This window comes from Streptomyces sp. WAC07094 (assembly GCF_036320405.1).
GTDB classification, from domain to species: Bacteria; Actinomycetota; Actinomycetes; order Streptomycetales; family Streptomycetaceae; genus Streptomyces; species Streptomyces lannensis.
Window position 1 is genome coordinate 56,212 of sequence record NZ_JAVMJZ010000004.1, and the last position, 115,343, is coordinate 171,554.

Below are 115,343 nucleotides of genomic sequence, written 5' to 3' on the forward strand. Positions count from 1 at the left end.
GGCTCGGTCCCGACGACGTGCCCGAGATCCTCGACCTGGTCGCCCGCACCGAGCCGGGCCCCTATCTGCCCCGCACCGTCGAGTTGGGCACCTACCTCGGCATCCGCCACCGCGGCCGGCTGATCGCCCTGGCCGGCGAGCGGCTGCACCCGCCCGGCTGGACGGAGATCAGCGCCGTGTGCACCGACCCCGGGCACCGTGGCCGGGGCCTGGCCACCCGTCTGGTCCGCGCGGTCGCCGCCGGCATCAAGGAGCGCGGCGAACGCGGCTTCCTGCACGCCGCGGCCAGCAACGCGAACGCGATCCGGCTGTATGAGTCGATCGGCTTCACCCTGCGCCGCCGTACCGTGTTCTCGCTCGTCCGGCACACCGGCGCCGCAGCTCTGGAAGAAACGGCATAGCCGTGCCGTTGTCCTTGTCGAAGGCGAATGCTCGGACCGTTCGGACGGAGGCGCGACACATGACACGTGTACTGCGCGCCGTCCGCCTCCACTCCCGGCCCCACATCGACCTGCAGCGCGTGGCCGGCGCCCTGTGTAGCTCCTGACCCGTTTCCTCATCCGCCGTGCGCCCCGTTCCCGCGGGCCGGCGATCTCGTACGGACCTCCAGGAAGGCACCCTCGTGTCCTCAACTCCCCCTCCTTTGCACCTCGCCGTCGCCCTCGAGGGCACCGGCTGGCACCCCGCATCCTGGCGCGACCAAGCGGCCCGCCCCCGCGACCTGTTCACCGCCGGACACTGGGCGGACCTCGTCGCCGAGGCCGAGCGTGGCCTGCTCGACTTCGTCACCTTCGAGGACGGCCTGGGCCTGCAGTCCTCGCACTACGGCGAGCTGGACGGCCGCACCGACCAGGTCCGCGGCCGTCTGGACGCCGTACTGACCGCCTCCCGGATCGCGCCTTTGACCCGGCACATCGGCCTGGTGCCGACCGTGATCGCCACCCACACCGAGCCGTTCCACATCTCCAAGGCGATCGCCACCCTCGACTATGTCAGCACCGGCCGCGCGGGCCTGCGGGTGCAGATCAGCGCTCGGCCGCACGAGGCCGCCCACTTCGGCCGCCGCACGTTCGCGCCGATCAGCCTGGAGGAGCTCAAGACCGCGGCCGGACAGGAACGGCTCACCGACCTCTTCGACGAGGCCGCCGACTACGTCGAGGTCGTGCGCCGCCTCTGGGACAGCTGGGAGGACGACGCGGAGATCCGGGACGTGGTGAGCGGCCGCTTCGTCGATCGCGACAAGCTGCACTACATCGATTTCGAGGGCAAGCGCTTCAGCGTCAAGGGCCCCTCCATCACCCCGCGCCCGCCGCAGGGCCAGCCGCTGGTCACCGCCCTCGCCCACCAGACCGTCCCGTACCGGCTGGTGGCCCGCCAGGCCGACGTCGGCTACGTCACCCCGCACGACGCCGAGCAGGCCCGCGCGATCGTCGCCGAGATCCGCGCCGAGCAGGAAGCGGCCGGTCGGGCCGGTGAACTCCTGCACGTCTTCGGTGACCTTGTGGTCTTCCTGGACGACGAGCAGGCCGCCGCACAGGACCGCCGCGCCCGCCTCGACGCCCTCGCGGGAAAGCCGTACACCAGCGACGCCCGCATCTTCACCGGTACGCCCGCTCAACTCGCGGACTTTCTGCAGGAGTTGGCGGCGCAAGGGCTGAGCGGCTTCCGGCTGCGGCCCGCGGTCGCCGGGCACGACCTGCCGGCCATCACCCGGGGGCTGGTGCCCGAGCTCCAGCGCCGGGGCGCCTTCCGCACCGCTTACGAGGCCGACACCCTGCGCGGCCTGCTGGGCCTGCCCCGCCCCGCCAACCGCTATGCCGCCACCGCCTGAGCCGGAGGGACGCAACCCACCATGAACAAGCCGCTGAAGCAGATCCACCTGGCCGCGCACTTCCCCGGCGTCAACAACACCACCGTGTGGAGCGACCCGAAGGCCGGCAGCCACATCGAGTTCAGCTCCTTCGTCCACTTCGCGCAGACCGCCGAACGCGCCAAGTTCGACTTCCTCTTCCTCGCCGAGGGCCTGCGCCTGCGCGAACAGGGCGGCAAAATATACGACTTGGATGTCGTCGGCCGCCCCGACACCTTCACCGTCCTCGCCGCCCTGGCCGCCGTCACCGAGCACCTGGGCCTGACCGGCACCATCAACTCCACCTTCAACGAGCCCTACGAGGTGGCCCGCCAGTTCGCCAGCCTCGACCACCTCTCCGGCGGCCGTTCCGCCTGGAACGTCGTCACCTCCTGGGACGCTTTCACCGGCGAGAACTTCCGCCGCGGCGGCTTTTTGCCGCAGGAGGATCGCTACTCCCGCGCCAAGGAGTTCCTGGCCACCGCGAACGAGCTCTTCGACTCCTGGCACGGCGACGAAATCGTCGCCGACAACGCCACGGGTGTCTTCCTGCGGGACGCGAAGGCGGGCTCCTTCGTCCACGCGGGGCAGCACTTCGACATCCACGGGCAGTTCGACGTGCCGCGCTCCCCGCAGGGCCGCCCCGTCATATTCCAGGCCGGCGACTCCGAGGAGGGCCGCGAGTTCGCCGCGTCGAGCGCCGACGCCATCTTCAGCCGGTACGCCTCCCTCAAGGAGGGCCAGGCGTTCTACACGGACGTCAAAAACCGCCTCGCCAAGTACGGCCGCTCCCACCGTGATCTGCTGATCCTGCCCGCCGCCACCTTCGTGCTCGCTGACACCGATGCGCAGGCGGAGGAACTGGCCAAGGAGGTACGCCGGCAGCAGGTCAGCGGTGCCACGGCCCTCAAGCACCTGGAATTCGTCTGGAACCGTGACCTGTCGGCGTACGACCCGGAAGGACCGCTGCCCGACATCGACCCGGACGTCAGCGACAACCACATCTCCAAGGGCCGCGCCCAGGTGCGCATGTACCGCGACCCGCTGGCCACCGCGCGCGAATGGCGGGAGCTGGCCGCCGCGAACAACTGGTCCATCCGGGACCTGGTCATCAACACCGGCAACCGGCAGACTTTCGTCGGCTCCCCGGCCACCGTCGCCCGCACCATCAACGACTTCGTCCAGGCCGATGTGTCCGACGGCTTCATTCTCGTCCCGCACATCACCCCTGGCGGACTCGACCCCTTCGCCGACAAGGTCGTACCGCTGCTGCAGGAGCAGGGAGTCTTCCGCACCGACTACGAGGGCACGACCCTGCGCGACCACCTCGGCCTCGCGCACCCCGACGACGCCCCAGGAGAGCGGGTGGCGTCGTGAAGTTCATCGCGATCACCCTGATCGTGCACCGGCCGGACCCGCTCACCGGGGTACAGAAGCCGACGCACGACCGCTTTGGCGAGGTGCTCGACAACGCCCTGCTGGCCGAGGAGTTGGGCTTCGACGGCTTCGGCGTGGGGGAGCGACACGAGCGGCCGTTCATCTCCTCGTCCCCGACCGTCGTGCTGAGCCATGTGGCCGCCCTGACGAAGCGGATCCGCCTGTTCACGGCCGTCACCACGCTCAGCCTGCTGGACCCGGTCCGGGCATACGAGGACTACGCCACCCTCGACCACCTGTCCAACGGCCGCCTCGACTTGATCATCGGCAAGGGCAACGGCGCCGCCCAGCGCGAGCTGTTCCACGTCACGCCCGAGGACCAGTGGGACCGCAACGCCGAGAGCTACGAGGTCTTCCGGCAGATCTGGCGCCAGGACAAGGTCACCGCCGAAACCCGCTTCCGTCCCCCGCTGACCGACGCCGAGGTGTGGCCACGGCCGTACCAGCGGCCGATCCGGGTCTGGCACGGCAGCGCCACCAGCAAGGAGTCGGTCGACCTGGCGGCCCGCTACGGCGACCCGCTGTTCTCGGCGAACGTCACCCACCCCATCGAGCCGTACGCCGAGTTGATCGGCCACTACCGCGAGCGCTGGGAGCACTACGGGCACGACCCGGCGCAGATCGCCGTCGGCGCCGGCACCGCGGGCATCTACGTCGCCCCCACCTCGCAGGAGGCGCTGGCCGCGTACCGGCCGATCTTCGAGTCCAACCTGGCCTTCTTCAAGAAGGCCGGCCTGCCGGTCGTCTTCGAGACCTTGGAGGACTTCGTCGAACGCAGCTCCGCTCTGGTCGGCAGCCCGCAACAGGTCCTCGACAAGGTGCACCGCTACCACGAACAGTTCGGCCACACCGTGCTCCATCTGCAGGCCGACGCGGGCGGGCTGCCGCAGTCCCAGCACCGCGCCTCCCTGGAGTTGTTCCAGTCCAAGGTCGCCCCCGTGCTGCGCCGCGAGATTCCCGACCCGCCGTTCGTATGGGGACCCGTGCTTGCGGCGTCACCGCTCACCCAGGAGTCCGCCCATGTCTGATGTTGCCCTCGGCGTTCTCGACCTGGTCCCGATCCCGTCCGGGTCGACGGCAGCCGATGCCCTGCGCAACTCCATCGATCTCGCGCAGCAGGCCGAACGCTTCGGATATGCCCGCTACTGGTTCGCCGAGCATCACCTCAATCCCGGAGTGGCCGGCACGTCACCCGCCGTCGTCCTGGCGCTGACCGCATCCGCCACCTCCACCATCCGGCTCGGCTCCGGGGCCGTGCAGCTCGGGCACCGCACGGCGCTGTCCACCGTGGAGGAGTTCGGCCTGCTCGACGCACTGCACCCGGGCCGCTTCGATCTGGGCCTGGGCCGCTCGGGCGGCCGCCCGAGCGGACAGCCGGCCGCACCGTTGCCCACGGCGACCCCCGTCGTCGACGGCCGCACCCCGAACGGCCTGTTGATCCCGCCCCGCTTCTCCTTCGAGCATCTGCTCGGCTCACCCCGCATCGCGCTGCAGCGCAGGCTGCTCCTGCTGCCGGGCGCCCAGTCACAGGAGTACGCCGAGCAGATCGACGACATCCTCGCCCTGCTGGCCGGCACCTACCGCTCCCCGGAGGGCGTCGAGGCGCACGTCGTGCCGGGGGAGGGGGCCGACGTGGAGCTGTGGATCCTGGGCAGCAGCGGTGGCCAGAGCGCCGAGGTGGCGGGCGCCAGGGGGCTGCGGTTCGCGGCGAACTACCACGTCAGTCCGGCCACGGTCCTGGAGGCGGTGGAGGGCTACCGGTCCTTCTTCCAGCCTTCCGAGTTCCTGGACAAGCCGCACGTCAGCGTGTCGGCGGACGTCGTCGTCGCCGAGGACGAGGCAACAGCCCGCGAACTCGCCACCGGCTACGGCCCGTGGGTGCGCAGCATCCGTACCGCCGAGGGCGCCATAAAGTTTCCGACGCCGCAGGAAGCGCGTGCCCACACGTGGACCGAAGAGGACCGGGCCCTCGTCCAGGACCGCCTCGACACACAGTTCGTCGGCTCACCGGGCCAGGTGGCCGACCAGCTGGAACAACTCCAGGAGGCCACGGGCGCGGACGAGTTGCTCATCACGACGATCACCCACGACCACACGGACCGGGTCCGCTCGTACGAACTGCTCGCCAAGCAATGGCGCCGGCGGGGTCACTCCTTCCAGTCGAGCTGATGCCCGGGAGTACACCACCGACCGGCCGTACGTGACCGCTTCGGCGCGGCCCGCCTCGTCGCCGCGCCGACAGCCAAAGACCTTGCGCGTGAAGACGGCCACGCGCTTGGGCGGCCGGCCGTGCGCGACGACGTGGCCGAGCGGTGCGCTCGCTCGCACAGCGGCCCGGTACCGGTCAGCCCGGCGCCAGGCCGCGCAGGAGCAGAGCCAGTGACTGCGGCGGGCTCTGCCCCGCGGTGTCGACGACGACGTGCTCGCGGTCCCACGGCTCGTACTCCCGGTCGAGGACCTGCTGCCAGTCCGGCAGCGGCAGACCTGGAATGTCGACCGACCGCGAGTTCACGCGGCGCCGGTGCTCCGCCGGATCCGAGCACACCACCTCCACGTCGACGGCACGCACGCCCGCCCCGACGGCTGCCTCCCGCCAGGCGTCACGCGTCGCACTCAGCGGATTCACCGATTCCGCGATCACGGTCAATCCCTGCCGCAGATGGTCCTCGGCCAGGGCATATCCGACGACGTAGCCCACGGGGCCCACCGGGTGCCGGGCCATCCCCGAACGGACGATCGCCTGCTCGATGGTGTCGACCCGCAGATGGACCGCACCGATCCGGGCCGCCAGGAGACGGGCGAGCGTGGTCTTGCCCGTGCCGGGCAGGCCGCTCATGACGATGAGCACAGGATCACCCCGTCGTCAGCCGTCGCGAAGAAGCTTCGTACGCCTGGGCGTTGCGCACGAAGAGTTCGTGCAGGTCGCGGACCGCACGGGGAACGGAGCCGGAATGGCGGCGCTGCAGTACCAGCAGTACGTCCGTCGCATCCCCCGCGAGCGGCCGCACGGTGATCGCGCCCTCTCGCTCCAGCGGGTCGCCGACGACGCTGAAGTCCGGCAGCACCGTGGCGCCCAGGCCTTCTGCGACCATCAGCTTGCCCATCTCCGCGCCGTCGGTGGAGTACGAGAAGGACGGTGTCCTGCCGCGGAGCAGCCGGTGCACGAAACGATGCATGACATAGCCGGAGCGCATCACGATCAGCGGCTCGGTCAGGAGGCTGTCCGTATCCACCGCGTCCAAATCCGCCAGCGCACTGTCCGGACGCACACACACCACCGGCCGGCCGCACAGCAGCTCGGTCGTTTCGAAGCCGGGCGGCATGTCGTCACCTTGGAGGTAGTTCACCAAGCCCAGGTCGAAGGCGCCCTCCAACAGCCCGCGGTGGATGTCGGCCTGCTGCGTTGCGACGATCTCGACCTGGGTGACCGGGTGCGCGGCCCGGAACTCGCGCACGGTCGGGATGAGCAGCGGGACGGTGGCCGTGTTCACCGTGCCGAGTCGGACCATGCGGCTGATGCGGTGCTGGTCGCCGGCCGCTCCGCGCAGCCGGTCGACCGCGTCCAGCACACTCATGATGTGGGGCAGCAGCTCCCGTCCCTCGTCGCTGATCTTCGCCCCGGACCGCTTGCGTTCCAGCAGGTCCACACCGAGCTCGCGCTCCAGATTGCGTACGGTCTCGCTGAGCGCCGGCTGGGACAGATGCAGTTCCTCGGCGGCGCGCCGCAGCGAACCGAGCCGTGTGACGGCAGCGATGTATTCGAGCTGTTCGATACGCACGAACAGGAGACTGAGCCCTCCCGCGGACCGGGTTCAAGGGAATCCCTGTCACAACCTCGTGAATACCGACTCTCAGCATGTGGAATCACATCCGGGCATTCTTGACCAGATGGACTTCCTCCTGGTTCGATCGTGACATGAAGCGACAGGACCTCACGCGGCGACGCCACGTCGACCTTGCGCGTGTCTCCAGCGCCTTCTGTTGCTGTCGGGTCTGAGCGCAACGAGGGAAACCCTCCCACTCGCTCCCTCCGCGATCTCTTCTCGTGAATTCCGATCCCGGCCGGTTTCCGTCCTGATGACGAATCTCCCGGGGACGCCGCTCCAGCGTGCCTGAATTCCCCAGACCTCATTCGCCCCGCCCGCGCAGCATTCTCCTGCCAGGAGTTCACCATGTCCGTGTCCCCCGAACCCTCGGGATGCGATCCCGTCCGCTTCGCCTACTGGGTCCCGAACGTCAGCGGCGGCCTGGTCACCAGCACCATCGAGCAGCGCACCGACTGGGGTTACGACTACAACCGCGAACTGGCCGTGCTCGCCGAGAACAACGGCTTCGACTACGCCCTCACCCAGGTCCGCTACATGGCCAGCTACGGCGCCGAATTCCAGCACGAGTCGACCAGCTTCAGCCTTGCCCTGCTACTGGCCACGCAGCGGCTGAAGGTCATCGCCGCCGTCCACCCCGGCCTGTGGCACCCGGGCGTCCTCGCCAAACTCGGCGCCACCGCCGACCACCTGTCGAACGGGCGCTTCGCCGTCAACGTCGTCAGCGGTTGGTTCAGGGGCGAGTTCACCGCCCTCGGAGAGCCGTGGCTGGAACATGACGAGCGCTACCGCCGCTCCGAGGAGTTCATCCGTGCCCTGCGCCAGATCTGGACCGAGGACCACACCGAACTCGCCGGAGACTTCTACCGGTTGCGTGACTTCTCCCTCAAGCCCAAGCCGCTGAACACCCCGCAGCGCCCGCACCCGGAGATCTTCCAGGGCGGCAACTCCACCGCCGCTCGCGCCATGGCCGGCCGCGTCTCCGACTGGTACTTCAGCAACGGCAGGGACTTCGACGGCGTCACCGAGCAGATCAACGACGTTCGGGCATCGGCCACTCAAATCGGCCGTAGGGCACCGAAGTTCGGCCTCAACGGCTTCCTCATCGCCCGCGACACCGAGGCCGAGGCCCGCGAGACGCTCCGCGAGATCGTCGCCAAGGCCGACACCCGGGCGGTGCACGGTTTCCGCGACGCCGTCCAGCAGGCCGGTCCGTCCACCACCGACGGCAAGGGCATGTGGCAGGACTCCGGCTTCGAGGACCTCGTCCAGTACAACGACGGCTTCCGCACAGGTCTGATCGGCACTCCTGAGCAGATCGCCGAACGGATCGTCGCCTACAAACGGCTCGGCGTCGACCTCTTCCTCCTCGGCTTCCTGCACTACCTGGAGGAAGTCGAGTACTTCGGCAAGAAGGTGCTGCCCCTGGTGCGCGAACTGGAGGCACAAAAAGCCCGGTCCGCTCCCGCAGCCGCCCACGCCTGATTGCCGCCCGCACGCGAAACGACAAACCGAAAGGACCTTGCATGGCCACCGTCCTGTCCGTCTCCGGAAGCCCCTCCGCCACCTCCCGCACCGCCCGACTGCTGCGCCACCTGGACGAGCGGATCATCGCGCAGGGACACGATGTGATCCCGCTGGAGGTTCGTACGCTCCCCGCCGAGGCACTGCTCGGGGCCGACTTCGGCCACCCGGCGATCGTGCGGGCCACCGCCCTGTTCAAGCAGGCGGACGGGGTGGTGATCGGCACCCCCGTCTACAAGGCCGCCTACTCCGGAGTGCTGAAGTCACTGCTCGACCTGCTGCCGCAGTACGCCCTGGCGGGCAAGACAGTCCTCCCGCTGGCCACCGGCGGCACCACGGCCCATGTCCTGGCCATCGACTACGCCCTGCGCCCGGTCCTTGCCTCCATGGGCCCCGCGCACATCACGCCGGGCTGGTTCACGCTGGACAAGGACATCACGGTGGGCGAGGACGGCACCCTGACCATCGCGCCCGGCTCGGCCGAGGCCCTGGCACAGATCACCGACCAGTTCGCCGCGGCACTGGGCGGCCGTACGACGCTGCTGGCGGCCACCGGATGAGCGCCGCGACCGTGATCGCAGACGACGCCGAGGCCCTCGCCGTGGCCGCCGAGCTGGCCGCGGACTTCCGCAAGGACGCCGCCGAGCGGGACGCACAGCGCAGGCTCCCGCACACGGAACTGGAACGACTGTCCGCCTCCGGGCTGCTCGCCGTAACCGTGCCCGCCGAGTTCGGTGGCGCCGACGTCCGTACAGACACGCTCGCCGAGATCTTCCGGCTGCTCGCCGCCGCCGACGCCAGCCTCGCCCAGATCCCGCAAAGCCACTTCGTGTACGTGGGCGTGCTGCGCCGGCAGGGCACGCACGAGCAGCAGGAGTTCTTCTTCGGCGAGGTGCTGCGGGGGAAGCGGCTCGGAAACGCCCAGTCCGAGGCGGGCACCAAGCACGTCCAGGACATCCGCACCCGGCTCACACCGCGCCCGGACGGCTCGTACCTCCTCGACGGCGTCAAGAACTACTCCACAGGGGCCTTGTTCGCCGACTGGATCCCCGTCCTCACCCGCGCCGACGACGACGCCCTGCACGTGGCGTACGTCCCGCGCGACGCGCCCGGCCTCACGGTCGTCGACGACTGGGACGGTATGGGACAGCGCACCACCGCCAGCGGAACCGTCCGCCTGGAGTCGGTGCCCGTCCCCGCCGACCGGGTCCTACCGCACCACCTCACCTTCCAATCACCCCAACTCCACGGTGCGCTCGCGCAGTTGCTGCATGCAGCCATCGACGCCGGAATCGCCTCTGGAGCGCTGGCCGAGGCGGTGGAATTCGTCCGCACGAAGAGCCGCCCCTGGTTCGAGAGCGTCGAGGAGGGACACGAGACCGCGGCTGAGGACCCACTGCTGATCCAGCGGTTCGGCGAACTGGCGATCCGGGTACGGGCCGCCGACGCGCTGCTCGCCGCCGCGGCGAGGTCCGTGGACGCTGCCCGCGCGGAGCTGACCGACGACTCGGCCGCCGAGGCCTCGATCGCGGTGGCCGCGGCCAAGGTGACGGCGGCCAAGGCCGCCGTGGAAGTCGCCAGCGCCCTCTTCGAGGTCTCCGGTACGCGCTCCGCGCTCGACTCTCTGGGCCTGCACCGCCACTGGCGCGACGCGCGCACCCACACCCTGCACGACCCGGCCCGCTGGAAGGTCCAGCACATCGGCCGCTACGTCCTGAACGGCACCAGGCCACCCCGGCACGGCCTCCTTTGACCACCTGACCCATTCTGACGAACAGCACTGATCGGAGACCTCTGTGTCCCTCACGTTCCACTGGTTCCTGCCCACCAACGGCGACAGCCGCCACGTGGTCGGCGGCGGCCACGGCACTCCCGCCACCGCCTTCGGACGCGACCGCCCGCCGACCGTCGCCTACCTCAGCCAGATCGCCAAGGCCGCCGAGGACCTCGGCTTCGTCGGAGCGCTCACCCCCACCGGCGCGTGGTGCGAGGACGCGTGGCTGACCACCGCGATGGTCAGCCAGAACACCGAGCGCCTGAAGTTCCTGGTCGCCTTCCGCCCCGGTTTTGTCTCACCGACGCTCGCCGCCCAGATGGCCTCGACCTTCCAACGGCAGACCGGCGGACGGCTGCTCCTCAATGTCGTCACCGGCGGCGAGAGCCACGAGCAGCGTGCCTACGGCGACTTCCTGGACAAGGACGCCCGGTACCGCCGGACCGCCGAATTCCTGCAGATCGTACGGGAATTGTGGAACGACAAGACGGTCAGCCTGCACGGCGAGCACCTCCAGGTCGAGGACGCGAAACTGGCTCGGGTGCCCGATCCGGTCCCCGAGGTGTACTTCGGCGGCTCCTCGCCGATTGCAGGTGAGGTTGCCGCGCGGCACGTCGACGTCTACCTCACCTGGGGTGAACCGCCCGCCCAAGTCGCCGAGAAGATCGCTTGGGTCAAGGCGCTGGCCGCGAAGGAGGGCCGCACGCTGCGCTTCGGCATCCGGCTGCACGTCATCACCCGCGACACCTCCGATCAGGCGTGGGCGGAGGCCGACCGGCTCCTCGCCGGCTTCGACCCGCAGACCGTGAAGTCCGTGCAGGCCGGCCTCGCCCGCAGTGAATCGGAGGGGCAGCAGCGGATGCTCGCCCTGCACGGCGGCGGCAACCGCGCCGGCCTGGAGATTTATCCGAACCTGTGGGCGGGCATCGGCCTGGTGCGGGGCGGCGCGGGCACCGCCCTGGTCGGCAGCCACGACGAGGTCGCCGAGCGGATCAAGGAGTACCACGCCCTCGGTATCGACGAGTTCGTGCTCTCCGGCTACCCGCACCTGGAGGAGGCGTATTGGTTCGGCGAGGGCGTCCTGCCGAGACTTCAGGCGCAGGGTCTGTGGCAACACCCCCTCGGCAAGCAGACCGCCCCCTCCGCGCAGGTCCCCTTCGCGGGCGCCGGGAGTCCGCGATGAACCACAGCAGCCGCTGACGGGCCGTCCTCGCCGAGCAACGGCAGGCAGTTGACCTATAAGGGCTGTCCCGCAATGACGTGGCAGCGATGGCGCGAGCCGTTGATCGGGTAGGCGGGTGAGGGGCCAGGTGCTGGCCGTTTACCCTCGTGTTGTGGAGAAGTCCTGGGAGTCGCCGAATAGCACCGATGCCCTGGTGAGTGCGTTTCCGTCCCGGCTTGCTAGTGACGTCCGGAGTGTTCTGGCAGTCGTACCGGACGGCAGGCTCTCATCGGCGGACCCGTTGAATGTCGAGGTGTGGGGTGAGACTGTCACCATCCCCTATCGGATCTACCACGATGAGCCGAACGCCGACGTGGTGCGTTCACTGCCCGGGATCCAGCAGGTGATCTTGCACTGCCTGTACTCCCGGCACTGCGATGGCAGGGTCCGTCAGCGTCACCTCGAACAGATTGTGTGGCTGGACGAGGCGTGGGTGGTCCCGTTCGTCGTGCAGCTGGCCGGCGAGTACGTGGTGGAGATCCTTGAGGCGATCTACCGAGGGCTGCCCGGACTCGGTGTCCCGGACTCCGTCCAGCGCGGACTCTATGGGGAGTTCATCGCTCGGAATCCTGCGTTTTTCGCCAGCACGGAACGACGTGTGGTGAGCTACTGGTCCTGCTACTACCGCTGGAAATACCCGGAGTTCGGCACGTATCCGGGAAGCTCGCTGGCGGAAGCGTTTCGGGCCGCCGCCTCGGAACGGGCGGGCGCACCATGGCCCCGCCACACACCGGCTCCACTGATGAACACAGACGGACAGACGACCTGAGCCCTCCACCGTCTATCCGGTGAGGGCCAGGTTGTGCAGGCGGGCGATGCCGAGCATCGCGTGATGGACGCCAGCGCCTTTGAGCCGGCAGTCGCGCAGGATCTTCCAGCCCTTCATACGGGCGAAGGCGTGCTCGACCCGGGCGCGCACCTGCTTGTGGGACTTGTTGTGGGCTTCCTTCCACGCGGCCAGTTCCTCGCCCTTGCGGCGGCGGTGGGGCATCACGAGTCCGGTTCCGGGGTAGCTGCCGTCGGCGATCGTCAGGGTCCTGCCCACGGCAGCCTTCGCGCCGGACTCCGCCCACGCTTTGCAGTCGTTGCGGTTGCCTGGCAGGGGTCGGCCGACCACGACGATCAGGTGGGTGTCGGCGTCGATGACGACCTGGTGGTTGGTGGAGTATCGATAGTTCTTCGACTGCTCGGCCACCGTGTGGTCGCGGGTGGGTACCAGGGTGCCGTCCACAATAAGCACGGCGTCCTTCGCGAAGCGGAGCCGGGGCTGCAATGCGAGGAGCGGACCGAGCTGATCGATGATCCGGTCGGCTGCGGACTTCGAGATCCCGAACAGCAGGGCCAGCTGGCGCATCGTCAAGTTCGTGCGCCAATAGGTCGTGACCAGCAGCACCCGATCTTCCAGCGGCAGACTCCAGGGCCGGCCCCGGCGCACCTCGTCGCCGCCCTCGCGGCGCAGCGCCGTCACCAACTTGCGGAAGCAGCGCGGACTCAGGCCCGTGAACGGGCCTATCCAGGACGGCTCCGACGCCGTGATCACACCAGCCACATCAAGATCATTTCGAGGCCACCCCCGACACCACGTCCCGCACCAACCGCTCGGCGGCGCGGACGCACAGCCGTACATCACACCTGCTGACCACACATCCCGCAGCGCCGCGGCGAGACCGGGCGGCGCTGCCGCTGGATCCTGGGGGATCCGTTGCGGAGACCAGGAGCGGGAGTCTGGCCCAGGCGGCGCAGAGGTATCCCCTTCGCTAACCTCGCCCGTACTCCGGGGTCAGATCCTGGGTGCCGATCACCGAGAGCAGCTCGAACTGCTCCACCGCCGGGGTGCCCACGGCGGGGGTGAACCACAGCAGCCGCTGGCGGCCGTCCTCGCTGAACAACGACAGGCAGTTGACCTCGATCGTTCCCAGAGTTGGATGGACGATCCGCTTACGGTCGTTGCGTCGCACGGCGACGTCGTGCGCGGCCCACAGTTCGGCGAACTCCGCCGAAGCCTCGATCAGGTCGTCCACCAGGTGGCGCGCCTCCTCGTCCTGGCTGCCGCGGCGGGCCACCGCGGCCCGCAGGTCGGCCGTGAAGGCATGCGCGTGGTAGTCGTGATCGGCCTCCGGGTAGATCCGGCGCTCGGCCGGTTCGGTGAACCAGCGGTAGACCAGGCTCGCCCGCCGCCCCGCATAGGCCGACTCGTTGCCGATCAGCGCACGTGCCAGCGAGTTCTGGACCAGCGTGACGTGCAGGTCGGTGACGACCATGGCCGGTGTGTGCGGCATCCGGCTCATCAGGTCGAGCATGCCCGGGTGCACGTGCGATGCGGCGCTGCCCGCAGGCGGCACGGGCCGGCCGGCCAGGTGGTACAGATGGTTGCGCTCGTCGAGATCGAGCCGCAGCGCGCGGGCGAACGCGGCCAGCATCTGCTCCGACGGCTGCGCCCCGGACCCCTGCTCCAGCTCGGTGTAGTACTCCACCGACGCCCCGGCCAGATGAGCGACCTCATCACGGCGCAGCCCCGGAACACGGCGCCGTGGACCGCCCGGCAGGCCCACGTCGGAAGGCCGGATCCGGTCGCGGCGCGACTTGAGGAACGCGCCGAGCTCGTGAAGGTCCATGCCCCCAGTCTCGCTGCTGCCGCACCCGTTACCCAGGGGGTGGCAACCCCTGGGTAAGCGCCATCTGCCTCTCCGGGCGTTCGCGACGGACAGTGATGGCAGGCAGCCCACGACCGCTGCCCGCCATCACACAAGCCCTCGAGGAGCCGGATATGCCCTTCGCGAACTTCAAGGTCCCTGCCGGATCCCTCACGGCCGAGCAGACCAAGACCCTCATCGCCCGCACCACGGACCTGTACGCCGAGATCTACGGGGAGGCGGCGCGCCCGGCCACCCTGGTCCTCGTCGAGGAGGTTCCCGACGGCGGCTGGGGGATCGCAGGCAGCGCCCTGACCCTGTCGATGATCCAGAGCAGGCAGGACCAGGGCTGAACCTCCCACCCGCCCGCACTTACTACTGATCATTCAATGAATCGAGTTTTCGTCATGGCTTCCACCCCACCGGCCACGGACCGCCCCGCCAGGATCGCTCTTGTCACGGGAGGCAACCGCGGCCTCGGGCGCTCGGTCGTCGAGTCGCTCGCCGCCGCAGGCACCGACATCGTGTTCACCTTCCGCTCCCACGAGGAGGAAGCCAAGGAGGTCGCCGACGCCGTCGCCGCACTGGGCCGCACCGCGGTACCACTGCACCTGGACACCACACAGACGCAGACCTTCGCCGCGTTCACCGACCGGCTCCGGCAGGCCCTTCAGACGAACTGGGGCCGCGACAGCCTGGACATCCTGGTCAACAACGCCGGCTTCTCCGGGAGCACCGTCCTCGGCGCCACGGACGAGAAGACGATCGACGAACTGTTCGCCGTCCACGTCAAGGGCGTCTACCTGCTCACCCAGGCACTCGCCACGGCCGAGGAGGGCGCCGAGCCCCTGCTCGCGGACGGCGGGCGCATCATCAATCTCTCCTCCGGCCTGGCCCGGTTCGTCACCGCCCCCTACGCCGTGTACGGAGCGATGAAGGGCGCGGTGGAGGTCCTCACCCGCTACTGGGCGGTGGAGCTCGGGTCTCGCGGGATTTCGGTGAACACCATCGCCCCGGGGCCCGTGGCGACCGACTTCGCCGACGGCTACCTGCGCGCCAGCCAGGACGTGCAGAAGGCCATGAGCGGCATGACGGCCCTGGGTCGCATCGCCCACGCCGAGGACATCGGTCCCGCCGTCGCCGCCCTGACAAACGAGGGAACCCACTGGATCACCGGCCAGCGAATCGAGGCCAGCGGAGGCTTCCGGATGTAGCCGGACACCGCCCGGCACAGGGTCCGGCCGGAGCGCCTTGCTCGGCGGGGGGAAGCGGGCGCGGAGGGTCAGGTGGGCCAGTGGCGTGACGGATCATGCCGGCCTGCGGCAGCGTCGGCCCGCCCCGCGGTCCCTACCCCGGCCGGTGCAGGCCGCGCCCCGCCCCGCGGTCTCCACCCCGGCCGCAGCGGGACCCGCCCGCCGTGCCGAGGAAGTTCTGCGGCGGGCGGGAACATGCGCCGGGTGCCGGTGGTTATGGAAGGCGTGGTGGTGAAGGGGACAGTGTCCCCGGGCCTCACCTATTGCCCATGAGGACGATCGTTCGGCTGAAGCCTCATGGAGCCTTTCGCCGCGTAGGCGACCGCCCTTCACCACCGCATACGCTCATCAGCCCCGGCCGGCGCCCGTCGCCGGCCGGGGCTGTCCTCGTTGCTGCGGTGCGGGCCCGGCGCCGGGCCCGCCGGCCACCCCCGCATCCGCGGGGGACACTCGGCCCAGGCGCACCGCGGTAAGCGGTGACAGGTCTTCAAGCACTCAGCGGCACAAGCAGTCAACGGTTCGACTCCCCGTGGGAAGCATCCCACGGCGTGTGCCGCGGTCAGCCGATCCGGCCCACGTGAAGGATCACGATGCGCCGACCGGAGGGCGGAAGAGCGCAGCCCCCGTGACTCGTCATCCGGCTTTCGTCGTTCCCGGTGCCTGGGTCCTCTCGCGCCGGAAGCGGGCGGGTGTGGTGCCCAGATGGGCCCGGAAGGCCCGGGAGAACGCGGACTCGGAGGAGTAGCCGACCTGGCCGGCGACGCTCGCCACGGTCGCGTCGGTGGTGGTGAGCAGTTCCGCCGCCGCCATCAGCCGCGCGCGGGCGAGGAAGGCGCCCACGGTCGTCCCGGTGTCCCGGGTGAAGTGGCGCAGGAAGGTGGCGCGGGACATGGCGGCCGCGCGGCTGAGCCGTTCGATCGTCCAGTCGGCCCCCGGCTCGTTCAGCATGCCCTCCACGGCCGACGCGATCCGGCCGTCGGCCGCCGCGGTCCACAGGGTGGCCCCCGTGGCCTCGCCCCGCGCGGTCCGCAGCACCATCGCCAGCAGCACGGTGCACAGGGCGGAGAGGATCGCCGCGGTGCCCTCGCCCTCGCGGCGCGCCTCACCGCGCATCAGGGCGCTGAGCATCCGCAGCACTTCGTCGCTCTCGGCCGACTGCCCGAAGGAGACGTGTACCGGGTCGGGCAGGCTCGCGAACAGCAGCGAGCCCGCACCGGCGTCGAAGGTGTAGTGCCCGCAGAACAGGTCGATGACGGGTTCTCCGCCGTGCTCGCTGCGCGTGGTCACGAACGCCTCGCCGGCCGTGTCCGCCGTCCCCGCCGGGCCGGCTTCGCCGGCGGTGATGACCCGGTGCGGGGCGCCGCTCGGGATCATCACCACGTCCCCGGGGCGCAGGTCGAGCAAAACCGTGCCCACCTGCAGCCGGCATGCGCCGTCCAGCAGCACATGGAACGGCGCCTCCAGCTCGCCGTAGGCCGGCACGTGCATCCTGGTGCCGGCCCCGAGCAGGCAGCGCTTGTCCAGGGCGGCCTTCAGGCGGGCCATGCGCAGCAGCCGGCTGACTGAGTCCACGGTGAGACTTTCGGGCAGGAAAGCGAGACGGTCGAGTCTATTTGTACCAGCGCAGGGCGTCGCAGACTCGAGGCATGGAGATCACCACAGCGCTCACCGCGGATATTCTGGTCATCGGCTTCGGCAAGGGCGGCAAGACCGCCGCCCGCGTGCTCGCCGACGCCGGCCGCCGAGTGGTCCTGATCGAACAGTCCGCGAACATGTACGGCGGGACCTGCCCGAACGTCGGCTGTGTACCGACCAAGATGCTCGTCCACTACGCCACCACCAAGCGCCTGCAGGACGACGCGCAGCAGTACTTCGCCCAGTCGGTCGACGGCGTCCGCGCGCTGACCAGCGCCTTCCGCGCCGGCAACTTCGAGGCGCTGAACGGCAAGGACACCGCGACGGTCATCACCGGCACGGCCCGGTTCCTCGATCCGCACACCGTCGCGGTGGGGGAGGGACGGGACCTCATCACCGTCACCGCCCCCACGATCCTGGTCAACACCGGGTCCGAGCCGGTCATCCCCCCGATTCCCGGCCTCGCGGACAGCTCCCACCTGGTCTCCAGCACGGAACTCACCCAGACGCAGAACCTGCCCGAGCGTCTGGTCGTCCTGGGAGGCGGCTACCTCGGCCTGGAGTTCGCAGGCATCTACCGGCACTTCGGCACCGAGGTCACCGTCCTGGAAGCAGCCGACCGGCTCCTTCCCCGGGAGGACGAGGACATCGCCGAGGCCGTCCAGGAGATCCTCACCGGCGACGGCATCCGCATCATCACCGGCGCCAAGGTCACCGAGGTCCGCGACAACGGCGCCGTCTCCACGGTCGTGTACGACAAGGACGGGCGGACCCACACCGTCGAGGCATCCGCGCTGCTGCCCGCCACCGGGCGCCGCCCCGTCACGGCCGGCCTCCATCTCGACGCCGCCGGCGTCCACACCGCGCCGAACGGCGCGATCGTGGTGGACGAGTACCTGCGCAGCAGCCAGCCGCACATCTACGCACTGGGCGACGTCAACGGCGGCGAGCAGTTCACCTACATCTCCCTGGACGACGCGCGCATCGTCCTGGACCAGCTCCTGGGCGAGGGCAAGCGCACCACCGGTGACCGCAGGGCGGTGCCCCACACCCTGTTCATCACCCCGCCGCTTGCCACCGTCGGGCTGACCGAGAGCCAGGCGCGGGCACAAGGGCTGAACATCACGGTCGCGCGGGAGAAGGTCGCCGACATCGTGGCCATGCCCCGCGCCTACACGGTCGAGGAGACCCGCGGTGTCATGAAGTTCATCGTGGACTCGGACACCGACCTGATCCTCGGAGCCGCGCTGCTCAGCATCGACGCGCAGGAGATCATCAACACCGTCGCGCTGGCCATGCGGCACCACATCACCGCAACCCAGCTCCGCGACTCGATCTACACCCACCCGAGCTCGACCGAAGCCCTCAACGAGGTCTTCGACAAAGTCCTGCCCTGACCGGCCCGGCCGCGCATCCCGATGGGCGTCCGCCCAGACACGGCACGCGGTCACAGGCACCTGTCTCGGCCAGATACGCCACACCAACGCAAGCCGGAGTGCGTGTGGCGAAGGCCGAGGCGGTGCGGTGCGCGGCGGCCCAAGGGGGGACCGTCACCGCCACGACACCGGTCGGTTTGCCGGACGGCGTCACGCGGCGCGGCTTGCCACCTCCGGGGACCCGCCGCAAGCCGATCGGCGCTGCGTGAATCCACGGACCCGGCGTATACGCGAAAAGCTTGCATCGCCTGCCGCACTACCCCTCACGCGGCGTCGACACGGCTGTCCTCCTGCCAGGAGACACCTTGACCACTCGACGAGGCAGGACCCCGTGCACACGTCGGGAAGAGATTCCAGTCGGCGACGGAGATGATGCAGGAGGAGGAGAAAGCCGTCGCCTCCTTCGCTGTGCGGCGGGTCCGGCCGACGTCCGCGGTCGACGACGTGTGCGCCGACGGCCTGGCCGAACGAGGTCGATCAGCCGTTCCGCCTTCCCAGGAGAAAAGGACCATGCACCACCAGAAGAACAGGCCTTTCGAACTCGCCGACGTCCAGATGCACCCGCACCGACTCGCCGAGGGGGTGTACGCCGTCATGGCGAGCGACGTCGATGCCACCGACCACACCGCGACCAACGCCGGGTTCGCCGTGGGTGATTCAGGAGTGCTGGTGGTCGAGTCGCTGAGCAACGGCCGATTGGCGTCCCAGGTCATCGGCGAGGTGCGCAAAGCGACCCCGCTGCCCATTCGGTTCCTGGTCAACACCAGTTTCCACGGCGACCATTGCTTCGGAAATTTCGCCTTCCCGGCGCAGACGGTGATCATCCATCACGAGGCGACCAAGCGTGTCATCGACGAGCGCTTCGAGCAGGACCGCGCCTTCATGATCGACCTGCTCGGCGCGAACGCCGGCATCGAAGAGGCCGTGGCCCGCTCAGCGGACGTCACGGTCACCGGGTCCTGCTCCCTCGATCTGGGAGGCAAGCATGTGGACATCGAGCACATCGGCTACGCCCAGACCGACGGCGACCTGGTCGTGCGCATACGCGAGGACAACATCGTCTTCGTCGGGAACATGCTGCAGGCGCCGCCCCCGGCATTCCCCTGGCTGTTGGAAGGGCGAGCCGACGAGGCGCTCGTCACCTACCGGCGCCTGCACGACATCCTCGACGACGACACCCTGATCGTGCCGGGCCACGGCCGGACCATGCGCCGCGCCGACATCCTGCATTCCATCGCCTACCTCGAGAAACTGATCAGCCTGGCGCGGGACGCCCAGGACAGCAAACTGCCCCCCGATCAGGCCCGCGAGGCGCTCGCGATGAAGGAATACAGCGACTACAGCATGTACGAATTCATCCACTTCCAGGTCAACATCCCCGCGGTGCTGAGCCAATGAGCGGCGAGCCCACCATCCGCGACACCGAGGCCCCTCGGCCACCCCGGCAGCAGAAAGAGGATGTCGACGCGGCGAGCAACCCAGACGCCGGTAAAGGCGGCGCCGGCCCAAGACGGCCTTCTGCCAGGAGCCGCGCTACGCATCCGGTTGATTGCGGCGACCTCTCCAACGACAGCGCGGCCGTTCTTCTGCCTGCCGCGGCGGGTCCGTAGGGCACGCGCCGGGCATCGTCAGGTCATGTGTGAGCCGCAGACGACGACCGGCCATGGATCCATCCGCGCTCACGGTCCGGTGGCGGGGGACACGGGGCTCTGTTCGCGCAGGCACCAGTCCAGTGCAGCCGGCCATGGGCCGTATCCGTCCTGAGGGGTGATGTGGCCGGCGGCGGGCAGGACGTCGCAGTCCAATCCGAGCGCAGCGCTCCACGCGCGTGGGTCGGCGGGAGCGTAGGGATCGGTCGCCGAGACGACCACATGCGGCGCTTTGGCCGACGCGGCGGTAAGCAGCTCACGGTCGATGCCGTCGAGCCTGAACTCTTCATTGCCGTTGGCCGCGGTGAACGCTTGGTCACCCAGCGGGGACACCAGCAGCACCCGGGTGACACGCAGGTCCTCCGGCAGGCTCTGAGCGGCGTGCAGCCACAGGGCACAGCCCAGGGAGTGGCACACCACGACGCGTTCCTGTTCGCCGAGTTGGGCCAGCTCGGCGTGCAGGAGATCGATCCATTCACTCATCGACGGCTGCTCGGGCGTGGGGAACTGCGGATAGAGCACCTGCTCACCCCGCTGACGCAGGGCCTCGGTCAACCACCACAGCCAGTGGTCCCGCGGGCGACGGTGCTGCACACCGTGCACCATGAGGAAGCGCCGCGCCGGCGGAGGCGAGCTGGGCATCTCGGTCACCTGTCTCCTTCGTCCCGAACCCGATCCACGGGTCGCGGCAACTGTAAGGCCACGATGCAGATGATCTTCCGACGTGAACCGGCGGAGGCCGCACTGAAGCTGGGCGACACCTGGCAGGTGGGATTCCCTCAACCGGGGTGCACGTCCTGGCAGTCCACGCCCGACAGTCGCGTCTTCGTCACGTTCCGGCCCGTAAGACAGTTCAGGCAGTCGGATCAACGGCCCAGACGAACGGCAGGCGCCCCGGCCCGGGTACAGCAACGAACCGCTTGGACTCTGTGGCCGCGAATGAGGTTGGTTACGCTCTGTCCGCCGGCCGGTTCGAGAGCGGGGAACGCCCGCTCGTGGGCCGCCTCGAGCCCGCCTAGGAGGTCACCGGCTACCGCCGACCCCGGTCTCAAGTGAGTGACCTGCGCAGCCGAAACGGGTGGCCCCTCAGTCGACGCCCCTTCGCTACCGCCCTGTTGGTCGGCCGACAGGAGTTCCACCGCCGCGCGTTGACGCCCGGGTCTCGTACCCGGGGGCCTCAACTCGCCTGGGCGATCAGCTTCCTGATCGCCCTGGCGGTGGTCAGCACAGCAGTTGTTCTGCCGAGAGGTCGGTTCGGGACCGACCGCGTCCTTGGAGACGCACCCACCCGGGATCCAGGTGCGGCCCCAACGGGTTCCGATGTTTCCATTCCTTCCCTGCCGTTTTCAGAAAGGGATAAAGGCATCGTGGTCCGCCGTCCTGACAGGCGCAGGGGCGCTCGAGGACCGGGCTGCGCGCCCGGACTGCGGGGCCGAGTCGGCCGGGGTGCAAGGCCGGTCCGGTGCAGCTCACCGCAGGTCTGATCGGCCTGGAGGGCTTGGGGGAAGGTCCGGCCCGCAGCGAACGCCCTGCGTGACCGGGCCGCCGGGTCGGTATCGGGCGATGCACCGGGTGTTCGAGGTGCTGTCCGGGCCGCCGGCCCAGCCGACGATGCCGGGAGTGCGCCACGGGCGGTTCGGACGGCTCCCTTCGACGGCTGCAGCTTCATGGACCGGCGACCGTTGGCCGCTGCCATGCCCTGGCATACCGACCTCACCCTGATACGGCACGAGCCGAGGCAGCGGGGTCCGGCTGCTGCGCGAACCGCAGGAGTCCGGGGCGCTCGCAGCACGCCTGGCGCATGATCGGCTGCGTTTGCTGGTGACCCAGGGACGGGGCATCGATGCGCGCCGAGGCAGACCGGCTGGCACGGGAGGTCGCCGCCCGAATGGATCATGAACGGCCGAGGTGCGGGTGCACGACTGCCCACGGTGCCTGCGACTGCTTGCGGTGAGCGGCTTTCAGGGCACGCTAACCTCTCGCCGGTGTGCTGTCGCGGCAGGATCCGCCGACCGCGCAGGGATGTGTGAGACAGGATGCGGGCAGAAAGGTTCGGGCCCCATGGTTGAGCGTGCCGCCGCGCGCCGCATCGGCGCGGCCGTCGTGTCCCTGGCCGCGCTCGGGACCGCGGCGGGACAGGGGTGGGCGCAGCCCTCGTCGGCGCTGGTCGATCAGACCGCCTTACGTGCCGAGACGGCCTCGGTGACCGTCAAAGGCAGTGCCCGCGGGGAGAGCGGCGGGTGGCGGCTCACCAGCCGCCGCAACCAGCCGCCGCAACGGCTTGGGGCCGCCGCCGTCCGCATGTTGCCCCCTGCCGCATTGCACGGCGCCGACCGGGTGCCTCGGGGCGCCGCTCTTGTCGTCGGTGTGTCCCGGTCGACTCCGTCCGCCGACTACGTTCCCGTCAGCGAGACGGTCAAGGGCAGGGTGGGGGACACCGCCGTGGTCCGCTTCGGTGTGGCGAACCTGGGCCCCGGTACCCCGGACGGCGCAGCCCTCGGATCGTTCGCGGTGGTGCCCCCGGCCGGGACCACGGTCACGTCCATTCCCTGGGAAGGGGACGACGACGACCGGAGATACTCATGCCGGCCACCGCAGGACAAGGACAACGACTTCTTCCTGTGCGACCTCTCGCAGCGAAGCGCCCCACAGCCTGGATCCCCCGTCACCATCGGTTTCCACATCCGCATCGACAAGCGGATTCCCGGTGCCGAGGGCTCCATCACCGTGTACGGTCCGAACGACCCGGTGGCGGGCAACGACCGCGACGCGATCCCCGTCGAGGCCGCACCTGCGCCGCTGTGGCGGTGGCAGAACCCGCTCTGGCGCTGGCAGCACTGGGTGCTGGCGGCTGGGGTGCTGGCCTTTGCCGCAGCGGGCAGGTGGTTCGTCAAGAGCCGGCGGCAGCACAGGTCCTAGCACCGCCCCCCGGCCCGTGTCCTCGGCGGTGTTCGTGGCGGGGGCCGCGCATCGCGGCACGGCGAGCAGGGGTGGCGCCGTGATCGCAGTGGTGGACACGGTGCCGTGACCAGCACGAAGGGCCGCCACCTGAGGATCGCCGCAGCCCCGCCCAGCCCTTCCACGGCGCACGGACTTCCCGGATACGGTGTCCCCGACCTGAGTGCCAAGGATTTTTTTGTCCGCCTGTTGATCCGCGTCCGCCTCGTTCGACCTTGAGGTGAGAGGGCCGAGAGACGGCCCTTCTGCCAAGGAGACCGAAGATGGCGAAGTACATGCTCATCATGCGCGGCACGGACGAATCCGTTGCGAAGATGATGGCCACGCCCTTCGAGGAAATGCTCGAGACGGTGGGCCGCTTCAACGAGGAGTTGATCCGTGCCGGCGTGCTCGTGGCCGCCGAGGGCCTGGACGACCCTGCGCAGGGTGTGGTGGTCGACTTCAGTGGTGAGACGCCGGTGGTCACCGATGGTCCGTACGGTGAGACGAAGGAGCTGTTCGGTGGCTTCTACGTGATCGACGTGGCATCGAAGGAGGAGGCCGTCGAGTGGGCCAAGCGGCTCCCGGCGGTCGCCGGCTCCAAGTGCGAGGTCCGCCGCGTTCCGGGCATCGAGGAATTCCCGCAGGACAACGAGTGGATCATCAAGGAGCGGGCTTGGCGCGAGAGGACCGGCCAGCTGTGACGCCCGAGGCCGCCGGCGGCCCGCCGAGCGCCGAGTCGGCACGGCGGGCCGTCGAGGCCGTCTGGCGGATCGAGTCCGCACGGATCGTAGGCGCGCTGGCCCGCTACACCGGTGACTTCGAGCTCGCCGAGGACGTCGCCCAGGAGGCGGTGACGGAGGCGCTCGTCACCTGGTCGCGCGACGGCACTCCGACGCACCCGGTGAACTGGCTGCTGGCGACCGCGCGCCGACGCGCCATCGACAGCTTTCGCCGCCGCTCGGCACTCGACGCGCGGTACGCCGTACTCGCAAGCCGGCTCACCGAGGGCGACCTGAGCTCGGGTGTGGTGGACCCGCCGGGCCGGTCGGAGGACCTGCCGTGGGATCCCGACCGGATCGACGACGACGTCCTTGCGCTGATGTTCATCTCCTGCCACCCGGTGCTCTCGCCCGAGGCCCGCGTGGCCCTGACGCTGCGCGTGGTCGGCGGTCTGTCCAGCGAGGAGATCGCCCGGGCGTTCCTGGTGCCCACACCGACGATTCAGGCACGGATCACGCGGGCGAAGAAGACCATCGCCGCGGTCGGAGTGCCGTTCGAGCTGCCGCCGGCACAGCAACGGCACAAGCGGCTCGGAGGTGTGTTGAGCGTGCTGTACGTGATCTTCACCGAGGGCTCGACGGCGACCACCGGTGACCGCCTGCTGCGCCCCGACCTGGCGTACGAGGCCATCCGACTGGCCCGGATGCTGGCCGCGTTGCAGCCCGACGACCCGGAAGTGCACGGGCTGCTTGCCCTCTTGGAGCTCACGGCCGCACGCTTTCCCGCACGCACCGGCCCGGATGGCGAGGCAGTGCTCCTGGAGGATCAGGATCGGCGCCTGTGGGACCGGTCGGCGATCCGTCGAGGTGTGGCTGCGCTCGGCCGTTCCTCGGCCCTCGGACGCGGCCTGGGACCGTACGGTCTGCAGGCGTCGATCGCCCTGTGCCATGCGTCGGCGTCCTCGGTGCGGGAGACGGACTGGGAGCGCATCGTGCTCCTGTACGAGGCACTCTGCCGCCTTGCACCCTCACCCATCGTCGAGCTCAACCGGGCCGTCGCCATCGCGATGGCTGAAGGCCCGCAGCAGGCGCTGACCGTGGTGGACGAACTGACGGCCTCCGGCCGCCTGTCGGGCTCGCACCTGCTTCCGAGCGTGCGTGGCGAGTTGCTCATCCAGCTCGGCCGGACTGCCGAGGCACGGACCGAGCTGGAACTCGCCGCCCGCCTGTGCCGCAACACCCGTGAACGATCAGTGCTGCTGCGCAAGGCAGTTGCGCTGGAGTGACACCGGGTGCAGCCCGGCGAGCAGCCGCCAGGCGGAGCCCGCCCCTCGCTGCCTGCTGGCGGGCGCGGCGTATCGCAAGGGCGCCCTGGTCCCGAGTGGAGACCAGGGCTTGGACCGACGATCGGCGTCACCCCTGCGCCGGGGTGCCCAGGGAGCGGGGCCCGCTCATGCGGCGGGGGTGAGTTCCGCGCGGCCGAACAACAGCGCGTACCCGCAGGGGAGTTGGTTCAGGATGCGGGTGAGGAGGTCGGGCCCGGCCAGGGCTGCCACCGCGCAGAGGACCGAGCCGGTGTCCCATCGAGTGGTGGCTATGGTGGCGCCGGTGCGATCGGCGAGGTCCTTGACGAAGTCGAAGCCGGTCAGAGGCTGGATGTCCGGAATCTGCCCGCTGAGGGTCTGTGCGGCTTCCAGAGGGAGGCGGGCGGCCAGCTCGACGCGTTCGTCGCCCGTCAGCTGGCGTCCAAGGCCGGCGAGGACCAGGCGGACGGCTTGCTCGGCCCGTTCCCGTGTGGGGTAGGCGCCTTCGTAGCGGACCTTCTCCAGCAGCTGCTCGTAGGTTATCGCGGACAGGTGCTGGAAGGGCGCACGCCTGTCGGACATCACTGCGGTATGTGCCTTTCTCAATCGGTCTGGTGCCGGTGCGTGGACACCAGGGATGGAGGTGGTCAGGTGGGCTGGGGGCGGCCGAACAGCAGGTCGTAGCCCCCGGGCAGCTGGAGCAGGATCTGCCCCAGCAGGTCGTCGCCGACAGCGTCGGCGACCGTGCTGAGGACGGCGCTGACGTCCCAGGCCGCGGTCTGTTCGGTGGCTCCTTCGATCCAGGCTGCCGTCGCGCGCACGAAGCGCTCCGGTGACAGGGGTTCGGCGCTGTGCAGCGGGTTGAGCAGGATCAGGGCGAAGTCTTCCGGCAGGCGAGCTGCCAGCTGGGCGCGCACGTCTCCGACCAGATGGGCGCCCAGCAGCGCGAGGACCACGCGGGACGCGCGCTCCGCCTCCTGCCGGCTGTCGTACGTGCCGCGTTCTTGGACGTAGTCCAGGAACGCTTCCCATCGCAGGGTCACGTCGGCCGCCACCCTTCCTTCGGTGCTGTGGGTGCGGAGGACGGGATGAAGGGGAGATCAGATGCCCGTCCTCCGCCGCCGTTCGACCCGTATCGGCCGGCTCAGCCGGCGATCTCCTTGCGGTCGGAGCGCCCGCCGATGGCGATCTTGCGGGGCTTGGCGCGCTCGGCGATCGGGATGCGCAGGGTGAGCACCCCGGCTTCGTAGTCGGCCTTGATGCGGTCGGTGTCCAGCGTGTCCGCCAGCACGATCTGGCGGGAGAAGACACCCAGCGGTCGCTCCGACAGTTCCATCTGCACGTCGTCGGCCTTCGCCACGGGCCGGCGTTCGGCCTTGACGGTCAGCATGTTCCGTTCGACGTCGATGTCGATCGCCTCCGCGCTGACGCCGGGGAGGTCGAAGGCCACCACGTACTCGTCACCCTCGCGGTAGGCGTCCATCGCCATCGCGGCCGGCCGCGACCAGGTGCCCGGACCCAGCAGCTGCTGCGTCAGCCGGTCGAGCTCACGGAAGGGGTCAGTGCGCATCAACATCGTGAAAACACCTCCAGCAGGTTCAGGCAGTTGCTGCCAATGCGCCTCACTGAGACCGTTGTAGCATGTCATCCAATGGATGACAAACATGGTGTCGTCCACACGATGACGCTCATTGAAGGAGGTGCCATGACCCCAGCCGACCAGCCGGCCTCGTCCCGCGCCGACGCCCAGAGCCCGGCGTCGTTCCTCGCCGCCGCTTCGGCCCTTGAAGCCATAGACGAGGCCCTGCGCGGCGCCCATCTGGAGGCCCCCGACTCCTCCGACCTGGGCCTTGGCCCGGAACAGGCCCTCGCCTGCCTCCTGCTCCTGCGGCAGGTACGCGAGCAGCTCGCCGGATGGGAGACCGGGCTGATCGAGACTGCCCGGGACGCGGGAGCGAGCTGGGCCGACCTCGCCCATCCCCTCGGCGTCGCCAGCCGCCAGGCCGCCGAACGGCGCTACCTGCGAGGTCGGCCCGGGCCCGCCGGAACCACCGGCGAACAGCGCGTCCAGGCCACCCGCGAACATCGCGCCGCCCAACGCACGGCTGCCACCTGGGCCCGCCGCAACGCCGCCGACCTGCGCCGCATCGCCGGCCAGATCACCGCTCTGACCGACCTGCCCACCGCCGCCCGTCGCCCGCTCAGCCAACTCCATGCGGCCCTGGCCCAGGACGACCCGGCCGATCTCCTCCACCCGCTCGAAGCCGCCCGCCCCCATCTGACAGCCACCCACCCCGACCTCGCCGCCCAACTGGACGCCCTCACGGGCCCCGACACGCCTCCACCCACCCCCGGCTGACCACACGGCACCATCGGGCCCACCCGCGCAAACTGTCGGTATGCCGGCCATGCAGTGGCCCGTCGCCGCAGGCCGCAGCCGGAGCACGGATCTGCCGAATGCAGAAGACCGCGCCAGAATGCAGATATGAGCGTGCTGACCATCCGGGACGTGCCCGAAGATCAGATTCGTGTCCTCAAGACCCGTGCCGCCCAGGCCGGGAAGTCCCTCCAGACGTACATGCACGAGTTGATCGCTGCAGAGACCGCCAAGCCGACCGTGAAGGAAATGGCTGTACGACTGGAGCGCGAGGCCACCGCAAAGTACACCACTGACGACGTGCTGGCAGCGATCGACGAGGGCAGGCTGGGCGGTTGATCGCCATCGACACGTACGCGCTATGGAGTCCGCCTGACCGGTCACGGCGCCACCGGTAGTGCCCTCCCCTGGGGTACCGTCCTGCCCGGAGGCGGTCGGCGCGCACCGGGCAAGGGCCCTAGCAAGGCTGCCGCGTGCACCTGCGAGACATGGAATGCATCCCACGATCACCCGAGTTGGGCCGCCCGCCGGCGCAGAGGATCACAGGACGGCCACCAGGCTTCGACGAAGCGACGGACAGCAAGCGCCACTGTCGAGCGCACCGCCTCCAGGGGCAGGCAGGTGCGGAGCTCAGGACAGCGAAGACGCCGCGGGCGGCACGGTGGTGAGCGAAGTGGCGGTCTCCCAGGCGAATCCGTCCGGGTCGGTGAAGGCGCCGGCGGTGCTGCCCAGGACGATGCGGTGGGAGCCGGTGCCGTCGGCGGGGACGCCGAGGTCCTTGGCCAGGCCGCCCCGCTTGTACAGGGCCAGCTTGACCGGGTGGGAGTCGCCGGCGGCGAACTCGGCGTACTTGCCACCGAAGCTCTTGGCCACGCTCAGGCCCCGGCCGACATAGAACTGCTTGCTGGCCTTCACGTCCTCGACGCCGAGCAGGAGGACGACCTCGTCGATCTCGCGGGTGGCCGGGCCGGTGTCCTTCTTCGCGGAGGTCGCCACCTTCCAGATCGTGCCGTCCGGAGCCTGGACGACGCCGCCGTAGCCCCACAGCGATTTCGCGCCGGGCTTGAGCACCGTGGCCCCCGCGTGCACGGCGGCGGCGAGGAAGCTGTCGACGGTGGCCGGTCCGGACACCGTGAGCGCCAGGGTGAAGCCGCGGAACCCGCTGGAGTGCGCCTCGGACGCGCGCAGGCGCAGGTGTGTGTCCACTCCGAAGGCGGTGTAGAAGCGGTGGGCGGCATCGGGGTCGGCCACCTCGAGGGTGACGGATGCCAGGGACAGGGTGGGTGCGGTGGTTACCATGGCCATCACGCTAGGTGCTGCCCGGCGGCCGGGGCTTCTCGATTCCTGACGGGTCTGGTCACCTGCTTCGCCACGCACGCCGGCATCCCCTCCACTGTGACCGTCGGCTTCCCGTCCCCGGCCGCAGGTACGGCATCGGTGCGGTCGGCCGCCGCATCGGCCACACGGCGCCGGAAGGCCCCGGGAGGCATACCGACGAGCTCGGTGAAGCGGGTGGTGAACGTGCCCAGCGACGCGCAGCCGACCGCGAAGCAGACCTCCGTGACGCTGAGGTCGCCGCGCCGCAGCAGGGCCGTCGCGCGCTCGATGCGACGCGTCATCAGGTACGCGTACGGCGACTCGCCGTAGGCGGCCCGGAACTGCCTGCTGAGGTGCCCGGCGGACATGTTCACACCGCGGGCGAGCTCCTCCACGTTCAGCGGCTGCGCGTACTCCCGGTCGATGCGGTCACGGACGCGACGCAACCGCGCGAAATCGGCCAGCCGCTGCGCCTGGACACGCGCACGCCGCCACTCGGGCCGACACATAGGATCACTCCCCATTCTTTCCTCTTCCCACGACGCCTGCGACCGCCTGCGGGGTGCCTGCCGCGGCAGGCACCCCGCAGGCAGTGGGTGATGAGGTCCGGCCCAGCCGGGCCGAGCAGCCGCTTGAGCAAGCACCGGACGCCAACGGGACGGCCTTGTCGGACCCCCCGGTGCGACGAGGCGCGCGGACGCGGCCCCTCGGGCGGCCGGCAAAGGGGGGCAGGGCGCCTAGCCGGTGGTGTGCCGGGTCCCGCAAACGCAGTCGCTGCGCCGGCCGTGACGGCGGCATCGATGCCGGGCTCAGCGAAGCTCCTGGATGCGGACCAGGTTGCCCGCGGGGTCACGGAAGGCGCAGTCACGGATGCCGTACGGCTGCTCGGTCGGCTCCTGGACGACCTCGGTGTCACCGGCCTGCACCTTCTCGAACGTGGCATCGAGGTCCGGGGTGGCCAGCAGGATCCACCCGTAGGTGCCCTTGGCCATCATCTCGGTGATGGTGCGGCGCTCGTCCTCGGTCACCCCGGGATCGACGGCCGGCGGGGCCAGGAGGATGGACGTGCTGGGCTGGCCGGCCGGCCCGACCGTGATCCAGCGCATCCTGCCCTGCCCGACGTCACTGCGGACCTCGAAACCGAGGACGTCGCGGTAGAAGGCGAGCGAGGCGTCCGGGTCGTCGTGCGGCAGAAAGCTCGTGTGAATGGTGATGTCCATGACGGCAGGCTAGAAGGAGCCCCCTCGCGTGTGCTTCTCAATTCCTGATCGATCCTCCGGGCCGCGCTCGCCTGGGGCCGGGAGGACGTCAAAGCCTGCCGAACATGCCCTGCCCAGACGTTGAGACCGCCCAAAGCCTTTTGGCGCCGGTACTGCGCCGGGCGACTCGAACCGGAGGGGCGGATGCGTCGTCGGTCAGACCTCGTCTTCCATGCGGATGGCCTTGCGAAGGTTTTCCTGCGCCTTGCGTGCCTGGCCCTCGTCCTGCTCCAGCAGCGCCGCGGCGATCGCGTCCAACTTCCGTTGGATCGCGTGCTCGGCCCGCCGTTCCGCATTCTTGAGCAGGGCGAGCAACAGCAGGGTGACGGACGTCATCAGGTCCCCGGCCAGCAACTGCCAGGTGATCTCCAGTCCCGCCGCGTGTGCGGCGATGAACAGGGCGACCAGCACCAGGCACACCACGTAGAAGGCCGGCGAGCTGGTGAAGTTCGACGCCGCTTCGGAGAACCGCTCGAACCGTCCCCTTTTCCCCGCTGCGGGATGTTGAACGAGCATGGGCCTGGCCTTCCGCAGGAGGGGCTGGGGAGTGATCGAGTACCCGCAAGTTCAGGCGCCAACGCGTTCCAAAGCACCTTGGGCAAGGGCCCGTCGGCGGAACGCCGTGGTTACGTGATCGTGGCGGGCACGCTGAGCGGCCTGGCGGCTGTGCCGGCCGCCGAGGGTCTGGCCGCCTCATCCACTCGACTGCCGCACTGCCGGCGAGCATTGCGGCGGCCATATACAAGCGTCTTGCCGGAGCCACCACGGCAGCGTTCAGGCCGCCCTTGCGTGGTTCTGAAAAAGCCGGGGGATGCGTCACCAGGCGCTGGCGCCGCCGTCGACTGCGTAGTTGGCCCCGGTGATGTAGGAGGCGCGGTCTGAGGCGAGGAAGGCACCGAGTTCGACGATCTCCTCGGGCCGGGCGAAGCGCCTGAGGAGGGTCTTTGCGGTGATGGCCTCGCGGGCGGCCTGGTTGTCGCCGAGGTCGCGGTCACTGGCCGGGGTCAGCACGGGGCCGGGGCTGATGGCCACTGCGCGGATCCCATGGGGTGCGCCCTCAAGAGCCATCTGCCGTGTCATGCCGATGACGCCGGCGTTGGCTGCGGTGTGCCCGACCATCGGGGGATTGTGTCCGGCGATCATGCCGGCCATGGACGCGACGTTGATGATGACGCCGCCGCCGCGGCGCACCAGGTGGGGCCAGGCGAACTCCGAGATGAAGAAGGGGATGTCGAGCTCGCCGGTGATGGTGGCGTGCCAGTCCTCGATGGAGAAGTCGGGCAGCGGGCCGAAGCGCAGCGAGGCGGCATTGTTGTAGATGACGTCGAGACCGCCGTAGGCGGCCACGGCATTATCGACGAGGCGCCGCGCTTGCTCGGGGTCGGTGAGGTCGACCGGTGCGATGCCGGTCATCTCGCCGCCTGCACGGCGGACGAGTTCTGCTGTTTCCTCGTTGGCGTCGGGGTGGATGTCGGCTCCGACGACCTTCGCGCCTTCTCTGGCGAAGACCTGGGCCGCGACGCGGCCCATGCCTGCGCCGGTGCCGGTGATCAGCGCGATCTTGCCGTCAAGAAGAGATGCCATGGGAATGCTCCTGGTCACAGGGGTGTGCGGGGTGGGTTGGGTGGTGCGGCGGCCCCCCGGGCGCACGCTGCAGGTCGCGCGCCCGGGGGCCCGGTGTCCGGCCGGGGCGTGTGCTGCGGCCCGGTGATGCGGGCCGTTCGAGCGGCTACTTGGTGCTGGGGTGAACGGTGCCGGGAGGCGTCTGACCGCGCAGCTCGTCCAGGAACACCCCGAAGTTGCCTTCCGACCAGTGCTCGACGGACTGGCCGCGGATGACGCGGTCGATGGAGATGCCGCTGAGCTGGACGTCGCGGCCGGAGGCGGGGATGCCGAAGACCGTGCCGGTGTGGCGGCCCGCGAAACTCCAGCGGGTGACGACCTTGTCGCCCTCCACGATCTGGTCCAGGACGGTCATCTTGAAGCCGGTGAGCCCCGCTTTGATGTTCAGGTCGCCGTTGATCCAGTCGTCCCGGTTCTCGGGGCCGTTGAAGCCGTGGAGCACCAGGTCCTTGGAGATGTAGCGGTCGAAGCCGGCGGCCAGGTCGCCGTTGTAGCTGGCGTAGTACGCCGAGGCGACCTGCAGCGGCGACAGGTAGTGGTGGTGGGCCGAGTGAGCGGACGAGGCGGCGTGCGGTGCCGGGCTCTGAGCCGCGGCAGGGACGGCCACCGCGGTCAGCGCACCGGCGGCGGCCAGAGCGGCCACGACGCCGAGCACCTTCTTGCGTCCCGCGGACGCGGTAGCGGCGGGGGCGGTTACGGCCTCACGGGTCTTGGTGGAGATCACAAGGCACTCCTCAGCTGAGCATCGGCGCCCGACGGCAAACCGATGTGATTGACGCGTCAAGCATCCGTCTGAGCTTGACATGCGTCAAGCGGTTGCCGGATCGAACCTCCCGTGACCTACCGGCCGGCGACCGGCATGGAAGACTCAGAACACCAGTGACTGCCTCGCCGCCCTGCCGGGGCCTGCGGACCCGCACGCCGCTCACCAGGCACGACGGGCCATCCCGGGCGGCGTGAGCGGGCAGGAGCGATCGACATCGGGTGGACCAGGGCGAACGGAGCGAGGCCAGAGTGACCGACGGAACACCGCAGGAGGCGCCGGAGGCGAGGGCGCGCGGCAAGTACGCCCCCGTCCGGCTGCCCGAAAGCGAAATCCTCCGGCGGGGCCTGGACACCTTCGCCGAGCTCGGCTACGCCGCGACCACCATGAGGGAGCTGGCCCGGCGGCTCGGCGTGAGCCACAACTTCATCCACGAACGCTACGGGTCGAAGGACGACTTCTGGCGCGCGGTGGTGGACTTCGGGCTGCAGGGCGGCCAGCCCGCGCTCGACCGGCTTCTTACCGACTGCCGCGACGCCGAGGAACGCCTGCGAGCCGTCATCGTCCACCTGTACCGGCTTGCCGCGAACGACTCCGCCATGAACCGGCTGCTCACCGACGAGTCGACCCGGGACTCCAGCCGCCTGGACTATCTCCACCAGCAGTTCATCAAGCCGTTCTGGGACAGCATCGAGCCGACCGTCAGCAGCCTCATGGCGGCCGGCCGCATTCCCCGCGTCCCGGCGCACATCCTGTACTTCGCCGTCACGGGCCCCGCACTCGCCCTGGCCCAGGACCCGATAGCCGACCGGCTCAGCCCCGACGTCCGGCCGACAGCAGAGCACGACAGGACCGCCATGGCCGACGCGCTCTCCGCTGTCGTCCTGCACGGCCTGCTCCCACCGCATGCATGAGACACCCCCTCCCGCCCGGGCCTGACCTTCAGCTTCCGTGCCCAATGGTGTGTCGACCTTGATCACCCGGTTCGGTAACCGGCGTACGCGGAGGCGGCCTTCGGCTGAGCATGTGTTCCGACCTCGCGGCGAGCCGGTTCCCCGCGTCCTCAACCATCGACACCAGATGGTGTGACTTGCGCCATTTTGACTCTTTTGACGTGGTTGTAGAGTCGCCTCGCTCGAGGACGGCCCCCTGCACTGGTCGGCGTGCCGGGCGCCGCCGAAAGGAGCAGTGGAATGCAGGCCGACCTCTCCCCGGTCATAGCCGCCACCACCCAGTGGCTCCTGCGGTCCTACCCTCACGATGGCGGCCCTGTGGGAGCATCGCTGGCAGAAGCTCAGGCCCGCCAGGCGGTGACGGTCGCCGCATGGCTGCGCTACCCCACAGCGACGGATGCCGCCCTGCTCACGATGGCGGGCCCAGGCGGCTCGGGACGGCTGGACTGGCTCGTGGGATCCGAAGCCTCCAGCGCAGACGTTGCGGACCATGCGTGGCGGTCCTGGGTCGATGAAGTGGTGGCGAGTTGGGCGGCATGCCTGCTCACCGCGACCGCTGCTGCCGCGCAGGCCGTGGCGCACCTGACGGAGTGCGAGCATACGGGCGGACTGACGTTTGACTTTCGTCGGCTGGTCAGTCCCGACGACCGCGACCAGCAGGCCGCAGTGCTGCTGCGGCACCCCGATCTGCTGGCGCCCGTCGCCAACCTGCACCGGCACGCACTGCGCGAACGCCTGGCCCAGGGCTGAGCGACGCGGCCTGAACCGCCAGCAACTGGCGCGCGCCGCAGAAACAACTGATGCCCCTCCACCGCCGGCATGTCCGACACGCCTACTCGCTCCGAGCTGCAGCTGGCAGTGGCTCCAAGGGGATCTCTTGCCGCCGGTGGCAAACGCCGTCAGTCCGGCTGAGGCCTTGCACAGGCTCTTTCCACCGGACGGTCCCGTGACCGCAAGCCCGCGCATGCCGGTGGCGTTCGTCGCGTGCCTGTGAGGGTGACCTCTGCGTTCGTGCCGCGCACGTCGACAGGCCAGCGGCACGCTCGGTTGGTCTGCCGCCGGCGGTCGCCCTCATCAACTCCTCTTAACGGGTGAGATACCTCGCCGTGCAGCACGCGGCGGCGGCAATCGGCTCGCGCAGCACCGAGCATGGCCGGGTACCGTCCGGCGCCAGGTCGCGCCACGCGGCGAAAAGGCATGCCCCGCAGGCCCGTCGAGGAGGCAGATGTGACCTTCAACCCGCTGGAACAGCGCGGCATCCCGCTGGACCGTCAGCTGCGCAATTGGCGTGAGATGAACGTGCAGCCGATCGACCCCGACCGCGGCGACCCCTACACCCGGTGCCGGATCATCACGATGAACGGCATCGAGGTGGAGGCGATCCTCTTCAGCCACCAGCTCGCCCGCAACACCGTCGATCCCGACGTCAAGCGGCAGCTCGCCCGGACCCGGTACATCGAGGCACAGCAGCAGAAGGTCGTGAACTGGCTGCTGCCGGGCGTCTCCTCCGTGCTGGAGACGACGATCGCCTACGAGCAGGTCGCGGTGGACCTCACGGCGTGGGTCGCACGGATGGAGCCCGACCCGTACCTGAGGCAGGCCTACCAGTTCGGTGTGCTGGAGGACTTCGACCACCTGTACCGGTACGCGAACCTGTACGAGATGATCGAGCACCGCAAGGCGGAGTCGATCGTCGACAACCTCACCGAGGTCATGCCGGGCCGGCCCACGAAATTCCACCACCGTGACCCGTACGACAACGTCCGCGACCCGTACGACAAGAACGAGGCGAACCCCCTGTCGAAGCTCCACGCCCTGACGATCATGTCGGCGGAGCAGCAGACGATGAACTTCTACATGAACACCGGCCCCACCTACATGGAGCCGATCGCCCGTCAGCTCTACCAGGAGATCGGGCTCATCGAGGAGGAGCACGTCACGCACTACGAGTCGCTGGTCGACCCGGGCGAGACGTGGTGGGAGCAGCTGGTCAACCACGAGTACAACGAGTGCTACCTGTACTACTCCTTCATGGAGCAGGAGAGCGACCCCAAGGTGCAGGCCATCTGGGAGCTGCACCTGAACATGGAGCTGGAACACCTGCACTCCGCCTGCGACATGATGCGCCGTTACGACGGGCGCGAGCCGCAGGAGGTCCTGGCGCCGGAGCTGCCCAAGGTAGTGACCTTCGCGCCGAACAAGCAGTACCTCAGAGGGCTGCTCGACACCCAGATGGACCTCACCACGCTCGGAGCCGGCTACGTGCGTGAAGCGCATGAGCGGTTCGAAAAGATGCAGGAGCAGATCCACGGCGGCCAAGAGCCGCCCAGCGAGCGGGTCATGGCGGAACACGACGACATGTTCGGCCGCGAATACCGCGTGCAATCCGAAGGCGAGCACCCCGACCCCGCCCTGCGCGAGAAGTGAGGCAGTCGAACATGTCCGAACCGCGCACCCATCGGGCCGGCGGCGACAAGGCCAAGGACACCGACGTGGTCGCTCTGCTGATGCGCCAGCACGGTGACATCCGCAACCTCTTCGACGAGGTCGAGCAGAGCAAGGGCAAGGAACGCCGTAACGCCTTCCACCGCCTGGTGCGGCTGCTGGCCGTCCACGAGACCGCGGAGGAAGAGGTCGTCCATCCCTTCGTCCGGCGGATGGTGCCGGGCGGTGAGCAGGTGGTCGAGGACCGCCTCGCCGAAGAGAAAGCCGCCAAGGAAACCCTTGCGACGCTCGACGAGATGGACACCGATGACCCGAAGTTCATGCCGCAGCTGATGAAGCTCCGCAAGGACGTGCAGGAGCACGCCCGGGCGGAAGAACGCTACGAGTTCATCCACATCCGCCGCCACACCGACGCCACCAACCTCGCCGTCATGGCCAAGGCGGTCAAGGCGGCCGAGGCCATGGCTCCCACCCATCCTCATCCCGGCGTCGAGTCTCTTGCCCGCAACGTGGCCCTGGGCCCCGTTGCCGCCCTCATGGACCGCACCAAAGACGCAGTCCGTAAAGCCATGGGCAGCGACTGAGTCCGAGGCAAACCCCACTACAGCCAGGCGCCGCAGGCGGCCCCTTCTCCTCGAGAGAGCGAAGAGGAGGAGGGAAGATGCGGCAGACGCGCACACCTTCAGCCGCGCGCACCGCTGATACAGCGCCACCGTGACGCAGAGACTCGAACAGTGGGAACCGCATGACCCGCATGGGCTGGCCGGTATGCGGCTGACCAGCGGACAAGCGGATCACCCGAAAGGGTTGCGGCCGCGTGGACACCTCTTCTGACGCTCCGTACGTGCCACAGTTAATGCCAATGGTGAGATCCCCACAGGGCCCGCCTCGCCGCGCTCCCTCATCTGGCGAGGCGGGCCACGGGGATCGAAGCGCGGACGCACATGTCGCATAGCCTGCCGGGCGAAGAGGCCTGGGCGCCACACCACGTGGCGCCCAAGCTGACATGCATGGTGAGCAGCATCTCCGATGAGTGGCCAGGGCCTGCCCTGGGACGAGGACGACTGCAGGCATGGCCGGGCAGATCCCGGCGATCGTGCGGCGGCTCACGACGTCCTTCAGCGTGCTCTTCGCACCACTCACCACGTCGGCAGGCATAGGCCCTTTGATGCGGGGCACCTGAGAGCTGCTCGATGCTGCTCGGTATGGGGGAGTGGCATTGGGCCCTGTACGCGGTCTGTGCCTCGCGGTGGCGTTCGCCCGCCTTGCGAGCTGTGCCTTGTGGGAGAGGAGCCACCATGATCCTTCCGGTGGAGAAGGAACTGCGCGCTGCACTGGCGAGGTTTGCTGATGCGCGCATCGAGCACGACGTACGCCCCACCGGCCGCACCAGCCGGGCTCTGGAGGACGCCACCTACACGCTGTGTGTGATGACCGGGACCCGCAGCGCAGAACAGGCTCTGCGAGCAGCGGACGCGTTGCTGCACCGCTTGAGCGCCGATCGTGAGGGCTCCGTACAAGAGGACGCCAGGCTTGCCGCGTGAGCCAGACTCGCCCGACGACGTGTTCCGTTGGCTTCCCTCGCGTTCCCCGGAGCGCAGACGCCTGACCCGTCAGGCGTGTGTGCGGACCTGCCTCTGCCCGGCGCAGGGCGGGGGGCTGTGGGCGATGGCGCACGCACTGTCACCACGTGGGCCAGACGCGTCCGGGGATTCCTCTTCGGGGGGATGGTCGAGCAGCGTTTCATGCGGCGTAGGCCGGCAGGTGCTGACCCGTCGCCGTCCGGACTCAATCCATGGCGAGAGAGCGCCACTTATCGGCATGCATTAGGGGTGTTACCGCGATGACGCGGAAGCGTCCTGGCGTGCAAAAGGTGATCACGACTTCGCCCGGGGCGTCACCGTCGCGCACCGCGGCGATTTCGGAACGGGAGATGTGCCAGCCGGCGGCTCTGGCTTTGAGCTCCGTGTCAGATTTGAAGTGAAGGTGGTCGTCGCAGACCTCTGCGACTCCGGCGATCTTCTGGAGGGCTCCGGATGCTTCAAACGCGGTTGCGTCGGCCATCAGAGCACGCCCGGCATTCACTGCCTGGACGATGTGCTCGATCTGAGCGTTCGCCTTGCGACGGTGCCACCAACTGCGAAGTCCCACCTTGCTCCCCATCCCTGGCTACTGCATTCGCTCAGCAGTGTGCATGGTCGGGGTGATCATGCAACGTGCGGGTTCCCTGTGCACGCTGTCCCAGCCGGTACAACCGCGTTGGGCGTCGTCAGTGAAGGCTGATCGTTCATGTGGGGCGGGCGCCGAGGCCGTAGTCAGGACAGCGGTATCCCGCAGACGCAGGCGATCGGCCTGCCTTCGACGGCAGGGGCCGCACGCATGCACTCTATGAAGCCGTTGTCGTACCGAACTTGATCTGAAGGGTGCACGACCGCCCACTTCGCGTCCGACATGTCCGAAGGGTACCGCGGCTCGCGGCCCGGACGGTCGCCCGCATTCCCGAACCGGTGAGCGAGGCAATCACACGACCGGGCAACCGAGTTGGACTCCGTCGTTGCGGAACCGCAAGACTGCGACACAAGGGCCTCCTGGCCAGCTTGTTCGGACTTCGACAATCCCGAGCTGAACAGGAGGCCCCGCTTTCATGCATACCGCAGCCGAAGATCACGCGACCGAGTCACCCCTATCGAACCGGCACCCGACAAGATCGCTGCGAAAACGACCTCCCACGCCTGCGGCAGGTGGTCGGTCAAACGAAGTAGTGGCCCTGTTCGATGTCCTCGATGAGGCCGGGGTGGGTGGGTTTCCATCCCAGGAGTTGCTGGGTGATGGTGCTGGAGGCCGGCATGTCGGTGCTGAGGAGGCGCATAAGTATCCCGTCGTACTCCTCGGCGGGCAGAGAGCGCGCCGGCAAGTCGAGGTGCCGACCGATGGCCTCGGCGATCTCGCGGACCGGCACGCCCTCGTCGCCGACCGCGTTGAGGACGGAGCCGGCGGGAGCGTGCTCGACGGCCAACCCGTAAAGGGCCGCGGCGTCCTTGACGTGGACGGCGGGCCAACGGCTGGTGCCGTCACCGATGTAGCCGCAGACGCCCTTGGCCCGAGCCGTGGCGATGAGCTGGGGGACGAAGCCGTGACGCTCCCCTTGGCCGTGGACCGAGCGGGGCAGCATGACCAGGGAGGTGCGGACGCCTGCCTCTGCGGCTGCGAGCGCTGCCCGCATGTTGGCGATGCGGGCAGCGACGGGGCCCGCCGCGACGAGCTCGTCGCGCTCGGTCGCGGGCCGACCAGGTGTGACGAGTGTTGCGCCGGAGATCACCAAGGGCTTGCCGGAGCCGGCGAGGGCGGCGGCGAACGTCTCGATGGCCTTGGCATCGGTCCGCGTCGCAGCCTCGCTCATGCTGGGCACGACGAAGGCCAGGTGGATGACGCCATCGCTGCCGAGGGCGCCGGCGCGCAGCACGTCGGTGTCGTTCAGGTCGCCACGCAGCACCTCGGCGCCCATGGCGATCACTGCCCGCTCGGAGGCGTCCGAGCGGGCCAGCCCGAGAACCTGGTGGCCGGCGTTGACGAGTTCGGGGACGACGGCTGAGCCGATCCAGCCGGAAGCACCGGTGATGAAGATACGCATGGGAAGGACTCCTTGATCACAGCCGGAGGGAGGACGCGTGGCTCAGCTGCCGTTGCGCAGAGGGCTGATGCGACCCCGTTGCATCAATAGTATTCGACTCATGCGACTGCGTCGCATCATCTGCTGAATGATGCGACCCGATCGCTTCGCATAGAATGTGTTGGTGAGCAGATGGGCACCGGACGCGCGTGAGCGCCTGGAGAGTGCGGCGTTGGACCTCTTCGTGGAGAACGGCTTCGAGGAGACGACCGTCGCCCATATCGCGGACCGCGCTGGCTTGAACCGCGCCACGTTCTTCCGCCACTTCGCTGACAAACGCGAGGTCCTGTTCGGCGGCGAGGACGTGCTGGCCGGCCTGTTCGCCGAAGGCATTCGCGCTGCCGCTGCGGACGCGACGCCCGCCCAGTGCCTGCAGGCGGCGTTCGCGGCCACCGACGCTGCCATGACCCCGCGGCAACGGGCCAAGGCCGCCCAGCGCATGCGGGTGGTCGCGGCCAACAGCGAACTGCAGGAGCGCGGACTGCTCAAGCATGCCCGGATCGCCGCCTCCATCAACGCCGCCCTGCGCGAACGAGGCACGGACGATCTGACCGCCCGACTGGGCGCGCACGTGGCGATGCTCGCCTTCGCCATCGCCGTCGAGCGCTGGATGAAGGCGGAGGACGACGAAGCGTTCCCGCCCCTCGCCCAAGCAGCCCTGAGTGACCTGCAGGTGCGTGCAGCCGAACTCGACGCCCGCCCCCGCCTCTCCACCTGACGCGGGAATCCGACGGCTGCCGTCCAGCGCCTCACCTTCAGCAGGAGGCCCAGCCCTCTTGCATGCGCCGGAACTAAAGGATCATGCGACCGAGTCACCACACTCGAACTCGCACCCAGCAGGATCGGTACGACAACGGCTTCTATCGCCCGCACCCGACATGGGCTCTCGGCTAGCAGGTCCGTCCGGGAGCACAGTGTTTCGGGCCTGCGTATGACGCTGGAGCCGTGCAATCAGCGGGCGTTGGTATCCGCGACCGCCACCAGCGCCGCGGTGGACGTGGTGGCCTCTGCGCTAGTGCCGCATCAGGCAACGTTCGCCCTGGTGAGGAACCAAGCCAACACAGCCACGCCGACGGGCAACGCAACAAGGTAGCCGACGAGGATACCGACGCCCGGATCAGCCAGCGCAGGAAAGGCCCAGTTCACTGCTGCAGCCACGAGCAGTCTCACCGTTGCCAGCGCAAGGAGAGCGGCGACAACAGCAAGCCGACGCGGCGGGCCCGCCCCGCGGTACAACTCAGCCGCAGGCCCGATCGCGATCAGGCCCGTCACGAGGAGGACGAAACCAGTGTCGGGCAGCCACCCGAACGGCCACCCCACCAGAGCGACCGACCCGGAGACAGCAAGGCCGCCCAGTTCCAGTGCGACAGTGGACACTACCGGGTGGTGCCACGAGGGGCGTCGGATCGAGCCGCTCCCACTGTGCTCTTCATCGGCCACGTCGTCAGAGTAGCCATCGGCAGGGCGAACGTTGCTTGATGCGGCACTAGTTGGTCGGTAATGCCCACCCTCGTTGAAACCTCCAGCTGCCAGTTGAGGGCCCGCACGCGGTGTGATGGACTTCTGTGGGCTATCTTGGCTGCTTGCGTACAGCCCGTCATTGTGTGGCAGTTGATTCGGGGGACAGATGAATCTCCAAGGCGCGTACCTGGGCGTGGCGGCTCAGGCGGTCACCTTGCTGGGGGAACGTGAAGTTGCTGCGTCATGGGAGAAGCCCAGCGCGTTGGCGGAGATGACGGTCGGTGGTCTGGCCGGTCACCTCATGCACCAGATTTTCTCTGCCAGTGCCGTCCTACAGGAGCCGGCGTCCGCGGAGGCACCGATCCCCCTACTGGAACACTACGCACGTGCCGTGTGGGTTGATGAGCCGCTTGACGGCGAAGCCAACACGGGCATCCGGGCGAGGGGGGAGCAGATTGCCTCCGAGGGTGCGCAGCCGCTGCTGGAACGAGCTCGCGCTGCTCTCGCCGAGCTGCAGGCCGAACTCCCGGCGATGCCGGGTGACGCGGCGGTGTTCATCCCCTGGGGCGGGTGGGCATTGACCCTCAACGACTTCCTCGTGACAAGAATGATGGAACTCGCCGTGCATATGGACGATCTTGCCGTGAGCGTGGGAATCACCACCCCCGAGATCACCGGCGCCGCGTTCGAACCCGTGCTCACCCTGCTGACGCATCTATCCGTCCGTCGGCACGGTCAAGCAGCATTGCTGCGCGCCTTGTCTCGGGTGGAGCGAGCGCCATCAGCGATCAATGCGCTCTGAACCACACGGCGTGGCTCGAGGTAGGTCATGGCGCAGATTGCGCGAGGCCGAGACGCTACGGCTGGGTGCTTGAACGATCGGCCGACTGCCGGCCTGGGTCGCCGAGAAGTTGACTGGCGATGAGAAACGGACGGTGGGTCGTTCAACCCGACGCACGCCACGGTACCCGGCGTGGGTGTGCCTGCATCCGTGTCGGCGGCTGCAGGCACACCCAGACTGCACGCAGACGACGCCGGGGCATCTGCCGGTGCTCACCGCGATGTCTTCAGTTGAGGGTGCCCATGCGTGCCGGCCTGGTCGTGCCGTGGACCCGCCGTGCGTGGGCGGCGTAGCGGCGGCGCCCGATGACCGGTACCAGCAGGCGCACGGGCAGCGGCGCGTGGCCGAGTACCGCCTTGATGACCGCAGGGTCACCCTCATACATGGCCATGCCGAAAGCCAGCGGCAAGTCTCTTTTGGGGGTCGCGGCCATGCCGTGCTCGCCGAGCTCTCTCCACTCCGCGGCGGTGACATGCTTCTCCGCCAGCGGCAGGATCCACTTCTCCTCAGTCGTCATGTGCGTCAGGAGCACAGCCAGCAGTACCTCGAAGACACCGGCGAGCTCCTCACTGCCCCGCCCGGTGGAGCGCCAGGCGGGCAGGAGCCCGGTTGCCTCGGCATGTGCCTTGTCGATGGCGTGATGCTGTTCTTCCATCATGGGCACGATGGATGCGGCCTCATCGCCTCCCCGTTGGAGGAGCTTGGGCCACAGCAGGAGGTCCTCTCCCTCGTGATGTGTGTGCAGGATGCGGCAGATGAGTTCGGCATGGGCGCTTACGACTTCGGCGCGTGCGGTGTCGCCTGGTGCGACGTCCCGGATCAGCTGAGGAAGCAGCCGGAATTCGCGGCGCAATGCGGCATGGGCCATGTACATGTCCCGGACATCAGCCATGGGTGCGTCGACGGTCGAAGTCACTGCCATTCCTCGGATTCATAGGGGTACCTCACCGGGCACGCCAAGAACCACCTCCAACGGTGAGGTGGTTGTCGCATTCCCCGACCGGGCCGCTGTGCCGACGGTTCAGGTGAGCGACCGCTTTCCGGTCCTTCTTGGGGAAGAGGTCTGCTCATGCCGGTGGATCATCGACATTGATGCCGGGTTCTTCAGAGCCCAGGACCAACTGCCCCCTTGGGGCCCATTGGATCAGGCTGTCCGGCGGGGAGGTGAGAACGATCCTGCTCCCGGTGTGCACGATACTGCCGACTTTTGGTCTTCCTGCTTGCCGGGAGAGGTGTGCGCCCGCTCCCGCTCGCCCGGTGCGGCATCGCTCAGTGGGACTGGTCCCGCATGCTTGTCCGTGGTCTGTCAGGTCCGGCGCCCGCGTAGCTGCCGGGGTACCTCGAGATCGGTGAAGGCGGGTCGGTTGTGCCTGGTGGAACATGGGCGTGCCGCACCGAGTCGACCGCAGGATGCGGATCCGCCTCCGGCCGCTGGGATGGGGTCTCTCAAGCCTGCCCAGGCAAGCGATGTCCCGGCGTGTCGCGCCCCGGAGAGGTTCCGAACTTTTTTCGGTATTCGCGGTTGAACTGGGACGTGCTTTCGTAGCCGACGCGGTGAGCGATGTCTGCGACGCTTCCCGAACGGGTCCACAGAAGTGTTCGGGCGGTCTGCAGGCGGATGGTCTTTTGAAACTGCAGCGGTGTCGCGGACGTTGCTGCACGGAAGTGCCGGTGGAAGGAGGAAGGGCTCATACCGCAGAGCCGGGCGAGAGCGGCGACGCTGAGCGGCTCGTGGTAATGGTCGCGGATCCAGCCGATGGCCCTGCTGATGTGCGCGAGGCCGTTGTCGGCCCGGCCGATCTGCCGTGCGAGCGCGCCTTGGTCCCCGGTGAGCAGCCGCCACAGGATCTCCCGCTGGTATGACGGGCCGAGGACCCGCATCTCGTCCGGACAGCGGGCGGCTCGCAGCAGTCGTACGACTGGGTCGAGCAGCTTCGGTGTTGCGTCGCTGATGGCCAGTTCGCGGTGGGCGGGGGATGCGGGGGTGTCGGTCGTCTCCAGCAAAAGCGATGCGATGGCCTGCGGACGGAGGCCCATGATGAAGATCGCGAGAGGGTTGTCGGGATCTGCCTGGACGACCTGGCTGGTTGACGGCCAGTCATGTGAGGCGATCACGTACGTGCCGGCGCCGTACTCGTACGGCTCGCCGTTGAGCACGGTGCGCATGGTGCCCTGGGCGACGATCGCCAGGGTCGGGCCGGGCATGGCGGCGACCACCGGAGGCGTCGGCTCGTCCACGACCGCAACGCTCACGCCGTCCGCGATGGTGGCTCTGCGGCCGTCGTCCCCGACGTGTTCGAGGATCAGCGTCCGCAGCTCCTGCAGAGGTTCCATCCTCAAGCCCCGTCGGCCGGTGCCCTCGGGGGCACGATGTCGAGGATGGTCAGGCCGCCCGTCGGACAAAGGCTCAGGTGGACTCGTGCGGTCGGAGTCGACCCGATCGGTGAGGGCGGGAGGAAAGGCGGGGGAGACATGGCCACTTCATACGGGACGAACAACGGGAGGCCGGACAGTACGCAGCCGTAAGGCCCTTTGGGGTACTGCCGGTTGGTGGGTGATCGGTACCGCGTACCGGGCGGGAGGCTGTGGCACGTGGTCAGAAGTCCGAGTGTGCCGCCATGGTGTGACCGTCGGTATGGGCGTCCTCTGATGGTTGAAGTTGCTCTTCCGCCCAGATGATCTTGCCGTGCCCAGTGTAACGCGTGCCCCAGCGGCGGGTGAGCTGAGCAACGATGAACAGACCCCGACCGCTTTCGTCGAAGGTACGGGCTCGCTTCAGATGCGGGGAGACGCTGCTGCCGTCGGAGACTTCGCAGGTCAATCCTGTGCTGTGGAGGATCAGACACAACCGGACCGGTGGGCAGGCATGACGCAGTGCGTTGGTGACGAGTTCGCTGGCGATGAGTTCCGTGGTGGGTGCGGCGTCTTCAAGGCCCCACTCGGCCAGCGTCTGCGAGACGTGCTTGCGGGCTTCGGAGACGGCTGCGAGGTCGGCTGCGAGGTCCCAGCCGGCGACATTGCTGCTGCCGAACATGCGCGTGCGGGCGGCCAGTACACCGGCGTGGGCGTAACGCCTGTCGGACAGCAGGGTATCGAGGGCGGTCCGGCAGATCGTGTTCAGGCAGGACTGGGATCCCAGGCCCGCCTTGACCAGCACAGCCCCATCGGCCTTGGCCGGCGGGGCGGGTGTAGCCGTGGTGCATCCGTGCAGCAGGAGGACACTGCCTTCCGCGAGATCGAGCTCGGTGGTCTCTGCGTGCGGTTGCATCTGCCCGAGCGGCGGGTTGGTAGGAACCTCGACCGTGGTGACCATGCCCTCGGGCAGGACGACCGTGGGTGCGGGGTATCCGGCGCTGGCGAGGGTGCAGCGGGCGGTGACAGGGTCGTAGACCGCGTACAGGCACGTCGCGGTGACCCCGGACAGGTCGGCGTGCCGGCTCCCGTTGGTGGGCCGTAGCCGGGCCAGAACATGCTCCAGGTGGGTGAGCAGTTCCTCCGGCTGCAGGTCCATGTCGGCCAGTGCGCGCACTGCGGCGCGAAGTTCGGCGGCGATGGCGGGCGCGGCGTCCCCACCGTCGGGGACGCATCCGGCAACGAGCGCAACGCGGGCGGCCGGCAGGGGTATGACATCGAGCCAGTGGGCCTCGGGCCTTGCTGTGTTGTCGGCAGCCGTGCACCAAGCGGCATGTTCCACCGCCGCAGGCTGCGGGAGCAGATCCGGTGGCATGTAGGTCACCAACGGCGGAGGTGTGTCGCGGGAAGGCATGTCGGGCGTCTGCTTTACATCCGAGTTGAGTGGTGTGCTGCCGGAGCGTTGCCCGGCCCCTTCCACCGGGGGGTCGGCCTGCAGGCGCAGGCGTGTCCGGCAGATGACGATGCTCAGGCCGAAGGACAACACAGCCGAGGCGATCACGACCGTGCGGCCGCCTTCCGACACCCCGCGGATGGCGAAGCCGTAGACGGCCACGCTGGCCACGAGCGTTGCAACCCCGATGGTGAGGGTGCGTCGTACGGGCAGCAGGGCGGCGGCCACGAGGGGCGCCAGTACCGAGTAGTCGGACCATCGGACCAATCCGCCTGAGGAGGCGCGCAGTTGTACCAAGCAGGTCACTGCCAGGTAGAGGCCCAGCAGTGAGACCGGCTGCCACGGCAGGCGTCGTACAGTGCTCATCCTGGTCACTGTCCCTTTGGGGTTGGCGTGTGGTGCAGCGTGTCCGTCCGCCCAGGGCACCGCCGGCTCTTCGGGGGACGGCAGCGGTACCGGCTGCGTCGCAGGTATCTCACCCGGGCCGGCGGAGCGGGCAGGACCGTCATGCACGCGCACGGGGTGGAGCTGTTGTCTTTCACGAATCGTCGGAGCGGACAGGAAGGGCTGTGCGGGAGGTGGTGGGGTGTCAGCCGTTTCCGCAGTCAGGCGGTGGTCTCTGGCGTACGGCATGCGAGAGCCTCCGAAGCGTGGAGTGAGGGGGCAGGGCAGTGGACGGCCACCATGGCGAGGTCGTCGTTCAGGTGCCCACCTGCATAGCTCTTGAGGTCCTGGCTGATGTGCCGCAGGAGGGTGTGCGGGCACCGCCAGGCCCACGTGGCAGCGCGTTCGAGGAAGGGATAGAAGTTTCCGGTGGCGTCGCGAGTCTCGATGAGCCCGTCGGTGTACAGCAGCAACGTGTCGCCGGGACCAAACGCGAAGGTGTCGAGGGGGAATGTGTCCGCTGTGCTTCCGGCCAGGCCAAGTGGTGGAGCGGGCCGGCTGCCGCACAGGAGGGTCGTTCGGCCGTGCTGCTTCAGTAGAGGCGGGGGATGCCCGCAGTTGACGACCCTGACCGTCTCTTCTCCGTCGGGAAGTTCGACCAGCGCAGCGGTGATGAAGCGCTCGGCGCTGTCGGGATCCCTCTCGGCCATCTCGGCCAGGTGCCTGCGGACGCTGCGCTCCAGAGCGGCCGCCAACTCGGTTAGTTTCTCGTGCTCATGGACGGCTTCGCGGAAGGCCCCGAGAAGTGCGGAGGCGTCCTCGATGGCCGGCAATCCCTTGCCGCGGACGTCGCCTATGAGGATGCGGTTGGTGCAGTCGGTGCGGGCGGCGGCGTACAAGTCGCCGCCCACCAGGGCGTGAGCGGTGGCCGCCCGGTACATCGACGCGAGACGCAAAGAGCCCAATGTGCGGGGGAGGGGCCGCAGCAGAACCCGTTGGGCCGTCTCGGACACGGCTCGCACCTGTGTGAGTTCTCTCAGGTCGCGATCGTGCAGCGCGCGGGCAGCGATGGCAAATGCGGAGACTGCCAGCACAGCGCCGATGTGTATGGGCAGCAGAGCCGTATGCACCAGATTGTCGTGCCAGTCGACGAGGACCACCGCCGCACTGGCGGCCAGGGCCATGGCGACCGTGAGCCGGGTCCGTGCGATGGCCGCGGTGCAGGTGGGGGCCGCCACGAGGAGCGGCGAGAGGTGAATGGCCAGAGGGGCGACGGACGCCACAAGGGTGATCACCGCGATCAGCAGGATGGGAAGCGCCACCTGCGCTCGGGTGCCGTCGGCCGGTGCCCGACTGCCGCCTGCAAGGCCAGGCCGAAAGCGCCTCTTCCGCTGCCGGGGCGGACGGACCTCGCGGCCGTCGCAACCCGGCGCTGAGACACCGCTGGCAAGGAATTTCATGGGTGGTCCTGCGAGAGGTGAAGCGGGGGCGCGCTCTGTGCTCCTGAGGGGCTGCGCGCTGTGGCGGAGATCATCCAGCCTGTTGGGATTCCATAAAGCGGATCTGTCGCTCTTACCGAATCCTTGGCACTTTCTTGCCGTATCGCGAGAGATTGTTTCCGCTATGCGGACTCCAATATGCGACGGGGGGAGGGCCTGGTCAAGGCGTCACGCGTAAAGAATCCGAAAACAAGGCGCCGACACTGGCTGACTCAATAAGCCGGTTCGCCGCTGATGCCCGGACCGGTGGCGCCATTTGAGCCTTGATCCCTCGGTGCGCAGAGTCCACTGCATCGTGTCTGGGCGGGGCAGCAGTGGTGACGAACAGAACATGGGGCCGCCGCGGATCCGCCTTGAGGATATGGGCTGCGTAAAGCTGCAGTGGGCGTTCTCCCCTACGCAGGCAGCCCCCCAGTGGGCGGAAGCGGCGACCCGCGGAGTACAGCTAGCGGGAATGCTGGCGGGCACATCCCCTTGAGAGGCTGGTCACATGCTCCGCTGCATGATTGTCGATGACAGCCCTTGCTTCCTCAAGGCTGCCCGCTGTCTGCTCGAAAGCCAGGGCATTGCAGTGGTGGCCGTGGCATCCGACACCGCGCAGGCGTTGCGGCAGGCTGAACGCCTCAAGCCGGAGGTGGCGCTGGTGGACATCGATCTGGGTGCCGAAAGCGGCCTGGACCTGGCCCGTCGGCTGCAGTGCGAGACCGACCCATCCCCACCGCGGATCATTTTGGTCTCCAACCACGCCGAGGACGACTATGCCGACTTGATCGAGGAAAGTACCGTTGCGGGCTTCATAGCCAAAACTGGATTGTCGGGCGACGCCATTCGTGCCCTGCTCGTCGAGGAAGACGAGGATCCCCACGGCAACTCGGTCATCGCGACTCCAGAAACGTGATGACCGCCCGGACACGACGGTGATCGTCGTCGGTCGCCGGCAGGTTCAGCTTCGCAAGGATATTGCGCACATGCTTTTCCACCGTTCCTTCGGAGACCCACAGCCGACGGGCGATGCCGGCATTGGAACGGCCCTCGGCCATGAGCTCCAGCACCTCGCGTTCCCGCACGCTGAGCAGCGCCAATGGCTCCTCCTTGTGACGGGCGGACACCAGCTCCCGCACCAGTGCGGGATCGACCACCGCGCCGCCCCTGGCGATCTGCTGCAGCGCCTCCAGGAACTCCTGCACGTCATTGACGCGGCTCTTCAGCAGGTATCCAATGCCGTGGCCACTGTCCAGCAGTTCCAACACGCACTCCACCTCGGCATACGCCGACAGAACCAAAATGCCCATGTCAGGGAACTCCTGCCGGATGGTGCGAGCTGCGTCCAACCCTTCAGTGGCCTGTCCGGGCGGCATCCGGATATCCAGTACGACTAGATCCGGCGTCGCTCTCCGCACCATGTCGAGCAACTGGACGGCATCGCCGGCCTGCCCCAGAACCGCGCAGCCCGCGCGCTCCAGCAGGCTCGCCAGTCCTTCGCGAAGCAAGACATCGTCCTCGGCGAGGACGATCCGCAGGTGCGCCATGGCCGGTCCGCTGCCGCTCGGCCCAGCCCCATAACCGGACGTCGAGCTTACGGGCGTCATGCCTACCATTGTCCTTGAGCCTCGTCGGGCGAGCACCCCCGCAACAAGCCCGCACAACCTGTCGCACCGACAGGGAGGAACCAGTGCACGAGCTCACTTCTCCCACCCGGAGAGCCGGCGCCAGGACTGGACTCACGCGCCGTATGATCGTTGTGAGTAGCCTCCTGATACTCCTCATCGGCTCGGCCTTCGCGGTCCTGCTGCGCTCGGTAGCAGACCTGCGCACCACCGAGCAGCATGCGCAGCAGTCCGAAGAACTGCTCATGGCGGTCGACCAGGTACAGCGCCAGTTCTTCAACCTTGAGACGGATGCGCGCGGCTACGCACTGACCGGGCAGCAGCAGTACAACACGCGCTGGCAGGCCGCCCAGGCCGCCTTCCCCAAACAGGCCGTAGCACTGACACGCCTGGCCGGCATCAACCCTGAACAGCGGTCCGCAGCGGAACGGATCCGGCAAACGGGCATCACCTACATCAAGGAACACCCCATACCTTCGAAAAGCGCCGCGAAGCATGACCCCCCGACGAGACAACGCATCACCGCAATGGAGCGGGACGACTGGCGCGCGGAGCCCATCCGGGACGAGTTCTATCGCATCGTGGCCACCCGGCAGAGCCTTGTCACGGCCCGTGAGGAACGCGCCGTGGCCACTGCCGACCGGGCAGTCGCCGCATCCGTCGGAGGCCTGACCGGATCGGTGCTGCTCCTCACCGCATTCGCGGGCTACATCATTAGAGCCATCGTGCATCCCGTGCGCCGAACAGCCGCCATGGCCGACCGACTGGCCAACGGGGACCTGAGCGCACGTACGCCGGAAACAGGCGTCAGCGAGATCGGGGGGCTGGAGCGCAGCTTCAACCGCATGGCCGCCTCACTGCAGGAAAGCCACGCCGAACTGTCCACCTCACGGTCCAGAATCCTCGCCGCCGCCGACCGAGCCCGGCAACGCATCGAACATGACCTGCATGACGGCGCCCAGCAACAACTGGTGGCGGTCATACTGGAACTGAAGACGGTTCAGAGCGCCATACCTGCGGCCCAACCATGGCTCAAGGCCAAGGCGGCCCGGGCTGCCGATGAGCTCGTGGGGGTACTGGACGGTCTGCGCGAGCTTTCCCACGGGATTCATCCGGCGGTCCTTTCCAAGGGCGGCCTGCCCCCCGCGCTCAGGGCCCTGGCTCGCCGCTCACCGGTTCCGGTCACACTCGACGTGGACGTCCCCCAGCGGCTGTCCGAGCCGATCGAGGTCGCGGCCTACTACGTCGTCTCGGAGGCGCTGACCAACACCGCCAAGCACGCCCACGCGTCCTACGTCCACGTCACGGCGCGGGCCCGCGACGACGTCCTGTACCTGGCCGTTCACGATGACGGTGTCGGAGGCGCCGCATTGGGGCACGGCTCAGGCCTGGTTGGCCTCACCGACCGGATACGAGCGCTGGGCGGCATCCTCACCCTCCACAGCCCCGACGGGCAAGGAAGCACCTTGCGGGCATGCCTACCCCTGACGGAGCCGTAACCGGCGCAATTGCCTCCGCCCCACTGCTGTGAGTTGAGGGTGAAGGGCATGCTCTCCAGGCGCCGGGCTTGGCTGCGGTAGGACCGATGCCGGACAGGACCGTCGGCGTCTTCACGCACGGATCCGTCTTGGTCGTCTCTGCCGACGTGATGTCGAGAGGATCGACGACCTGGCGCAGCGCCTCGATGGTCTTCGGCACGCTGTCCAGGATGTTATTTGGCACGATCTCGTCCTCGTCATAGCGCACATGCGACTTCGGCTCCTGTCAGATGCGGCTTTGTCAACTAGCGTTCCGACCGCAGGCGACAGCGGTGGTGGCAGTGGAGCACTACAGGCGGGTATGTGGGGGAGGCTTGAGTTGGGATGGCGTCGTCGGCTGACGGCACTTTGTCGGGAGTCAATTGGTGAAGGCGCAGCACTTTGAGAACCATGGGGTGCTCGGCCAACAGGGTCAGCGAGCCCCCGGCCTCGCGGATGCGGCGCGCGGCAGTGGCCACAGGGCGTGCTCCCGCACAGTCCAGGAAGGTGACTTGCCTTAGGTCGATGACGACGTCGGGCTGAGTGCCACTACTGGCGGCGGTAAAGATGGCCTCGGTGTGGACGGCGGTGGCGATGTCCAATTCACCGGCAGCAGTCACTACGGTGGGACGAGGTCCAACAAAGACGGTGCAGATGGCTGGCACTTTCGATTCCTCTCTCTAAGACACTGCTATCTACGGGGTTCTGGGCTTCCATGCGCTCGGCAGGAAGACAGCCCAAGGGCACAGGCCGTGGCGGGGATATCGACGTCGCAGAGAACAGAACGCCGACGGGCTGCAGGGCTGGAGACAGCGCATATGGCCGGAAGTTGCCCGGGGACGACCTGACAGTGGTCGGCCGCCACACGTCGCGCACTGCCCGGCCTTCGCCGGGGGAGCATCAGGCCGTCCGTGACTGCCCCGCATGCAGGCATCGAAGCGGGCCGTCACTTTCTTGTCAGCTGGGCCCCATGGCGAAGGCGCTGACGCCGTCCGTGATCAAAAGACTCCCGCACCACCTCGCTGGTTGCTTGTCAGCTCAGCACGGAGCGCGAACGGCCATGCCGGCAGTCGTCGGCAGCCCGTATACGTGCGTCATGACCAGCAGGACGCCGTACGGTTGCTGCATCAACGAATGCGTCCACCCTAGGAACACAACGACGGCATGGTCATCCCGGCCAGCCCCCATCCCTCCCCCCAGCTAGCGCCACCATCCATGTGTTGCGCACAGAAGCTGAGGCTTGTCACGGTCTGTGGATCGGGCCGGGCCGAGGCGGTTCGGTGGACTTCCTGATCTCGCTGCTGCTCTCGCCGTGACGAGTGATTGCGTGCAGGACCAAGTCGCCGGTAGAGGGCGGGCACGCTGATTGATGACGATGACGTCCAAGGTAAGGCGTCAGCACTGCCGGCGAGCCTGGTGCAGGAAGCTGCGGATGAGCCGGCTGCCGATGCCGAGATTCCGGTAGTCGGGGTAGATCGCGATCCGCGCCCAGCCGCAGCGAGTCGTCGCCGATCAGACGGTCGGGTCGGGCATGATTTCCCGGACCTCTTGCGCACAGCGGCACGCGGCAGCGAACTTGGCAGCCCACTCCAGTGCGTCCTCACGTGAGGGCACGTCGATGATCGAGAACCCGCCGAGGACCGCCTTGGTTTCCGGGAACGGGCCGTCGGAGACGGTCCCGTCGGTGGCCACGACGCTTGCCTGCTGCCTTTCCAGCCCACCGCCGAAGACCCACACTCCGGCGTCCTGAGCCTTGCGCACCACCTCGTGCGAGGCCTCGGCCACCTCGGGCAACTCCTCCTCGGGGAAGGTCATCGCGCCGTCATCGAACGAGATCAGGTACCGCGTCATGCATTGCTCCCTTGACCGAAGGCCGCCTTCGGCCGCCTCTCACCCTACGACGAGCGGCTCCCTCCCGGCTCCCGCGACAGGCCAATCACCTGGTTCGGCAACTGCCGTACCCGGAAGCGGCCTTCGACTGAACGCGTGCTCCCACCGAGGAACACACACCTTCACCCCCGAGTCCCTGCCCACCGCCGCCCCGGCCGGTGACCGCCTGACGGAACTCCCGTGCAGGCAAGGGGAATAGCAGCGAGGAGGCCGCTGCCACAGACCGCAGTGCGGCCCAAGGACCGGACCGCAATCCCTCATGCGGCCCCGATGCCACCAAACGCGACAAAGAGGGCGCCCGCGTGGGGCGACTTCACATACCTGTAACCAGGCGAGCAGCAGGAGCACGCTACGCTGTGCGCCAGCCGTCCCGGTGGCTCCCCCCGTACCACCGGGACGGTTTTTGCACACCAGCCCCCACTGGCTCATAAGACCCAGCGCCTACTGCCACCCACCCTGGGCCTGGGCGCAGCACCTATTGACCCCAGCACGGTGTGCCGGTGCCATCAACGGCCTTCATCTGCCCTCCGATTCAGCGCCCTCAGCGGCGAGAACGGGCATGCTGTGTCTGTGGAAGCGGGTTGGGAGGTACAGGGATGCGGTGGTGGGCCGTGGGGTGGATGGTCGCTGGGATGGTCGCGATTGCGGCGTGCAGCTCGTCATCAGGTGGCGATGCAGCCGCCGGGCCGTCCGGGAGCCGCTCGGTGAAGCCGCTGACCGGCGCGTCGGCGCACACGCCTGCGGGCCCGTCCACGAGCGAGACCGCAAGCTCAACCGCGGGAAACCCGTCAGCGCCGACCAGCACGTCCTCCAGCGCGGTGCCGGGCTGTGCCGCCGGGCATGTGAAGGTCGCGGTCAGCCCTGGTGACAGAGGCGGACGGCAGCTGTGCGTGCGTCCGGGGACGGGGATATCTCTCGTCCTGCAGCCTCGGGCAGACGACAAGCGGTGGAGGGGCGTGCAGAGCTCGGCGCCGGTGTTCGTCCTTGTATCCGGATGGCGGGTGGACGCAGACGGCACCGCCCACGCCACGCTGCGCTGTGCGGGCACCCGTGCCGGCAAGGCCAAGATCACTGCACTGGCGAAGGCACCAGACGTGGCAGGTGCGGCCGACGGCGTCTTCACGTTGGCCATCAGCGTGGTGCCCTACCCGAGGCAGGGGTGATCCCGAGAGCCGGGATCACCCCTCCACCTCGATGTCGGCTGTGTGGGTGTCAGCCGCAGTCGCGCACCTTGATGGTGTAGATGCCGCGGCCGTGCGTGGCCGCGTACAGGGTCTGGCCGTCAGGGCTCAGCTTCAGCTGGAGCACGGCAACGGCCGGGAGTGAGCCGACGCGCTTCCACTTCGTCTGGCCCGGCGCCCGGTAGACGACGCCCAGGTCGGTGGCGACGGCAATGCCGCCGTTCGCCGTGACGACCGCGGAGTTGGTCGGTACGTCGGGAAGGTTCGCCGAGATGTCCTTCCAGGTCGTGCCGCCGTCCTTGGACTCGAAGACGTGGCCGAGGCCCGAGCCGGGGCCCTCGGTCCAGTGTCGGGAGAAGCCATTGACCGCAAGGTAGACGTGGTTGGCGTTCTTCGGATCGACGGCAAAGCCGCTCAGGTAGCGGTTGGGGACGGTTCCGTCCACGGGCAGGGAGATGTCGTGCCACCCCGTGCCGTCAGCATTGCCGACCGCGATCCCGCGGGCGTAGCCCTCCTCGTTGCAGGGGCCACACCAGGCCGCGTAGACCTTGCCGCCCGAAGCCGCGACCGCGGTCGCTGTACGGCCGGCGCCGAGGTCGTACACGCTCTTCCACTCCGAGCCGCTGCGGATGGCGTAGCCGTGGGTCTGCACCCACACGTGGCGGCCGCCCGCGACCCACGTCGAACCGTTCTTCAGGTCCGCCCCGATCGGGGCGATGAAGCGGGCCTCGCCGGTGGCATTGTCGGCCGGAGCGATGTTGTACGACGTGGCCTTGCTGGGGTCGGTGATCCAGGAGCCGTCGTTGAGGGCGCAGTTCTGGGTCACCTGCAGGGCGAGGTAGACGTATTCCTGGGCGATGTTGCAGCCGTTGGCGGGATCGGTGAGGGTGTCGCCGCCGTCGCCGCCGAAGTTGGAGCCCATCACCTTGTCGTTGCTGCGCAGGATGGACTGCCCGTTGTCCTGCAGGCCGCCGGTGACGGAGACCCCGCCGTGGTCCAGGTCCTTGCCGATGCCCACCGAGTAGTACTGGAGGGTGTCGATGGTGCCGTCGTTGAGGGAGGTCCAGTCGGTGGCGTGCCCGGAGGAGTCCTGGGAGCCGTTGACCGGCCGGCGGTAGGCGCCGCCGTCGTTGCCCACGTACACGTAGCTCTTGCCGTGGTAGCGGCCGATCGCCACGCCGTGCTGGTCGGAGTGGGTGGTGGGGTTGCAGTCGCCCGTTTGCTTGGCGGGGTCGATGCTCCAGCAGGAGAAATTGAAGTTCCAGTAGGGGCCGACGGTCGACCAGGTGCTGCCACCGTTCTTGGTCTCGTAGACCTCCTCAAGCCCCGCGTATACGTGCTGCGGGTTGCTGGGGTCCACGGTCAGGAACTGGTTGTACCAAGCCTGCACACCCGGCATATAGCCGCTGGAGGTCAGCGCCGAACCGTCCGCGGCCAGCCCCTTGTAGTCGGCGACCTTCGTCCAGGGCCCGAACAGCGAGCCCGCACTGTAGATGCCCTCCAGGCCGCTGTCCGGGTTGGACGCCATCTGCTCGGGCGACTCGTCGATGGCGTAGTAGCGCGAACCGTCCGCGGAGCGAGCGAAGGTGACCGTTCCGACGTTGTCGGCGTCGGTCGGCAGATCACCGAAGCCGCTTGTGATCCGCTGCCAGCGGCCGCCGACCTTGGTGTAGAAGCCGTTGTAGTCGTCACCGCTGCGCCAGCCGACCGCGAGGACCACCTTCGAGGGGTCCTTGGGGTCGATGGCGATGTCGTTGGTGATGTTCTTGTACGGGGCGTCGGCGTCGGTCGCCTTGGAATGGCCCGGCAGGTAATCGGGGTTGGGCGCGTACTCGAGTTTCCAGGAGCCGCTGAGCGTCTTCGTGGAGTGGCTCCACACGCCTTCGCTGGTCGCCGCCCACACCTTGCCGCCGCCGAACCGCAACTGGCGCACGGTGGTGCTCTCCAGCTCGTCTCCGCCCACCCTGGTGCGCGTGGAGAAGGTGCCGTGGTGGGGATCGGACAGCACATACACGCCGCTGCCGAGGTACGCGTCCGCGTTGGTGTTCGCCTCACCGGTGCCCAGCCACAGCCGTCCGCTCCCGTCGAGCGCGAGTGCGCCGGTGGACTGCGAGGGCAGCCGGTCGCTGATCGGCTGCCAGTGCCCGCCACCGGTGGCCGAGCGCCACACCCCGCCGCCCGCGCTGCCCGCATAGACATAGCCGTCGTCGTCCGCGGCCATGGCGGCCATCCGGCCGGTGACGTTGCCCGAGCCGCCGCTGGAGTTGGAGTCGATGTCGCGGTAGCGGGGGTCGTCGGAGTTGTACGGCAGATTCGTGATGTGGCGCCAGTTGCCACCTGTGCTGGGCAAGTTGGCCAGGCTCTGCCAGGCGGCGCCGTATGCGCCGGGTGCGACGACGCCGGGTGCGGTGCGCGCCTCGGCGTACTGGTCCGCGCCCTCGGCGATCTCGTCGGCCTCGTTGCCGTCGTCGGGATCTTCTGCCGTCGCCTTGGTGGTGACGCCGCCGGCGGAGTTGGAGTGTTCGCGCTCGGAGGCCAGTTGGCCGAGCGTACGGGCCCCGAAGGGGCTGCTGTCGTGTTTGCCGGGCGCGGCGCTTGCGGGTATCGCGAAGAGTCCTGCGGATGCGGTGATGGCGCAGATCGTGAGCCATCGTCTCTTACGGGTTGGTGCTGACACCAAGTCCTCCCACGCGGGCAGTGATACAGCCGTCACAGGGACCCGATCACGAGCGCAAGGAAACATCCGACACTTGACAATCTTTTGATCAGAACCTGCCACTCCAGTGGCCGGAAGTCGACGTGATTGCTCGGGCGAGGGACTGAGTCAGCCGGGTCATGAGGTCGTCGCCCGTCAACGGGACGCGCTCGCCCGCCCCATCGCCAGCTCTGTCATCGCCCGCCGGGGCCTGCCGGCCTGCTCGCACTTCTTCCCCCGCGCCGATCATGCCCGCCGAGCGGCTCTTGAGGGGCACCTGGCTGGCACCGGCAGCACGAAGGTGTAGCCGGCCGACAATGCGGCCGCACTCGGGGCGGACATCGCCGTCGCATCGCGTGGAGGCGCTGACCGGTATCGATCGAGAACGGACCTGGAAGGGTAGTTGCGGCGTCGGAGGTACGTCCTGGCGTCCCTCAAGTGCCCACCGGCATGCCGATCTACAGACTCAGACCACGAACCGTCTCGCTTCGCGTAGACCCAAGGCGCAGGCTAGGCGGGCGAGGTGTCGGGGCGGGCGTCGTACGTGGCGCGGGCGGCGTCGATGTGGGTCAGGTGCGTGATGCTCCACTCCAGCAGGGGTGCGGTGGCTTGGCGGAGGGTTTTGCCCATAGGGGTGAGTTCGTAACTGACGTGCGGCGGCATGACGTTGCGGACGGTCCGTGTGAGGATTCCGTCGCGTTCCAGGCTGCGCAGGGTGACGGTGAGCATGCGCTGGCTGATTCCGTCGATGGCGCGCTTGAGTTCGGTGAAGCGGAGGGGTCCCTGGCTGAGGTTGCGCACGACGAGCAGTGACCATTTGTCCCCGACGATGTCGAGCACTTCACGGGTCCGGCACGGCTCCTGTTGCTGCGTCGGCCGCGACTCGCTGTCGGGTGTGGTCATGGTTACCTCCAGGGAACCGGGGCACCGGAATGTGCCTTATTGCCCGAGACGTGGCGGGTGCACCACGATGGCTGCGGTTCTCAAAGAGTACCGAGGCACGAATGGGAACCGTTATTTTTTCGCGGCCTCCGCACCCCGAAGAGGAAGATCGTTTCGATCATGTCAACATTCACGCTGGTCCACGGCGCTTGGCACAGCGGGCGGTGCTGGGAGCGGGTGGTCCCGCTGCTGGAGTCGGCTGGGCACCGCGTGTTCACGCCGTCGCTGACCGGCTACGGCGACAGAAAGCACCTGCTCAGCCCTGAGGTGGGGCTCGACACACACGTCGAGGACGTCATCAGGCTGATCCACGAGGAGGACCTGACCGAGGTGGTCCTCGTGGGCCACAGCTACGCAGGACTGGTTATCTCGTCCGTGGCCAACGAAGTCCCGGAACGGATCGCACACCTGGTGTATCTGGATGCGATGGTCCCGGAACACGGCGAGAGCGCCATCGACGTCCAGCCTGTGACGCAGAACCTGATCGACCTGGCCGCAAAGTCCGACAATCCCTGGCGCGTTCCACCGCTGTCCGAAATGCCCCCGCCCCTTGGCCTGTTCGGGGTCACCGACCCTGCGGACGTCGCGTGGCTGCGTGCCATGCTTTCCGACCACCCGGTGCGCTGCCTGCAACAACCGGTCCGGCTGGACAACCCGGCCGTGGACAGGATTCCGCGTACGCACATCCACTGCGTCGGCGTCATGCCGCAGGGCATCACGCGGCGGCCCGTCCCCGCGATACAGCCCAATGGTTCTCCGGCACAGGTGTGGGAGCTGCCGACCGGGCACGACTGCATGATCACCATGCCGACAGAGCTGAGCGAACTGCTGCTCAAGCTCGGCGTTTAGCCCTGGGATCGATGGCGGGCCTCCACGGGGCACGGAGCACCAGGTGCGGGAGGCGCGCCGCAGTGTCTCCGAAGGGCCTGCCACCGGTCCAGTGGGTCACGGTCGCCGTCGGCCGGAGCCTCCAGCCGATGGCGATGGGGGGCATCGGGCCGGGGCGGGGGAGCGGATGCGGGAGTCCCGGCCGCCAGATCCACCTCGGTAAGGCCGCTGATGCCCGCGCGGCAGAGGAACACACTGAGACCGTGCAGACTGCAGCCGTGCCGAGGATGGTGCCGTCCACACGCACCCGCCGCCCGCCTGTCGGGGTTGGCGGGTAGATGATCACGCGGTGCCTGGCCACAGCCCCGGCCTCGCCCGGGGTCATCGGATTTGCACGCTCCCGGCCCCCTGCCACCCAGATGGCTACTCCGACAGGCGCTCTTGGCGCCGCCCGATCAGGATGGGCTCGACTCCACGCGGCCTGGTGTCTTCCAGATCAGGCAGGCTGGAAGTCGAGGCAGAGCGCGCCCCCACCCCATCGGAGGCAGCACCGCAGGGAGTGGGTGGCGCGCTCACGGGTTCAAGATGCATCCGCGCTGCGGCAACGTCACGCTTGACCTAGCGGAAGGCGCCCCAGGTCGGTCGGCCTCCGCCGCACTGATCCGGGGTGCCGCCGTAGCGGGCTACGGTCCGCGCCGACAAATAAAAGCTGCGCCGACCGTAGTCCGCTGGCTGCAGGTGTCCATGCTGCCCTGTCTGCGGGCTACGCCCTCGATGCCGACGCGGCGTACCGCGCCTCCCGTGCTGCCACGCGTACGGGAGGCGTTTCAGGTGGGCGGCAGCCTCAGTCGAGGACTCCCAGCGCCGGACCAGCTGCTACCCCGCCACGGCGTCGACCTCGCCCGGCTCGACCCTGCACTCCACGGCCGACACGGCAGGAGAGCGGAGATCACCTCTCGTTCCTGACCGGATGCGTAGTTTGCGGCGACACTGTCTCAGCGCTGGGCCGTCGACACAGGAAGCGGGCCCCGGCGGGCTGGTCTCTGCCAGATACACACGCCGGGCGTATTCCGAACTGGTCGCGCCGTCCGTGCTCATGGATGACGCCGGCCGGTATCACCTCTCCCCGACCCTGATGGCCGCGCGCCATGGACGGCTGCTGGCGGGACGAGGAGACGGCAGGCGCCCAGTTCCCTGGGATCGTCGGCAAGCACGGCCGCGATAGGGCGCGCATCGTCCTCGTTGACACCGAGATGGACGCAGGGCTGGCCCTCTGGCCGAAGCCTGCGGCCATCTCTGCGCCATAGGTCAGGTCACTTCCGGCTTCCGGTGAGCAGCAGGGCCGTCCAGGTCGATGTGCAGTTCGTTGGCCGCAAAATGCGGGCCGGGCAGCGGAGCGGACGGTCAAAAACTGGCAGTCCACCGCAGCGGTGCAACCGTCTCGAATTCTGAGCGTGTTCCGAGGGCGATCGCCGGATCGGCCGCTGCGAAGGTGCGTGCGGGGCCTTGCCCGGTCACGCTTGCGTCATGCCAGAGCAACACCGCACCGGTACCAGTACGTCCTCCAAGGGTGTACGTGCCCGCGATACCTCCGCGGACGCCGGTCAGGAAGCGGTCACGCAGGTCGGGCCTGAGGAGGCCGCTCGCACTGCCTGCGACTGGCTGCAGAGCTTCATCATCCACCGCATCGAGGGCGTGTGCGCCGTTCGGCGGACCGAAGAGGGCTGGTGCGTTGGCATCGACGTGCTGGAAGTGCCTCGTATCCCCGACACGACCAGTTTGCTCGCCACATACGAGGTGGAGCTCGACGGATCCGGCGGTCCTGCCGAGTACCGCAGGGTCTGCCGCTACCACAGAGGGACCGCCAACCGCTGACGGGCCTGTCGGCGCCGCTGGAAGCCTCCCGAGAGGACCACCCGACCATGACCACCACCACCTACTCCAGCAGCGAGGTCGTGTACGTACCGCGCGCCGGGACGCTGTACGACACACTCGAACTCATCCTGGACCGCGGCATGGTCATCGACGTCTTCGTCCGGGTCTCCCTGGTCGGCATCGAGATCCTGAAGATAGACGCGCGCATCGTAGTCGCCAGCGTCGACACGTATCTGAAGTTCGCCGAGGCGTGCAACCGGCTCGACCTTGAAGCGACCTCGCGCAGTACCACCATCCCCGAGATGTTCGGCGGGGCAGCCAAGGGCGTGGGCACGCGCAAGGTCAAGAAGACCATCGAGTCGGTGGGCGAGAAGCTGCGCGACGTCATCGGCGGTTCTGAGGAGGACGACGAGGAGCAGGAAGCGGAAGAGAAAAAGGCTGAGGCGCGGCCGCGGCGCCGCACCGCTTCGGAGAAGTCCGAGCAGGGGCGCCGCAGGCGGGAAAGTGAGCGATGACTGCGGCTGGGCCCTACATCTACGGCATCACGGGCTGCGACCACCCCATGCCGGCGCAACTGCGCGGGGTAGGCAGACCGTCGGCGGCCCTGGAGTTGCTGCCTGTGGGTGCGACTGCGGCCGTGGTCAGCGCCGCCCCGGTCCCATTGCGTGCGCGGCGGCGAGATTTGCTGGCCCACCAGGAAGTGCTGCTCACGTTGGCCCTCGACGGACCGGTGCTGCCGATGCGCTTTGGAATGCTGGCTCCGGACGCCGAGGCCGTCCGCGAGCAGCTGGAAGCCGGCCACGAGCAGAATCTCCGGGCGCTCGAGCGGCTAGCGGGCCGCGTGGAGATGAACGTCAAGGCGCTGCCCGCCACCGGCGCGCTTGCCGCGCTGGTCGCCGAGGAGCCCCGGATCCGGCAACTGCGCCAGGCCGCACACAGCCGTCCGGGATACGAGGCGAACGTGCGCCTGGGCGAGGCGGTGGTCCACACTCTGGCGCGACGCGCGGCTGACGTCACACAGGAGATCGTTGCGGAACTGGCGGCGCTGGCGGTCGCCCGAGCGAGGGGGCCGCAGGTCGCCGGAACCGTCCTGAACATGTCGTTCCTTGTCGCCCGGCAGGACGTCCGGGCCTTCCAGGCGGCTGCCGACCGCCTGTCCGCCCGACACCAGGACCGGGTCGAGTTGCGCGCGGCCGGGCCGTTGCCCTGCTACAGCTTCACCGAGCCCGAGGGCGCGACCGCTGCCGCGGCACGGGCGGGGGCCTGACATGGGCTTGTTCACTGCACTGCTCACCGCGCCGCTGGCTCCTGTGAGAGGCGTGGTCTGGGTTGCCGACCAGCTTGCCGAAGCTGCCGATCGCGAGGTCAATGATCCGGCAGCGGTCCGCACACAACTTGCCGAGCTGAACCAGGCGTTGGAGGCCGGGCAGATCGACCTGGCTGCATTCGAGCGGGAAGAGGACCGGCTGCTCGATCGGTTGGAAGCCGCAGTGGGCCCGGAGGTGGCCCGTGACTGAGGTCGACTACCGGCGAGCCGGCCAGCTTCCAGGCCCCTCCACCAGCAACCTCGCCGACATCCTGGAACGCGTGCTGGACAAGGGCATCGTCATCGCCGGCGACATCAAGATCGACCTTCTGGACATCGAGCTGCTCACCATCCGGCTTCGCTTGTTCGTCGCTTCCGTGGACACCGCGAAGAAGGCAGGCATTGACTGGTGGGAGACCGATTCGGCGCTCTCCTCCCGTGCCGCGCACCGAGAGCTGGTAGAGGAGAACCGACGACTGCGCGAGCAGCTCGCGGCGCCCTCGTTCGCACAGGATCCGGAACTGCACGGTGACGGCACGGCCGCTCCCGGAGCAAACGAAGACCCCCCGCAGGGCCGGCCCAGCCAACGGGCCCGACGAGCCGAGGAGCGACCGGTGTCATGACGCAGCCCGTCCCCGCAGTACCGCCTGCCACCGCGGCGACCTATGTCTTCGCCGTCTGCCGCCATGCGGACGACGATGTCCTCTGCCGGCTGCCAGGGATCTCCACCGCTCCTGTGCGGACGCTGCCGTTCGAGCAGTTGCACGCCGTCGTACAAGACGTGCCCGCGGCCGAGGCCGACCGCCAGTTTTGGACCGAGCGGCTGTCCGACCCCGATGACTTGGAGCGATACGTCCGCGCCCACCACCAGATCGTGACGGCCGTCGCGACTGCCGGGCCTGCCGCGCCGATGGCGCTGGCCACTCTCTACAGCAGCGAGGAACGCGCACGGCAGGCGCTCACGGCCGACGCGGCACGCTTCCACACTGTGCTGGACCGCGTCGCCGGACGGGTCGAGTGGGGCGTCAAGGTGTACGTGTCCTCGGCCTCCACCATGACTGAGACGGACCGCACCGTCGCGCCCGCCCGCGTGCCGCAGGCGCCCGGAGCTGGACGCGCCTATCTGGAGCGGGTCCGAGGCACACACCGGGCACGGGAAGAAAGCCGAAGCGCCGCGCTGCAAGCCGCCGAGGAGCTGGACGCGGCGCTGCGAAGCTTGGCGGTGGCGGCCCGTCGACTGCGGCTCCAGGAGCAGCAGTTGAACGACTGCCGCCGTGTCCAGGTCCTCAACGGCGCCTATCTGGTGGACGAGAGCCAGACTGCACGATTCACAAAAGCGGTGGCCACGCTGCGGCGGCGAGCCGGAGCGCTGATCGAGCTGTCCGGCCCATGGGTGCCCTATTCCTTCGCAGGGGAGGACGGGGCCCATGGAGATCATTAACCAAGTGCCGTGGCAGGAACCCGAGCCGCTTGAAGGACCGATCGGCGTACCGCTGGTGGATCTGCTGGACCGGCTCCTCGCCACCGGCGTCGTGATCAGCGGGGACCTGGTGATCGCCATTGCGGACGTGCCGCTGGTACGACTGTCGCTCCACGCCCTGCTGTCCTCGGTGAACGAGCGGGTGCCCGCCCCCTGGGCGGACTCGGGGCCACTATGACGGGCGCCCGACTCGACGCGGACCCCGACACAGTCGGACGCGATCTGCTGGCCCTGGTGCTGACCATCGTCGAACTGCTCCGCCAACTGATGGAGCGACAGGCGATCCGCCGGGTGGAAGAGGGTGACCTCAGCGATGAACAGGTCGAGCGAATCGGGCTGACGCTCATGATGCTGGAGCAGCGGATGACCGAGCTGTGCGACCAGCACGGGCTGCGGCCAGAGGATCTCAACCTGGATCTCGGACCACTGGGAACCCTCCTGCCGCGGCACTGAGCCCTGCTACGCCAGTGATTCGGCATCCCGAGCTGGCCTGTGCCCCTTTCCCTCACCGCACCCACTGCTCCCACACGTCAGCCCTCCTCCGCCAGCAGCAGAGCACGGCACTCCTCCACGTCGTAATCGGCCGCCGGGTACTGGGGGTCCAGCTCGCGCAGGCATTCCAGCAGGAGCCTGCTGATGGCCCAGTTGCGATACCACTTGTGGTCGGCCGGGACCAAGTGCCAGGGCGCGGCTGGGGTCGCGCAGCGGGTCAGGGCCGTCTCGTACGCCCCCTGGTAGGCCGGCCACAGGGCCCGTTCGTCGATGTCACCGGGGCTGAACTTCCACCGCTTGTGCGGTGTGTCGAGGCGTTTCAGCAACCGGCGCAGTTGCTCGTCGCGCGAGATGTGCAGGAAGCACTTGATGACCGTCACCCCGTTGCCCGTCAGCGACGTCTCGAATCCGTTGATCCGGACGTAGCGGCTTTTGATCTCGCCGACCGGGGCCAGGGAGCGGACCTTGGCGATCAGGACGTCTTCGTAGTGCGAGCGGTCGAAGATGCCAATCTCGCCGGGGCGCGGGAGTTCTTTCGCAACACGCCAGAGGAAGTCGTACTGCCGCTCCTCCCGAGTGGGAGATTTGAAGGCGTGAATGCGGCAGCCCGCGGGGTTGAAGTGGCCGATGACGTGCTTGACCGTGCCGCCCTTGCCGCTGGTGTCCATACCCTGCAACACCAGCAGGATCCGTCGACGGTCACCAGCGGTCGCTGCCGCCCACAGACGTTCCTGCAGGCCGGCCAACTCCTTACCCAGCCGGGCTGTGTCCGCGAGCCCGGCGGCTTTGCTGTCGGGGCCGCCAGGGGTCGCGCCGGTGTCGTAGGCAGACAGGTCGACCGGCTTGCCGACGGGGAGGCGGAGCAAGTCCCGCAGCGGGGCCTCGTCATGCATACCTCCTCCTCGCGTCAGTTCCCCCGATGGTGCGCCAGGGCGACGGACCGCGCTACCTGTCCAAGGACCGGTGAGGCCAGGTCGCCGCCTCTTCTGTTCTCGACTTCCCTCCAAGTGACGACCGCCGGGCCTATTGCTACTGACGGCTGCCGCAGCCGGGCCGCCGGACGCCGGTGGTCGCTTGGGGGCCCCTCGCTGGTGGCATGGGTCGCCAGATGGTCCAGCGGTAACCGGCCGCCACTGCGACGCGCGCTGTCCGGGTGAACCGAGACCTGCTCGACGTGGAGGTTGCCACTCGGGGACTCCCGACCGAACTCGGGTGCCTCCCGGCCGAAGGGAGTCTGTTCGTTCTCATGAACAAAGCCACCCCCTAGACAGCCGAATCGCTAAGGCGATCATCACGGGCTCTCTGATCCCAGAGAAGGGCCGGGCTCCAGCACCGTCACCGCCATTAGCGGGCATGCCCCCGACGGGTGATCTTGGCGAGGACCTCGCAGGATGATCCCGGCTACTCAGCCGCACGAGGACGGCTGGCGGCTGGGCAGCTCATTCCTTCCGCGCGGTTGACGCCGCCTGACCTCCGCAAGGAGCAGCCCATGATGACGACGCAGGCCTTGTTACCGGCGCTCGAAGACGCCTACCACGCCCATGCCGCAGTACGCGACCGACTGCGCGCGGGCGCGGCTCTCGCGCCGCCTGGATCCCACCAGCGGATGCTCGAGCGTCAGGCTGACGACATGGACGAAAGGGTGTACCGCATCCAACACCGTGCCCGCGATCTACAGCCACGCGGACTGCTGGGGGGAGCGGCCGACGTCGCGCGGTTCGCCGCCCGCATCACCTGGAAAGCGGCATCCCTCCCGATAACCCTGGGGCAGAAGGCCGTGAACGGTGTGATGCGTGGCAGGGGGCCGGCCGACGAGCGGCGACTGCTGAGGCACACCGAGGACGAGTACACCGCTGCCGCCCGGGCGCTGGCCACTGCTCGAGTCGGGGAGGTTCTCGCCGACCAGGCCCAGGACCATGCAGCCCTCGACCTGTTCCAGGCGATCCGGCACCACGACATGGAACTGCTGGATCTGCTTGAGGACAGCCTCGCCCACCAAGCCCGAGCCGTAGCCGCCGCAAGAAACGACTTCCGCGGGGAAGAGCCGGCGAACGAAAACTTCCCCCATGTGTCCACCCGCCCGCTGCGGGCCGCGGCCGAAGTCGCGGACCGGCGGCGCTAGGCAGCACGCCGTTGTCCGGGTGGCTGTTGGCTAACGCGCCCGGGGGAGCGGACGAGCCGTTCCTCACGGGCCGGACGTCCTGTTTTAGCCTTCGCAGTTCGAACGCGTGGCGACGTGGCTCTCGCGCGATGGCATCCGACATCGCGCATGACCGGCAAGCCGAGAACCACGAGTGCCGGCATGCCCGCTCGGAGATCAACGCTCCTGTTCCCCCGGCGCGGGACCGCTGTCGCGGGGGATGGTGCGCGAGCCGGGGTCGCCGACCGAACTTGCGGCTGCGGCGAGACTCTGCCGTAGGTGTGTGAGCCGTGCGATCTCCGCGTCCAGGGCTGCTAGGCGATCGGCCACGACGTTGTTGAACTCGGCGGGGCGGCTGTTACAGGATCCCGCCGGGTCTTGGGCGAGGAGATCCAAGCGGTGGGCACGACGGCGAAGGTCCTCCAACGTGAGGCCCAGAGCCAGCAGGTTGCGGATCACGCGGACGCGCGCCACTTCGGCAGGGCTGTATTGGCGTTGGCCGGATGAGGTACGTGGCGGAGGCCGGAGCAGGCCGCGAGCCTCGTACAAGCGCAGAGCGCGCGGCGTGGCGCCGGCCGCCGCCGCTGCCTCACCGATCCGCATGCCCGCTCCCTGTGTCCTACAGCTCCACGATTGCCGCACCGAAGGAGCGGCCAGCGATCAGTCGAGGCAACGCCTCCGGGGCGCTCTCCATTCCGTGGACCGCGGTGTACGGGAATTGGATGTTGCCCGCCCGCAACCAGTCCCCGAAGCGGGCCTCCCATTCGGCCTCTACATCCGGGTGATCCACACCGTTGTAGCCGGCGATCCGGATGCCCTTGGTCAGCAGCCGGTACGTGTCGACCACAGCCGGCGCGCTCCCGCCCGCTCGTTTTGGAGAAAGTTGACCGTCCAGTGCGCCCACCAGGGCGAACCGGGCGCCTCGGTTCGCCGCATGGACGGCGGCCGTCACCTGTTCGCCGCCCACGGTGTCCAGGACGATGTCGATGCCATCCGGCGCTGCCTCAGAAAGCTGCGAGCCGATGGGGCCCGCTCCGCGCAGCACGACGGCGTCGTAGCCGAGTTCCCGCTTCAGCCGCCGGGCCTTGTCGGGTGAGCCGGTGCTGCCGATCACCCGGGCGGCGCCCAACAGCCGGGCGATCTGGCCTGCCAAGGTGCCTACGGCGCCGGCGGCCCCGGTCACGAACACGGTGTCGCCCCCTTGCACCTCGGCCAGCCTGGTGAACGCGCCGTAGGCTGCGGAACCCTGGGCGAGGTGGGCGATCGGGTCGGGCAGGATGCCTTCGAGCGGCCTGCACTCATCGGCTGCGGGTGTCGCGTAGTCTCGCCAGCCCTGAAGGTGCAGTACCAGCTGACCCTTCTTCAGCGGCCCGTCGACCACCTCGCCGATTGCGGGCCCGAACAGGGTGTCGCCAGGGCGCAGTGGCGGCAGCGGCACATCGCGGGTCTCGCCTCCGATAAGGGTGCGCAGGCCCGGAAAGACGAGGAAATGCGTGTTACGGATGAGTACTTGGCCAGCCTGGAGCTTGGGAACGGGGGCCTGTGCCAGGGTGAAGTCGTCAGGGCTCGGCAATCCGGCGGGGCGACGGACCAAGCGTACGAAGCGATGAGTCGTGTGCATGGCCGGACGCTAAGCCTTGACCCGCGGGTAAGGGGCAAGGCCTCCTCGTAGGGCATCCGACGAGCCGGATGAGGAAAGCTCAGTTACCAGTCCATCAGCGGCACCGAGCTTTGGGACGGCGCCGGTGGCGAGCGCGGAGGCGCATAACCCGACGATGGCTGGCACAAACCGAGCTGGAGGGTATGAGCGCCGGGCCCACGGCCAAACGCTAGGCACCTGGCACCTGGCGGCGGATGCAGGCTCGACCCCGCATCGGGGGAGAGTCTCAGGGAGGGCTGCGGAGACACCGCTGGTTGTGGGATCGATGCGTGTGGGCACTCGCCGATGCGTCCGAAGATGCGTAGTTGGCGGGCCCACCCGATCGCCGTGTACTGGCGTGCGGCGTCCCTGATCGCGGCGTAGACAGTGTTTATGGGCGAAGATGCCGAGAAGGTCCACCATCCTGGCGAGATCGTTCCCTTTCCTGGGGTCTATGAGTGCGACTGCGGCCAGGGCCACGGATACAGCACCGATGTGAAGGGCGATCGTTTTCCGCCGCTGCCCCAGGAGTGCAGCGGCAGCGGTTGGAGACTCGAGGCATTGCAGAACGGAGCCTCCCCACAGGTCTTTGGTTAGGTACGTCAGCCTTCCCGCACCACTGGTGCTGCTCGCCTGTGAACTTGTTGACCTCCGCCAACCGGTGCTTGCCAACTTGGTTGATCTGCACACCGGTCTGACCGCGAGGCCCTGGCCGTGATCTACGAGGTGGGAGCGTCTACCACCGGCGGGGCCATCAACGAGGTCCGCCGCGGACGGTGTCGGTCGGCTTCCCCGCGTTTCACGGCTGTGTCCACGAGACCTGTTCACAGAGGCTTGGTCAGCACCAGGGCGTCACAGACGCGTCCCCACCCCGTGGTCGCGCTGGAGCCGACGGATGATGGGCTGGGCGAAACGGCGGGTCGACGGCTGCGCGCCCGGAAATATGCCCTTGCGGAGCGCGGTGGGTGGGCCGGCACTGCGGCGAAGGCGTGCAGGTCAACCTGTGGACCCGCTCCTGGGGCCGAAAGCTCTGAGGGTCGCGTTGACAAGTCAGTCGGCGTAGGCGGCGTTCAGCGGTCCGCTGCGGTGCAGCCACCGTGGAAGAGGGGGGCGTAGAGCATTTCGAGGGCCAGGTCGACGTCGGCATCGACGTCGAGTTGACCTGCCTTCTGGGCGCTGCGCAAGCGCACCCTCTTCGCCTCTTCCAGTGGCTGGGCCAGCTTCTGTCGGCACTCGACCGCCACCACGGGATCGTTGGCGATCTCGGTGTTGAGGGCCCGGATCAGCTTGTCGAAGGCCGGGTCGGCGAACCCTTCCGCCGTGGCACGCATGACGAGCTTGAGACCCGCCTCGAGGTCGCCCGTGTCCGGCAGCGCGACGGACTGCCCGTCCGTCTCCTGGCTCAGAGCCAGGAAGGCAGCGAAGACGACTGCGCTCTTCGACGGCCACCGCCGATAGATCGCTAAGAGTGGCCCGACCGCGGGTGACCACGTCCTGACTATGGTCCGGCCGTGCCGGTGGAGTTTGCGGAGGGGCAGGTGACCCCCCAGGCCGCCTCGATCATCCGGAAGATCTCGTCCACCGCGGCCTTCGGATCGGCCGCCTCACGGGCCAGTGAATAGGCGTCGATCACGAACCTGGCGATCGCCCGGCAGGCCGTTGCGGTCCGGTCGGAATCGGCGGCGATGGCCGTTGCCAGCGACTCCGCGTGGCGCAGTCTCATGGACTCCTCGTACTCCCGCAGGGCAGGTGACTCGTCGATGAGGCGCCAGATCGGAGCGGCGCTGTCCGCCGTGCAGTGGCGCACCAAGGCCTGGATCTCGCGGCGCAGCGCCGGGATGAGCGGCTCGTGCGGCGCCCGGTCGGTGACCGCCTGCATGACGCGTTGCTCGAAGTCTTCGTCCTGTTCGAACACCAGGGCCTCTTTTGAGGCGAAGTGAGAGAAGAGCGTGGTGACGGCCACGTCGGCCTCGGTAGCCACGTCACGGATGCCCACCGCGTCGTACCCGCGTTCCAGGAAGAGTCGGAGGGCGGCATCAGCGATCTTCCGGCGGGTCACGGCCTTCTTGCGCTCACGGCGTCCGGTCGGCACGGTCATGCTCTCACGCTATCAGGTGCGAAACCATAACGGATCCAAAACACTATCCGTTAGTGTTATGGTCCCCGCATGAAGAAGGTGATCTTCGCCGATTTCGGCGGTCCGGACGTCCTGCGACTCATAGATGCCGAGGAGCCCCACGCGGGCCCCGGCCAGGTACGCATCGCCGTGCGGGCGGCGGGCGTGAACCCCGTCGACTGGAGGATCCGTGAAGGCCAGGTCCTGGGGGCCCATCCGATCGAGTTGCCCTCCGGGGTCGGGCTGGACGCCTCCGGGGTAGTGGACGAGGTCGGTGAGGGCGTCGAAGGGGTCGCGGTCGGCGACCGCGTGTTCGGCGAAGGCTCGAGCACGTACGCCGAGTTTGCCGTGCTGTCGGCTTGGGCCCGTACGCCCGAGGGGCTGACGTTCGAAGAGGCGGCCGGGTATCCCTCCGTGGTGGAGACCGCGCTGCGCATCATCCGCGAGGCCGGTGTGCAGGCCGGGCAGACGCTACTGGTCAGCGGTGCGTCCGGGGGAGTCGGGTCGGCGGTGCTGCAGATCGCCCGTGACCGCGGCATCACGGTGATCGGCACGGCTGGGGCCGCGAACCAGGACTACCTGCGGAGCTTGGGTGCTGTCGCCACGACGTACGGCGAGGGCTGGGTCGCGCGGGTGCGGGAGCTCGGCCATGTGGACGCGGCTCTCGACCTGGCCGGCTCGGGCGTGATCCGCGAGCTCGTCGAGTTGACCGGGGATGCGCAGAAGGTGATCTCCATAGCCGATCTCGAAGCGCCGGAGTTCGGTGTCCGATTCTCCGGCGTGGCCGGGAGCGTGCCGGAAGCGCTCGCCGAGGCCGTCGGCCTCATCTCGCGGGGAAAGCTCCACATCCCAATCGAGAAGTCGTACACGCTCGCCGAGGCCGCGGCGGCGCACATCGACAGCCAGGCCGGTCACACGCGCGGGCGCCGGGTTCTGGTCGTCTGAAGCCAGCTAGGCGTCGCCCTCAAGCAGGAAGTGAGGGCGACGCCAGCCAGGATCTCGCTACTTCGTCGGATGAACCGCTCCGGGTCTGGTGGAGGTGGGGGCGTGTGGTTGCACTCGGGCGGAGCCGGTTGGCGACCGCCCGGCACCACCTCAGCCCGCCATCGACGACAGCTACGAGGACAAGCTGGAGCTCGTCGCCACCGGCCACTGTGTCGCGATCTTCCCCGCCGGCGATCGACGCGCCGCTGTACGCGAGGACATCACCCTGGTGCCCGTCATCGACACCGATCCCTGCGAGGTCGTACTCGTCACGCGCGCCGACGACCCGAACCCGCTGCTCAGATCACTGGAAGATGTCGCACGTACAGTGCTCGGCACAGCCTCCAGGCGGGAGAACAGCGCGCTGCCGGTCAGCTGACCCTCAGGCGTGCCTTCGAATGATCTTGCGTTCTAGATCATCGGGTGACATGAACTGTCGGATGCGGAGCGGGAGTTCGTTCTGCCACTTCTGCCCGTGTCGTTGCGGGGCAGGAGGTGGTTGGACGACCCACGATGCTCAACGGGATCGTATGGAAGTTACGTACGGGACGGCTTGCGGAATGTTCCCGAGCGATATGGCCCGTGGTGCTGCACACCCGTTTCAACTCGGCCTCGTCAACGACGAGGCACAGCCCTGTCCTCCGAGCGTCTGCCACGGGCGGGCCCGCGCGGAAGTCGTGCGCCGCGAGCCGTCGTTCCGCACATGGACCGGCGCCCCGCGGCGTGACCTTCCAAGAAGATTCGGGAGTCGGCAGACCTGTTACGACCGCACCGGCATCGGTCCGCTGGACCACGTGGGGGGAGTGGACCTTCCGGGCTATCCAGGGCGCGATGTCGGCGCGGAAGGCCGCATCAACCGGACAGCGCCACTTGGCTGAGGGCGCACTCGCAGCGCGGACAAGCCTACGATTCCCGCGACTGAACGTCATTCGCCCTCGTGTCACTGATGAGCGTTGGCGTGGTGTTGGGAGAGGCACTTACAGCGCCGTTCTGTTTCGGGCCTCTACGGGGATCGCGTATCCGCGGGGGGCGGATTGCAATGCGCGATGCCGTGTTCAACGGCTCTTCCGCGGGTTGGTGACGGGCAGGGCTGTCGGTGGCGGCTGCAACCCTGTTGAGCATGGATGAGCTGGAGTTCATGCGGGGCCGCGTCTACGGGGCCGACCACGAGGACGCCGGGCCACGGCACGGGCGTGTGTACGCGGTGTTGGTCGCGGGCCCGCTGGACGGTCTGCTCTTGGATGTCACGGGTTGGTCCGCGCATGATCGGGCTGAAGGTGTCGCTTTGCGTACGGAGGTAGGGCGGTATGGTCCGGGTGGTCGGGCCCTGTATGCGCCCAGGCACGCGGATGGGGGTGTGTTCGACTGGTGCGGAGACGTCCCTTGAAGATGACCGTGGCGCTGGCCTCGACGGGCCGCAAGACCACTCCCGGCACCGGGACGACCACCACCCTACAGCGAGCTTGACCAGGTCGGCCTCCCTCGCCGCCGTCGGTATCGTTGACGAGAAGGCTCCTCAGCTACTCCTATGACGTGCTCGCCGCAAGACGGACATGCGCGACGGCGCCGCCCAAGGATCCCGCCCACGTGTCGGTAGGCCACGGTGACGGGAGTGCGCCTTGGGTAGCGGACCCGCCTCTGGTCGCTCATGGGCTGAGCTGCCGTTCGGTCCCGGTTGGACAATTACCGGATCCGGCGGGCGGCTTCAAGCTCCCCGCGGCGTGGGCTGTCCCGCCTTCGACGCGCGCCCGGGCATACGACGGGAGAATCACCGCTCACCCTGGCGAGGGTTCTCCTCCAAGCAACGGTCCGTGCTGCACACTGCTCTGACAGACTCACAGGCATGTCCGGATGCTGCGTCTTGACGACGGGGATGTCCTCGCCGTCGGGGGTGGCCGCCCGTGGCGCCGAACGGCTCGCTCAACAGCCAAGGGGCCGGTACCGCCCCTTGGCCCCCGATGCATGTCCTGACACGTGCACGGTTCACGGGCAGCGGCTCGCACAATCGGAACACAGTGCAGGAGCAGGCAGGAAGAAGCAGTAGTGGAACACAGCGATCCCTCCACCACCACGGTGTCGCCCCGCGTCGCTACGTTGGTGGCCCGCAGCGGGGACCTCAAGGGCGAACTGGTGGCCTTCGCACAGAGTCCGCGTTTTGCCCGGCGGCTGGATGCCCGGCTCGATGAGGCAGCGGACCGGCTCGGCTTCCTGGACGAGGCGACCGCCATCGTCACCATCGACCACTTCGTGCTGCAGCACCGCCTCGCGGACGGCTCCAGTGTCCTTGAGCGGTTTGTGGCGCAGCGGCGGCCGCGGTTGGGCGAGGACGAGCGGGCGATGCTGCTCGGCTGGCACGATGTGGTGGAGGGGGTCTTCGAGGTACAGGGCTTCGAGAAGGACGCCGTCGTCCTGCACAACCTGCTCGATGACCTTGTCTACCAGGTCCACTCCAACCTGGGGCGGCGTGCCCTGGGCAAACTCCGCCCCGGGATGTTCGTGACTGCCCGTATCGTGCCCGTGCATCCCGACACCGACGCCTGGCTGGTCAGCGGCAATCTCAGCATCTACGCGGCCGGCGACGGGCCGCGACTGGCACAGCTCGCCGTCCAAACGCTCGCCACTCATCCGCAGGTGCTGCGCCGCAATCCCGAGATGCTGCGCAAGGCGTGGCAGATGCAGGCCGAGGCCCGCGCCGACTTCATCGAAGTGTTCGGGACCGACATACTCGTCCTGGACCCCGGCGAGGCGACCGCGCGGATGCGGGAGTACCACCGCCACCGGCAGGACAAGGCCCTGGCCGAACTCGACGACGAGACCGCCGCCAAGGCAGCACGCGGCGGGCCCTCCCTCGACGAACTCAGCAGCATCCCCGAAGAATTCCACGACGCGGACACCGTCGCCGTGATCTACGACGAGACCGAAGGCCTGTGCTACTACGCCGACTTCGGCCACCTCGACGCACTGTTCGCCGATCCCGCCCTGACCCGCGACCGCGCCCACCTGAGCCGGCTTCGGGAGTACCTCAACGACGACTCCGTCGCTCCCATGGTCATCCGCCGTCTGGTCCAGCGGCATCCCGAGAACGCCGATGCCGTCTTCCAAGCGCTTCTACGTAAACCCACGTTCGCCTGGGACCGGGACGGGGAGACGCTGCTGCGCCGCCGCAAGGCGGAGCACTTCGCCCACGAGCCCCTGCCCAGCGTCACCCCGGTCGGCAACCGCCTCGCGGAACTTTTGCGCAAGCCAGGAAGAAAGCGGCGATGAGGCTGCCCCGCATGGCTGATCCTCGCTGCCTACACCACCTGCGGCTTGCCCGCCCGGTGGCAGCCGACCTGCGTCGCCTCTGAGAGACCACGCCGCGCTGCTTTGCGGGGTGTGCAGGTCGCGGCGGGGTGTGGCCCGGGTTTTCTGCCTGGAGGCGTCCGGGGCCCGAGCCGGGAGAGTCTCGGTGCTTGGGCCGGGCAGGCGGTCCGTGGACGGATGCGCTGGAAGTCCCAGCGGAGGCGGGCGGGGGGTGAGTCCGTCCGGTGGCTGACCGCACGTGGGCGTCTTGCAACCGCATGGCTGCATGAAGCGACTGCGCCCTCAAAATCGCCCGGGGCCGCGCGCAAGCCCAACCGGCGGGGTCATCGCCGCGTCCAGCCTCGATCGGGGTTCGGTCTTCACTTTGCGACTACCGGCAACTGACCTCGAAGGCTTGCCCATCAAGTACCGACGGGCGAGCTCAACAAGGACATATTGCGTAAAGTGTCAAATAAAGCCCTTATCGTGCTTGCCGGACCGGGTCGTGCCTGGTGCTCTGTGGTGGGGCTGTCCTGCGTGTCGGGATTCGCGTGGACTCTATGCTGGCCCGTGGTCGAACCCCGTCAAGGCGGGGTGCTTCGGATCTACATGTCATTACAGTTGGTACGGTAATTCCTGTGTGTATACGTTTCGCCGTGCTCGGCCCGGTCAGAGCCTGGCGCGGCGACACGGAACTGGTGCTGGGGCCGCCCAAACAGCGGGCCCTCCTTGCACTGCTGCTGACCGAGGTGGGGCATCCCGTCGCCGTCCATGAGATCGTCGATGCCCTGTGGGGGCAGGATCCGCCGGACACCGCCGTCAACGTGGTCCAGCGGCACATCGGCGCACTGCGCCGACTGCTCGAACCCGATCTCCCGGCGGGGAGTGAGTCACGGTGGCTGGTGCGTGGCTCGGGTGGCTACCGACTGGAAGTAGAGCCTGACGGACTTGACCTACTTCGCTTCCGAGCCCTGCGGCAGGAGGCGGAGCATGCTGCGCAGAGCGGGGATGCGGCTGCTGCCACCGAGTACTTGATCGAGGCTCTGGCCATGTGGCGCGGGCCCGCGGCCTCGGGGATTGCGGTAGAGGTGAGGTCTCACCCCGCCTTCTCCGCCCTTGACGGCGAACATCTGACCGCCGTCAAGGAAGCGGCCGAGCTGGCTCTGGAGGCCGGACCGGGCCTGGGTGCGCGAGTGCTGGTGACGCTTCGGCAGGCCGCTGCGCAGCATCCGTTGGACGAGGCGTTGCAGGCCAGGCTGATCCTGATGCTTGCAGCCACCGGGCATCGGGCCGAGGCCTTGGACGTTCATCGGTCGGTGCGTAGCAGACTCGCTGAGGAACTAGGGGTACAGCCGGGACCCGAACTGCAAGCCGCTCACCAGCGTGTGCTGGGCCGCGCCTATGCCCTGCGTGCTGCTGAGCAGGTCGCAAGCGGGGAGTCCACCGATCCTGACGCGAGTGGGGGAGAGGCGGCCGATGCGGCGAAGGCCCAGCTGGACGCCGGCGTCGTGGTGCGGCCTGCCCAACTGCCCGTGGGTCTGCGTGCCTTCACCGGTCGACGCCATGAGCTCGCTCACGTCGAGAGGTTGTTGCCCGCGCCTGAAGGGGCGGTGTCCACCGTATTGATCGGCGGCATGGCGGGTGTGGGTAAGACAACGCTGGCGGTCCACTGGGCACACATGCTCGCCGACCGTTTCCCCGATGGACAGCTCTACGTCAATCTGCGCGGTTTCCACCCCACTGGCTCGGTCATGAGCCCGGCCGAGGCGATACGGTCCTTCCTCGACGCATTCGGCGTTCCAGCACAGCGCATTCCGGCGGGGCTGGATGCGCAGGCTGCGCTGTATCGCAGCCTGGTCGCCGGCCGGCGAGTGCTGATCGTCCTCGACAACGCTCGAGACACTGAGCATGTCCGCCCCCTCCTGCCCGGTGCCCCTGGTTGCCTGGTAGTCGTCACCAGCCGTAACCAGCTGTACGGGCTGGTCGCCGGCGAAGGCGCGTACCCGCTGACGCTGGGCGTGCTCAGCGACGCGGACGCCAGCGAGTTCCTTTCCAGCCGTCTCGGCGCCGAACGGATCGCGGCCGAACCCGACGCGGTCGCGCAGATTATCGCCGCGTGCGGACACTTGCCTCTCGCGCTGGCCGTCGTCAGCGCTCGCGCTGTGGTGAACCCGACCTTTCCGCTCGCGTCCATCGCGGCCGAACTGCACGAGAACGAGGACAGCCTCGACGCGTTTTCCGGGGAGGCCCCTGTCGCAGACGCACGCAGCGCGTTCTCATGGTCATATCAACTTCTCACCCCCGCGTCCGCCCGCGTTTTCCGCCTGCTCGCACTGCATCCGGGACCCGACTGCTCACTCGCGGCCGTCGCCAGCCTGGCCGGTCAGCGCACTGGCCAAACCAAGGCACTTCTGACGGAACTGGTTCGGGCCCACCTGATCACCGAGCCCGTTCCCGGACGTTACGGATGTCACGAACTGCTCCGCGCCTACGGCGCCGAACTGGCCCGGGCGCAAGACACAGCACACGAGTTGGCCATGGCACGGCGCCGCATGCTGGACCACTACCTGCATGGTGCGCACGCTGCGGACAGCGTCCTTGCGCCCAGCCGGGAGCGAATCGACCTGCGGCCCCACCTACCCGGGGTGACTGTGCCGCGCCTGGCCAACCAAACGGCCGCTGCCGAGTGGCTGGAGACCAACCGCTCCGTCCTGCTCGCCGCGATCGAACAGGACGCCCGGCACGGAACCGGCGAGCACGGCTGGCAGCTGGCCGCGACACTGGAGCTGTACCTGGACCGCAACGGCCGCTGGCAGGAACAAGTCGCCGCCCAGACAGCCGCCGTGGGCGCGGCCCAACGCCTGGGCGACATTCGTGGTCAGGCACATGTGCACCGCGCGCTCGGCTTCGTCAACGGCCGCCTCGCACTGTGGGGCGAAGCCGACGCGCACCTCGCGCGCGCCTTGGAGCTGTTCAGCGAGATCGGCGACCTAGCCGGGCAGGGTCGAACCCGCCGCTATCTCGCATTCCTGGCCAACCGGCGCAAGCAGCATGAGCAAGCCCTCGAACACTACAAGCACGCGAGCACCCTGTACCGCGCGGCTGGACTGCGCAGCGGCGAGGCGAGCATTGCCAACGAGGTCGGATGGACGCACATCCTGATGGGCAAGTACGAAGACGCCTTGGACGAGTGTGCGCAGGCGCTCTCGGACCACCAGGCGAGCGGCGACCGCAACGGCGAGGCCGCTGCATGGGACAGTCTCGGCTACGCCCACCACCACCTCCACAACCACGAACGGGCGCTCGATTGCTATGAGCACGCCCTGGAGCTGTACCGGGCGATCCGCGACCGCTACCTGGAGGCCGACACTTTGGTGCACATCGGCGAAACCCATCGTGCAGCCCACCACCCCACACAGGCCGTGCACGCATGGCGCGAAGCACTCGCCATCCTCGAGGAGATGGGCCACCCGGATGCTGCACACGTCCGCGACCGGCTGAAGGGCCCTCTCGCACCTGATCCGCCCCCACGTCAGTAAACCGTCAGCGTTCCGGAAGCGGACCCTGCCTACGCTCCCGCTCCGCTCCACCAGGAGCTGAAGCCGCGTACAGCCTTGTCCTTCAGGAACTGGAACATGACCTCGACCACTGACGCGGCCGTCGCGTCGGCCGCCCACCGCAATCAGCTGCTGCACACCCTGATGTCCGACCATGCGAAAGCATTGGTTGCCTACGCCGCCAAGCTGCTGAACGACCACCACATGGCGGAGGACATCGTCCAGGAAACCCTCATCCGCGCCTGGTCACACGCGGAACGCCTCTACAGCACCGAGGGATCAATACGGGGCTGGCTCCTCAAAGTCACGCGCAACCTCGTTGTCGACAAGATGCGCAGCGCCGCCGCCCGCCACGAGACCCTCGACGCCCACGACCGGGACATGCCATTGCCTGACCATTCCGGCACGGTGCTGACCTCGGTCGAGACGATCGAACTGCTGCGACAGCTGTCCCACGAACACCGCGAGGTCCTGCTGCACACCTACCTGTGCGGCCGGACAGCACAGGAAACGGCTCGCATCCTCGGTATACCTGCCGGCACCGTCAAGTCCCGCCAGCACTACGCCCTCAACACCTTGCGCGCCAAAGCCGACCGGGGCCTCAGGCCGGAACGGTGAGCTGCACATCCAGCACGGGGATGTCGACATGGCCGTCGGCATCGGTGTACCAACGCCAGTGCGCGCCGCTTGCTTCGCCGCAGACCAGCCCCGTCCAGCCCGCGCCGCCAGGCCCGCACAGGGCGGCCAGCTCCGCGGCCTCCCGCTCGCCGGGTGCACCGGTGACCACGACCAGGCCCTGCACCGGTCGGCGCGACGCGCCGGCGCGTACCGTCCCGTGCTCCGTCGCCGGCACCGAGACAGCAGGGGCCTCCACTCGGGGCAGCTCTCGCAGACCCGTGGGTACGGTGAAGGCCGGGGCACCGTCGGCTCCGCGCAGCACGCTCACCGGGGTGTTCGGCCGGGTGCGTGCGATTTCCGCCAGCAGGTTGTGCACGACGTCCCGGGCCACGGCCTGATCACCGCTCACGCTGAGGACACCGTCCAGCCAGCTGAGGTCCACGAACACGGGCTCACCGTCGCTGTCGGTGCCGGCCCGAACGAGGCAGGCCGTGCTGACCGAGGACTGCGGCGTCATACCGGTGGTCTCCCCGCGGGTCAGCCAACCGCCGGCTGCGGCAGGGCGGCGCCAGCGCGTGCTGTCAATGTTCGTCCACGGGGCGTCGGCTGCGTCGGAGGCCGTAAGCCATACGGTCACGCCCGTGTCGTCGACGCGCAGCGCGTGCACCGGCCGTTCGGGCTGCTGCCGGGTGGGAGTGAAGTCGTCCAGGGTGGCGTAGGCGCGCCGCACGGATTCGGCGTCGGTGGCGAACCGTCGGCCCGCCGCCCGCCGCTGCGTCAGCCGGCGCTTGCGCCGCATCGGCTCGCCCAGCTTGCGGACGGCGCGCAGTGAGGCGGCGTACGCGCTGCGCACCCTGCGCCTTGCCACGATGCCCGCGGTGATCAGCGCGAGCACGATCGCTGCGAGCACGGCCACGACCGCGGTCAGCGGAATGGTGAACATCGTGGTCCAAGCGGTGTTCGGCGGCGACGTCCGCTGTCCGGAGTCCGGCGGAGAGGAGACAGCGTTCTGCGTTCCGGTGTCACGGGCCAGTTGGACCTCGGGTCCCGCGGCGTCCTGCGGAAGGCGCAGGATCCAGCCGGGGTGCAGCTGGTCGTCCGGGCCGTTGAGCGCCCCGCCGTCCTTTTGTGCCAGACCGCGGTTGAGGTCGAAGACCTCAACCGAGCGCGAGGGGTCGCCCAATGTCGAGGCGGCGATCGATTGCAGGGTGGCAGGCTGTCCGCCCGTCGCAGTGGGCTCCGGGACCACGAACACCTTGATCAGACCGTCCCCGGACGCCGCGTGCGCGGACGTGGCTGCCCCGAGCGCTAGGCACGCCGCCAGCAGTGCGGCCAGGGCGTGCAGAAGCACGCGTGCCGTGGCGTGTGCCGGCCTGTGCTCGAACCCGAAGTCCGCGCCGTTGCTCATCGTGTCCACCCATGCCCTCCGGGATTTCGTTGCACCGACTACACGGAGCCGACCGGTGAAAGCGTTCGAAGCGAAAACGGTTTGAACCCTCCGGACGGCCGCCCCCGTGTACCTGGCGATCGCGTCTCACAGGCACCGCACCGGGGGATTCCAATGGCACGTCGGCACGCCAGTCCCGAGGACTTCCAGCTCGTCGGCATGGACTCGGACCCGACACCTGGTGACCCTGACCTCATCCAGGGCGTGATGCAGCGGTACCGGGACATCGGTGATGCCGCGGAGAAGGCGCTGAACGTCCTGAAGAAGGACGGGACGATCTCACAGGGCCGTGGTGCGGCGATGGATCAGCTGAAGGAGAAGATCGGCGACGATCTCCCGGACAAGCTGACCAAGACGATGACGTCCTACCACGATGCGGCCCAGGCATACAGCGACTACATGCCGCGGCTGCGTGAGGCCCAGGACACCTTCGACCGGGCGGTGGACCAGGCGCGGTCGGCCGCACCGCAGGCGAATCAGGCGCCCAAGGAACTGAGTGCGAACCCGACGGACGAGGAGAAGTCGCAGGCCCGCACGACGCAGGACTCCATCGACGCGGGCAAGGCCGAGCTGAGCGCGGCCAAGAGTCTGGCGGAACAGGCCAGATCGATGCGCGAGAGTGCGCAGCGGCAGTGCGCCGACGTGCTGGACCGGGCGGCCAAGGAGGCGATTCCGGAGCGCAACATCTTCCAGAAGATCGCCGACTTCTTCAAGGACTTCCCGTTCGTCCAGATTCTGCTGGCCGCCCTCGTCGCCGTCGTGGCGGTGTTCTTCCCGGTGGTGGGCGCGCTGTTGGGCGGGGCGCTCTTTGTCTTCAACCAAGTCGTCGCCAGTCAGACCGGTGGTCTTAAAGCCGGTGACTTCGTCGTCGGCCTGCTCGGGATCATCCCGGGCGGTTCCCTGCTGAAGCTCGGCGGCAAGGCCGTCGAGGCGATCGCGCCGGCCGCCGTGGCCGCTGTGAAGAACTCCGGCTTCATCACCAAGAGCACCGGCTCGATCAGCAAGATCGGTGAGTCTCTCGCCAACAGCAAGGTCATCGGTGGCGTCCTTGCCAACCCCGTAGGAAAGGCGGCTACGGAAGTCACCGGCAAGTTCCTGACCAACTCGGGGCTGGAAGCGGCTGCCAAGGCGGCCAACCACGACAAGATCACGGCGGCGGGTGTGTTCGCCGGGGCTGCGGCCGGAGCCGTGGCCGGAGTCGCCTTCAAGGGAGGCGTCGGCAAGATAGGAAAGAGCCGCGGGAACCCCCCGGTGGAGGAGGGCAAGGGCGGCCGGTTCGGTGACACCACAGCACCTGCCGCCGCCGACACCGTAGGCAAGCGGGCGTCCGACCAGGTCGGTGGCTTCGTCGAGGAAGGCGCCACCCTAGGCACCAAGATCGGTGTGGGTGTGGCCCAGGGCGGCGACCCCAACGAGGTGGCCGCCGGTGAGATCGCCAACTCCGCTCCCAAGCTGGGCGTGGGGCCGGTGGGCAAGGCAGGCCTCGGTCGGGCCGTCGACGGCCTCGCCGACAAGATCCCCATCAAGGGCAGTCCCCGGCCGCCGGCCGGTCCGGTCCACACACCCCCCGCCGCTCAACCCACGACGCCGGATCCGGCGGACGTGCCGCTTCCCCCGTCACCGACCGGTTCGCGTCCCTCCAGCCCGGCCCCGGTGAATCCGGCGGATGTGCCGCTTCCGCCGTCACCGACCGGTTCGCGTCCCTCCAGCCCGGCCCCGGTGAATCCGGCGGACGTACCGCTTCCGCCCTCGCCCACCTCCTCGGGACCCACAGCTCCACCGATCAGCACGTCCGACGCGCAGTCGAACGGCGGCACCGGCTCACCTTCCCCGTCCAGCGACGGGTTCGTCACAGCACCGACGAGCCCTTCGGAAAGCCCGGACGCCGGTACAGGTCGCTGAACGTCCACCCATCCACCAGTCCTCCATCCCCGAAAGGGATGGACCGCACCGCACACCAGCAAGGAGTACTCCCATGCCCAACTACAGCGTCAACTCGGACACCACCTCCTCGACTTCGCAGGCCCTCCTCAATGACTTCTCCCAGCTGCAGGACAAGCTCACCGAGGTCAAGGGCAAGATCTCCAACCTGCTCGCCGACGGCTACAGCACGCCGGCCGCCCAGCAGAAGTTCTCGCCGTTCTTCGACGAGTTCGCCAAGGGCTTCGACCAGGTCAACCAGGGGCTGCAGGGGATCGGCCAGTACGTGAAGTCCGTCGGCGAGGCCTTCGACCAGACCGACAGCCAGCTCGGCTCCAACCTCTCCTGACCCACCGGACCAGCTCGCCGCCACGGCGGCCGGCGCCGCACCCCACCTCCACACCAGAAGGACGATGAGCAGTGCGATTGACCGTCAGCGTGCGTGACCCGCAGGTCGAGGGGGTGTCCACCACCGTCGCCGTGGAAACCGAACCGGCCGCGCAGGCGGGCAGGTTCGCGGCCGAGCTGGCACGTGCCGTCGGATATGCGGGGGCGGCCGAGGGGGAGCCGTCCCTCTACATCGACTCCACCCCCCTCGACCCGCACACCACCCTGCAGGTCGCCGGTGTGCGGGACGGCATGGACCTTGGGCTCGGAGCTCCCCTTCCCCGGGAGCCCGAGCCCGAGGGCCGAACCGAAGTCCGTCTGGTCTCAGGTCCCGGAGCCGGAACCGTCTTCCGGCTCGTCCCGGGTGACTACGACATCGGCAGCGGCCCGGCGTGCCGTATCCGCCTCGCCGAGGGGGCGCCGACGCTCGCGGCCCGGGCCCGTATCCGCCTCGACGGCAGCGCCGAACTCCTCATGACCGATGCGGCGTTGCTCGACGGGAAACCCGCACACAGCCCCGCACCGTGGAGGGAGGGCAGCCAGCTCGCCGTCGGCGACATCCTGCTGGAGCTGACCTCACGGCCGACGGCCCGCGCTCCACTGACACCCGCGCAGGACGGGCTGGGCCTGGAGTTCAACCGGCCGCCGAGGTTTCTGCCGCCCGCCGCGGGCGCGAAGTTCCGGCTGCCCACCCCTCCCACAAAGCCCGACAAGCGGCCCATCCCGCTGCTGCCGATCCTGCTGCTGCCGGCAGGCAGCGCCGCTATCGCCATCTTCGTCACCCACCGGTGGTCCTTCGTCTTCATCGCTCTGCTCTCGCCGATCGCCGCCCTGGTGACCCAGTTCGGCGGACGCAAGCAGGCGATGCTGAAATACCTGGAGAAGAAGGAAGAGCACGAGCAGGCACTGGCCCGCGTGCGCGCCGACATCGACGCTGCCGTACTCGAGGAACAGCACAACCTGCGCCTTTCTCTGCCCGATCCGGCCACACTCCTGCAGATGGCCGCCCAGCCCTCCGAACGGCTGTGGGAGCGCCGCTGGCAGGACCCCGATTTCTTGTCCGTGCGCGTCGGCACAACCGACCTGCCTTCCTCGATCAGCGTCGACGACCCGGAGCAGGACGAGCACCGGCGCAGCACCGTGCCCTGGCTGAACCAGGTGCCCGTCGCCGTTCCGTTGCGCAGGGCGGGAGTCGCGGGTGTCGCCGGACCGGGAGCGACCCGGCTGACCGGCTGGCTGGCTGCCCAGGCCGCCGCTTTGCACAGCCCCACCGACTTGCGCATCGTCGTCCTTGCCGGACCCGACGGCGAACGCGACTGGTCCTGGAGTCGTTGGCTGCCCCACACGCAGGCACAGGGCGAGGACGCCTACGCCCTGATCGGCAGTACCGCCGAATCCCTGGCCCGGCGCATCGGCGAACTCGGCCAGATCGTCGCCTCCCGCATGGCTGCCGGCCCCGACGTCATTCGCGGCGGAGCCAACGGCTATCCCGACATCCTCGTCGTCCTGGAACAGGCACGCCGGGCCCGCTCGCTGCCCGGCGTGATCGCGCTGCTGCGTGACGGCCCCTCCGTGGGCGTCTACACGGTGTGCATCGATCGTGAAGAGCGACTACTGCCCGAGGAGTGTGGCGCCGTCGTCGTCACCCAAGCAGGCGCTAGCACATCCACGGTGCGCACCGGCTCCGGCGCTGCACTGGAGAACGTGCGCAGCGACTCCCCGGAGCCCGGCTGGTACGAGCAGTTCGCCCGTGCACTGGCCCCGCTGCGCGGCGTCGGCGACAGCGACGAGAGCGCACTCCCCGGCTCCGTACGCCTGCTGGACCTGCTGCACATGGAACCGCCCACCGCGGAGGCCGTGGTGGCCGGCTGGGCGCTGGGAGGTCGCAGCACCCGGGCCCTGCTCGGCGTCGGATACGACGGTGAGTTCGCCGTCGACCTGGTGCGTGACGGCCCGCATGCTCTGATCGCCGGCACCACCGGCTCGGGCAAGTCGGAACTGCTGCAGACCCTCGTTGCCACCCTCGCCGTGGTCAACCGGCCTGATGAGATGACCTTCGTACTCGTCGACTACAAGGGTGGCAGCGCCTTCGCCGAGTGCGCCGACCTGCCGCACACCGTCGGCCTGGTCACCGACCTCGACACCAGGCTGGTGGAGAGGGCACTGGTCTCCCTGGGCGCAGAACTGCGCCGCCGAGAGACCCAGCTGGCCCAAGCAGGCGCCAAGGACATCGAGGACTACCTCGACAAGCGCGCACGCGGCGGCAACGTCCTGCCGCCGTTGCCCCGCCTGCTGCTGGTCATCGACGAGTTCGCATCCATGGTGCGCGAACTGCCCGACTTCATCTCGGGCCTGGTGAACATCGCGCAGCGCGGCCGATCGCTCGGCATCCACCTGGTGCTGGCGACGCAGCGGCCCGGGGGAGCGGTCACCCCGGACATCCGCGCCAACACCAATCTGCGTATCGCTCTGCGCACCACCGACACCAGTGAGAGCCGCGACATCATCGACGCCCCCGACTCCGGGGACATTTCACCGGCCAACCCCGGCCGCGCCTACGCCCGACTCGGGCCGTCGGCGCTGCTGCCCTTCCAGTCGGGCCGCGTCGGTGGCCGCCGCCCCGGCGGCCAGGGCGCCGAAGGAACCGAGACGACCGTTGAAGCAGAACCAGTGACCTGGCAGAACCTCGGCGGCCCGCTGCCCACCCGCGGCTCCCGCGCAGGCTCGGGCGCGGCGCAGACCGAGGCCGTCACCGACCTCGCGGTCCTGGCCGGAGCCGTTGCACAGGCATCCCGGCTCGCCGAGGTACCGCCCCAGCCCAGCCCCTGGCTGCCGCCCCTGCCTGCACTGCTCCCATGGACGGCACCGCCCGCGCCCAAGCCGTCCGCCGAACGCGAGGCAGCCCTGCCCGCAGTGGAGTACGGCATCGTCGACCTGCCCGCACAGCAGACCCGCACCCCTCTGGTCCTCGATCTCGACCGAGCCGGCCACCTGCACATCGTCGGCTCGCCGCGCAGCGGACGCTCCCAGACATTGCGTACCCTGGCCGCGGCACTCGGCCAGGCCCATGGCGCCGACGACGTCCACCTGTACGGCATCGACTGCGGTAACGGTGCGCTCAACGCCCTGACCACGCTGCCGCATTGCGGAGCGGTCGTCGACCGCAATCAGATCGAGCGCCTGGGCCGTCTGCTGGACCGGCTGGGAGCCGAACTCAGCGCACGACAGAGCATTCTGGGCGCGCGGGGCACAGCCGACCTGACCGAACTGCGAAAAAACCAGCCGCACCAGCAGCGGCTCGCCCACATCGTGCTGATGGTCGACCGGTTCGAGGTCTTCGAACGCGAATTCACCTCGTACGACAACGGCAGCTACATGGAACGCATGCTGCGCCTGCTGCGCGACGGAGCCGGCGCCGGTATCCATGTCGTGCTGGCCGGCGACCGGGTGCTCGCCGGCAGCCGCTTCTCCGGTACCACCGAAGACAAGATCGTCCTCAGGCTCAACGACCGCCAGGACTACTCCAGCGTCGGCATCCCCTCCAAATCGGCACCGTCCGACCCCGCGCCGGGGCGCGGCATCCGCACCCAGGATCTGAGCGAGGCGCAGATAGCGGTACTCGGCGAGGACTTGTCCGGTACCGCACAGGCCGAGGTCCTGGCCACCCTGGGCCGGGAGCTGACCGAGCGCGAAGCCTCGGTCCCCGATGCACGGCGCCCGATCCGGCTGGACGTGCTCCCCGACCGGATCGCGTATGCCGACGCCCTCGCTCTGCACACCCACGCAGCGCCGATGCAGCCTCTGGTGGCCGTCGGCGGCGACACGCTCACCTCGCTCGGCCCCGATCTCGCGGACGTACCGACCTTCGTGATCGCCGGACCGCCACGCACCGGCCGCAGCACCGCCCTGTTCACCGCGGCGCAGTCGCTGCTCGCCGCCGGAACCGGCCTCATCGTGCTGGCCCCGCGCCGCTCGCCGCTGAGGCAGTTGGAGGGACGGCCCGGCGTGACCGCCGTCATCACCGACACCGAGGTGTCGGTGGGAGACTTCCGCAACGCGCTGGGCAATGTGCCACAGGAGCACGGCGTGATCGTCGTGGACGACGCAGAGCTGTTCATGGGAGCCGAAATCGACTCCGACCTCGCGCTGCTCGCCCGCGGCGGCGCCGGGACCGGCTGGGGCGTCCTCGCGGCCGGCAACGCCGAATCGCTGTCGTTGAGCCTGGCCGGCTGGATGGGACAGGTCAAACGCAACCGCACCGGCATGCTCCTGTCCCCGCAGGGGCCGAGCGACGGCGATGTGATCGGCGTGAAGCTGCCGCGAGGCGTTGTCGGACAGGCTCCGCAGCCAGGGCGGGGCCTGCTGCACCTGGGCGACGGAACCCTGCGGACGGTGCAGGTGCCTCTGCTTGAGGCGGAGCTCTAAAAGCCCGGGAGGTGCGCCCCGCGTTCCCACGGGGGACGCACCTCCCTCCTTGCCCGCGGGCCGAGATGAGCGGTAGGCCCTGCGGAGCACCGAAGGACGGCCGGATCAGGGGACCCGGCCGTCCTTCGGCATGCAACGCAAGGGGGATCAGGCAGCGAGGCTGCCGCTCGTGCCTGCTTCGTCGCCGTTGCCGGAGACCTGGACACCATCGTCGGTCAGAAAGCGAAACGTGCTGGTGATGGCGTCGAACAGGTCATACACCTCGTTCTTCAGCGGCAGGTTGGGACTGGCGAGCGTGACCACGAGGAAGTCCCGGCTGCTGCCGGGCACCGGCATCATCGTGTGCATCGTCAGCAACTTGACGTCGATGTCCCCGGTCAGCCGGGTCACCTCGGTGCCGGTGACCCGGGCCACCGTGCCCACGTGGGGCACCTTCGCCGATGTGATGACCCGGTCCCGGGGTGCGACACCACTCGCTGAGGAGACACCCAGTCGCGCGGACAGCACGGGCAGCGTGAGCTCCTCGCCCTCGGGTGTGCTGACGGCGAAGACCATCGCGTAGGCCATGAAGAGGCCCTCGGTGTACATGGTCGCCGTACCCGCGGCCAGCAGCGCCCCGTGACGGCGGGCGGCGCGGGACACCTCCCGGCCCTGACGGAACATGTCGTTGATCCGCGCCTTCTGACGAGGGTCGCCGGTCGAGGCCAGTGCCTGGGCGCGGATTTTCGCCAGTTCCTCCCCGCTGAGGTCGACCTGCTGCCAGGGATCGGGGATGTCCAGCAGAAAACGCTGTGCAGTGCTCATAGGTCAGCCGCCATTTTCGGGGGAACAGTTGGACACGTCGGGGACATGACGGCGGAGCTCACTTGCCGCTTCCGTCGTCGAGGTTCGACACCGCGTCCTGGTCGGTCTTCTCGAAGGAGTCCAGGATGTCGCCGATGGCGTCCTGGATGCCCTTCACCTGCTTCTGCAGCTGGTGCTTTCCGTCTTCCCACTTGTTTTCGAAGTTCTGTGCGGAGCCGTGGGAGAGCTCGGGCCCGAACGCGGCATCGAAGTCGAACGTGTGGTGTCCGATGTCGATGAAGTCGTGCACGAAACCCAACATGTCCTGGGCCTCTTTGAGCTCACTCCCGGGGATGTTGACGTCCGACGCCACTGCGGGCTCCCGTTCCTGTGCGGTGAGGATTCATCTCCGTGCGGTACACGAGACCGGGGGAGCGGAGCGTTCAACGCGGCAGACGGTTCGATCGGTCCGGGCGGCGTTGAACCCTTGGCGGTGCCTGTCTCGTGTTGCGGGCATGAATCCGCTCTTCACCCGTCCGCCGTTCAACGGTGGCGCCGTACGCCGCACCGTTGTCGCATCCGTACTCGTACTGTGCGGCGCGGCGAGCCTGTCGGCCTGCGGCAAGACGATCACCATCGGCGACAGCCCGGCACCGGCTGCCTCCGCGGTGTCCTCCGCGGCCTCGGCCTCCCCTTCGAGCCCTCCGCCAGGCCAGAACGCGGGCAACTCGGCACTGCAGGTGGTCGACTCCACGGCGCAGGACGCCGGTCTCGACGGCAACGGCGGGACCGTGGTCGGAGCCGCGGTGCAAGAGGCACCGCCCAAGTGGGTCCAGCTGTCCGCGGTGACCTCACCACCGCTGTCTTCACCGCACCTCATCAACATCAACCAGGCGGCTTTGTACCGTTTCGACGACGACAGCGCCTCCCCGTCGCAGTCGGCCTGCAACGCCGCCTGCGCTACGAAGTGGCCTCCCGTGACCGTCCAGGAGGGCGGCAACGTCTACCTGGCAGGCGTGAACCCGAAGGAGGTCGGGGCCATTCGCCGCCAGGACGGCCAGGTCCAGATCACCGTCGGCGGATGGCCTGTCTACCGTTTCGCGGGCGACAGCAAGCCGGGGGACCTGAACGGTCAGGGGATCGACGGCAAGTGGTTCGCGGTGGGACCGACCGGGGAGAAGGCGACGCGATAGCGGGCGGCCGTGCGTCGGTAGGGGCCGCCCTACCCGCCTACACGGGCAGGGCGGCCACATGAGACAACCTCCACCGCGCAGTGTGGATGATCGCGTCCTGGTGGCCGGTCGCTCGGTCGGTGGGGTCCTCAGCAGCGGTGTCGGCGCGACACGTCAGCGAGGACAGGACCGCCTCCCATGTCCATCGGCGTCAGGTGCGGGTGAGGTCGGCCAGGAGCGCGGGCAGCAAGCGCTCCTCCATGACGGCTTGTCCCGACTCCTCCATGGCATGTGCCAGTTGGGGGTCCCAGGGACTTGCCGCCGACGGGCCGCCCAGAGGTGTGGACTGGCCCTGGCCGAGGGCTTCCCGGTAGTCGGCGGTGGTCATGCGCCAGGGTTGGGCCCCATGGCGTTCCACGGCAGTGGCGGTGATGCGCAGGCCCGCCCAGTCGAAGTCGGCCCGCCAGTACAGCCGGGCTCCGGCGCGCACCGCGTCGGCGAGCAGTTTGTGGCAGGCGGCGGACGGTACGCCCTCGGTGCACACCAGGGATGGGCTCGCGGCTTCGAGTTCGGCGGCGGCCGCACGCAGGACGGCCGGGTTCTCGCACACGAAGATGTCACCGGCGGCGGGGACGACGGGGCCGGATGCGAGCTGGTGGAGGGTGAGCCGGAACGGGATGCCGAAGTCGGCGGCATCGCGCAGCCAGTCGCAGACCACCGTGTCGCCCTCGGGGCGGATACCCAGGACGAGGACCTGGCTGGCGAGGTCGTCGGCGATGGCGCCCGCGCTCTCCCACAGGGCGCGGCGTCCGGCCCTCTCGCGCGGGACTTCGTCGCCTGTGCGCTGGGCGAGGGCGCGCAGGACGAGCTGTTCGAGCGGGGAGCCGGGGACGAGGGCTTTGGTGTCGCCGGTGGCCCATTCGGCGAGGACCGGAAGCGGCAGGATGCGGGAGTGGTCCTCGGGGAGTTTTTCCAGGACTCGCACCGCCGCGTCGATCAGGGGTGCGTCCCCGCGCCGCAGAAGGCGGGTCAGGGTGCCGTCGGCGGCGAGGCGGTCCAGCCAGGCCGCGAACCAGCTTTCGGTGGCGAGGCGGCTGGAGCGGGCGGAGGTCAGGACCTGTTCGCGGCGGGTGTCCTCGTCGGCGCGTTCGGCGGGCCGGTCGCGCAAGGGCCCGTTCAGGTGGCCGAGGGTCTGGAGCAGGCCGGTGCCGCAGCGGTCGTACAGGTAGGCGTCGAGGGCGGTGAGAGGGACGGCGAGGCGTTTGGCGGTCTCGGGACGGTAGCGGCCGGTGACGCCGATGACGGTGCGACGCTCGGCATCGCTGGGGGCCAAGAGGCCGATCTCGCCGTCGAGCGCGCCCGAGGTACGTTCCAGCTTGCGGCGGGCGGCGGCCAGCAGCCGGGTCCAGCCCTCACCGTGCAGTTCGTCGTAGCTGTGCTGCTCAGTCGGCAACGGTGGCCTCCTTCGACCCGGGGACGCGGCGGGTGCCGGGTGAGCCGAGGATCGCGGTGAGGTTGCCGATGTCGTCGGCCAGCAGCTTCTCGCCGTCCCAGAGGAGCAGCAGCGTGGAGACGGTGTGGTCGATCGCCGAGTGCGCGAGGTCGTAGTGGGCGGCGGCGGGGACGGTGGCGTGTGCGGCCCACAGGTCGTATCCGGTCATGAACAGGTCGAGGTCGAACTGGGCGGCCAGCGACATCAGTTCGCCGCGGCCGGTGTCGTCGACGCCGGCGAACGCCTCGTCCAGGGCGAGCAGTCGCGGGGAGTGCGGGTGTGCGGAGTTGAGCATGGCGTGCGCGGCGGCGAACAGCGGCAGGTGCAGCGAGACGGACTGCTCGCCGCCGGAGAGGCGGCTGTGACGGGCGCGGGTGAGCCGCTCCTCGCTTCTGTCGGGGCGTACGAGCTGGAAGGCGAACTGCCGCCAGCGGCGGTAGTCCAGCACCTGGGCCAGCAGTTCGCGGTAAGGCAGGTCGCGGTGACGGGCGCGGGTGTTCTTGATCTGCGCGGCGAAGTGGGCGCGGATCCGGGCGAGTCCGTCGGGGCCGAGCCGGGCGGCGTCCGCGTCGAGGAGGGCGCACACGGCACGCTGCTCGACGTCGAGGTCGTCGGCGAGTAGCCAGCTCACGCCGACCGTCGTGCCGGAGGACATCCTGCGTTCGCGCATGTCGGTGTTCATGCGCCGGATGAGGTCGCGGGCGTCGACCGTGCGGTCGTGGATCTGCTGGGCAAGTCGGGTGAGCAGAGCGTCCTCGAGAATGCGCTGCTCTGAGTCGCTGAGCAGCTCGGCCTGGTCACGGCGGTGCTCGGCGATCTTCTCGGCGAAGGAGGCGACGGGCAACGGGCCTTCCTCGTCGGCGACGCGGACGAGGATGACGCCGTCGGAGCCGTCCCATTCGGGCCGATAGTCCTGTCCGGCGGCGGCGAGCTGGGCCTGCAGGTCGTCCAGGGCCTTCGTCAGGCGGGTGACGGACTGCTTGACGCTGGTCTCGGTGGGGGCGAGGTCGCGGGTGGCGGCCTGGATCGCTTCGTGGACCGCTACCGCCGCGGCGGGCAGCTCCTGACCCGCCCAGTCGGCCTCCTGGGCGGGCCAGGACAGGCCGGGCGGGCAGCGCAGGATGTCGAGCAGTTCACGAGCCGCGTACGGGGCGAGGCCCCGGGCGGTCTCCTTCTCCTCGGCGGCGGCGACGGAGCCGGCCTCGGCCGCCGCGGTACGCCGGGCCTCCGCGGAGGCGGTGGTGGCGATGGCCGAATGCAGGGCGGCGGTGACCGTCTCGGCCTCCCGGACCGCGCCGTCGAGGGCGTCCTCGGCCTGATGCACCTGGCGCATCACCTCCTGCGCCTCCGCGCCGACGGCCTCTTGGAGGGCGTCGAGCCCCGCGGCCTCCTCGGCGTGGCGGCGGCGCGCGGCGCGCTCGGCGTCCAGGGCGGCTTCCTCGTCCTCGGCTGCCGCACTCAGCCGGTCGGTGGCGGCTTCGGTGACCTGCGACTGCCGGGCGTGTTCGCGGCGGCGGGCGGCGAGTTCGCGTACCGCCGCCTCGAAGGCGTGGGTGGCGGTCTCCACGGCGTCGACACGATCGGGGGCGATGCCGTGCTCGGCGGCGGTGCGGCGCAGGGCGCGCTCGGTGACCGAGCAGGCGGCCACGGCTTTGTCGTACGAGGCCTGGGCAGAGTCGGCGGCCTCGCGGGTGGCGCGCAGCCGTGCCGCGGCCTTGTCGAGTTCGCGCAGCGCGGCGGTGATGCCGGTGGTGCGGGGCAGAGCAGCGCGGGCGGCTGCGTACGCCTCCAGCCGTGTCTCGGTGCGGGCCTGGGAGCGCGTCAACTCATCGATCCCCGCAGCGAGTTCTGCGAGCAGCGCCTCGCAGGCCGCGATGCGGGCGGCGCGGCGGCGCTTGCGAGCAGTGGCGCCGACGTACTCGGCGTGCTCCTTGGTGTGGGCGCCGACGAGGACGCCGGCGACGTACCGGCCGACCGGGGTGATCTGCGCGGTGCCGGAGTCAGGGCCGGAGGTGATGGCGACGGAGCGCAGGACGGCGGTGACGCGCGCGGCGGGGATCGGTGTGCCGTCCTCCGGGCGCAGCAGGTCGGCCAGGCTGGGTCCGTCGACGGGTGTGCGGGTGTGCAGGTAGCCGTCGCTGTGCCCAGCCGGCACCGGGGTGTCCTCGGCGGTGACGAGGGCGTCGAGGAGGCCGGAGGCCTCCAGGGCTGCTTCCAGACCGGCCTGTTGCTCCTCCGTCAGATGCTCGGCGAAGTCAACGAGCTGCCACAGAGGTACGCCCTCCCTCAGTGCCTTGAGGGCCTGGGTGGCAGTGCCCCCAGCGGTAGCCGGGGGAGTACCCCCACGGGTGCGGTCGGCGGTGCGGCCACGGGCGGCGGGAGGGGCGTCGTCGTGCTCGGCAGCGATGCGGTCACGCTCGGCCTCGGTCTCGGCGCGACGGCGTTCGAGGTCGGTACGTCGGCCGCGCAGGGCGGCCAGGGCGTCACGCAGCTCCTGCACGGCGGGGGCGACGGCCTCGGCGTAGGTGTCGGCGAGGGTGGCCGCTTCCCCTTCGCCGGTGAGGTCGAGGGCTTCGGCGAGGCGGTCGATGGCGCCCTCGGGGAGGAGCGGGCCACGGGCCTGCGTCCACTGGGCGAGCGCCTCTCGCGCCTGTGCGCGGGCGGCCTCGACCGCCTGCTCGGCGTCGGTTTCGCCGCTTTCGGCGCCACTGACCGCCTCCTCGGCGCGGTCGAGGGCGCTGCGGGCGAGGTCGCGGGTCTGCTCGGCGCTGCGGCAGTCCTGCTGGGCGGCGCGTAGCGCCCGCACGCCGTCGTGGCGAGCGGTGGCGAGCGCGGCGGACCGCTCGGCGAGCCGGGTGGGCTCGGCGTCGGGCGGGGTCCAGGCAATGCCCGCGGTGTGGGCGTGGTCGGCGACGGCGGCGGCGCCACGGGAAGCGGCGCCCTCGAGCTCGGCGGCAAGCTGGGCCGCGCGTTCGGCTTCGGCACGGGCACGGCCGGTGGCGGCGGTGCGGCGTTCGCGTTCGGCGGTGGCCTGCTGGGCGGTGTGCTCGCAGGTACGCACCAGACGTTCCAGGTCGGCGAGCTGCTCGACGGCCTGATACGCGGCGGAGGAGCGCAGCTGGTCGAGGCGGGCGCGCAGAGCGGCGAGCGCAGCGTCGGCGGTCTCGGCGCGGGTCTCGGCGGCGGCCTGCTGCTCGCGGGCCGCCGCCACCTCCGCTACGGCGTTGTCCAGGGCGGCAGTGCGGGCAGCGGTCTCGGTACGGCGGGCAGTGAGTCGGTCGGCGGCCACGCGGGCGTGGACCCGCAGGTAGGTGGAGTAGCCGGCGAGGAAGGCCCGGGTGGCGTCGTCGGCGGCTACCAGTCCCTCCAGGGTGCGCTGCACAGACTCCATGTCGTCGAAGGAGCGGGCGGCTTCGGCGATGAGGTCGTCGTCCAGCGGGCGCAGGCCCTCGGTGAGGGTGTCGGAGAGCTTGGTCGGGTCGAGGTTCTTGGCGAGCTGCGGGCGGCGCAGCGTGAGGATGAGCGTGAGCAGTTGCTCGTACCGCTCCCGGCCGAGGCCGAACAGCCGCTGGTCGACGGCGGCGCGGTAGTCGGTCGGAGAGGCGATCAGCTCCTGGCCGAGCTCGGCGGCGAGCTGCTTCTTCGTCATCGGCCGGTCGTCGTCGGTGAGGAGGGAGAAGTCCTCGCCGACGCGGCCGTCGGTGACGAAATGCCAGCGGGCGGGGGTGTCGCGGTGGCGGTGGGCGTGCAGGCCGATGCCGCAGGTGACGGCCTCGCCACTGGTGCGGTGGGTGAACTCGATCCAGACGTAGCCGAGCGCGCTGTCCTGCCCGCGGAAGAGCAGGTTGGACTTCATCGTGCGGTCCTCGGCCGCGAACGGGTTGAGCCGCTTGGGATCGATACGGCCGTCGAGGACGAACGGGAAGAGCACTTCGAGGGCCTTGGTCTTGCCGGAGCCGTTGGGCCCGCGCAGCACCAGCCAGCCGCCGGCGAAGGAAAACTCCTCGTCCCGGTAGTCCCAGAGGTTGACGATCCCGGCGCGAGTGGGGACGTATCGGGTGGCCGCAGTGGGAGCGGCGGCGCTGGCCGGGACGGGAGTCGGGGTGCTCACGGCGTCGGGTCCTTCACGGTGTCGTCGGCGAACCGAGCGGTCTGGGCGGCGGACCGCGGGGCGGGCACACGGGACTTCACTCGGGCGCTGACCCCGCGGTAGCGGGCCAGGAGCGGAAGCACGAGGACTCCGCCGTCGACGCGGGCGACCAGCGACAGGGCGGCCAGCAGGTCCATGACCCGGGCGAGCAGCCGGTCCGGGTCTTCGCGCAGGTCCGCGGCAAAGCCCTTGCCGTACTCGCCGATGATCTCCTTGAGCCTGCCACGCAGCCAGGAGTCGGAGACGAAGGGGTAGCGGGTCTCCTCCGGCTCGTCGCCCTCCTCGTTGGCGGCCTCGTACAGCGTCTGCTCCTCGGATGCGGAGAGCTCCGCGAGCAGTCCGCGCGCCGGGAGGGCCGCGTCGATGCGGCGGGCCCGGGCGGCGAGGCGTTCGGCGGCCGTCGGAGCGGGCAGCAGGTCGGGGACGTGCCGCCCCGTGCGCCGGGCGGCCTCGCTGATGCGGGCGCCAAGGAGCAGCGCGGCCTGGGCGACCGTGCCGCCACCGGGGAAACGGATGTCGGACAGCCTGCCGGAGGTGTCGACGAGCGCCACGCCCTCGGCACGGCGCTCCACGGCAAGGCCGGTCAGACGCTCCAGATCCTCGGCGAGTGATGGGGCACGCAGCTGGCCGAGCAACTCGGCCTCGGCGTCGGCGTAGTACGCGACCGGGTTCTCCAGGACGAGACGCCGAGCACGGCGGGCCTGATCGCGGCGCTGGGCGTGGCGGCCCGTGGCCAGGCCCAGCGCGCTTCCGGAATCGAGGAGCCCTGTCACCGAGGTGAGGTGTTGAAGGACTCGAGTGGGCTGGTGGACGGCGGTGAGAATCTCGCGGTCGATGTCGTACAGAGCCTCCGCACGCTCGGGGTCACCGGCCCAGGCGGTGGCGGAGCCGTCGGTGAGGGCGAGAGCGCCGCGCTCGGTGAGCCAGGTGACGGCGTCGACGAAGGCGTCCCGGTCGGTCTTGCGGGTGGTGTCCAGGCCGAGGCCGTCGATGCGCGCGGCGTCGGCGGCGACCGCGTCCGCGAGTTCACCGAGGGCGACCTGCGCACCGTGGCGGCCGAGGGCAGCGAGGGTGAGGACGAGGTAGGCGTAGCGGCGCCGGTCGAAGGGGCGGCCGGCGCGGGTGACGGCGGGCCGCGTCGCGTCCAGGTGGTCCTGCACGCGTAGTAGCCGGGCGGTGTCGGCCGTGGTGACGAGCCGGTAGCCGAGGACCTCCATCAGGTCGGTGCGCAGCTGCTCGGCCCAGCGGCGCACGGTCGGCAGGGCCGCCCGGTCCGGGTACGAGGATGTGATCAGCGGATGCCGCAGGACCAGCCGTACGGCCTTTTGATAGTCGGCGAGTTCGAGAGGTGAAACGTGCTCGGCGACACGCTCCCCTGCGCGTCGCCCACCGCCGCCCGGGGCGGAGGTGCTTCGTGCTGCACTCATGCCGTGACCTCCAGTCGCAGCCCGTTCAAGTGCAGGTTGCCGCGGACGGTGTGCACGGTGGTGGAGCCCTCAACAGGGGTGAGGGTGAGGCGTACGCCGTGGGCGGAGCCGGAGGCGGCGCAGACGCTGCGGCTGGCGGGGACGCGAGCGGCGAGCGCTACGTTCATCAGCGCCAGCAGGACTCGCGTCTCGGCCTCGTCCAGCACCCTGCCGTGCGCTCCGTCCGCAGCGAGCGAGGCGGCGGCGGTGCGGCGCTCGGCCTGCTGCTTCAGCTGCTCGGCGCGGAGCCGTTCCCGCTGGGCTTCGTTGCGTTCGATGCGGCCGGGACCGTGCAGGCCGGGGCTGCGGCCGGACTGGACCAGGGTGCGCGCCAGCTCGACCGGTTCGGCCTCCCACCAGGACGTACGCCCCGGGATCAGCTCGGGGTCCGCGTACGGGACGGCGATATGGCGGGGCGCGCCTAGTCCGAAGGCGGCCTGGAAGAGGGCGTGCGCGTCCTCGTCGCTCTCGCAGGAGATGAACCACTGGGCGAGATGCCGTAGTTGACTCTCCCGGCTCACCCCGCCGCGTCGGGCCTCGGTGACCCTGCGCAGCAGGGCGAGGACGGAGCGGATGGCGGTGACGGTGGCGTCCTGCAGCCGATCGGCCTCGCTGTGCTCGCGCTCCGCGAACCAGTGGACGATGCCCTGCCACCGCTGCCGCCAGTCCTCGAGGCGTTCGGCGGGACTGCGGAAGAGCCGCTCGTCGGCCTCGGCGGCGTGCTCGATCATCCGGTCGACGCCGGTGGCGGCGGTCTTCTCGACAGCCTCGGCGAGCAGCGGAGCGTAGCGGCCGAGTTCGGCGGTGAACTCCCGCATGTGCCCGAGCAAGGCGTCCTTGTGGGCGAGAAACACCTCGGGCCGGGTGTCGTTGGTCCGTGCCAGGTCGCCGAGCATCAGGTAGAACCGGGCGGCGCGCTGCGCCATCTCACCCAGTACGGAGTCCAGGCGGCCGAGCTTGCGGTACACCTCCTCGGCATCACCGGCGGCGTTGGCGTCGGCCAGCGCGTGAAGGTCGGCGAGGATGTCGGGGAAGACGAGCCGGGAGAGCTGGGCGTCCTCCAGCCGCGCGCCGAGTACATCTTCCACGGCCCGGTACGCGCGGTAGCCCGCCTGGGTGAACTGGTAGACGTAGTGCCGGTTGCGGTACTCGGCGAGATTCGCGGCGCGCGTCCCGTCGTACGACCGGTCGAGGACCCGCCAGTCGGCGAGCGCGTCGAGCAACGGCTGCACGTCCCCGACGGCCGCCGCGCCGGGATGCTCGGCAGCGAGCCGCTTCAGGACCCCCGCCGCATCCGAAGCGTGCAGCAACACCTGGTAGTTGGCCCGCCCCCGGTCGAAAGCACGCAACAGCCACAGATATTCGTGGCGTTTCTCGGCAGCGGCGAAATGGAACAGCCGCAGCCGATCGTCCAGGGTGAACGCGTCGATTCCGAAGGCGTCCTCGTCGGCGGATTCCGAGGCCGCGGACACGTCGGTCACAGGTTCGAGACTCTCGTTCGGTGGGGGACGGCATGAACGACACCCAGTCTGCCGCACGGGCCCCCGTCTCCATCAACGCGCTCCTCGCACTGCGCTCCCTGCGCTACTCTGCACCGCCACGCAGCGCCTTGTACCACCACGTACTGCCCATTTGCCCCTTACGGATCTTCGCCCTCACAAGCGAACAGGTCGGCGAGTGGTAGTGATCCTGTGGCAGAGCGCGACGCGCACGTCCGGCGCCCAGGCGACGTCGGACACCCTCCTCGGCGTGGCCTTACCACGCGCGCACACCGTGCCGATCGAGAACCAAGACGGCACGCGCACCTTCAAGCTGTGCCATCAACTGTGCAGCCGCGGACAGCGGTCCGCGGGGTGGCCCTCTCAGTTTCCTAGTCACTACCCCAGAAGCGTGGCAGGTGCGGGAGCGGGGCCGAGAGCCCAAGCTGTCACCCGCGGGGCAATTCCTCATCGGGCTGGTGGTGGCCTCGCCGGGTGGCTATGGCCGTGGCTGGGTGAACAATCCCTGCTCAACTGGCTTGCCACCAGCGCAAGGCCCGGCTGACCACGGAACTCGCCCGTGATGAACGGGTGCTGTCCGAGATCGACACCGCCGTCGCGACGGGGGCATGACGTGGCACGCATCAGCGACGAGACCCGCCGCGACAACGAGTCGGCGATTCGACAGGTCATGGACCGACTCCTGGCCGGCGAGATTCCCGCGCGCAGCAAGTGCGACATCAAGACGCTGGCGGCCCAGGCCGGGGTCGCCCGCACGGGCTTCCACCCCAAGAAGAACCGCGACGGCTCGCCACGGCCGGGGCCCTACCAGCACCTGGCGGAGGAGTTCGAACGCCGACTGGCCGAGCTCCGAGAGCAGGGAGTCGTCCCGGACCCGCGGGCCGCCCAAATCGAAGGCCTCAAAGAACAGGTTGCCGGGCTCAAGGAGCGCCTCGCCGCACGCGACGCGCAGATCGACGGCCTCACCGATTTCAGGCAGCGAGTCCTCTCCCAGCTCGCCGCCCAGCGGATGGAGATCGAGCGGCTGCGCGAGGTCTTGGCCACGCCGTCGAATGTCCGGGCCTTGCCGAACAGTCCACGAGCGGATGCTCCGTATGGATCGTATAGCTGACCGCGGTCAGCCGCGGTCCCCGCCGTGCTTGGTCAGTTCGTTGCAGCGTTCGTCGGGGTCAGCAGTCGTCGCCGCTGGCCAGGAGTTTGACTATGCCGGATTTCCGGGCCCCCAGAGCGGCCCACGATGCGGGGATCTCCTAGCGGCATCGGATACAGGACGTTAACGTCTGCGACTCAGCCGTGAGACCGGCCCGCCCCACCATCGCATTACCTGTCGACCGACAGGTAACTCTCGATCGGAGGTGCGGTGATGAACCGATCCGAGCTCCCCCCTGGGTCAAGCGCCGCCAGCAGCGTCACGGCCGGTCCCGCTCCCGTCGGCTACCAGCAGGAGCTGCGCCGCGGAGTGGGCAGTTTCGCCTCGTTCGCCGCGGGCTTCTCCTTCGTGTCGATCCTCACTACCGTCTTCCAGCTCTTCGGCCTCGGCTTCGGCCTCGGCGGGGCGGCGTTCTTCTGGACCTGGCCGCTGGTCTTCGTGGGCCAGATGCTGGTCGCGCTCTGCTTCGCCGAACTGGCGGCGCGCTGGCCCATCTCCGGGGCGGTCTACCAGTGGTCGAGCCGTCTGGCCGGCACCACGGTGGGCTGGTTCACAGGCTGGATCATGATCATCGGGCAGATCCTCACCGTCGCGGCGGCCGCGATCGCCGCGCAGGCGGTGCTGCCGGGCATCTGGTCCGGCTTCCAGATTGTCGGCGGACCGCACGCCGACCCGTCGGTCGTCTCCCCGACCGGCGCACACAACGCGGTCCTCCTGGGCTGCCTCCTGCTGGTGATCACCACAGTGGTGAACATCCTCGGCGTTCGCCAGATGGCCGCCGCCACCAGCATCGGCGTCACGATCGAGATCGTCGGCGTGATCGCACTGGTGCTGGTGCTCTTCTTCCTGCCCGAGCGGAGCCCCCAGGTGGTGACCCACCACACCGGCTGGGCCGGCCACGGCGGCTACACAGGGGCCTTCCTCGCCTCCTCGCTGATGGCGGCATACGTCATGGTGGGCTTCGACTCGGCGGGCGAGCTGGCGGAGGAGACCCACAACCCGCGCCGAACCACTCCCCGGACCATCCTGCGCGCGCTCATCACCTCGGGCATCGGCGGGGCGCTGCTGATCCTCTCAGGGCTGATGGCCGCCAGGAGCCTGACCGACGGAAACCTGGCCGCCGGCGGACTTTCCTGGGTGCTCACCGACCGGCTCGGAGGCGTCCTGGGCCGCCTGCTGCTGTGCTGCGTCGCGGTCGCGGTGTTCGCGTGCACCCTCGCCGTGCAGACCTCCGGGGCACGGATGATCTACTCCATGGCGCGCGAGGGCGCCCTGCCCTTCCACCGGCACCTCAGCAAGGTCTCGGCCCGCACCGGTACGCCGATCACCACGTCGATCGTGGTGGGCGTGGGCGCCGCGGTCGCGCTCCTGGTCAACATCCGCCAGTCGGCGATCTTCACCGCCCTCTCCAGCCTCTGCATCGCCATGCTCTACCTGGCCTATCTGGGCGTGACGCTGCCGCTGCTGGTCACCCGGCTCCGGCGCGGGGGCACCGGCCGGCTCCCGGACGGCGTCGACGAGACCGGCCGGCCGCTGTTCTCACTGGGCCGCTGGGGGATCGCGGTCACCACGCTCGCCGTGCTCTACCAGGCGGGCATGACGATCAACCTGCTATGGCCCCGCGCGGAGATCTACGACGTCACCGGCGGAACCTGGTGGCTGCGGTGGAGCGCTCTGCTCTTCATCGGGCTCAGCCTCGCCGTCGGTGCCGCCTACTTCCTGGCCTCCCGGCTGCACCGCCGGATCGAGCTGACGCACGTACTCCACACGCACATCGAGCCACCTGCCGAGGCCGTCGCCGAGCCCGCCTGACGGCTCGGCGGTCTGGGCGACGCACCGCCAGACGCACCGACGACGCACCGACGAAGGGACGACGGGGCACCCCATGACCACCGCCGAAGGGCCGACGGCGACCGCGCCGCACGGCCCGCACCCCACCGACCAGCCCACCGCAGTCCACGAGCAGCAGCCCACCGGGCAGGCCCCCGCCAGCGCCCGAGAGCTGCACCTGACCGACAGCGTACGCAGTGCCCGGGACGACGCCCGTGCCCAAGGCGGACAGGCCAGCGACTGGATGCCGTACCTTCCGGCGTCGGGCAGCCCGCACCGCCCGCCGGGGGTGGACCCGGCCGCCCTGGTGTGGGCGGAGACCGTGGCACCCGGCGGCTACACCCACAAGGTCCTCGCCCGCGGCACCCGGCTGCGCTTCGACGACCCGACCGGTGACGCCTGCGCCCATCTGCTGCTCTTCAACGCCCTGGAACCGGTCGAGCGGCTCAACGTCGCCGACACCCAGAAGATCCCGTGGCAGGCCTACCTGGGCGAGAACCACCCGCTGCTGTCCGGTGACGGCCGGGTCATGGCCGTGATCACCGGCGACTCCTCCGGTCGGCACGACGCCTTCTGCGGCACCACCACCGACGCCTGGAACGAACGCAAGTACGGTGACGCCCGCCCCGAGGGACCGTCCCCGTCAGGTCGCGGACTCCTCGTCAAGGCGGCCGCCAAGCACGGCCTGAGCCGGCGCGACCTGCCGCCCGGCGTCTCCTTCTTCCAGGGCGTACGCGTCGCGGCGGACGGCACCCTCGCCTGGCAGGGCGGCGCGGGCCCGGGCACGCATGTCGAACTCGTCGCGGAACTACCCCTTTTGGTGCTGGTCGCCAACGTCGCCCACCCGCTGGACCCGCGCCCCGACTACGTCGTCGGGCCGCTGCGGGTGCACGCCTGGCGAGGCACCCCGACCGGCCCCGGCGCGCCGCGGTTCACCGCCACGCCCGAGTTGCACCGGGCGTACCTCAACACCATCGACTACTGCGAAGCCCGGGGGCTGTGACATGGCGACCACTCAGGCCGAGAACACCGTGACCACCTACCCCACCGCCTCGGGCGGCACCGTCTCCTCCACCGTCCCGGTCGGCGCCGTGTACGCCGAGAGCTCCGCCCTCAACTGGGGAGCGAGCCTGGTGGAGGGCGCCGTCGTCCTGGACGACACAGTGGCCTCCAACGCGCCCTGGTCGGCGGTGGTGAAGAAGGGACACGTCCTGACGATCGTCGACGTCGGCGGCAACCAGTCCGCCGACTGCCTGATCTACAACGCCGACGACCCCGAGGAGCGCTACAGCGTCCCCGACACCCTGGCCTGGCAGGGCAACGCCTATGTGCGCACCGGCACCGTGCTGCACAGCAGTGAGGGCCGCCCGCTGATGACCGTCGTCGCCAACGAGATCGACCGACAGGACACCATCGGCGGCGCCTGCGGCAAGGAGTCCAACAGCCTGCGCTACGGCCATCACGTGATGTTCCATCACGGCTGCCGCGAGAACTTTCTCGCCGAGGCCGCCCGGCATGGCCTGGGGGTTCGGGACCTCGTGTCCAACCTCAACTGGTTCATGAACGTGCCCGTCGAGGCGGACGGCGCGCTGGGCATCGTGGACGGCATGTCGGCGCCCGGCCGCCGGGTCGCGGTGCGCGCCGAGACGGACGTACTGGTGCTGGTGTCCAACTGCCCGCAGATGAACAACCCGTGCAACGACTTCAACCCGACCCCGCTGCGGATGATCGTCGTGGACCCGCAGAGCCCCGCGAGCCCGGGGAGCCCCGACTCCGGCAGCCCGCAGTCCGCGCAGCACCCGAGCACCCCGGAGGGCGCCGCGTGACCCGTCCCACCACTGTTCTCGTCGCCAACCGCGGTGAGATAGCCCGCCGTGTCATCCGCACCGCGAAAAGGATGGGACTGGACACCGTCGCCGTCTTCTCCGACGCCGACCGGGCCGCCCCGCACGTCCGCGAGGCCGACCACGCGGTCCGCCTCGGTCCGGCCCCCGCCCGCGACTCGTATCTGCGCGGCGACGCGATCATCGAGGCCGCGCTCGACCATGGCGCCGGAATCATCCACCCGGGCTACGGTTTCCTCTCCGAGAACACCGCCTTCGCCCGTGCCGTCGAGGAGGCCGGCCTGCGTTTCGCGGGCCCGACCGCCGACCAGATCACCGCCTTCGGCGAGAAACACACCGCCCGCGCCCTGGCCAAGGCGGCCGGAGTTCCCCTGCTGACCGGGACGGAGCTGCTCGCGAGCGCCGAGGAGGCCGTCACCGCGGCCGAGTCGATCGGGCTGCCCGTGATGGTCAAGGCGACCGGCGGTGGCGGCGGCATCGGTATGCAGGCCTGCGCCACCGCCGACGAGGTGCGCGAGGCCTTCGCCCGCGTCGCGGCGCTCGCCGAGTCGAACTTCGGATCGACCGGAGTTTTCCTGGAGCGCCTGGTGCGCCCGGCCCGCCACGTCGAGGTGCAGATCTTCGGCGACGGCACCGGCCGGATCGCCGTCATCGGCGACCGCGACTGCTCGCTGCAGCGCCGCAACCAGAAGGTGATCGAGGAGGCCCCGGCCCCGGCCCTGCCCGGCCGTGTCCGCGCACTGCTGCACGACTCCTCGCGCCGGCTGCTCGCCTCGGTCGGCTACCGGGGCGCGGGGACCGTGGAGTTCGTCTACGACCCGGTGCGCGAGGAGGCCGCCTTCCTCGAGGTCAACACCCGGCTCCAGGTCGAGCACCCGGTGACCGAGGAGGCGTACGGCGTCGACCTCGTCGAACTCATGCTCACCCTGGCCCGCGACGGCCGGGTCGACAACGCGGTCTTCGACCGGGAATGGACGCCCACCGGACATGCCGTGGAGGCCCGGGTCTACGCCGAGGACCCCGGCAAGGACTCGCTGCCCTCCTCGGGCCTGGTCACCCGGGCGGTCCTCCCAGGCCAGGGCACCGACGAGATGCCCGGCGTCCGCGTCGACGGCTTCGCCGAGACCGGTTCGGAGATCTCGCCGTACTACGACCCCATGCTCGCCAAAGTGATCGCGCACGGCGCCACCCGCGACACCGCGTTCGACCTGCTCGGCAAGGCCCTGGCCGCGAGCCGGGTCGACGGCATCGTCACCAACCTGGGTCTGCTGCGCTCGCTGACCGTGCGGGACGAGGTGCGCAAGGCCGTACACAGCACCAGCACGCTCGCCACCACCGCCGACCCCGAGCCGCGCATCGACGTCCTGGTGCCGGGAGCGATGACCACCGTTCAGGACCTTCCCGGCCGGCTCGGCTACTGGCACGTGGGCGTGCCGCCGAGCGGCCCCTTCGACCCCGTCTCCTTCGCCGAGGCCAACCTGGCCGTCGGCAATCCGGCCGAGGCACCCGCGCTCGAGGTCACCGCGGGCGGCCTGACCCTGCGCTTTTCGGCCGCCACCGTGGTCGCCGTCACCGGCGCCCCCGTCCCGATCACTGTGGACGGCACCGGGGCGGCCCTGTGGGAGCCGGTGCCGGTCCCGGCCGGCGCCACCCTGGTCCTCGGCGCGTCCCTCGGGCCCGGCCTGCGCAGCTACGTGTCCGTCCGGGGCGGCATCGACGTACCCGCATACCTGGGCAGCGCCTCGACCTTCACCCTCGGCGGCTTCGGCGGCCACGGCGGCCGGGCACTGCTCGCCGGAGACGTACTTCGGCCCGGAACTGCCAAAACCGCTACCGGCGGCCCGACCCCGCCCGAGCGCCGTCCCGCGATCACCCCGCACTGGCGGATCGGTGTCACCGAAGGACCGCACGCGGCACCCGAGTTCTTCACCCGCGAGGACATCGACACCCTCTACGCCACCGACTACAAGGTGCACCACAACTCGGCCCGCACCGGCATCCGCCTGATCGGACCCAAACCGCGATGGGCCCGCCAGGACGGCGGCGAGGCCGGTCTGCACCCCTCCAACATCCACGACACGCCGTACGCCGTGGGCGCCCTCGACTTCACCGGCGACACACCGATCGTCCTGGGCCCCGACGGACCGTCCCTCGGCGGATTCGTCTGCCCCGCGGTGGTCGCCAGCGGCGAACTGTGGAAGCTCGGCCAGCTCCGCCCCGGCGACACCGTCCGGTTCGTACCGGTCAAGGAGGCCGAGGCGGCCGCCCTCGGCACCCACCGCGCCTCCCCCACGCTGATCAGCAGTGGCGGAGACGGCGACGACGGTGTGCTGGGCCGCCTGGAGGCCACCGATGTCCGCCCCGGCGTCACCTACCGCCGGGACGGCGACGACAACGTCCTCGTCGAGTACGGCCCCATGGCGCTCGACCTCGGCCTGCGGATGCGGGTGCACGCCCTCCAGGAGACCCTCGCCGCGCACGCACCCGACGGCATCGTCGACGTCACCCCGGGCATCCGCTCACTGCAGATCCACACGGACGCCCACCGGCTGAGGGCCCGTGACCTCACCGCCCTGCTGCGCGAACTGGAGGACGAGGTCCCGCCCACCAGCGAACTCGTGGTGCCCTCCCGCACGGTGCGGCTGCCGCTCAGCTGGGACGACCCGGCGACCCGGCTCGCCATCGAGCGGTACATGGCCGGGGTGCGCGACGACGCCCCTTGGTGCCCGTGGAACATCGAGTTCATCCGCCGCGTCAACGGCCTGCAGACCGCCGACGACGTCTACCGCACGGTCTTCGACGCGTCCTACCTGGTGCTCGGTCTCGGCGACGTCTATCTCGGCGCCCCCGTCGCCACCCCGCTCGACCCACGGCACCGCCTGGTGACCACCAAGTACAACCCGGCCCGCACCTGGACCGCGGAGAACTCCGTCGGTATCGGCGGCGCCTACCTGTGCATCTACGGCATGGAGGGTCCCGGCGGGTACCAGTTCGTCGGCCGCACCGTGCAGATCTGGAACCGGTTCCGCAAGGGCGGCCTGTTCCAGGACTCGCCGTGGGCGCTGCGCTTCTTCGACCGCATCGAGTGGTACCCCGTCACCGCGGAGGAACTGCTCGAACTGCGCGCCGAGACCGACGCCGGCCGCGGTGCCTTCGACACCGAGGAGGGCACCTTCTCGATCGCCGAGTACAACGCCTTCCTGACCGCCAACGCCGACTCCATCGCCGCCTTCCGGGAGCGGCAGAGCGCCGCGTTCCAGGCCGAGAAGGAACGCTGGCGCGCCGCCGGCGAGTTCGACCGGGGCGATGATCCCGACCCGCTGGCCGCCGACGCCGTCGCCGTCCCGGACGGCGCGGTCCCGGTCACCGCGCCGTTCACCGCAACCGTCTGGCAGACCGTCGCGCAGCCGGGCACCGCCGTCGCCGAGGGCGACCCGATCCTCTCGCTGGAGGCGATGAAAATGGAGTCCAAGGTGAACGCCCCCGTCACCGGAACACTTCTGGAGATCTACGTCAAGCCCGGTGAACAGGTCGCTCCCGGCCAGATCCTCGCGGCGGTGAAGGCATGAACGCCATGACACCGGCCGAACGCGTCGAGGCCGCCTACGACCGCATCAAGTCGGCCGACCGCCCCGAGATCTGGATCCACCTCAGGCCCCGCGACGAAGTACTCGCCGAAGCGGCCCGGATCCACCCGGCGCTGCCACTGGCCGGCCTGACCGCGGCCGTCAAGGACAACATCGATGTGGCCGGCCTGCCCACGACCGCGGGCGCGCCCTCGTACGCCTACCGGCCGGACGCCGACGCGCCCGCGGTGGCACGGCTGCGCGCGGCCGGCGCGGTAGTGCTCGGGAAGACGAACCTGGACCAGTTCGCCACCGGCCTGGTAGGCACCCGCAGCCCCTACGGCGCGGTACGCAACGCCTGGGACCCGGCCCGCATCTCCGGCGGGTCGTCCTCCGGCTCCGCCGTCGCGGTCGCGCTGGGCATCGCCGACATCGCGCTCGGCACCGACACGGCCGGCTCCGGGCGGGTGCCCGCCGCCCTCAACGGCATCGTCGGGGTGAAGCCCACCAAGGGTCTGGTGCCCGTGACCGGGGCGGTCCCCGCCTGCTACACCCTCGACTGCGTGACCGTGTTCGCCCGCGACCTGCGGCTCGCCCGCATCGCCGCGGAGATCGTTGAGGGCCCCCACCCGGCCGACCCGCTCTCCCGCACCGGCACCCAGCTTCCGCCGCCACCCGCGCGCCCCAGGGTTGCCGTCCCGGCTCCGCAGCACCTGGAGAGCATGGCCGACGGCTGGCGCGAGGCCTTCGACGCCGCGGTCACCCGCCTGGCGAGCACCGGGGTGGAGATCGTCGAGATCGACGTCACCCCGCTGCTCCAGGCCGCGCAGCTGCTGTACGGCGGCGCGTTCGTCGCCGAGCGGTACGCCGCCGTGGGCGAGCACCTGGACAAGCACCGCCACCTGATCGGTACGGACCTCGACCCGAGCGTCGCCTCCATCGTGCTGGCCGGCCGGGAGAAGACCGCCGCCGACTGGGCCGCCGACACCGCCCGGCTCGCCGCCCTCGGCGCCGCAGGACACGCGGCCCTCGACGGCTGCTCGGCGCTCCTCACCCCGACCACCACCTGGCACCCAACCCTCGAGGAAGTGGCGGCCGACCCGATCGGCGCCAACGCCCGGATGGGACGCTTCACCAACTTCGCCAACCTGCTGGACTACGCCTCGCTCGCCGTTCCCGCCGGGTTCGTGGACGGCCTGCCGTTCGGCGTGATGTTCACCGGCCCGGCCTTCTCCGACCGCGCCCTGGCCGCCTTGGCCGAGCGGTTCGCCAGTCCTCGGCTCGACCTGTTCGTGGTCGGCGCCCACCTCACCGGGCAGCCGCTCAACGCGCAGTTGGTGCAGGCGGGCGGCACGCTGGTGGGCCCGGCCCGCACCGCCGGCGGCTACCGGCTGCACGCCCTGGCCACCGAGCCGCCCAAACCGGGCCTGGTCAGAGTCGCCGAGGGCGGGCCGGACGCCCACGCCGGGACGGGCGGCGACACGCACGCAGGCGGCGGTACGGGAACAGCCATCGAGGGCGAGATCTGGCGGCTGCCGGCCGCAGGGTTCGGGGCGTTGACCGCCGCCGTTCCCGCGCCCATGACCATCGGCACCGTCGAACTGGCCGGCGGGCGCCATGTCAGCGGTTTCCTGGTGGAGCCGTACGCCGTCGAGAACGCGCCCGACATCACCCACTTCGGCGGCTGGCGTGCCTATCTGACGTCCACTTGACCAAAGGCACCAAGGCGGGCACCCACGTGCCGGGAACGGCCGGGTGCCCACCACCAGGAGTGGCAGGATGGGCCCATGACGACGACGCGTCCCCGCCAAGGAAGACCCCGGCACACGCCGCCGTCCGACCCTCGCACCTCTGCCCGGGAACAGATCCTCGACGCCGCCGGAGCGCTCTTCGTCGAACGCGGCATCGCCGCCACCAGCACCCGCATGATCGCCGAGCGGGTGGGCATCAGGCAGGCCTCGCTCTACTACCACTTCACCACCAAGGACGAGATCCTCGCCGAGCTGCTGGCCACCTCCGTGCGGCCAAGCCTGGAGATGGTGGAGCGGATCCAGGCACCGGTGCCCGAGCGGGCGAGAGCGGCCGCAGCGCTCTACGCGGTGGCCGCGACGGACGTACGCACCCTGGCCCGCACCCCGTACAACATCGGCACGCTCTACCTACTGCCGGAAGTACGGGCCGAACGATTCGACGCCTTCCGCGCCGAACGGGGCCGGCTGCAGAAAAGCTACGGCACTCTCGGCGCCCTGGCGGCAACCGAGAGCGTCGCCGGCAGCCTGCCCGCCGAGCGGCTCGGTCAACTGCTGATCCAGCTGGTGGAGGTCGTCATTCAGATACGGCGTTTCCGTGAACCGGAAGCAGCCGACACCGACGCCATCGCGTCGTCATGCCTGCGGCTGTGCGGACTCAGCGAGTCAGCGGTGACCACCGCCAGGAACGAAGCACACACCCTGCTGAACCACTTGGCATGACCGACGGCTCACCGAACCCATCGCACACAACGCGGACCCAACAGACAGGGCCGGCTCCCCTGCTCCGGCACGCACACAGCCCAGAGCAACTCGGACACGACTCCTCGCCTTCCCCTACGAGCCCCCACCCCCGCGGGGCAGACACGGCACACGTCGCACACGTAAGTGCTGCGCCCGCAGCGCTCATGCATGCGCTCGATCCTGCGGCGCGCGTCTTGCGGGGTTTCCACCAGCAGACGGTTCCACTGACGAATGGCCGGATCCTGGCCAGCGGCCATCAGGACGTCGGCATCGGAGGGGCACCAGGGGCGTAGCTCCAGGCCGCTGGGAAGGCTGAGCGACGGCTGGGCATTCTGGGCCATCCGACCTGCGGGAACGACGGCTGGTATGGGCGAGCTGGAGATCGTCGCGGCATCGTGCCACAGCCCTCGGACGCGCGAACACCCGTTATCCGGTGCCGCCGCCGTCGTAGGAGCGGCCGCACGCTACCGGGTCAAGCCTTCTTGACCACGCTGGACTTGAGATGCAGGGGGCCGAATCCCTCGACCTTGCAGTCGATGTCGTGACCGTCCACGCCGTCGACGAGGCGGATGTTGCGCACCTTGGTGCCCGCCTTGATCCCGGTCGGGCTGCCCTTGACCTTCAAGGCTTGACCGCGGTCACCGTGTCGCCGTCGGCAAGTACGTTGCCGACCGCATCCGTGATCACCCGGTCCCCGGGGTTCCCGCGGGCTCTGCGGATGCCGGTGACCATTCGTGCCCGCACTCCGGGCAGACCAGGAGCGGGCCCATCTCGTAGGCGTACGCACTGGAGCACTCGGGGCAGGGCGGCAGGTTCTCGGTCACTGGGTGTATTTCAGCCGAGAAGCCAGGATGCCCGGCCGGGCGCGGTGAGCACCGATCGGACCGTCCCCTGCCGTTATCGCGCCGTGGTCTCCTGGACTGCGAGCTCGTCGGCGAATCTGCCCAGGCGTTCTGGTGCAACTGTCTTCACGGCATGCCCTCAGGCATCCAGCGGCGGTTACCCGAGGCCCACCGGTTACGAGGAGGATGCAGAACCTCTACGGCCGTCGGAAGGACCACTTCATCGAACCGGTTCGGGGAACCTAGCATCGGCAACACCGGCCAGCAATCCCCTGGACTGGAAGAAATCCGCACCTTCCGCGGGGTGCGAAAAAATGCCGCCGAAGGCGTTGACAGGCATTCGGCCAGTTCCTACGTTCACTTCATGCGAACCGGTTCGACGACCGGCTCCCGATCAAAGCCCCACCCACACCCCCTCGCGGCTGGCGAGCACTCCCTCCACCGAGGAGTCGAACCGGTTCGAGCAAGGAGCCACCTGTGAACATCGGTGAGATCGCCCGCCGGGCCGGTGTCTCGCGCAGCACCGTGTCCTACGCGCTGAGTGGCAAGCGCCCTGTCTCGGACGACACACGCCGGAAGATCCAGGAAGTCATCGACGAGCTGGGCTACCAACCCAACGCCAGTGCGCGTGCCCTGGCCAACGGCCGGACCAACACGGTCGGCCTGGTCTTCCCGCCGGCAGGCAACCACTACACCGGCATGCAGCTGGACTTCATCGGCAGCGTGGTGGAGGCCGCCGCGGCCTACGACTACGACGTGCTGCTCTCCCCGAGCGGTGTCGACAGCGACCGTTCCTTCCAGCGGTTGCTGGGGGAGCGCCGCGTCGATGGCGCGATCCTCATGGAGATCAGGCTGGCGGACGACCGGGTCGATCACCTGACCGAGTTGGACTTCCCCGCCGTCGCAATCGGCCGTACCGCCCGCCCGGAGGGCAGTTGGTGGGTGAGCCTGGACCACACCGCCCTGGCGGCGGCCTGTGTCCACCACTTGGCGGATCTCGGCCACCGCAGGATCGCCTTCGTCAACCGTCCCGAGCAACTGCTGCGGGCCGGATACGAGTCCGCGCACCGCGGCCTGGACGGCTTCACGAAGGCCGCTGCCGAGCGCGGGCTGACGGTCCGCACGTACTGCTGTGGGGACGACGCGGCGTCGGGCCAGGCGTGCCTGGAGCGGATCCTGCACGACGACCCGGCGACCACAGGCCTTGTCACGCTGAACGAGGCTGCGCTGGGCGGTCTGTACCGAGGGCTCGCCCGGGCGGGCCGCCATGTGCCTCGCGACTTCTCCGTCACCGGGGTCGTGGCCGCCCGGTGGGCGGAGACGGTGACCCCGCAGCTCACCGCGGCGGACGTACCGGCGGAGGAGATGGGCAGACATGCCGTTGCTCTTCTCGTCGAACGGCTCGACCATCCCGATGCGCCCCCTCGGCACCTTCTCCTCGTGCCTCCGATCTCCTTGAGGGCCAGCACCGGGCCGACCGGATCCGGTACCACGCCCTGACCGCACCCGCGTAGCTCCGCACCGACGCCCGAACCGCCGACCGCGCCGTGCGCCGTTCCCGCCTGCCCTCACCACCCCGTGCCTCGGCATTCGCATGGCCAAAACAAAGGAACCTTCGCGATGAACAGCTCCTTCAGACAGCGCCGTCTGACCGCCGCGGCCGTGACCGCCCTGGCCGTTGCCGTCAGCGCCACCGCCTGCTCCTCCGGCTCCGGAAGCGGCGACACCAAGAGCGTCGGCAACGGTACGTACACCATCTGGGACCCCTACCCGCAGTTCGCCAAGAGCTCGGACTGGGCGAAGCTGCTGGACCAGTGCGGTGCCAAGGCCGGAGTGAAGATCAAGCGGACTGGCTTCGACACCAGCGACCTGGGTAGCAAGACACTCCTGGCCGCGCAGCAGGGCAACTCCCCGGACGTCCTCATCGTCGACAACCCGGTGGTGTCGACGTTGGCCGAGGCCGGCGTGCTGACCACAACCGACGAGAACAAGTTGGACACGTCGAAGGTCGACGCCAACCTCCTCGCGGCCGGCCAGTCGGGCGGCAAGACGTACGGCACCCCGATCGGCGCCAACACCCTGGCCCTCTACTACAACAAGGCGGTGCTGAAGAAGGCCGGCGTGGACATCGCCTCGGTCAAGGACTGGAAGTCGCTGACGGCGGCGCTGGCGAAGGTCAAGACAGCGGGCAAGAAGGGCATCACCTTCTCGGCTATCGGCACGGAGGAGGGCAGCTTCCAGTTCCTGCCCTGGTTCTGGGGCGCGGGCGCCAAGCTGACCGCACTCGACTCCTCCCAGGCCGTGTCTGCCCTCTCCCTCTGGAAGGACTGGCTGAAGAACGGCTACGCCCCCAACTCGGTGCTCAACAACACCCAGACCACCAGCTGGCAGGAGTTCGCCACCGGTGACTACGCGTTCAGCGAGAACGGCACGTGGCAGCTCGCGAACGCCAAGAAGGCCGGCTTCGAGTACGGAGTCCTGCCCATCCCCGGCGCAACCGGAGGCAATGCATCGGCCCCGACCGGCGGCGAGTTCGTGACCGTCCCGGTCCAGAAGGACACCGGCCGATACACCACCTCCCAGAAACTGGAGACCTGCCTGACCAGCGGCGACAACCTCTACAACACCGACACCACGCTGTCCTACGTGGCCCCCACTAGCGAGGTCCAGGACAAGCAGGTGGCCGCCAACGCCGAGCTGAAGCCGTGGGTCGACGCGGTCAAGGCGGCCAAGGGCCGCACCAGTGACGACCTGGGCACCAGGTATCCGAAGATCTCCGAGCAGATGTGGAAGGCCGTCCAGTCCGCCCTCAGCGGTTCCAAGTCGCCCACGGACGCGCTGTCCGAGGCCCAGTCCGCAGCCAAGTAGGCTGACTTCAAGGGTCGTTGATGAATCCCACGACAAAGCTCCAAGCCCACCGGCCTACGGGCGTCCGGAGCGGGGCGGCGGCCGCCGCCCCGCCCCCGGGCCGTAGCGCGAAACGCCGAATCACCTCCACCCAGTGGGCCGCCTGGGCCTTCCTCGCCCCGGCGACCGTCTACCTCGCCCTCTTCTACGCCTATCCCCTCTACCGCAACCTCGACCTGAGTCTGCGCGACTACACCGTTCGCTCCTTCGTCCAGGGCGATGCGCCGTTCACGGGCCTGGCGAACTACCGCAAGGTCTTCGCCGACCCGACCTTCGCCCCGGCCCTGCTGCACACCGCGGTCTTCACGGCCGTGTGCCTGGTCTTCCAGTACGCCATCGGGCTCGCGCTCGCGGTCTTCTTCAACCAGCACTTCCGGCTCTCCGCCACTTTGCGCGCCCTGTTCCTCGTGCCGTGGCTGCTGCCGCTGATCGTTTCGGCCTCCACATGGTCGTGGATGCTGAGCAGCGAGTCGGGTGTCGTCAACGCCGCCCTGCATGCCGTCGGCATCGGCCCGGTGAACTGGCTGACCTCGCCGTCCTGGTCGCTGACCTCGGTGATCATCGCGAACATCTGGATCGGTGTCCCCTTCAACCTGGTCGTCCTCTACAGCGGTCTGCAGTCCATCCCCGCGAGCCTGTACGAGGCCGCCGCCATCGACGGGGCTAACGCTTGGCAGCGTTTCTGGCGCGTCACGTTCCCGCTGCTGCGTCCGGTGTCCGCGATCACCCTTCTCCTGGGGCTGGTTTACACCCTCAAGGTCTTCGACATCATCTGGATCATGACCAAGGGCGGTCCAGCGGACTCGTCCACCACCTTCGCCACCTGGTCCTATCAGCTCGGCTTCGGCAACCTGCTGCCAGCCTTCGGCCCAGGCGCGGCCGTCGGCAACCTGCTGGTGGTCGCAGCCCTGGTCTTCGGCCTTGTCTACGTCCGGGTGCAGAGAAAGCAGGGGCTGTCATGAGCCGAAGCCGAAGCCGAAGCCGAAGCCGAAGCCGAAGCCGTAGGTGGGTGAAGACCACGATCGGCGTCCTGCTGACCGGGGTCATGCTCTTCCCGGTCTACTGGATGATCAATGTGTCCTTCACCCGTGACCAGGACATGCGCAAGAGCCCGCCCGACCTGTTCCCCGTCCACGGCACCCTCGCCGGCTACCGCACCGTCCTCGACGAGCAACTGCCCTACCTCGGCACCAGCCTCGTCATCGGACTGGGCGCCGTTGTACTGACCGTCGCCCTGTCCGCGCCCGCCGGTTATGCGCTCGCCAAGCTGCGCCCGCGCGGCGGCGGCGTGCTGAGCTTCGTCTTGCTGGCCGCGCAGATGATACCCGGCATCATCATGGCGATGGGCTTCTACGCCATCTACCTCCAGCTGGGCCTGCTTCAGTCCGTGCCCGGCCTGATCGTCGCTGACTCCACCCTGGCCGTCCCCTTCGCCGTACTCATCTTCACCGCGTTCATGACCGGCATCCCCGGCGAACTCCTCCAGGCCGCGAGGACCGACGGAGCCGGGCCACTGCGCACCTTCTGGTCCATCGTCCTGCCGATCAGCCGCAACGCGGTCGTCACGGTCTCCCTGTTCGCGTTCCTTTGGTCCTGGTCCGACTTCATCTTCGCCAGCACCCTGGTCAACGGAGGCGCACACGAGCCGATCACGCTCGGCATCTACCACTACATCGGCAACAACAACCAGGAATGGAACGCCATCATGGCGACCGCCGTGGTGGCCTCACTGCCGGCTGCGGTCATCCTCGTCCTCGCCCAGCGCTATGTCGCCGCCGGTGTGACCGCCGGTGCTGTCAAGGACTGAGTTCCCCCCAACTCCGGCGGCTGACCCGACGAGGCGTCAGCCTGCGTCGCCCCTGCCCCAGAAATGAGTCACGCCACATGACCGCCGCCCCCGGCCCGGCCTATTCCGTCCACGACATCCCCTTCAGCACCTTCGGATCCTGGTTCGATATCTCGCCCGTGGTCGCGGAGAAGACGTACGCCGAGGACCTCCACCTTGTCTCGCACCAGAACGGCATGCACGCGGTGCTGCGCCTTGTGCCACTCGACGCCGCGACTGGCGGCCGCGCTGAGACTCGTGTCGAGGCGACGCCGGGTCTGCTCAGCTGGATCAGCGACGGCGGACGCGTCGAGCTCGCGTATGAGTCCCCGGACACCGTACGGCTGCGGGGGAACGGACCGGGCTTCGGAGTCTTCGCCGCCGCACGGACCCTCACCCCATTCAGTGGCACGTACTTCTTCCACGACGCGGCGGCGGGCGCCCATGTGTTCACGTCGTACGAGACCGGTCGCCGCTACCGCGTGACGCTGTTGTCCGGAACCATCGCGGAAGAGGCCGGAGACCAGGCCCTCGGCAGCGCCGACCGCGGTCTTGCCGTGGCCGCGGACGCCGTCGGGGCGTGGGAGATCGCGATCGAAGAACTCGACACCGCCCGCCCGCCGTACAGATCCGCGGCGACCTTCGACGACATCGTGGAGTTTGCGCGGGACGGGTTCGCGGAGTTCGTCGACGCGGTTGCCCCGTGGCGCTCGTCCGCCACCCCGGCTGCCGAACTCGCCGCCTACGTTCTCTGGTCGGCGACCGTACGCCCGACCGGTCTCGTCACCCGGCCCGGCGTACTGATGTCTAAGCACTGGATGGACAAGGTCTGGAGCTGGGACCACTGCTTCAACGCGCTTGCCCTGGCACCGGGTGCCCCGGAGCTCGCGCTGGACCAGTTCCACCTGCCTTTCGACCACCAGGACGACAGCGGAGCCCTGCCCGACTCGGTCACCCACTCCGAGGTTCTCCGCAACTTCGTCAAGCCGCCTATCCACGGCTGGGCCTTCGGCCACCTGCGCCGCCGTCTGCCGACGCCCCTCACCGGGGCTGAACTGATGGAGGCATATGACCGGTTGGCACGCTGGACCGACTTCTGGCTCACCGCCCGCCGCGCCCCCGGCGTCGAACTTCCCTACTACCAGCATGGCAACGACAGCGGCTGGGACAACGCCACCACCTTCGACCCCGAGCGGATGGTCGTCACCGCGGACCTTGCCGCCTTCCTCGTTCTCCAGCTGCGTGAACTCGCATCTCTGGCCGAGGAATTGGATAGGCCGCACGAGGTGAGCCGGTGGACTCGGGTGGCCGAGGAGATACAGACGGCGCTACTGGACCAGCTCTGGACCGGCGACCAGTTCATCGCCCAAGGCGCCGGGACCGGGGACACCTGGAGTAGCGACAGCCTCCTCGACCTCATGCCCATCGCGCTGGGCGAGCACCTGCCCGCCCCGGTCAGCAGCACACTGGCCGACCGCATCAAGGCCCACCTAACCCCGTACGGCCTGGCCACCGAGCTGACCACCTCACCGCACTACCTCGCCGACGGTTATTGGCGCGGCCCGATCTGGGCCCCCGCCACCGTCCTCGTCGAGGACGGCCTGCGCCGCGCCGGTCATCAGCGCCTCGCTGACGACATCAGTGCCCGCTTCCGCGCCTTGTGCGAGACCCACGGCTTCGCCGAGAATTTCGACGCCCTCACCGGAACGGGCCTGCGCGACCGCGCCTACACCTGGACCGCCAGCAGCTACCTCCTTCTGGCCGAGGCACACACGCACCGAGACGGCCACTGACCGGCCGCCGCCCGCACAAGCCCCGGAGCCCCTATTTTCTCGGACACGTCTTCTCCGCGGTGGTGGACGAGGTCAAGAGTTGGTTCATCTCGCCGGCAGCGGACGAGGATGTCCCCTTGACTGCCGACGCATCGGTTGCGGATGCGTGGGGTCCCTGTGAGTGCGGCTCGGGGATGGTGTTCCTGAAGGCTCCCACGCTGTCAGACGTGAGGCAGGAGTTCGGCAAGCGGTGGAGCGGGAGCGACCCCGACTACTACAAGAAGTCCTCCTACGACGCCCGCTGTGAAGCGGAGCCGGTCAACTTTGTGATCGTGAACCTGGAGTAAGACGGGCCATGCGGTCCGTGTGGCGATCAGGTAGAGCAGGCCCACGAGCATATGCACCCAGCGTGCCCCTACCGGCACGGAGGAGCATCGTCCCTGTTTAGAGGCGTACCACAGGTGCCGGTGTCCGGGCTGCCCAGTCACAGACGGCTGCAACACTCACGGGGTGGCGAAGCCGATCTCTCAGTAGGCGTAGGAGCCGGAGGCGGCTACCGAACCTTCTGCCTCACAAGGCGTGAACGCAGACGCGAAACTTCCCCTACCTGATTGAGGCCACCGAACCGG

Annotated in this window: 100 protein-coding genes and 3 pseudogenes (1 of these 103 running past the window's edge); 63 read left to right on the plus strand and 40 right to left on the minus strand. The window is 69.2% G+C overall.

Annotated elements, in window-relative coordinates:
• The 6 genes from RCR19_RS42145 to RCR19_RS42170 all read left to right on the plus strand — a co-directional run.
• Positions 1-401, plus strand: partial view of a GNAT family N-acetyltransferase gene (locus RCR19_RS42145; protein WP_331270391.1) — the 3' portion only. The gene continues 325 nt to the left of window position 1, outside the view; the window shows 401 of its 726 coding nt (coding positions 326-726); the start codon falls outside the window, past its left edge; its stop codon occupies positions 399-401.
• Positions 402-460: 59 nt separating this feature from the next.
• Entirely contained in the window at positions 461-547 is an 87-nt protein-coding gene (locus tag RCR19_RS42150; RefSeq protein WP_331270591.1) for a putative leader peptide, read from the plus strand.
• A 75-nt stretch (positions 548-622) separates the two neighbouring features.
• On the plus strand, positions 623-1,831 hold the full coding sequence (locus RCR19_RS42155; RefSeq protein ID WP_331270392.1) for an LLM class flavin-dependent oxidoreductase: 1,209 nt from the start codon (positions 623-625) through the stop codon (positions 1,829-1,831).
• A 21-nt stretch (positions 1,832-1,852) separates the two neighbouring features.
• Entirely contained in the window at positions 1,853-3,226 is a 1,374-nt protein-coding gene (locus RCR19_RS42160; RefSeq protein WP_331270393.1) for an NtaA/DmoA family FMN-dependent monooxygenase, read from the plus strand.
• Positions 3,223-4,314: an LLM class flavin-dependent oxidoreductase gene (locus RCR19_RS42165; RefSeq protein ID WP_331270394.1), complete on the plus strand. Its 1,092-nt coding sequence runs from the start codon at positions 3,223-3,225 to the stop codon at positions 4,312-4,314. Before RCR19_RS42160 ends, RCR19_RS42165 begins: the two co-directional genes overlap by 4 nt.
• Positions 4,307-5,455, plus strand: coding sequence for an LLM class flavin-dependent oxidoreductase (locus tag RCR19_RS42170; RefSeq protein ID WP_331270395.1), 1,149 nt, complete (start codon positions 4,307-4,309; stop codon positions 5,453-5,455). Before RCR19_RS42165 ends, RCR19_RS42170 begins: the two co-directional genes overlap by 8 nt.
• A 175-nt stretch (positions 5,456-5,630) precedes the next feature.
• On the opposite strand, the gene RCR19_RS42175 is transcribed toward RCR19_RS42170, so the two are convergent.
• Together RCR19_RS42175 and RCR19_RS42180 are read right to left on the minus strand one after the other, a co-directional pair.
• Positions 5,631-6,134, minus strand: a complete 504-nt coding sequence (locus RCR19_RS42175) for an AAA family ATPase (RefSeq protein ID WP_331270396.1) — start codon at positions 6,132-6,134, stop codon at positions 5,631-5,633.
• Positions 6,135-6,138: 4 nt separating this feature from the next.
• Positions 6,139-7,065, minus strand: coding sequence for a LysR family transcriptional regulator (locus tag RCR19_RS42180; RefSeq protein ID WP_331270397.1), 927 nt, complete (start codon positions 7,063-7,065; stop codon positions 6,139-6,141).
• Positions 7,066-7,458: 393 nt separating this feature from the next.
• Here RCR19_RS42180 and sfnG point away from each other — a divergent pair, with 393 nt between their 5' ends.
• The 5 genes from sfnG (at position 7,459) to RCR19_RS42205 (ending at position 12,399) form a co-directional block, all read left to right on the plus strand.
• Complete coding sequence (gene sfnG / locus RCR19_RS42185) at positions 7,459-8,595, plus strand: dimethylsulfone monooxygenase SfnG (RefSeq protein ID WP_331270398.1); 1,137 nt, start codon at positions 7,459-7,461, stop codon at positions 8,593-8,595.
• A 41-nt stretch (positions 8,596-8,636) separates the two neighbouring features.
• A complete protein-coding gene (gene ssuE, locus RCR19_RS42190; RefSeq protein ID WP_331270399.1) occupies positions 8,637-9,194 on the plus strand; it encodes an NADPH-dependent FMN reductase in 558 nt (185 codons plus the stop codon).
• Positions 9,191-10,387: an SfnB family sulfur acquisition oxidoreductase gene (locus tag RCR19_RS42195; RefSeq protein ID WP_331270400.1), complete on the plus strand. Its 1,197-nt coding sequence runs from the start codon at positions 9,191-9,193 to the stop codon at positions 10,385-10,387. Before ssuE ends, RCR19_RS42195 begins: the two co-directional genes overlap by 4 nt.
• A gap of 43 nt (positions 10,388-10,430) precedes the next feature.
• Positions 10,431-11,591 carry an LLM class flavin-dependent oxidoreductase gene (locus RCR19_RS42200; protein ID WP_331270401.1) on the plus strand — a complete coding sequence of 387 codons (1,161 nt, stop codon included), beginning with the start codon at positions 10,431-10,433 and terminating at the stop codon, positions 11,589-11,591.
• A gap of 151 nt (positions 11,592-11,742) precedes the next feature.
• On the plus strand, positions 11,743-12,399 hold the full coding sequence (locus RCR19_RS42205; protein ID WP_331270402.1) for a hypothetical protein: 657 nt from the start codon (positions 11,743-11,745) through the stop codon (positions 12,397-12,399).
• Between the two features lie 12 nt (positions 12,400-12,411).
• Here the strand turns inward: RCR19_RS42205 and RCR19_RS42210 are convergent, their stop codons facing one another.
• Both RCR19_RS42210 and RCR19_RS42215 read right to left on the minus strand, forming a co-directional pair.
• On the minus strand, positions 12,412-13,179 hold the full coding sequence (locus RCR19_RS42210; protein ID WP_331270403.1) for a transposase: 768 nt from the start codon (positions 13,177-13,179) through the stop codon (positions 12,412-12,414).
• 208 nt (positions 13,180-13,387) lie between these two features.
• On the minus strand, positions 13,388-14,245 hold the full coding sequence (locus RCR19_RS42215) for a helix-turn-helix transcriptional regulator (protein WP_331270404.1): 858 nt from the start codon (positions 14,243-14,245) through the stop codon (positions 13,388-13,390).
• Positions 14,246-14,397: 152 nt separating this feature from the next.
• Here RCR19_RS42215 and RCR19_RS42220 point away from each other — a divergent pair, with 152 nt between their 5' ends.
• Both RCR19_RS42220 and RCR19_RS42225 read left to right on the plus strand, forming a co-directional pair.
• Positions 14,398-14,616: a 4-oxalocrotonate tautomerase family protein gene (locus RCR19_RS42220; RefSeq protein WP_331270405.1), complete on the plus strand. Its 219-nt coding sequence runs from the start codon at positions 14,398-14,400 to the stop codon at positions 14,614-14,616.
• A gap of 54 nt (positions 14,617-14,670) precedes the next feature.
• Entirely contained in the window at positions 14,671-15,477 is an 807-nt protein-coding gene (locus RCR19_RS42225) for an SDR family oxidoreductase (protein WP_331270406.1), read from the plus strand.
• 672 nt (positions 15,478-16,149) lie between these two features.
• On the opposite strand, the gene RCR19_RS42230 is transcribed toward RCR19_RS42225, so the two are convergent.
• Positions 16,150-17,088 carry an AraC family transcriptional regulator gene (locus RCR19_RS42230; RefSeq protein WP_331270407.1) on the minus strand — a complete coding sequence of 313 codons (939 nt, stop codon included), beginning with the start codon at positions 17,086-17,088 and terminating at the stop codon, positions 16,150-16,152.
• A gap of 74 nt (positions 17,089-17,162) precedes the next feature.
• On the opposite strand from RCR19_RS42230, the gene RCR19_RS42235 reads away from it, so the two are divergent.
• On the plus strand, positions 17,163-18,548 hold the full coding sequence (locus RCR19_RS42235) for an FAD-dependent oxidoreductase (protein ID WP_331270408.1): 1,386 nt from the start codon (positions 17,163-17,165) through the stop codon (positions 18,546-18,548).
• 549 nt (positions 18,549-19,097) lie between these two features.
• Positions 19,098-19,985 carry an MBL fold metallo-hydrolase gene (locus RCR19_RS42240; RefSeq protein WP_331270409.1) on the plus strand — a complete coding sequence of 296 codons (888 nt, stop codon included), beginning with the start codon at positions 19,098-19,100 and terminating at the stop codon, positions 19,983-19,985.
• Between the two features lie 281 nt (positions 19,986-20,266).
• Here the strand turns inward: RCR19_RS42240 and RCR19_RS42245 are convergent, their stop codons facing one another.
• On the minus strand, positions 20,267-20,878 hold the full coding sequence (locus RCR19_RS42245; RefSeq protein WP_331270592.1) for an alpha/beta hydrolase: 612 nt from the start codon (positions 20,876-20,878) through the stop codon (positions 20,267-20,269).
• 1,419 nt (positions 20,879-22,297) lie between these two features.
• Here RCR19_RS42245 and RCR19_RS42250 point away from each other — a divergent pair.
• From RCR19_RS42250 to RCR19_RS42260, 3 genes are all read left to right on the plus strand, one after another.
• Positions 22,298-23,155, plus strand: coding sequence for a hypothetical protein (locus tag RCR19_RS42250; RefSeq protein WP_331270410.1), 858 nt, complete (start codon positions 22,298-22,300; stop codon positions 23,153-23,155).
• Positions 23,156-23,457: 302 nt separating this feature from the next.
• The gene (locus tag RCR19_RS42255; RefSeq protein ID WP_059132830.1) at positions 23,458-23,877 is read left to right on the plus strand and encodes a YciI family protein; all 420 of its coding nucleotides are present in this window, start codon (positions 23,458-23,460) and stop codon (positions 23,875-23,877) included.
• Entirely contained in the window at positions 23,850-25,181 is a 1,332-nt protein-coding gene (locus tag RCR19_RS42260; protein WP_331270411.1) for an RNA polymerase sigma factor, read from the plus strand. Before RCR19_RS42255 ends, RCR19_RS42260 begins: the two co-directional genes overlap by 28 nt.
• 165 nt (positions 25,182-25,346) lie before the next feature.
• Here the strand turns inward: RCR19_RS42260 and RCR19_RS42265 are convergent, their stop codons facing one another.
• The 3 genes from RCR19_RS42265 to RCR19_RS42275 all read right to left on the minus strand — a co-directional run bounded on the left by RCR19_RS42265 (position 25,347) and on the right by RCR19_RS42275 (position 26,775).
• Positions 25,347-25,781 (minus strand): DUF2267 domain-containing protein, encoded by a 435-nt coding sequence (locus tag RCR19_RS42265; RefSeq protein ID WP_331270412.1) that lies wholly within the window; start codon positions 25,779-25,781, stop codon positions 25,347-25,349.
• 65 nt (positions 25,782-25,846) lie between these two features.
• Positions 25,847-26,242 carry a DUF2267 domain-containing protein gene (locus RCR19_RS42270; RefSeq protein WP_331270413.1) on the minus strand — a complete coding sequence of 132 codons (396 nt, stop codon included), beginning with the start codon at positions 26,240-26,242 and terminating at the stop codon, positions 25,847-25,849.
• Positions 26,243-26,343: 101 nt separating this feature from the next.
• A complete protein-coding gene (locus RCR19_RS42275; protein WP_331270414.1) occupies positions 26,344-26,775 on the minus strand; it encodes an Hsp20/alpha crystallin family protein in 432 nt (143 codons plus the stop codon).
• Between the two features lie 129 nt (positions 26,776-26,904).
• On the opposite strand from RCR19_RS42275, the gene RCR19_RS42280 reads away from it, so the two are divergent.
• Positions 26,905-27,558 (plus strand): type III effector protein, encoded by a 654-nt coding sequence (locus RCR19_RS42280; RefSeq protein ID WP_331270415.1) that lies wholly within the window; start codon positions 26,905-26,907, stop codon positions 27,556-27,558.
• Between the two features lie 126 nt (positions 27,559-27,684).
• A complete protein-coding gene (locus RCR19_RS42285; RefSeq protein WP_331270416.1) occupies positions 27,685-27,915 on the plus strand; it encodes an antitoxin in 231 nt (76 codons plus the stop codon).
• 291 nt (positions 27,916-28,206) lie between these two features.
• Here the strand turns inward: RCR19_RS42285 and RCR19_RS42290 are convergent, their stop codons facing one another.
• From RCR19_RS42290 to RCR19_RS42315, 6 genes are all read right to left on the minus strand, one after another.
• On the minus strand, positions 28,207-28,875 hold the full coding sequence (locus RCR19_RS42290) for a glyoxalase (protein ID WP_331270417.1): 669 nt from the start codon (positions 28,873-28,875) through the stop codon (positions 28,207-28,209).
• Positions 28,876-28,880: 5 nt separating this feature from the next.
• Positions 28,881-29,402, minus strand: coding sequence for a helix-turn-helix transcriptional regulator (locus tag RCR19_RS42295; RefSeq protein WP_331270418.1), 522 nt, complete (start codon positions 29,400-29,402; stop codon positions 28,881-28,883).
• A gap of 300 nt (positions 29,403-29,702) precedes the next feature.
• The gene (locus tag RCR19_RS42300) at positions 29,703-30,113 is read right to left on the minus strand and encodes a VOC family protein (RefSeq protein WP_331270419.1); all 411 of its coding nucleotides are present in this window, start codon (positions 30,111-30,113) and stop codon (positions 29,703-29,705) included.
• A 195-nt stretch (positions 30,114-30,308) separates the two neighbouring features.
• Positions 30,309-30,668, minus strand: coding sequence for a low affinity iron permease family protein (locus RCR19_RS42305; RefSeq protein ID WP_331270420.1), 360 nt, complete (start codon positions 30,666-30,668; stop codon positions 30,309-30,311).
• Between the two features lie 300 nt (positions 30,669-30,968).
• Positions 30,969-31,736, minus strand: a complete 768-nt coding sequence (locus RCR19_RS42310) for an SDR family NAD(P)-dependent oxidoreductase (protein ID WP_331270421.1) — start codon at positions 31,734-31,736, stop codon at positions 30,969-30,971.
• Positions 31,737-31,881: 145 nt separating this feature from the next.
• Positions 31,882-32,499: an ester cyclase gene (locus RCR19_RS42315; protein WP_331270422.1), complete on the minus strand. Its 618-nt coding sequence runs from the start codon at positions 32,497-32,499 to the stop codon at positions 31,882-31,884.
• Positions 32,500-32,789: 290 nt separating this feature from the next.
• Between RCR19_RS42315 and RCR19_RS42320 the strand changes: the two genes are divergently transcribed.
• The 5 genes from RCR19_RS42320 to RCR19_RS42340 all read left to right on the plus strand — a co-directional run bounded on the left by RCR19_RS42320 (position 32,790) and on the right by RCR19_RS42340 (position 37,480).
• Complete coding sequence (locus RCR19_RS42320) at positions 32,790-33,452, plus strand: TetR/AcrR family transcriptional regulator (RefSeq protein ID WP_331270423.1); 663 nt, start codon at positions 32,790-32,792, stop codon at positions 33,450-33,452.
• A 279-nt stretch (positions 33,453-33,731) separates the two neighbouring features.
• Entirely contained in the window at positions 33,732-34,241 is a 510-nt protein-coding gene (locus RCR19_RS42325; protein ID WP_331270424.1) for a hypothetical protein, read from the plus strand.
• Positions 34,242-34,718: 477 nt separating this feature from the next.
• Positions 34,719-35,918 carry a hypothetical protein gene (locus RCR19_RS42330; RefSeq protein ID WP_331270425.1) on the plus strand — a complete coding sequence of 400 codons (1,200 nt, stop codon included), beginning with the start codon at positions 34,719-34,721 and terminating at the stop codon, positions 35,916-35,918.
• A gap of 11 nt (positions 35,919-35,929) precedes the next feature.
• Positions 35,930-36,520, plus strand: coding sequence for a hemerythrin domain-containing protein (locus tag RCR19_RS42335; protein WP_331270426.1), 591 nt, complete (start codon positions 35,930-35,932; stop codon positions 36,518-36,520).
• A gap of 714 nt (positions 36,521-37,234) precedes the next feature.
• On the plus strand, positions 37,235-37,480 hold the full coding sequence (locus RCR19_RS42340) for a DUF5133 domain-containing protein (protein WP_331270427.1): 246 nt from the start codon (positions 37,235-37,237) through the stop codon (positions 37,478-37,480).
• Positions 37,481-37,724: 244 nt separating this feature from the next.
• Here RCR19_RS42340 and RCR19_RS42345 read toward each other — a convergent pair whose 3' ends face one another.
• Positions 37,725-38,087, minus strand: a complete 363-nt coding sequence (locus RCR19_RS42345; RefSeq protein WP_331270428.1) for a hypothetical protein — start codon at positions 38,085-38,087, stop codon at positions 37,725-37,727.
• 598 nt (positions 38,088-38,685) lie between these two features.
• The gene (locus tag RCR19_RS42350; protein WP_331270429.1) at positions 38,686-39,567 is read right to left on the minus strand and encodes an SDR family oxidoreductase; all 882 of its coding nucleotides are present in this window, start codon (positions 39,565-39,567) and stop codon (positions 38,686-38,688) included.
• A gap of 163 nt (positions 39,568-39,730) precedes the next feature.
• Here RCR19_RS42350 and RCR19_RS42355 point away from each other — a divergent pair, with 163 nt between their 5' ends.
• Positions 39,731-40,324 (plus strand): helix-turn-helix domain-containing protein, encoded by a 594-nt coding sequence (locus RCR19_RS42355; RefSeq protein ID WP_331270430.1) that lies wholly within the window; start codon positions 39,731-39,733, stop codon positions 40,322-40,324.
• A gap of 305 nt (positions 40,325-40,629) precedes the next feature.
• Here RCR19_RS42355 and RCR19_RS42360 read toward each other — a convergent pair whose 3' ends face one another.
• Positions 40,630-41,046 carry a hypothetical protein gene (locus RCR19_RS42360; protein WP_331270431.1) on the minus strand — a complete coding sequence of 139 codons (417 nt, stop codon included), beginning with the start codon at positions 41,044-41,046 and terminating at the stop codon, positions 40,630-40,632.
• A gap of 187 nt (positions 41,047-41,233) precedes the next feature.
• On the opposite strand from RCR19_RS42360, the gene RCR19_RS42365 reads away from it, so the two are divergent.
• The gene (locus RCR19_RS42365; protein ID WP_331270432.1) at positions 41,234-41,869 is read left to right on the plus strand and encodes a maleylpyruvate isomerase N-terminal domain-containing protein; all 636 of its coding nucleotides are present in this window, start codon (positions 41,234-41,236) and stop codon (positions 41,867-41,869) included.
• Positions 41,870-42,134: 265 nt separating this feature from the next.
• Here the strand turns inward: RCR19_RS42365 and RCR19_RS42370 are convergent, their stop codons facing one another.
• From RCR19_RS42370 to RCR19_RS42385, 4 genes are all read right to left on the minus strand, one after another.
• A complete protein-coding gene (locus RCR19_RS42370) occupies positions 42,135-42,824 on the minus strand; it encodes a hemerythrin domain-containing protein (RefSeq protein WP_331270433.1) in 690 nt (229 codons plus the stop codon).
• 530 nt (positions 42,825-43,354) lie between these two features.
• On the minus strand, positions 43,355-44,242 hold the full coding sequence (locus RCR19_RS42375; RefSeq protein ID WP_331270434.1) for an AraC family transcriptional regulator: 888 nt from the start codon (positions 44,240-44,242) through the stop codon (positions 43,355-43,357).
• Between the two features lie 262 nt (positions 44,243-44,504).
• The gene (locus RCR19_RS42380) at positions 44,505-46,079 is read right to left on the minus strand and encodes an ATP-binding SpoIIE family protein phosphatase (protein WP_331270435.1); all 1,575 of its coding nucleotides are present in this window, start codon (positions 46,077-46,079) and stop codon (positions 44,505-44,507) included.
• Positions 46,080-46,318: 239 nt separating this feature from the next.
• A complete protein-coding gene (locus RCR19_RS42385) occupies positions 46,319-47,419 on the minus strand; it encodes a PP2C family protein-serine/threonine phosphatase (protein WP_331270436.1) in 1,101 nt (366 codons plus the stop codon).
• Positions 47,420-48,098: 679 nt separating this feature from the next.
• Here RCR19_RS42385 and RCR19_RS42390 point away from each other — a divergent pair.
• Complete coding sequence (locus RCR19_RS42390; protein WP_331270437.1) at positions 48,099-48,494, plus strand: response regulator transcription factor; 396 nt, start codon at positions 48,099-48,101, stop codon at positions 48,492-48,494.
• On the opposite strand, the gene RCR19_RS42395 is transcribed toward RCR19_RS42390, so the two are convergent.
• Positions 48,472-49,125, minus strand: a complete 654-nt coding sequence (locus RCR19_RS42395) for a response regulator transcription factor (RefSeq protein WP_331270438.1) — start codon at positions 49,123-49,125, stop codon at positions 48,472-48,474. The two genes, RCR19_RS42390 and RCR19_RS42395, sit on opposite strands and share 23 nt — an antisense overlap.
• A gap of 212 nt (positions 49,126-49,337) precedes the next feature.
• On the opposite strand from RCR19_RS42395, the gene RCR19_RS42400 reads away from it, so the two are divergent.
• On the plus strand, positions 49,338-50,702 hold the full coding sequence (locus RCR19_RS42400) for a HAMP domain-containing protein (RefSeq protein ID WP_331270439.1): 1,365 nt from the start codon (positions 49,338-49,340) through the stop codon (positions 50,700-50,702).
• 1,530 nt (positions 50,703-52,232) lie between these two features.
• On the opposite strand, the gene RCR19_RS42405 is transcribed toward RCR19_RS42400, so the two are convergent.
• Positions 52,233-52,571, minus strand: coding sequence for a YciI family protein (locus tag RCR19_RS42405; protein WP_331270440.1), 339 nt, complete (start codon positions 52,569-52,571; stop codon positions 52,233-52,235).
• Positions 52,572-53,611: 1,040 nt separating this feature from the next.
• On the opposite strand from RCR19_RS42405, the gene RCR19_RS42410 reads away from it, so the two are divergent.
• Positions 53,612-53,773 carry a hypothetical protein gene (locus RCR19_RS42410; RefSeq protein ID WP_331270441.1) on the plus strand — a complete coding sequence of 54 codons (162 nt, stop codon included), beginning with the start codon at positions 53,612-53,614 and terminating at the stop codon, positions 53,771-53,773.
• A gap of 49 nt (positions 53,774-53,822) precedes the next feature.
• Here RCR19_RS42410 and RCR19_RS42415 read toward each other — a convergent pair whose 3' ends face one another.
• The gene (locus tag RCR19_RS42415) at positions 53,823-56,468 is read right to left on the minus strand and encodes a glycosyl hydrolase (RefSeq protein ID WP_331270442.1); all 2,646 of its coding nucleotides are present in this window, start codon (positions 56,466-56,468) and stop codon (positions 53,823-53,825) included.
• A 528-nt stretch (positions 56,469-56,996) separates the two neighbouring features.
• The gene (locus tag RCR19_RS42420) at positions 56,997-57,389 is read right to left on the minus strand and encodes a helix-turn-helix domain-containing protein (RefSeq protein ID WP_331270443.1); all 393 of its coding nucleotides are present in this window, start codon (positions 57,387-57,389) and stop codon (positions 56,997-56,999) included.
• Between the two features lie 159 nt (positions 57,390-57,548).
• Between RCR19_RS42420 and RCR19_RS42425 the strand changes: the two genes are divergently transcribed.
• From RCR19_RS42425 to RCR19_RS42465, 9 genes are all read left to right on the plus strand, one after another.
• Positions 57,549-58,277 carry an alpha/beta fold hydrolase gene (locus RCR19_RS42425; RefSeq protein ID WP_331270444.1) on the plus strand — a complete coding sequence of 243 codons (729 nt, stop codon included), beginning with the start codon at positions 57,549-57,551 and terminating at the stop codon, positions 58,275-58,277.
• Positions 58,278-59,783: 1,506 nt separating this feature from the next.
• Positions 59,784-60,131 carry a gas vesicle protein gene (locus tag RCR19_RS42430; protein WP_331270445.1) on the plus strand — a complete coding sequence of 116 codons (348 nt, stop codon included), beginning with the start codon at positions 59,784-59,786 and terminating at the stop codon, positions 60,129-60,131.
• Between the two features lie 47 nt (positions 60,132-60,178).
• Positions 60,179-60,646 carry a gas vesicle protein GvpJ gene (gene gvpJ, locus RCR19_RS42435; RefSeq protein ID WP_331270446.1) on the plus strand — a complete coding sequence of 156 codons (468 nt, stop codon included), beginning with the start codon at positions 60,179-60,181 and terminating at the stop codon, positions 60,644-60,646.
• A complete protein-coding gene (locus RCR19_RS42440) occupies positions 60,643-61,398 on the plus strand; it encodes a GvpL/GvpF family gas vesicle protein (protein WP_331270447.1) in 756 nt (251 codons plus the stop codon). The genes gvpJ and RCR19_RS42440 overlap by 4 nt, the downstream gene beginning before the upstream one ends.
• Position 61,399: 1 nt before the next feature.
• A complete protein-coding gene (locus tag RCR19_RS42445) occupies positions 61,400-61,648 on the plus strand; it encodes a gas vesicle protein GvpG (RefSeq protein WP_331270448.1) in 249 nt (82 codons plus the stop codon).
• Entirely contained in the window at positions 61,641-62,060 is a 420-nt protein-coding gene (locus tag RCR19_RS42450; RefSeq protein WP_331270449.1) for a gas vesicle protein, read from the plus strand. The genes RCR19_RS42445 and RCR19_RS42450 overlap by 8 nt, the downstream gene beginning before the upstream one ends.
• Positions 62,057-62,878 (plus strand): GvpL/GvpF family gas vesicle protein, encoded by an 822-nt coding sequence (locus RCR19_RS42455; RefSeq protein ID WP_331270450.1) that lies wholly within the window; start codon positions 62,057-62,059, stop codon positions 62,876-62,878. The genes RCR19_RS42450 and RCR19_RS42455 overlap by 4 nt, the downstream gene beginning before the upstream one ends.
• Positions 62,865-63,095: a gas vesicle protein gene (locus RCR19_RS42460; RefSeq protein WP_331270451.1), complete on the plus strand. Its 231-nt coding sequence runs from the start codon at positions 62,865-62,867 to the stop codon at positions 63,093-63,095. The genes RCR19_RS42455 and RCR19_RS42460 overlap by 14 nt, the downstream gene beginning before the upstream one ends.
• Positions 63,092-63,370, plus strand: coding sequence for a gas vesicle protein K (locus tag RCR19_RS42465; RefSeq protein WP_331270452.1), 279 nt, complete (start codon positions 63,092-63,094; stop codon positions 63,368-63,370). Before RCR19_RS42460 ends, RCR19_RS42465 begins: the two co-directional genes overlap by 4 nt.
• Positions 63,371-63,447: 77 nt before the next feature.
• Here RCR19_RS42465 and RCR19_RS42470 read toward each other — a convergent pair whose 3' ends face one another.
• Together RCR19_RS42470 and RCR19_RS42475 are read right to left on the minus strand one after the other, a co-directional pair.
• Entirely contained in the window at positions 63,448-64,302 is an 855-nt protein-coding gene (locus tag RCR19_RS42470; protein ID WP_331270453.1) for a PPK2 family polyphosphate kinase, read from the minus strand.
• A gap of 179 nt (positions 64,303-64,481) precedes the next feature.
• Positions 64,482-64,595: pseudogene (locus RCR19_RS42475) on the minus strand (GNAT family N-acetyltransferase); the annotation flags it as partial.
• Between the two features lie 303 nt (positions 64,596-64,898).
• On the opposite strand from RCR19_RS42475, the gene RCR19_RS42480 reads away from it, so the two are divergent.
• Positions 64,899-65,531 carry a hypothetical protein gene (locus RCR19_RS42480; protein ID WP_331270454.1) on the plus strand — a complete coding sequence of 211 codons (633 nt, stop codon included), beginning with the start codon at positions 64,899-64,901 and terminating at the stop codon, positions 65,529-65,531.
• A 195-nt stretch (positions 65,532-65,726) separates the two neighbouring features.
• Here the strand turns inward: RCR19_RS42480 and RCR19_RS42485 are convergent, their stop codons facing one another.
• From RCR19_RS42485 to RCR19_RS42500, 4 genes and pseudogenes are all read right to left on the minus strand, one after another.
• Complete coding sequence (locus tag RCR19_RS42485) at positions 65,727-66,152, minus strand: MerR family transcriptional regulator (protein ID WP_331270455.1); 426 nt, start codon at positions 66,150-66,152, stop codon at positions 65,727-65,729.
• Positions 66,153-66,168: 16 nt separating this feature from the next.
• Positions 66,169-67,170 carry an NADP-dependent oxidoreductase gene (locus RCR19_RS42490; RefSeq protein WP_331270456.1) on the minus strand — a complete coding sequence of 334 codons (1,002 nt, stop codon included), beginning with the start codon at positions 67,168-67,170 and terminating at the stop codon, positions 66,169-66,171.
• A 1,068-nt stretch (positions 67,171-68,238) separates the two neighbouring features.
• Positions 68,239-68,648: pseudogene (locus tag RCR19_RS42495) on the minus strand (TetR-like C-terminal domain-containing protein); the annotation flags it as partial.
• Between the two features lie 38 nt (positions 68,649-68,686).
• Positions 68,687-69,286, minus strand: a complete 600-nt coding sequence (locus RCR19_RS42500; protein ID WP_331270457.1) for a helix-turn-helix domain-containing protein — start codon at positions 69,284-69,286, stop codon at positions 68,687-68,689.
• A gap of 69 nt (positions 69,287-69,355) precedes the next feature.
• On the opposite strand from RCR19_RS42500, the gene RCR19_RS42505 reads away from it, so the two are divergent.
• The 6 genes from RCR19_RS42505 to RCR19_RS42530 all read left to right on the plus strand — a co-directional run bounded on the left by RCR19_RS42505 (position 69,356) and on the right by RCR19_RS42530 (position 77,745).
• Positions 69,356-70,249 carry an NADP-dependent oxidoreductase gene (locus RCR19_RS42505; RefSeq protein ID WP_331270458.1) on the plus strand — a complete coding sequence of 298 codons (894 nt, stop codon included), beginning with the start codon at positions 69,356-69,358 and terminating at the stop codon, positions 70,247-70,249.
• Positions 70,250-70,343: 94 nt separating this feature from the next.
• Complete coding sequence (locus tag RCR19_RS42510) at positions 70,344-70,667, plus strand: hypothetical protein (protein ID WP_331270459.1); 324 nt, start codon at positions 70,344-70,346, stop codon at positions 70,665-70,667.
• A 741-nt stretch (positions 70,668-71,408) separates the two neighbouring features.
• Entirely contained in the window at positions 71,409-71,675 is a 267-nt protein-coding gene (locus RCR19_RS42515) for a hypothetical protein (RefSeq protein WP_331270460.1), read from the plus strand.
• A 656-nt stretch (positions 71,676-72,331) separates the two neighbouring features.
• Entirely contained in the window at positions 72,332-73,552 is a 1,221-nt protein-coding gene (locus RCR19_RS42520; RefSeq protein WP_331270461.1) for a hypothetical protein, read from the plus strand.
• A gap of 656 nt (positions 73,553-74,208) precedes the next feature.
• Complete coding sequence (locus RCR19_RS42525) at positions 74,209-77,109, plus strand: BTAD domain-containing putative transcriptional regulator (RefSeq protein WP_331270462.1); 2,901 nt, start codon at positions 74,209-74,211, stop codon at positions 77,107-77,109.
• A 96-nt stretch (positions 77,110-77,205) separates the two neighbouring features.
• Positions 77,206-77,745, plus strand: a complete 540-nt coding sequence (locus RCR19_RS42530) for a sigma-70 family RNA polymerase sigma factor (RefSeq protein WP_331270463.1) — start codon at positions 77,206-77,208, stop codon at positions 77,743-77,745.
• Here RCR19_RS42530 and RCR19_RS42535 read toward each other — a convergent pair.
• Entirely contained in the window at positions 77,729-79,162 is a 1,434-nt protein-coding gene (locus RCR19_RS42535) for a hypothetical protein (protein WP_331270464.1), read from the minus strand. The genes RCR19_RS42530 and RCR19_RS42535 overlap by 17 nt on opposite strands.
• 144 nt (positions 79,163-79,306) lie before the next feature.
• Between RCR19_RS42535 and RCR19_RS42540 the strand changes: the two genes are divergently transcribed.
• The 3 genes from RCR19_RS42540 to RCR19_RS42550 all read left to right on the plus strand — a co-directional run bounded on the left by RCR19_RS42540 (position 79,307) and on the right by RCR19_RS42550 (position 85,924).
• Positions 79,307-81,094 (plus strand): putative T7SS-secreted protein, encoded by a 1,788-nt coding sequence (locus tag RCR19_RS42540; protein WP_331270465.1) that lies wholly within the window; start codon positions 79,307-79,309, stop codon positions 81,092-81,094.
• Positions 81,095-81,167: 73 nt separating this feature from the next.
• Positions 81,168-81,461, plus strand: a complete 294-nt coding sequence (locus RCR19_RS42545; protein WP_331270466.1) for a WXG100 family type VII secretion target — start codon at positions 81,168-81,170, stop codon at positions 81,459-81,461.
• 71 nt (positions 81,462-81,532) lie between these two features.
• Positions 81,533-85,924, plus strand: a complete 4,392-nt coding sequence (locus RCR19_RS42550; RefSeq protein WP_331270467.1) for an FtsK/SpoIIIE domain-containing protein — start codon at positions 81,533-81,535, stop codon at positions 85,922-85,924.
• A 147-nt stretch (positions 85,925-86,071) separates the two neighbouring features.
• Here the strand turns inward: RCR19_RS42550 and RCR19_RS42555 are convergent, their stop codons facing one another.
• Positions 86,072-86,728 carry a hypothetical protein gene (locus RCR19_RS42555; RefSeq protein WP_331270468.1) on the minus strand — a complete coding sequence of 219 codons (657 nt, stop codon included), beginning with the start codon at positions 86,726-86,728 and terminating at the stop codon, positions 86,072-86,074.
• 58 nt (positions 86,729-86,786) lie between these two features.
• A complete protein-coding gene (locus tag RCR19_RS42560; protein WP_059132391.1) occupies positions 86,787-87,080 on the minus strand; it encodes a hypothetical protein in 294 nt (97 codons plus the stop codon).
• 142 nt (positions 87,081-87,222) lie between these two features.
• Here RCR19_RS42560 and RCR19_RS42565 point away from each other — a divergent pair, with 142 nt between their 5' ends.
• Positions 87,223-87,900: a hypothetical protein gene (locus RCR19_RS42565; protein ID WP_331270469.1), complete on the plus strand. Its 678-nt coding sequence runs from the start codon at positions 87,223-87,225 to the stop codon at positions 87,898-87,900.
• 190 nt (positions 87,901-88,090) lie between these two features.
• On the opposite strand, the gene RCR19_RS42570 is transcribed toward RCR19_RS42565, so the two are convergent.
• From RCR19_RS42570 to RCR19_RS42585, 4 genes are read right to left on the minus strand one after another with little or no spacing between them, the layout of a single operon-like run.
• The gene (locus tag RCR19_RS42570; protein ID WP_331270470.1) at positions 88,091-89,332 is read right to left on the minus strand and encodes a TIGR02679 family protein; all 1,242 of its coding nucleotides are present in this window, start codon (positions 89,330-89,332) and stop codon (positions 88,091-88,093) included.
• Positions 89,322-93,482, minus strand: a complete 4,161-nt coding sequence (locus RCR19_RS42575) for a TIGR02680 family protein (RefSeq protein WP_331270471.1) — start codon at positions 93,480-93,482, stop codon at positions 89,322-89,324. The genes RCR19_RS42570 and RCR19_RS42575 overlap by 11 nt, the downstream gene beginning before the upstream one ends.
• The gene (locus RCR19_RS42580; protein ID WP_331270472.1) at positions 93,479-94,948 is read right to left on the minus strand and encodes a TIGR02678 family protein; all 1,470 of its coding nucleotides are present in this window, start codon (positions 94,946-94,948) and stop codon (positions 93,479-93,481) included. Before RCR19_RS42580 ends, RCR19_RS42575 begins: the two co-directional genes overlap by 4 nt.
• Positions 94,945-96,459, minus strand: coding sequence for a TIGR02677 family protein (locus RCR19_RS42585; RefSeq protein WP_331270593.1), 1,515 nt, complete (start codon positions 96,457-96,459; stop codon positions 94,945-94,947). Before RCR19_RS42585 ends, RCR19_RS42580 begins: the two co-directional genes overlap by 4 nt.
• Positions 96,460-96,500: 41 nt before the next feature.
• On the opposite strand from RCR19_RS42585, the gene RCR19_RS42590 reads away from it, so the two are divergent.
• The 8 genes from RCR19_RS42590 to RCR19_RS42625 all read left to right on the plus strand — a co-directional run bounded on the left by RCR19_RS42590 (position 96,501) and on the right by RCR19_RS42625 (position 107,347).
• Positions 96,501-96,671: a hypothetical protein gene (locus tag RCR19_RS42590; protein WP_331270473.1), complete on the plus strand. Its 171-nt coding sequence runs from the start codon at positions 96,501-96,503 to the stop codon at positions 96,669-96,671.
• A gap of 428 nt (positions 96,672-97,099) precedes the next feature.
• Entirely contained in the window at positions 97,100-97,597 is a 498-nt protein-coding gene (locus RCR19_RS42595; RefSeq protein WP_331270474.1) for a hypothetical protein, read from the plus strand.
• Between the two features lie 252 nt (positions 97,598-97,849).
• A complete protein-coding gene (locus RCR19_RS42600) occupies positions 97,850-99,448 on the plus strand; it encodes an amino acid permease (RefSeq protein ID WP_331270475.1) in 1,599 nt (532 codons plus the stop codon).
• A 73-nt stretch (positions 99,449-99,521) separates the two neighbouring features.
• On the plus strand, positions 99,522-100,469 hold the full coding sequence (locus RCR19_RS42605) for an urea amidolyase associated protein UAAP1 (RefSeq protein WP_331270476.1): 948 nt from the start codon (positions 99,522-99,524) through the stop codon (positions 100,467-100,469).
• Position 100,470: 1 nt separating this feature from the next.
• Positions 100,471-101,292 carry an urea amidolyase associated protein UAAP2 gene (locus tag RCR19_RS42610; protein WP_079050858.1) on the plus strand — a complete coding sequence of 274 codons (822 nt, stop codon included), beginning with the start codon at positions 100,471-100,473 and terminating at the stop codon, positions 101,290-101,292.
• Positions 101,289-104,879, plus strand: a complete 3,591-nt coding sequence (uca, locus tag RCR19_RS42615) for an urea carboxylase (RefSeq protein ID WP_331270477.1) — start codon at positions 101,289-101,291, stop codon at positions 104,877-104,879. The genes RCR19_RS42610 and uca overlap by 4 nt, the downstream gene beginning before the upstream one ends.
• Positions 104,880-104,884: 5 nt before the next feature.
• Positions 104,885-106,588: an allophanate hydrolase gene (gene atzF, locus RCR19_RS42620; protein ID WP_331270594.1), complete on the plus strand. Its 1,704-nt coding sequence runs from the start codon at positions 104,885-104,887 to the stop codon at positions 106,586-106,588.
• A gap of 75 nt (positions 106,589-106,663) precedes the next feature.
• Complete coding sequence (locus tag RCR19_RS42625; protein WP_331270478.1) at positions 106,664-107,347, plus strand: helix-turn-helix domain-containing protein; 684 nt, start codon at positions 106,664-106,666, stop codon at positions 107,345-107,347.
• A gap of 493 nt (positions 107,348-107,840) precedes the next feature.
• On the opposite strand, the pseudogene RCR19_RS42630 reads toward RCR19_RS42625, so the two are convergent.
• Positions 107,841-108,192, minus strand: a pseudogene (locus tag RCR19_RS42630) (zinc ribbon domain-containing protein YjdM).
• Between the two features lie 495 nt (positions 108,193-108,687).
• On the opposite strand from RCR19_RS42630, the gene RCR19_RS42635 reads away from it, so the two are divergent.
• From RCR19_RS42635 to RCR19_RS42655, 5 genes are all read left to right on the plus strand, one after another.
• Positions 108,688-109,710 (plus strand): LacI family DNA-binding transcriptional regulator, encoded by a 1,023-nt coding sequence (locus RCR19_RS42635; RefSeq protein WP_331270479.1) that lies wholly within the window; start codon positions 108,688-108,690, stop codon positions 109,708-109,710.
• Between the two features lie 120 nt (positions 109,711-109,830).
• Positions 109,831-111,078, plus strand: coding sequence for an extracellular solute-binding protein (locus tag RCR19_RS42640; RefSeq protein WP_331270480.1), 1,248 nt, complete (start codon positions 109,831-109,833; stop codon positions 111,076-111,078).
• Positions 111,079-111,098: 20 nt separating this feature from the next.
• Entirely contained in the window at positions 111,099-112,079 is a 981-nt protein-coding gene (locus RCR19_RS42645; RefSeq protein WP_331270481.1) for a sugar ABC transporter permease, read from the plus strand.
• Positions 112,076-112,924 (plus strand): carbohydrate ABC transporter permease, encoded by an 849-nt coding sequence (locus RCR19_RS42650; RefSeq protein WP_331270482.1) that lies wholly within the window; start codon positions 112,076-112,078, stop codon positions 112,922-112,924. The genes RCR19_RS42645 and RCR19_RS42650 overlap by 4 nt, the downstream gene beginning before the upstream one ends.
• A gap of 77 nt (positions 112,925-113,001) precedes the next feature.
• Positions 113,002-114,735, plus strand: a complete 1,734-nt coding sequence (locus RCR19_RS42655) for a trehalase family glycosidase (protein ID WP_331270483.1) — start codon at positions 113,002-113,004, stop codon at positions 114,733-114,735.
• Positions 114,736-115,343 lie beyond the last annotated feature (608 nt).

Coding starts and splice junctions, on each gene's coding strand:
- RCR19_RS42220 (WP_331270405.1), top strand. CDS start 14,398: ATGCCCTTCGCGAACTTCAAGGTCCCTGCCGGATCCCTCACGGCCGAG.
- RCR19_RS42445 (WP_331270448.1), top strand. CDS start 61,400: ATGGGCTTGTTCACTGCACTGCTCACCGCGCCGCTGGCTCCTGTGAGA.
- RCR19_RS42365 (WP_331270432.1), top strand. CDS start 41,234: ATGAATCTCCAAGGCGCGTACCTGGGCGTGGCGGCTCAGGCGGTCACC.
- RCR19_RS42285 (WP_331270416.1), top strand. CDS start 27,685: ATGAGCGTGCTGACCATCCGGGACGTGCCCGAAGATCAGATTCGTGTC.
- RCR19_RS42545 (WP_331270466.1), top strand. CDS start 81,168: ATGCCCAACTACAGCGTCAACTCGGACACCACCTCCTCGACTTCGCAG.
- RCR19_RS42610 (WP_079050858.1), top strand. CDS start 100,471: ATGGCGACCACTCAGGCCGAGAACACCGTGACCACCTACCCCACCGCC.
- RCR19_RS42565 (WP_331270469.1), top strand. CDS start 87,223: ATGAATCCGCTCTTCACCCGTCCGCCGTTCAACGGTGGCGCCGTACGC.
- RCR19_RS42280 (WP_331270415.1), top strand. CDS start 26,905: ATGACCCCAGCCGACCAGCCGGCCTCGTCCCGCGCCGACGCCCAGAGC.
- RCR19_RS42380 (WP_331270435.1), bottom strand. CDS start 46,079: ATGAGCACTGTACGACGCCTGCCGTGGCAGCCGGTCTCACTGCTGGGC.
- RCR19_RS42240 (WP_331270409.1), top strand. CDS start 19,098: ATGCACCACCAGAAGAACAGGCCTTTCGAACTCGCCGACGTCCAGATG.
- RCR19_RS42395 (WP_331270438.1), bottom strand. CDS start 49,125: ATGGCGCACCTGCGGATCGTCCTCGCCGAGGACGATGTCTTGCTTCGC.
- ssuE (WP_331270399.1), top strand. CDS start 8,637: ATGGCCACCGTCCTGTCCGTCTCCGGAAGCCCCTCCGCCACCTCCCGC.
- RCR19_RS42440 (WP_331270447.1), top strand. CDS start 60,643: ATGACTGCGGCTGGGCCCTACATCTACGGCATCACGGGCTGCGACCAC.
- RCR19_RS42160 (WP_331270393.1), top strand. CDS start 1,853: ATGAACAAGCCGCTGAAGCAGATCCACCTGGCCGCGCACTTCCCCGGC.
- RCR19_RS42245 (WP_331270592.1), bottom strand. CDS start 20,878: ATGCCCAGCTCGCCTCCGCCGGCGCGGCGCTTCCTCATGGTGCACGGT.
- RCR19_RS42480 (WP_331270454.1), top strand. CDS start 64,899: ATGATGACGACGCAGGCCTTGTTACCGGCGCTCGAAGACGCCTACCAC.
- RCR19_RS42420 (WP_331270443.1), bottom strand. CDS start 57,389: ATGACCACACCCGACAGCGAGTCGCGGCCGACGCAGCAACAGGAGCCG.
- RCR19_RS42305 (WP_331270420.1), bottom strand. CDS start 30,668: ATGCTCGTTCAACATCCCGCAGCGGGGAAAAGGGGACGGTTCGAGCGG.
- RCR19_RS42465 (WP_331270452.1), top strand. CDS start 63,092: ATGACGGGCGCCCGACTCGACGCGGACCCCGACACAGTCGGACGCGAT.
- RCR19_RS42625 (WP_331270478.1), top strand. CDS start 106,664: ATGACGACGACGCGTCCCCGCCAAGGAAGACCCCGGCACACGCCGCCG.
- RCR19_RS42645 (WP_331270481.1), top strand. CDS start 111,099: ATGAATCCCACGACAAAGCTCCAAGCCCACCGGCCTACGGGCGTCCGG.
- RCR19_RS42235 (WP_331270408.1), top strand. CDS start 17,163: ATGGAGATCACCACAGCGCTCACCGCGGATATTCTGGTCATCGGCTTC.
- RCR19_RS42265 (WP_331270412.1), bottom strand. CDS start 25,781: ATGTCCGACAGGCGTGCGCCCTTCCAGCACCTGTCCGCGATAACCTAC.
- RCR19_RS42300 (WP_331270419.1), bottom strand. CDS start 30,113: ATGGACATCACCATTCACACGAGCTTTCTGCCGCACGACGACCCGGAC.
- RCR19_RS42590 (WP_331270473.1), top strand. CDS start 96,501: ATGAACGACACCCAGTCTGCCGCACGGGCCCCCGTCTCCATCAACGCG.
- RCR19_RS42325 (WP_331270424.1), top strand. CDS start 33,732: ATGCAGGCCGACCTCTCCCCGGTCATAGCCGCCACCACCCAGTGGCTC.
- RCR19_RS42600 (WP_331270475.1), top strand. CDS start 97,850: ATGAACCGATCCGAGCTCCCCCCTGGGTCAAGCGCCGCCAGCAGCGTC.
- RCR19_RS42225 (WP_331270406.1), top strand. CDS start 14,671: ATGGCTTCCACCCCACCGGCCACGGACCGCCCCGCCAGGATCGCTCTT.
- RCR19_RS42490 (WP_331270456.1), bottom strand. CDS start 67,170: ATGCACACGACTCATCGCTTCGTACGCTTGGTCCGTCGCCCCGCCGGA.
- RCR19_RS42375 (WP_331270434.1), bottom strand. CDS start 44,242: ATGGAACCTCTGCAGGAGCTGCGGACGCTGATCCTCGAACACGTCGGG.
- atzF (WP_331270594.1), top strand. CDS start 104,885: ATGACACCGGCCGAACGCGTCGAGGCCGCCTACGACCGCATCAAGTCG.
- RCR19_RS42335 (WP_331270426.1), top strand. CDS start 35,930: ATGTCCGAACCGCGCACCCATCGGGCCGGCGGCGACAAGGCCAAGGAC.
- RCR19_RS42310 (WP_331270421.1), bottom strand. CDS start 31,736: ATGGCATCTCTTCTTGACGGCAAGATCGCGCTGATCACCGGCACCGGC.
- RCR19_RS42340 (WP_331270427.1), top strand. CDS start 37,235: ATGATCCTTCCGGTGGAGAAGGAACTGCGCGCTGCACTGGCGAGGTTT.
- RCR19_RS42425 (WP_331270444.1), top strand. CDS start 57,549: ATGTCAACATTCACGCTGGTCCACGGCGCTTGGCACAGCGGGCGGTGC.
- RCR19_RS42555 (WP_331270468.1), bottom strand. CDS start 86,728: ATGAGCACTGCACAGCGTTTTCTGCTGGACATCCCCGATCCCTGGCAG.
- RCR19_RS42580 (WP_331270472.1), bottom strand. CDS start 94,948: ATGAGTGCAGCACGAAGCACCTCCGCCCCGGGCGGCGGTGGGCGACGC.
- RCR19_RS42505 (WP_331270458.1), top strand. CDS start 69,356: ATGAAGAAGGTGATCTTCGCCGATTTCGGCGGTCCGGACGTCCTGCGA.
- RCR19_RS42655 (WP_331270483.1), top strand. CDS start 113,002: ATGACCGCCGCCCCCGGCCCGGCCTATTCCGTCCACGACATCCCCTTC.
- sfnG (WP_331270398.1), top strand. CDS start 7,459: ATGTCCGTGTCCCCCGAACCCTCGGGATGCGATCCCGTCCGCTTCGCC.
- RCR19_RS42170 (WP_331270395.1), top strand. CDS start 4,307: ATGTCTGATGTTGCCCTCGGCGTTCTCGACCTGGTCCCGATCCCGTCC.
- gvpJ (WP_331270446.1), top strand. CDS start 60,179: ATGACCACCACCACCTACTCCAGCAGCGAGGTCGTGTACGTACCGCGC.
- RCR19_RS42650 (WP_331270482.1), top strand. CDS start 112,076: ATGAGCCGAAGCCGAAGCCGAAGCCGAAGCCGAAGCCGAAGCCGTAGG.
- RCR19_RS42405 (WP_331270440.1), bottom strand. CDS start 52,571: ATGACGCGGTACCTGATCTCGTTCGATGACGGCGCGATGACCTTCCCC.
- RCR19_RS42470 (WP_331270453.1), bottom strand. CDS start 64,302: ATGCATGACGAGGCCCCGCTGCGGGACTTGCTCCGCCTCCCCGTCGGC.
- RCR19_RS42250 (WP_331270410.1), top strand. CDS start 22,298: ATGGTTGAGCGTGCCGCCGCGCGCCGCATCGGCGCGGCCGTCGTGTCC.
- RCR19_RS42390 (WP_331270437.1), top strand. CDS start 48,099: ATGATTGTCGATGACAGCCCTTGCTTCCTCAAGGCTGCCCGCTGTCTG.
- RCR19_RS42295 (WP_331270418.1), bottom strand. CDS start 29,402: ATGTGTCGGCCCGAGTGGCGGCGTGCGCGTGTCCAGGCGCAGCGGCTG.
- RCR19_RS42515 (WP_331270460.1), top strand. CDS start 71,409: ATGGATGAGCTGGAGTTCATGCGGGGCCGCGTCTACGGGGCCGACCAC.
- RCR19_RS42275 (WP_331270414.1), bottom strand. CDS start 26,775: ATGTTGATGCGCACTGACCCCTTCCGTGAGCTCGACCGGCTGACGCAG.
- RCR19_RS42640 (WP_331270480.1), top strand. CDS start 109,831: ATGAACAGCTCCTTCAGACAGCGCCGTCTGACCGCCGCGGCCGTGACC.
- RCR19_RS42195 (WP_331270400.1), top strand. CDS start 9,191: ATGAGCGCCGCGACCGTGATCGCAGACGACGCCGAGGCCCTCGCCGTG.
- RCR19_RS42430 (WP_331270445.1), top strand. CDS start 59,784: ATGCCAGAGCAACACCGCACCGGTACCAGTACGTCCTCCAAGGGTGTA.
- RCR19_RS42500 (WP_331270457.1), bottom strand. CDS start 69,286: ATGACCGTGCCGACCGGACGCCGTGAGCGCAAGAAGGCCGTGACCCGC.
- RCR19_RS42215 (WP_331270404.1), bottom strand. CDS start 14,245: ATGGACCTTCACGAGCTCGGCGCGTTCCTCAAGTCGCGCCGCGACCGG.
- RCR19_RS42605 (WP_331270476.1), top strand. CDS start 99,522: ATGACCACCGCCGAAGGGCCGACGGCGACCGCGCCGCACGGCCCGCAC.
- RCR19_RS42455 (WP_331270450.1), top strand. CDS start 62,057: ATGACGCAGCCCGTCCCCGCAGTACCGCCTGCCACCGCGGCGACCTAT.
- RCR19_RS42530 (WP_331270463.1), top strand. CDS start 77,206: ATGACCTCGACCACTGACGCGGCCGTCGCGTCGGCCGCCCACCGCAAT.
- RCR19_RS42150 (WP_331270591.1), top strand. CDS start 461: ATGACACGTGTACTGCGCGCCGTCCGCCTCCACTCCCGGCCCCACATC.
- RCR19_RS42460 (WP_331270451.1), top strand. CDS start 62,865: ATGGAGATCATTAACCAAGTGCCGTGGCAGGAACCCGAGCCGCTTGAA.
- RCR19_RS42350 (WP_331270429.1), bottom strand. CDS start 39,567: ATGCGTATCTTCATCACCGGTGCTTCCGGCTGGATCGGCTCAGCCGTC.
- RCR19_RS42540 (WP_331270465.1), top strand. CDS start 79,307: ATGGCACGTCGGCACGCCAGTCCCGAGGACTTCCAGCTCGTCGGCATG.
- RCR19_RS42290 (WP_331270417.1), bottom strand. CDS start 28,875: ATGGTAACCACCGCACCCACCCTGTCCCTGGCATCCGTCACCCTCGAG.
- RCR19_RS42255 (WP_059132830.1), top strand. CDS start 23,458: ATGGCGAAGTACATGCTCATCATGCGCGGCACGGACGAATCCGTTGCG.
- RCR19_RS42485 (WP_331270455.1), bottom strand. CDS start 66,152: ATGCGGATCGGTGAGGCAGCGGCGGCGGCCGGCGCCACGCCGCGCGCT.